Origin of the sequence: uncultured Amnibacterium sp. (assembly GCF_964250715.1) — a bacterium.
GTDB lineage: Bacteria > Actinomycetota > Actinomycetes > Actinomycetales > Microbacteriaceae > Amnibacterium.
Window position 1 is genome coordinate 1 of record NZ_CAXUGX010000002.1, and the last position, 115,343, is coordinate 115,343.

At 70.3% G+C, this 115,343-nt stretch carries 103 protein-coding genes (1 of these 103 running past the window's edge); 61 read left to right on the forward strand and 42 right to left on the reverse strand.

Going from position 1 to position 115,343, the window contains the following annotated elements; all coding sequences use genetic code 11:
* Nucleotides 1-557: nucleoside hydrolase (locus ACFE7H_RS02895; protein WP_375399707.1), on the reverse strand; the 557-nt coding region annotated here is incomplete at its 3' end.
* 186 nt (nucleotides 558-743) lie between these two features.
* Here ACFE7H_RS02895 and ACFE7H_RS02900 point away from each other — a divergent pair.
* From ACFE7H_RS02900 to ACFE7H_RS02930, 7 genes are all read left to right on the forward strand, one after another.
* The gene (locus ACFE7H_RS02900; protein ID WP_375399708.1) at nucleotides 744-2,039 is read left to right on the forward strand and encodes a thymidine phosphorylase; all 1,296 of its coding nucleotides are present in this window, start codon (nucleotides 744-746) and stop codon (nucleotides 2,037-2,039) included.
* Between the two features lie 158 nt (nucleotides 2,040-2,197).
* Entirely contained in the window at nucleotides 2,198-3,307 is a 1,110-nt protein-coding gene (locus ACFE7H_RS02905) for an adenosine deaminase (protein ID WP_375399709.1), read from the forward strand.
* Nucleotides 3,308-3,314: 7 nt separating this feature from the next.
* Nucleotides 3,315-3,593 carry a PTS sugar transporter subunit IIB gene (locus ACFE7H_RS02910; protein WP_375399710.1) on the forward strand — a complete coding sequence of 93 codons (279 nt, stop codon included), beginning with the start codon at nucleotides 3,315-3,317 and terminating at the stop codon, nucleotides 3,591-3,593.
* Between the two features lie 135 nt (nucleotides 3,594-3,728).
* Entirely contained in the window at nucleotides 3,729-5,072 is a 1,344-nt protein-coding gene (locus ACFE7H_RS02915) for a protein kinase (RefSeq protein ID WP_375399711.1), read from the forward strand.
* 129 nt (nucleotides 5,073-5,201) lie between these two features.
* A complete protein-coding gene (locus ACFE7H_RS02920) occupies nucleotides 5,202-6,671 on the forward strand; it encodes a protein kinase (RefSeq protein WP_375399712.1) in 1,470 nt (489 codons plus the stop codon).
* A 146-nt stretch (nucleotides 6,672-6,817) separates the two neighbouring features.
* Nucleotides 6,818-6,982, forward strand: a complete 165-nt coding sequence (locus ACFE7H_RS02925) for a hypothetical protein (protein ID WP_375399713.1) — start codon at nucleotides 6,818-6,820, stop codon at nucleotides 6,980-6,982.
* Nucleotides 6,983-7,016: 34 nt separating this feature from the next.
* Nucleotides 7,017-7,670, forward strand: coding sequence for a uracil-DNA glycosylase (locus ACFE7H_RS02930; RefSeq protein WP_375399714.1), 654 nt, complete (start codon nucleotides 7,017-7,019; stop codon nucleotides 7,668-7,670).
* A gap of 50 nt (nucleotides 7,671-7,720) precedes the next feature.
* On the opposite strand, the gene ACFE7H_RS02935 is transcribed toward ACFE7H_RS02930, so the two are convergent.
* Nucleotides 7,721-9,394: a phospho-sugar mutase gene (locus tag ACFE7H_RS02935; RefSeq protein WP_375399715.1), complete on the reverse strand. Its 1,674-nt coding sequence runs from the start codon at nucleotides 9,392-9,394 to the stop codon at nucleotides 7,721-7,723.
* Nucleotides 9,391-10,218, reverse strand: a complete 828-nt coding sequence (locus ACFE7H_RS02940; protein ID WP_375399716.1) for a purine-nucleoside phosphorylase — start codon at nucleotides 10,216-10,218, stop codon at nucleotides 9,391-9,393. The genes ACFE7H_RS02935 and ACFE7H_RS02940 overlap by 4 nt, the downstream gene beginning before the upstream one ends.
* 88 nt (nucleotides 10,219-10,306) lie before the next feature.
* Here ACFE7H_RS02940 and ACFE7H_RS02945 point away from each other — a divergent pair, with 88 nt between their 5' ends.
* From ACFE7H_RS02945 to ACFE7H_RS02985, 9 genes are all read left to right on the forward strand, one after another.
* Entirely contained in the window at nucleotides 10,307-11,698 is a 1,392-nt protein-coding gene (locus ACFE7H_RS02945; protein WP_375399717.1) for a DUF222 domain-containing protein, read from the forward strand.
* A 164-nt stretch (nucleotides 11,699-11,862) separates the two neighbouring features.
* Complete coding sequence (locus ACFE7H_RS02950; protein ID WP_375399718.1) at nucleotides 11,863-12,129, forward strand: GlsB/YeaQ/YmgE family stress response membrane protein; 267 nt, start codon at nucleotides 11,863-11,865, stop codon at nucleotides 12,127-12,129.
* 105 nt (nucleotides 12,130-12,234) lie between these two features.
* On the forward strand, nucleotides 12,235-12,987 hold the full coding sequence (locus tag ACFE7H_RS02955; RefSeq protein ID WP_375399719.1) for a hypothetical protein: 753 nt from the start codon (nucleotides 12,235-12,237) through the stop codon (nucleotides 12,985-12,987).
* A 48-nt stretch (nucleotides 12,988-13,035) separates the two neighbouring features.
* The gene (locus ACFE7H_RS02960; protein WP_375399720.1) at nucleotides 13,036-13,746 is read left to right on the forward strand and encodes a hypothetical protein; all 711 of its coding nucleotides are present in this window, start codon (nucleotides 13,036-13,038) and stop codon (nucleotides 13,744-13,746) included.
* Nucleotides 13,747-13,815: 69 nt separating this feature from the next.
* Complete coding sequence (locus ACFE7H_RS02965) at nucleotides 13,816-14,673, forward strand: DUF2382 domain-containing protein (protein WP_375399721.1); 858 nt, start codon at nucleotides 13,816-13,818, stop codon at nucleotides 14,671-14,673.
* 128 nt (nucleotides 14,674-14,801) lie between these two features.
* The gene (locus ACFE7H_RS02970) at nucleotides 14,802-15,224 is read left to right on the forward strand and encodes a DUF2382 domain-containing protein (protein ID WP_375399722.1); all 423 of its coding nucleotides are present in this window, start codon (nucleotides 14,802-14,804) and stop codon (nucleotides 15,222-15,224) included.
* Between the two features lie 8 nt (nucleotides 15,225-15,232).
* Nucleotides 15,233-15,730 (forward strand): PRC-barrel domain-containing protein, encoded by a 498-nt coding sequence (locus ACFE7H_RS02975; RefSeq protein ID WP_375399723.1) that lies wholly within the window; start codon nucleotides 15,233-15,235, stop codon nucleotides 15,728-15,730.
* Between the two features lie 10 nt (nucleotides 15,731-15,740).
* On the forward strand, nucleotides 15,741-16,766 hold the full coding sequence (locus ACFE7H_RS02980; RefSeq protein WP_375399724.1) for an AraC family transcriptional regulator: 1,026 nt from the start codon (nucleotides 15,741-15,743) through the stop codon (nucleotides 16,764-16,766).
* 30 nt (nucleotides 16,767-16,796) lie between these two features.
* Complete coding sequence (locus ACFE7H_RS02985) at nucleotides 16,797-18,233, forward strand: NAD(P)H-quinone dehydrogenase (RefSeq protein ID WP_375399725.1); 1,437 nt, start codon at nucleotides 16,797-16,799, stop codon at nucleotides 18,231-18,233.
* A 77-nt stretch (nucleotides 18,234-18,310) separates the two neighbouring features.
* Here ACFE7H_RS02985 and ACFE7H_RS02990 read toward each other — a convergent pair whose 3' ends face one another.
* Genes ACFE7H_RS02990 through ACFE7H_RS03010 form a run of 5 tightly spaced genes read right to left on the reverse strand, consistent with a single transcriptional unit; the run spans nucleotide 18,311 to nucleotide 24,696 of the window.
* Entirely contained in the window at nucleotides 18,311-19,132 is an 822-nt protein-coding gene (locus ACFE7H_RS02990) for an aldo/keto reductase (protein WP_375399726.1), read from the reverse strand.
* Between the two features lie 55 nt (nucleotides 19,133-19,187).
* Complete coding sequence (locus ACFE7H_RS02995; protein WP_375399727.1) at nucleotides 19,188-20,684, reverse strand: APC family permease; 1,497 nt, start codon at nucleotides 20,682-20,684, stop codon at nucleotides 19,188-19,190.
* Between the two features lie 29 nt (nucleotides 20,685-20,713).
* Nucleotides 20,714-21,961, reverse strand: coding sequence for a D-arabinono-1,4-lactone oxidase (locus tag ACFE7H_RS03000; RefSeq protein ID WP_375399728.1), 1,248 nt, complete (start codon nucleotides 21,959-21,961; stop codon nucleotides 20,714-20,716).
* Between the two features lie 21 nt (nucleotides 21,962-21,982).
* Complete coding sequence (locus tag ACFE7H_RS03005) at nucleotides 21,983-22,942, reverse strand: dihydrodipicolinate synthase family protein (protein WP_375399729.1); 960 nt, start codon at nucleotides 22,940-22,942, stop codon at nucleotides 21,983-21,985.
* Nucleotides 22,939-24,696, reverse strand: coding sequence for a dihydroxy-acid dehydratase (locus ACFE7H_RS03010; RefSeq protein ID WP_375399730.1), 1,758 nt, complete (start codon nucleotides 24,694-24,696; stop codon nucleotides 22,939-22,941). Before ACFE7H_RS03010 ends, ACFE7H_RS03005 begins: the two co-directional genes overlap by 4 nt.
* A gap of 142 nt (nucleotides 24,697-24,838) precedes the next feature.
* On the opposite strand from ACFE7H_RS03010, the gene ACFE7H_RS03015 reads away from it, so the two are divergent.
* From ACFE7H_RS03015 to ACFE7H_RS03025, 3 genes are all read left to right on the forward strand, one after another.
* Nucleotides 24,839-26,368: an aldehyde dehydrogenase family protein gene (locus ACFE7H_RS03015; protein ID WP_375399731.1), complete on the forward strand. Its 1,530-nt coding sequence runs from the start codon at nucleotides 24,839-24,841 to the stop codon at nucleotides 26,366-26,368.
* A gap of 77 nt (nucleotides 26,369-26,445) precedes the next feature.
* Nucleotides 26,446-26,790, forward strand: coding sequence for a cupin domain-containing protein (locus ACFE7H_RS03020; protein WP_375399732.1), 345 nt, complete (start codon nucleotides 26,446-26,448; stop codon nucleotides 26,788-26,790).
* A 200-nt stretch (nucleotides 26,791-26,990) separates the two neighbouring features.
* Nucleotides 26,991-27,125, forward strand: coding sequence for a hypothetical protein (locus tag ACFE7H_RS03025; RefSeq protein ID WP_375399733.1), 135 nt, complete (start codon nucleotides 26,991-26,993; stop codon nucleotides 27,123-27,125).
* 6 nt (nucleotides 27,126-27,131) lie between these two features.
* On the opposite strand, the gene ACFE7H_RS03030 is transcribed toward ACFE7H_RS03025, so the two are convergent.
* Nucleotides 27,132-28,124 (reverse strand): amidohydrolase family protein, encoded by a 993-nt coding sequence (locus tag ACFE7H_RS03030; RefSeq protein WP_375399734.1) that lies wholly within the window; start codon nucleotides 28,122-28,124, stop codon nucleotides 27,132-27,134.
* Nucleotides 28,114-29,226: an amidohydrolase family protein gene (locus ACFE7H_RS03035; RefSeq protein WP_375399735.1), complete on the reverse strand. Its 1,113-nt coding sequence runs from the start codon at nucleotides 29,224-29,226 to the stop codon at nucleotides 28,114-28,116. Before ACFE7H_RS03035 ends, ACFE7H_RS03030 begins: the two co-directional genes overlap by 11 nt.
* Before the next feature lie 185 nt (nucleotides 29,227-29,411).
* Here ACFE7H_RS03035 and ACFE7H_RS03040 point away from each other — a divergent pair, with 185 nt between their 5' ends.
* From ACFE7H_RS03040 to ACFE7H_RS03055, 4 genes are all read left to right on the forward strand, one after another.
* On the forward strand, nucleotides 29,412-30,017 hold the full coding sequence (locus tag ACFE7H_RS03040; protein ID WP_375399736.1) for a VOC family protein: 606 nt from the start codon (nucleotides 29,412-29,414) through the stop codon (nucleotides 30,015-30,017).
* A 66-nt stretch (nucleotides 30,018-30,083) separates the two neighbouring features.
* Nucleotides 30,084-31,742, forward strand: coding sequence for a bifunctional 3-(3-hydroxy-phenyl)propionate/3-hydroxycinnamic acid hydroxylase (locus ACFE7H_RS03045; protein ID WP_375399737.1), 1,659 nt, complete (start codon nucleotides 30,084-30,086; stop codon nucleotides 31,740-31,742).
* A 39-nt stretch (nucleotides 31,743-31,781) separates the two neighbouring features.
* The gene (locus ACFE7H_RS03050; RefSeq protein ID WP_375399738.1) at nucleotides 31,782-32,657 is read left to right on the forward strand and encodes a fumarylacetoacetate hydrolase family protein; all 876 of its coding nucleotides are present in this window, start codon (nucleotides 31,782-31,784) and stop codon (nucleotides 32,655-32,657) included.
* Nucleotides 32,654-33,409: a GntR family transcriptional regulator gene (locus ACFE7H_RS03055; protein WP_375399739.1), complete on the forward strand. Its 756-nt coding sequence runs from the start codon at nucleotides 32,654-32,656 to the stop codon at nucleotides 33,407-33,409. The genes ACFE7H_RS03050 and ACFE7H_RS03055 overlap by 4 nt, the downstream gene beginning before the upstream one ends.
* Before the next feature lie 174 nt (nucleotides 33,410-33,583).
* On the opposite strand, the gene ACFE7H_RS03060 is transcribed toward ACFE7H_RS03055, so the two are convergent.
* Entirely contained in the window at nucleotides 33,584-34,417 is an 834-nt protein-coding gene (locus ACFE7H_RS03060; RefSeq protein ID WP_375399740.1) for an IclR family transcriptional regulator, read from the reverse strand.
* Nucleotides 34,418-34,436: 19 nt separating this feature from the next.
* Here ACFE7H_RS03060 and ACFE7H_RS03065 point away from each other — a divergent pair, with 19 nt between their 5' ends.
* From ACFE7H_RS03065 to ACFE7H_RS03075, 3 genes are all read left to right on the forward strand, one after another.
* Nucleotides 34,437-36,035 (forward strand): FAD-dependent monooxygenase, encoded by a 1,599-nt coding sequence (locus ACFE7H_RS03065; protein WP_375399741.1) that lies wholly within the window; start codon nucleotides 34,437-34,439, stop codon nucleotides 36,033-36,035.
* A 95-nt stretch (nucleotides 36,036-36,130) separates the two neighbouring features.
* Nucleotides 36,131-37,258 (forward strand): amidohydrolase family protein, encoded by a 1,128-nt coding sequence (locus ACFE7H_RS03070; protein WP_375399742.1) that lies wholly within the window; start codon nucleotides 36,131-36,133, stop codon nucleotides 37,256-37,258.
* A gap of 95 nt (nucleotides 37,259-37,353) precedes the next feature.
* Entirely contained in the window at nucleotides 37,354-38,205 is an 852-nt protein-coding gene (locus ACFE7H_RS03075) for an alpha/beta hydrolase (RefSeq protein WP_375399743.1), read from the forward strand.
* 88 nt (nucleotides 38,206-38,293) lie between these two features.
* Here ACFE7H_RS03075 and ACFE7H_RS03080 read toward each other — a convergent pair whose 3' ends face one another.
* The 4 genes from ACFE7H_RS03080 to ACFE7H_RS03095 form a co-directional block, all read right to left on the reverse strand.
* The gene (locus ACFE7H_RS03080; protein ID WP_375399744.1) at nucleotides 38,294-39,034 is read right to left on the reverse strand and encodes an amino acid ABC transporter ATP-binding protein; all 741 of its coding nucleotides are present in this window, start codon (nucleotides 39,032-39,034) and stop codon (nucleotides 38,294-38,296) included.
* Entirely contained in the window at nucleotides 39,031-39,903 is an 873-nt protein-coding gene (locus tag ACFE7H_RS03085; RefSeq protein ID WP_375399745.1) for an amino acid ABC transporter permease, read from the reverse strand. Before ACFE7H_RS03085 ends, ACFE7H_RS03080 begins: the two co-directional genes overlap by 4 nt.
* A 49-nt stretch (nucleotides 39,904-39,952) precedes the next feature.
* On the reverse strand, nucleotides 39,953-40,849 hold the full coding sequence (locus tag ACFE7H_RS03090; RefSeq protein WP_375399746.1) for an ABC transporter substrate-binding protein: 897 nt from the start codon (nucleotides 40,847-40,849) through the stop codon (nucleotides 39,953-39,955).
* A 218-nt stretch (nucleotides 40,850-41,067) separates the two neighbouring features.
* A complete protein-coding gene (locus tag ACFE7H_RS03095; RefSeq protein WP_375399747.1) occupies nucleotides 41,068-41,793 on the reverse strand; it encodes a hypothetical protein in 726 nt (241 codons plus the stop codon).
* A gap of 145 nt (nucleotides 41,794-41,938) precedes the next feature.
* Here ACFE7H_RS03095 and ACFE7H_RS03100 point away from each other — a divergent pair, with 145 nt between their 5' ends.
* Nucleotides 41,939-42,391 carry a hypothetical protein gene (locus tag ACFE7H_RS03100; RefSeq protein ID WP_375399748.1) on the forward strand — a complete coding sequence of 151 codons (453 nt, stop codon included), beginning with the start codon at nucleotides 41,939-41,941 and terminating at the stop codon, nucleotides 42,389-42,391.
* A 111-nt stretch (nucleotides 42,392-42,502) separates the two neighbouring features.
* Here the strand turns inward: ACFE7H_RS03100 and ACFE7H_RS03105 are convergent, their stop codons facing one another.
* The 3 genes from ACFE7H_RS03105 to ACFE7H_RS03115 form a co-directional block, all read right to left on the reverse strand.
* Nucleotides 42,503-42,946, reverse strand: a complete 444-nt coding sequence (locus ACFE7H_RS03105; RefSeq protein WP_375399749.1) for a hypothetical protein — start codon at nucleotides 42,944-42,946, stop codon at nucleotides 42,503-42,505.
* A gap of 18 nt (nucleotides 42,947-42,964) precedes the next feature.
* Complete coding sequence (locus ACFE7H_RS03110; protein WP_375399750.1) at nucleotides 42,965-43,534, reverse strand: RNA polymerase sigma factor; 570 nt, start codon at nucleotides 43,532-43,534, stop codon at nucleotides 42,965-42,967.
* Between the two features lie 82 nt (nucleotides 43,535-43,616).
* Nucleotides 43,617-44,048 (reverse strand): hypothetical protein, encoded by a 432-nt coding sequence (locus tag ACFE7H_RS03115; protein ID WP_375399751.1) that lies wholly within the window; start codon nucleotides 44,046-44,048, stop codon nucleotides 43,617-43,619.
* 88 nt (nucleotides 44,049-44,136) lie between these two features.
* On the opposite strand from ACFE7H_RS03115, the gene ACFE7H_RS03120 reads away from it, so the two are divergent.
* Nucleotides 44,137-45,531 carry a DUF222 domain-containing protein gene (locus ACFE7H_RS03120; RefSeq protein ID WP_375399752.1) on the forward strand — a complete coding sequence of 465 codons (1,395 nt, stop codon included), beginning with the start codon at nucleotides 44,137-44,139 and terminating at the stop codon, nucleotides 45,529-45,531.
* 44 nt (nucleotides 45,532-45,575) lie between these two features.
* Here the strand turns inward: ACFE7H_RS03120 and ACFE7H_RS03125 are convergent, their stop codons facing one another.
* Both ACFE7H_RS03125 and ACFE7H_RS03130 read right to left on the reverse strand, forming a co-directional pair.
* Nucleotides 45,576-47,390, reverse strand: coding sequence for an acetyl/propionyl/methylcrotonyl-CoA carboxylase subunit alpha (locus ACFE7H_RS03125; RefSeq protein WP_375399753.1), 1,815 nt, complete (start codon nucleotides 47,388-47,390; stop codon nucleotides 45,576-45,578).
* A gap of 87 nt (nucleotides 47,391-47,477) precedes the next feature.
* Complete coding sequence (locus ACFE7H_RS03130; RefSeq protein ID WP_375399754.1) at nucleotides 47,478-48,155, reverse strand: Maf family protein; 678 nt, start codon at nucleotides 48,153-48,155, stop codon at nucleotides 47,478-47,480.
* Nucleotides 48,156-48,223: 68 nt separating this feature from the next.
* Between ACFE7H_RS03130 and ACFE7H_RS03135 the strand changes: the two genes are divergently transcribed.
* From ACFE7H_RS03135 to ACFE7H_RS03150, 4 genes are all read left to right on the forward strand, one after another.
* Complete coding sequence (locus ACFE7H_RS03135; protein WP_375399755.1) at nucleotides 48,224-49,513, forward strand: class I SAM-dependent RNA methyltransferase; 1,290 nt, start codon at nucleotides 48,224-48,226, stop codon at nucleotides 49,511-49,513.
* 191 nt (nucleotides 49,514-49,704) lie between these two features.
* Nucleotides 49,705-50,397: a response regulator gene (locus ACFE7H_RS03140; RefSeq protein ID WP_375399756.1), complete on the forward strand. Its 693-nt coding sequence runs from the start codon at nucleotides 49,705-49,707 to the stop codon at nucleotides 50,395-50,397.
* Between the two features lie 31 nt (nucleotides 50,398-50,428).
* Nucleotides 50,429-51,661 carry a sensor histidine kinase gene (locus tag ACFE7H_RS03145; protein ID WP_375399757.1) on the forward strand — a complete coding sequence of 411 codons (1,233 nt, stop codon included), beginning with the start codon at nucleotides 50,429-50,431 and terminating at the stop codon, nucleotides 51,659-51,661.
* An 80-nt stretch (nucleotides 51,662-51,741) separates the two neighbouring features.
* A complete protein-coding gene (locus tag ACFE7H_RS03150) occupies nucleotides 51,742-52,761 on the forward strand; it encodes a hypothetical protein (protein WP_375399758.1) in 1,020 nt (339 codons plus the stop codon).
* 291 nt (nucleotides 52,762-53,052) lie between these two features.
* Here ACFE7H_RS03150 and ACFE7H_RS03155 read toward each other — a convergent pair whose 3' ends face one another.
* Together ACFE7H_RS03155 and ACFE7H_RS03160 are read right to left on the reverse strand one after the other, a co-directional pair.
* Complete coding sequence (locus ACFE7H_RS03155; protein WP_375399759.1) at nucleotides 53,053-53,265, reverse strand: acyl-CoA carboxylase subunit epsilon; 213 nt, start codon at nucleotides 53,263-53,265, stop codon at nucleotides 53,053-53,055.
* Entirely contained in the window at nucleotides 53,262-54,866 is a 1,605-nt protein-coding gene (locus tag ACFE7H_RS03160) for an acyl-CoA carboxylase subunit beta (RefSeq protein ID WP_375399760.1), read from the reverse strand. Before ACFE7H_RS03160 ends, ACFE7H_RS03155 begins: the two co-directional genes overlap by 4 nt.
* Nucleotides 54,867-54,969: 103 nt before the next feature.
* Between ACFE7H_RS03160 and ACFE7H_RS03165 the strand changes: the two genes are divergently transcribed.
* Together ACFE7H_RS03165 and ACFE7H_RS03170 are read left to right on the forward strand one after the other, a co-directional pair.
* Complete coding sequence (locus ACFE7H_RS03165; protein WP_375399761.1) at nucleotides 54,970-55,764, forward strand: biotin--[acetyl-CoA-carboxylase] ligase; 795 nt, start codon at nucleotides 54,970-54,972, stop codon at nucleotides 55,762-55,764.
* A 249-nt stretch (nucleotides 55,765-56,013) separates the two neighbouring features.
* Nucleotides 56,014-56,487: a PH domain-containing protein gene (locus ACFE7H_RS03170; RefSeq protein WP_375399762.1), complete on the forward strand. Its 474-nt coding sequence runs from the start codon at nucleotides 56,014-56,016 to the stop codon at nucleotides 56,485-56,487.
* 58 nt (nucleotides 56,488-56,545) lie between these two features.
* Here the strand turns inward: ACFE7H_RS03170 and ACFE7H_RS03175 are convergent, their stop codons facing one another.
* Nucleotides 56,546-57,049: a GtrA family protein gene (locus ACFE7H_RS03175; RefSeq protein WP_375399763.1), complete on the reverse strand. Its 504-nt coding sequence runs from the start codon at nucleotides 57,047-57,049 to the stop codon at nucleotides 56,546-56,548.
* A 101-nt stretch (nucleotides 57,050-57,150) separates the two neighbouring features.
* On the opposite strand from ACFE7H_RS03175, the gene ACFE7H_RS03180 reads away from it, so the two are divergent.
* From ACFE7H_RS03180 to ACFE7H_RS03195, 4 genes are all read left to right on the forward strand, one after another.
* Nucleotides 57,151-58,281 (forward strand): 5-(carboxyamino)imidazole ribonucleotide synthase, encoded by a 1,131-nt coding sequence (locus ACFE7H_RS03180; protein ID WP_375399937.1) that lies wholly within the window; start codon nucleotides 57,151-57,153, stop codon nucleotides 58,279-58,281.
* Nucleotides 58,282-58,436: 155 nt separating this feature from the next.
* Nucleotides 58,437-58,907, forward strand: a complete 471-nt coding sequence (gene purE / locus ACFE7H_RS03185) for a 5-(carboxyamino)imidazole ribonucleotide mutase (protein ID WP_375399938.1) — start codon at nucleotides 58,437-58,439, stop codon at nucleotides 58,905-58,907.
* Between the two features lie 26 nt (nucleotides 58,908-58,933).
* Entirely contained in the window at nucleotides 58,934-60,316 is a 1,383-nt protein-coding gene (locus ACFE7H_RS03190) for an LCP family protein (protein WP_375399764.1), read from the forward strand.
* Between the two features lie 178 nt (nucleotides 60,317-60,494).
* Nucleotides 60,495-61,637: a hypothetical protein gene (locus tag ACFE7H_RS03195; RefSeq protein ID WP_375399765.1), complete on the forward strand. Its 1,143-nt coding sequence runs from the start codon at nucleotides 60,495-60,497 to the stop codon at nucleotides 61,635-61,637.
* 21 nt (nucleotides 61,638-61,658) lie between these two features.
* Here ACFE7H_RS03195 and ACFE7H_RS03200 read toward each other — a convergent pair whose 3' ends face one another.
* Entirely contained in the window at nucleotides 61,659-63,758 is a 2,100-nt protein-coding gene (locus ACFE7H_RS03200; RefSeq protein ID WP_375399766.1) for a DUF6541 family protein, read from the reverse strand.
* Nucleotides 63,759-63,875: 117 nt separating this feature from the next.
* Here ACFE7H_RS03200 and ACFE7H_RS03205 point away from each other — a divergent pair, with 117 nt between their 5' ends.
* The 7 genes from ACFE7H_RS03205 (at nucleotide 63,876) to ACFE7H_RS03235 (ending at nucleotide 73,497) form a co-directional block, all read left to right on the forward strand.
* Nucleotides 63,876-64,448, forward strand: coding sequence for a hypothetical protein (locus ACFE7H_RS03205; RefSeq protein ID WP_375399767.1), 573 nt, complete (start codon nucleotides 63,876-63,878; stop codon nucleotides 64,446-64,448).
* Nucleotides 64,445-66,433 carry an LGFP repeat-containing protein gene (locus ACFE7H_RS03210; protein WP_375399768.1) on the forward strand — a complete coding sequence of 663 codons (1,989 nt, stop codon included), beginning with the start codon at nucleotides 64,445-64,447 and terminating at the stop codon, nucleotides 66,431-66,433. The genes ACFE7H_RS03205 and ACFE7H_RS03210 overlap by 4 nt, the downstream gene beginning before the upstream one ends.
* 161 nt (nucleotides 66,434-66,594) lie before the next feature.
* A complete protein-coding gene (locus ACFE7H_RS03215) occupies nucleotides 66,595-67,593 on the forward strand; it encodes a glycosyltransferase family 2 protein (RefSeq protein ID WP_375399769.1) in 999 nt (332 codons plus the stop codon).
* A gap of 11 nt (nucleotides 67,594-67,604) precedes the next feature.
* Entirely contained in the window at nucleotides 67,605-68,447 is an 843-nt protein-coding gene (locus ACFE7H_RS03220; protein ID WP_375399770.1) for a glycosyltransferase, read from the forward strand.
* 217 nt (nucleotides 68,448-68,664) lie between these two features.
* Complete coding sequence (gene glf / locus ACFE7H_RS03225) at nucleotides 68,665-69,825, forward strand: UDP-galactopyranose mutase (RefSeq protein WP_375399771.1); 1,161 nt, start codon at nucleotides 68,665-68,667, stop codon at nucleotides 69,823-69,825.
* A gap of 52 nt (nucleotides 69,826-69,877) precedes the next feature.
* On the forward strand, nucleotides 69,878-71,734 hold the full coding sequence (locus ACFE7H_RS03230; protein WP_375399772.1) for a CDP-glycerol glycerophosphotransferase family protein: 1,857 nt from the start codon (nucleotides 69,878-69,880) through the stop codon (nucleotides 71,732-71,734).
* Nucleotides 71,731-73,497 carry a hypothetical protein gene (locus ACFE7H_RS03235; RefSeq protein WP_375399773.1) on the forward strand — a complete coding sequence of 589 codons (1,767 nt, stop codon included), beginning with the start codon at nucleotides 71,731-71,733 and terminating at the stop codon, nucleotides 73,495-73,497. The genes ACFE7H_RS03230 and ACFE7H_RS03235 overlap by 4 nt, the downstream gene beginning before the upstream one ends.
* Nucleotides 73,498-73,584: 87 nt before the next feature.
* On the opposite strand, the gene ACFE7H_RS03240 is transcribed toward ACFE7H_RS03235, so the two are convergent.
* Nucleotides 73,585-74,979 (reverse strand): SDR family NAD(P)-dependent oxidoreductase, encoded by a 1,395-nt coding sequence (locus ACFE7H_RS03240; RefSeq protein ID WP_375399774.1) that lies wholly within the window; start codon nucleotides 74,977-74,979, stop codon nucleotides 73,585-73,587.
* An 82-nt stretch (nucleotides 74,980-75,061) separates the two neighbouring features.
* On the opposite strand from ACFE7H_RS03240, the gene ACFE7H_RS03245 reads away from it, so the two are divergent.
* Together ACFE7H_RS03245 and ACFE7H_RS03250 are read left to right on the forward strand one after the other, a co-directional pair.
* Nucleotides 75,062-77,200: a glycosyltransferase family 2 protein gene (locus ACFE7H_RS03245; protein ID WP_375399775.1), complete on the forward strand. Its 2,139-nt coding sequence runs from the start codon at nucleotides 75,062-75,064 to the stop codon at nucleotides 77,198-77,200.
* Nucleotides 77,201-77,388: 188 nt separating this feature from the next.
* The gene (locus ACFE7H_RS03250; protein WP_375399776.1) at nucleotides 77,389-79,380 is read left to right on the forward strand and encodes a hypothetical protein; all 1,992 of its coding nucleotides are present in this window, start codon (nucleotides 77,389-77,391) and stop codon (nucleotides 79,378-79,380) included.
* Nucleotides 79,381-79,401: 21 nt separating this feature from the next.
* Here ACFE7H_RS03250 and ACFE7H_RS03255 read toward each other — a convergent pair whose 3' ends face one another.
* Together ACFE7H_RS03255 and ACFE7H_RS03260 are read right to left on the reverse strand one after the other, a co-directional pair.
* Nucleotides 79,402-79,824: a type II toxin-antitoxin system death-on-curing family toxin gene (locus tag ACFE7H_RS03255; RefSeq protein ID WP_375399777.1), complete on the reverse strand. Its 423-nt coding sequence runs from the start codon at nucleotides 79,822-79,824 to the stop codon at nucleotides 79,402-79,404.
* A 150-nt stretch (nucleotides 79,825-79,974) separates the two neighbouring features.
* Nucleotides 79,975-80,175 carry a hypothetical protein gene (locus ACFE7H_RS03260; protein ID WP_375399778.1) on the reverse strand — a complete coding sequence of 67 codons (201 nt, stop codon included), beginning with the start codon at nucleotides 80,173-80,175 and terminating at the stop codon, nucleotides 79,975-79,977.
* Between the two features lie 248 nt (nucleotides 80,176-80,423).
* Here ACFE7H_RS03260 and ACFE7H_RS03265 point away from each other — a divergent pair, with 248 nt between their 5' ends.
* Together ACFE7H_RS03265 and ACFE7H_RS03270 are read left to right on the forward strand one after the other, a co-directional pair.
* The gene (locus ACFE7H_RS03265) at nucleotides 80,424-82,544 is read left to right on the forward strand and encodes an alkaline phosphatase family protein (RefSeq protein ID WP_375399779.1); all 2,121 of its coding nucleotides are present in this window, start codon (nucleotides 80,424-80,426) and stop codon (nucleotides 82,542-82,544) included.
* Complete coding sequence (locus ACFE7H_RS03270; protein WP_375399780.1) at nucleotides 82,541-83,185, forward strand: hypothetical protein; 645 nt, start codon at nucleotides 82,541-82,543, stop codon at nucleotides 83,183-83,185. Before ACFE7H_RS03265 ends, ACFE7H_RS03270 begins: the two co-directional genes overlap by 4 nt.
* Before the next feature lie 28 nt (nucleotides 83,186-83,213).
* Here ACFE7H_RS03270 and ACFE7H_RS03275 read toward each other — a convergent pair whose 3' ends face one another.
* Nucleotides 83,214-83,990, reverse strand: coding sequence for a polyprenol monophosphomannose synthase (locus tag ACFE7H_RS03275; RefSeq protein ID WP_375399781.1), 777 nt, complete (start codon nucleotides 83,988-83,990; stop codon nucleotides 83,214-83,216).
* Nucleotides 83,991-84,146: 156 nt separating this feature from the next.
* Entirely contained in the window at nucleotides 84,147-85,766 is a 1,620-nt protein-coding gene (locus tag ACFE7H_RS03280) for a hypothetical protein (RefSeq protein WP_375399782.1), read from the reverse strand.
* A gap of 238 nt (nucleotides 85,767-86,004) precedes the next feature.
* On the opposite strand from ACFE7H_RS03280, the gene ACFE7H_RS03285 reads away from it, so the two are divergent.
* From ACFE7H_RS03285 to ACFE7H_RS03310, 6 genes are read left to right on the forward strand one after another with little or no spacing between them, the layout of a single operon-like run.
* Complete coding sequence (locus ACFE7H_RS03285) at nucleotides 86,005-87,120, forward strand: FAD-dependent oxidoreductase (protein ID WP_375399783.1); 1,116 nt, start codon at nucleotides 86,005-86,007, stop codon at nucleotides 87,118-87,120.
* Nucleotides 87,107-88,102, forward strand: a complete 996-nt coding sequence (locus ACFE7H_RS03290; protein ID WP_375399784.1) for a glycosyltransferase — start codon at nucleotides 87,107-87,109, stop codon at nucleotides 88,100-88,102. The genes ACFE7H_RS03285 and ACFE7H_RS03290 overlap by 14 nt, the downstream gene beginning before the upstream one ends.
* Nucleotides 88,095-88,925 carry a glycosyltransferase family 2 protein gene (locus ACFE7H_RS03295; protein ID WP_375399785.1) on the forward strand — a complete coding sequence of 277 codons (831 nt, stop codon included), beginning with the start codon at nucleotides 88,095-88,097 and terminating at the stop codon, nucleotides 88,923-88,925. Before ACFE7H_RS03290 ends, ACFE7H_RS03295 begins: the two co-directional genes overlap by 8 nt.
* Entirely contained in the window at nucleotides 88,922-89,704 is a 783-nt protein-coding gene (locus ACFE7H_RS03300; RefSeq protein WP_375399786.1) for a hypothetical protein, read from the forward strand. Before ACFE7H_RS03295 ends, ACFE7H_RS03300 begins: the two co-directional genes overlap by 4 nt.
* A complete protein-coding gene (locus ACFE7H_RS03305; protein ID WP_375399787.1) occupies nucleotides 89,701-90,519 on the forward strand; it encodes a sugar phosphate isomerase/epimerase family protein in 819 nt (272 codons plus the stop codon). The genes ACFE7H_RS03300 and ACFE7H_RS03305 overlap by 4 nt, the downstream gene beginning before the upstream one ends.
* A gap of 50 nt (nucleotides 90,520-90,569) precedes the next feature.
* Nucleotides 90,570-92,900: a hypothetical protein gene (locus tag ACFE7H_RS03310; RefSeq protein WP_375399788.1), complete on the forward strand. Its 2,331-nt coding sequence runs from the start codon at nucleotides 90,570-90,572 to the stop codon at nucleotides 92,898-92,900.
* 27 nt (nucleotides 92,901-92,927) lie between these two features.
* Here the strand turns inward: ACFE7H_RS03310 and ACFE7H_RS03315 are convergent, their stop codons facing one another.
* The 8 genes from ACFE7H_RS03315 to rfbA all read right to left on the reverse strand — a co-directional run bounded on the left by ACFE7H_RS03315 (nucleotide 92,928) and on the right by rfbA (nucleotide 101,261).
* Nucleotides 92,928-93,362, reverse strand: coding sequence for a GtrA family protein (locus ACFE7H_RS03315; RefSeq protein WP_375399789.1), 435 nt, complete (start codon nucleotides 93,360-93,362; stop codon nucleotides 92,928-92,930).
* Nucleotides 93,359-94,975 (reverse strand): ArnT family glycosyltransferase, encoded by a 1,617-nt coding sequence (locus ACFE7H_RS03320; RefSeq protein ID WP_375399790.1) that lies wholly within the window; start codon nucleotides 94,973-94,975, stop codon nucleotides 93,359-93,361. Before ACFE7H_RS03320 ends, ACFE7H_RS03315 begins: the two co-directional genes overlap by 4 nt.
* Nucleotides 94,972-96,117 carry an acyltransferase family protein gene (locus ACFE7H_RS03325; RefSeq protein ID WP_375399791.1) on the reverse strand — a complete coding sequence of 382 codons (1,146 nt, stop codon included), beginning with the start codon at nucleotides 96,115-96,117 and terminating at the stop codon, nucleotides 94,972-94,974. Before ACFE7H_RS03325 ends, ACFE7H_RS03320 begins: the two co-directional genes overlap by 4 nt.
* A gap of 191 nt (nucleotides 96,118-96,308) precedes the next feature.
* Nucleotides 96,309-97,724: a sugar nucleotide-binding protein gene (locus ACFE7H_RS03330; protein WP_375399792.1), complete on the reverse strand. Its 1,416-nt coding sequence runs from the start codon at nucleotides 97,722-97,724 to the stop codon at nucleotides 96,309-96,311.
* A gap of 74 nt (nucleotides 97,725-97,798) precedes the next feature.
* Nucleotides 97,799-98,638, reverse strand: a complete 840-nt coding sequence (locus ACFE7H_RS03335; protein WP_375399793.1) for a polyprenol monophosphomannose synthase — start codon at nucleotides 98,636-98,638, stop codon at nucleotides 97,799-97,801.
* Nucleotides 98,638-99,195, reverse strand: coding sequence for a GtrA family protein (locus ACFE7H_RS03340; protein ID WP_375399794.1), 558 nt, complete (start codon nucleotides 99,193-99,195; stop codon nucleotides 98,638-98,640). Before ACFE7H_RS03340 ends, ACFE7H_RS03335 begins: the two co-directional genes overlap by 1 nt.
* 198 nt (nucleotides 99,196-99,393) lie before the next feature.
* Entirely contained in the window at nucleotides 99,394-100,389 is a 996-nt protein-coding gene (gene rfbB, locus ACFE7H_RS03345) for a dTDP-glucose 4,6-dehydratase (protein WP_375399795.1), read from the reverse strand.
* On the reverse strand, nucleotides 100,386-101,261 hold the full coding sequence (rfbA, locus tag ACFE7H_RS03350; protein ID WP_375399796.1) for a glucose-1-phosphate thymidylyltransferase RfbA: 876 nt from the start codon (nucleotides 101,259-101,261) through the stop codon (nucleotides 100,386-100,388). Before rfbA ends, rfbB begins: the two co-directional genes overlap by 4 nt.
* 128 nt (nucleotides 101,262-101,389) lie before the next feature.
* On the opposite strand from rfbA, the gene ACFE7H_RS03355 reads away from it, so the two are divergent.
* On the forward strand, nucleotides 101,390-103,093 hold the full coding sequence (locus tag ACFE7H_RS03355; protein WP_375399797.1) for a hypothetical protein: 1,704 nt from the start codon (nucleotides 101,390-101,392) through the stop codon (nucleotides 103,091-103,093).
* Between the two features lie 30 nt (nucleotides 103,094-103,123).
* Here ACFE7H_RS03355 and ACFE7H_RS03360 read toward each other — a convergent pair whose 3' ends face one another.
* Nucleotides 103,124-104,431: a hypothetical protein gene (locus ACFE7H_RS03360; protein ID WP_375399798.1), complete on the reverse strand. Its 1,308-nt coding sequence runs from the start codon at nucleotides 104,429-104,431 to the stop codon at nucleotides 103,124-103,126.
* Between the two features lie 69 nt (nucleotides 104,432-104,500).
* Between ACFE7H_RS03360 and ACFE7H_RS03365 the strand changes: the two genes are divergently transcribed.
* From ACFE7H_RS03365 to ACFE7H_RS03380, 4 genes are all read left to right on the forward strand, one after another.
* Nucleotides 104,501-105,043: a VanZ family protein gene (locus tag ACFE7H_RS03365; RefSeq protein ID WP_375399799.1), complete on the forward strand. Its 543-nt coding sequence runs from the start codon at nucleotides 104,501-104,503 to the stop codon at nucleotides 105,041-105,043.
* 23 nt (nucleotides 105,044-105,066) lie between these two features.
* A complete protein-coding gene (locus tag ACFE7H_RS03370) occupies nucleotides 105,067-106,614 on the forward strand; it encodes a sugar transferase (RefSeq protein WP_375399800.1) in 1,548 nt (515 codons plus the stop codon).
* Between the two features lie 68 nt (nucleotides 106,615-106,682).
* A complete protein-coding gene (locus tag ACFE7H_RS03375; protein WP_375399801.1) occupies nucleotides 106,683-108,722 on the forward strand; it encodes a hypothetical protein in 2,040 nt (679 codons plus the stop codon).
* 143 nt (nucleotides 108,723-108,865) lie between these two features.
* On the forward strand, nucleotides 108,866-110,332 hold the full coding sequence (locus ACFE7H_RS03380) for an O-antigen ligase family protein (protein ID WP_375399802.1): 1,467 nt from the start codon (nucleotides 108,866-108,868) through the stop codon (nucleotides 110,330-110,332).
* Here the strand turns inward: ACFE7H_RS03380 and ACFE7H_RS03385 are convergent.
* Genes ACFE7H_RS03385 through ACFE7H_RS03400 form a run of 4 tightly spaced genes read right to left on the reverse strand, consistent with a single transcriptional unit; the run spans nucleotide 110,308 to nucleotide 114,730 of the window.
* Nucleotides 110,308-111,558, reverse strand: a complete 1,251-nt coding sequence (locus tag ACFE7H_RS03385; protein ID WP_375399803.1) for a glycosyltransferase — start codon at nucleotides 111,556-111,558, stop codon at nucleotides 110,308-110,310. The two genes, ACFE7H_RS03380 and ACFE7H_RS03385, sit on opposite strands and share 25 nt — an antisense overlap.
* Complete coding sequence (locus ACFE7H_RS03390; protein ID WP_375399804.1) at nucleotides 111,551-112,219, reverse strand: acyltransferase; 669 nt, start codon at nucleotides 112,217-112,219, stop codon at nucleotides 111,551-111,553. The genes ACFE7H_RS03385 and ACFE7H_RS03390 overlap by 8 nt, the downstream gene beginning before the upstream one ends.
* Nucleotides 112,220-112,221: 2 nt before the next feature.
* On the reverse strand, nucleotides 112,222-113,430 hold the full coding sequence (locus ACFE7H_RS03395; protein ID WP_375399805.1) for a hypothetical protein: 1,209 nt from the start codon (nucleotides 113,428-113,430) through the stop codon (nucleotides 112,222-112,224).
* Nucleotides 113,423-114,730: a lipopolysaccharide biosynthesis protein gene (locus ACFE7H_RS03400; protein ID WP_375399806.1), complete on the reverse strand. Its 1,308-nt coding sequence runs from the start codon at nucleotides 114,728-114,730 to the stop codon at nucleotides 113,423-113,425. Before ACFE7H_RS03400 ends, ACFE7H_RS03395 begins: the two co-directional genes overlap by 8 nt.
* A 331-nt stretch (nucleotides 114,731-115,061) precedes the next feature.
* Between ACFE7H_RS03400 and ACFE7H_RS03405 the strand changes: the two genes are divergently transcribed.
* Nucleotides 115,062-115,343 carry the beginning of a DUF4012 domain-containing protein gene (locus tag ACFE7H_RS03405; RefSeq protein WP_375399807.1) on the forward strand. It continues 1,518 nt past the right edge of the window, so the window shows 282 of its 1,800 coding nt (coding positions 1-282); the start codon lies at nucleotides 115,062-115,064; the stop codon falls past the right edge of the window.

Below are 115,343 nucleotides of genomic sequence, written 5' to 3' on the forward strand. Positions count from 1 at the left end.
GTGAGCGGCCACGACTCGTTGAAGACGATGTGCGCCGCCTCCGGGTCGATCATGATGTTGAACTCGGAGGTCGCGCTCCAGTTGCCGCCCCCGAACCCGCCGCCCATCAGCACGACCTCCTTCACGAGCGCGGCGATCCGCGGCTCCTGGCGCACGGCCAGGGCGATGTTGGTCAGGGCCGCCGTCGGCACGAGGGTGATGGTTCGCGGCGGCGCGGCGAGCACCGTGTCGATGATCAGGTCGACGGCGTGGCGGGGGTCGAGCTCGAAGGTCGCCTCAGGCAGGTGCGGCCCGTCGAGCCCGCTCTCGCCGTGGATCGAGTCGGCCGTCTCAGCCGTCCGGACGAGCGGCCGGTGCGCTCCGCGCGCGAACGGCACCCCCGTGATGCCGGCGACGGCCGCGACGGCGAGCGCGTTGCGCGTCGTCTTCTCGACGGTCTGGTTGCCGAAGACGGTCGTCACTGCGACGAGCTCGACGCGGGGATCGCCATGCGCGAGCAGAAGGGCGAGGGCGTCGTCGTGTCCCGGGTCGCAGTCGAGGATGATGCGGGTGGCCACCGTGTGAGGCTAGGTGGAGGGATGCGCCCGGCGCTCGGCGGCCGGCGTCGTACTCGTCGGCAGCCCTCCTCGTGCGCGAAGTATTCAGGCCATATCGAGATCCCTGCCCGATTCCGGCCCGATTCCGCCTTCGTTTCTCGAGAACGCCTGAATTCCTCGGCGTGCGCCGTCGATAGCGTTGCCCGGGTGACCGAACCCTTCGACGCCGTCGACCTGATCGTGCGCAAGCGGGACGGCGGCGCACTGGAGACCGACCAGATCGCCTGGCTCGTCGACGCCTTCACCCGGGGCGCCGTGGCCGACGAGCAGATGAGCGCCTGGGCGATGGCGGTGCTGCTGCGCGGGATGGACCGCCGCGAGATCCGCGACCTGACCCTGGCGATGATCGACAGCGGCGAGCGGATGTCGTTCGCAGGCCTCGGCCGGCCGACCGTCGACAAGCACTCCACGGGCGGCGTCGGCGACAAGATCACGCTGCCGCTCGCTCCGCTGGTCGCTTCGTTCGGCGTCGCGGTGCCGCAGCTGTCGGGCCGGGGCCTCGGCCACACCGGCGGCACGCTCGACAAGCTGGAGGCGATTCCCGGCTGGCGGGCCGACCTGACGCCCGACGCGATGCGGGACCAGCTGCGCGAGATCGGCGCGGTGATCTGCGCTGCCGGCGCCGGGCTGGCGCCCGCCGACAAGCGGCTCTACGCGTTGCGGGACATCACAGGCACGGTCGAATCGATCCCGCTCATCGCTTCCAGCATCATGTCCAAGAAGATCGCGGAGGGTACCGGCGCCCTGCTGCTGGACGTCAAGTTCGGCTCCGGAGCGTTCATGCAGCGTTTCGAACAGGCGGAGGAGCTGGCCCGCACCATGGTCGACCTGGGCACCGACGCCGGCGTCATGACGGTCGCCCTGCTCACCGGCATGTCGGTACCGCTCGGGCTGGCGGTCGGCAACGCCGTGGAGGTGACGGAGAGTGTCGAGGTGCTGGCCGGCGGCGGCCCCTCCGACGTCGTCGAGCTGACCGTCGCGATCGCCCGGGAGATGCTCGCCCTGGCCGGGCTGCCGGACGCCGATCCTGAGGCGGCGCTGGCCGACGGCCGTGCGATGGATACCTGGCGGCGCATGATCGCCGCGCAGGGCGGGGACCCGGACGCGCCCCTGCCGGCGCCGGCCGAGACCGAGGTCGTGCGGGCGGCGGCCGATGGCGTGCTGGTGGGCGTAGAGGCGAAGGCCGTCGGAGTCGCGTCATGGCGACTCGGCGCCGGGCGCGCGCGGCAGGGGGAGCCGGTGCAGGCCGCGGCCGGCATCCTGCTGCATGCCAAGCCGGGCGACACGGTGCGGGCCGGGCAGGTGCTCGCGACGCTGCAGACCGACGAGGCCGCTCGTATCCCTCGCGCCCTCGCGGCACTGCAGGGCGCGCACCGGATGGCACCGCCAGGCACGGCCTACACGCCGGAACCGCTCATCGCGGCCCGCATCCCCGCCGTCTGACGCCGCCATTCCGGGTAGCCCGACAGCAGGACCAGGTCCCGATCGCAGGCTGCTGGTCGACCAGGAACCTGTTGTCGGGACCCTGTCCTGCTGTTGTGCTCCGAGGTCGAAGAGGTTGAGGCGGGTGAGGGAGGGGGTGCGGGCGGTAGCCTCGCTGCATGGCCGGGGCGTGGATGCTGTGGGGGGACCTGGATGCCGCGAGCCTGCCCAAGGTGTCGCTGCACGATCACCTGGACGGCGCGCTGCGGCCGCGGACGATCGTCGAGCTGGCCGCCGAATCCGGCTTCCCGCTGCCCGCGACGGGTGAGAGCGCGCTGGCCGACTGGTTCCACGAGAGCGCCGACTCCGGGTCCCTGGTCGACTACCTGGCGACCTTCGCCGTCACGCTCGGCGTCATGCAGACCGCCCCGCAGCTGGAGCGCGTCGCCCGCGAGTACGTGGAGGATCTGGTCGCCGACGGCGTGGTGTACGGCGAGGTTCGATGGGCGCCCGAGCAGCACGGCGGCGCGGGCCTGACTCCCGAGCAGGCCGTGGAGGCGGTGCAGGCCGGCCTGGAGCAGGGTATGGCGGCCGCCGCCGCGACCGGACACGCGATCCGCGTCGGCCAACTCGTGTCCGCGATGCGGCACCAGCACGGCGGACTGGCCGCCGCCGAGCTCGCCGTCGCCCACCGCGACCGAGGCGTGGTCGGCTTTGACATCGCCGGCCCGGAGGCGGGCTTCCCGCCCTCCCAGCACCGCGTCGCGTTCGACTATCTGGCCGAACAGGCCATGCCGGTGACCGTGCACGCCGGCGAGGCCGACGGGCTCGCGTCCATCCGCAGCGCGCTGCTCGACGGCCGCGCTCTGCGGCTGGGGCACGGCGTCCGCATCGCGGAGGACCTGGACGTGCAGCGCGAGGACGCCGAGGGCAGCACGGTCACGATCGGCCCGCTTGCCCGCTGGGTGCGCGACCGGCGCATCGCGCTGGAACTCAGTCCGCAGTCCAACCTGCAGACCGGAGCGATCGCCGAGTGGGGTAGCGCGCTGGCCGACCACCCCTTCGACCTGCTGTACCAGCTCGGCTTCCACGTCACCGTCAACACCGACAACCGGCTGATGAGCGACACGTCGCTGTCCAAGGAACTCACCCTGCTGGCGGACGAGTTCGAGTACGACCTGGACGACCTGCTCACCTTCCAGCTGAACGCCGCGGAGGCGGCGTTCCTGCCGTTGGAGGAGCGCGAGGAGCTGCGCGACCGGCTCACCCGCGCCTACGACGGCCTCTGACACCGACGTGGTCGTCAACATCGTGGCGCTGTGCGGAGCCGGAGTCGGCACCAGCGAGGTGCTGCGCGTCACCGCTCGGCGGGCGCTCGACCGGCTGGGCATCGAGGCCGACCTGCACGCGACGGACGTCGCCCATGTCGCCACCGACGCCGCCGACGCCCAGGTGATCCTGGTCACCCCGGAGCACGCGGACGCCGCCGGCGGCACCTATGCCGAGGTGATCGTCGTGACCAACATCCTGGACATCGACGAGCTGACCGAGAAGCTGGGCGCAGCCCTGCAGTAGTGCCGCCCTGCTTATTGGCTTCGGCGGCTTCGCCGCAACCCCGTGCGGCGGGTGCCCGCCGTGGGCCATCATGCTGCGTGGAGCGCACCCACCCTGCTCCCGTGCCGATCTCCCGTGCCGAGCAGAAGGAGCGCCGTGGCCGACGACGACTCCGAACCACTCGGCGAGCAGGGCCGGTACCGGCTGGGCGAGCCGCTGGGCCGCGGCGGCACGTCCACGGTGTACCGCGCCCGCGACCTGGTGCTGGACCGCGACGTCGCCATCAAGGTCTTCTCGGCCCGCGCCTCCTCTCCGGACGACGTGCGCGCTCAGGAGGCGGAGGCCCGGCTGCTCGCGTCGTTCGCCCACCACAACCTGGTCACCCTGCTCGACGCCGGCGTCGACACCGGCGAGGGCGGCGACCAGCAGGTCTATCTGGTGATGGAGCTCGTGGAGGGGCAGGATCTGCGCACCCGCCTGCGCCACGGCAGGCTGCCGCTGGCCGACGTGGCCCACCTCGGCTTCGACCTGGCCACCGCGCTCGAGTACGTGCACGACCGCGGGGTCACCCACCGCGACATGAAGCCCTCGAACGTGCTGCTCGTCGACCACGGCGCCGACCAACGGCCGCGCGTGAAGCTGGCCGACTTCGGCGTCGCGACCTTCGAGGGCCGCGGCGACGACGACGGCGAGTTCGTCACCGGCACGGCCGCGTACCTCAGCCCCGAGCAGGTGGACGGCGAGGATGCGCAGCCCGCCTCCGACGTCTACTCCCTGGGCCTCGTCCTGATCGAGGCGCTCACCGGCGTGCCCGCGTATCCCGGCGCGGTGGTGGAGTCGGCGTTCGCGCGCCTGGAGCACGATCCCGATCTGCCCGACGGCCTGCCGCTGCAGTGGCGGGCGATCCTGACCGGCATGACCGCGCGCGACATGGCCGCCCGGCCGACCGCGGGCGAGGCGGCGCTCGCGTTCCGGCAGATCATCGTCGAGGACAAGGGGCGGGGCGGGGACGACGACGCCCGCGATGTCGCGGCACGCCAGCACAATCTGATCGGCGCAGCACCCGATGAGGTGTTCGACCGGATCGCCTCGCTGGGGGTGCGCATGCTGGGCCTGACCACCTGTGTGATCTCGGTGGTCGAGGACGATCGCATCCGCTTCCAGCGTCACGACGAGGGCGAGGGCGCCCGGGTGGGCGAGTTGTCGGCGGGGGATCACGTCGCCGGTCTGCACACCCGGCCCGTGTTCGTGGGCGACCTGGCCGTCGGCACGGCGTCGTCGGTCGATCCCGTGCTGGCTGCGGATGCGGTGCGCTGCGCGGCCGTCGCTCCGCTGATCACCGAGCAGGGCTACACGGTCGGCGCGGTCTGCGTCGCGGGCCCCGAGCCGCGTCGGTTCACCGACGACGACCGGCTGACCGTGCTCGATCTGGCCGGCATGGTCGTGCACGAGATGGAGATCCGGCTGGCTGTGCGCCGGATCGCCTTCCCCATCCCCTGAGCACTCGGTGTGCGCTGAGCAGTGGCGTTCGGACTGCGGGACCGCCCCAATAGACTCCGGTCCTGTGACCTCCGGCCGTGCCAGTGCACTTCCACGAGCGGCCGGCCCCAGGTGGGCGGGCGAGCTGGGATGAGCGAGCAGGCTGGGATGAGCGAGCATGGTGCGGTGAGCGACCAGGCCGACCAGACGGCCGGGTTTCCCGTGCGCCGGTCCGGCAGTGCGCCGGGGTTCGCCGATCGCCAGGCCGCTCAGGCGGGCGGATTCCCCGACCGGTACATCCGGGGCGACGTGCTCGGCCACGGTACCGACTCCGTCGTCTACCAGGCGAGGGATCGACTGCTCGGGCGCGACGTGGCGCTGAAGGTGTTCCGCATCGCCGCCGACGACCCGGACGCGCTCACGGCGCAGCAGGACGAGGCCCGGCTGCTGGCGTCCCTCGCGCATCACGGCCTCGTGACCCTGCTGGACGCGGGCGTCGACCTGGACGACGACGGGCTGCCGCATCTGCACCTGGTCACCGACCTGGTGCAGGGCAGCACGCTGCGCGATCGCATCCGGGCGACGCCGCTGACGGAGCGTCAGGTCGCCTACCTGGGCTTCGATCTGTCGGAGGCGCTTGAGTACGTGCACGCGCACGGCGTGACGCACAGCGACGTCACGCCGACGAACGTGCTCGTGCTGGCGCAGGGCGGGTCGGACGACCGCCTGCGCGCGCGTCTGACCGACTTCGGCGTCGCCCAGCTGGTCGGCCGGGTGCGCACCGCGGTCAGCTCCACCGGCGGGGGCGCCTATCGCAGCCCCGAGCAGATCCGCGGGCAGCCGATCGGCCCGCCGAGCGACGTCTACTCCCTGGGTCTCGTGCTGCTGGAGGCACTCACCGGCCAACGGGTGTTCACGGGCGGCGACGACCGTCGTCCCTTCTCCGGTCCCGCGATCCCGGAGTCGACCGGTCCGGCGCTGCGGCAGGCGCTGCTGCGCATGACGGCGGAGGACCCGGGCGGTCGACCCACCTCGCGCGAACTCGTGCCGCTCTTCCAGGCGCTCGTCGTCGACGACCACGGTCGGCACCGGGGCCGTCCGCGCCGGGACGAGTCACAGTCGGGCGACGAGCAGGCTCGGCTCGCCGCCCTGCATCGCTACGACCTGCTGGATACGCCACCGGAGGGCGCGTTCGACCGCATCACGAGTCTGGCGGCGCGGGTGCTCGGCACGGCGATCTCGACCGTCAGCATCGTGGACCGGGAGCGCATCTGGTTCAAGTCCCATCACGGCATCGACGGCAACCAGGTCGCTCGCGAGCCCGGGCTGTGCGCGGCCGTGGTGGCGACCGGCGAGACGATCGTCGTCCCCGATGCCCTCGCCCACCCCGATGCGGCGCGGAACGGTCTGATCGCCGGTGACACCGCGCTGCGGTCGTACGCGGGTGTGCCGCTGATCAGCGCCGACGGTCACGTCCTCGGCGCGCTCAGCGTCGCCGACTACACGCCCCGGCAGTTCACGGAGGAGCAGCTCGGCATCCTCGCCGACCTCGGTGCCATGGTCACCCACGAGATGGAGATGCGGCTCGCCACTCGCCGCGCCGTGCTGCGGCACGACTGAGTGCTGGGCGCTGCCGTCCTTCGTTCTTTCTTCGGTCTGCCGTCCTCCGTTACTCATCTGGTCTGCCGGCGGAACCACCCGTGGTTTCCACCCGTGGTTCCGCCCGCGCACGGAGAGTTGTCAGGCGGACGGAGGGACCCTTGTGCATGGATCCGCAGGCGCGCGTGCTCGACTGCCCGCTCTGCGGGACCCCGATCCTGCTGCTGCGGGACGACGCGATCGCCGACTGCCCCATGTGCAGTGCCGTTGGCGTTCCGCTGCCGGGCGTGCTCGACCCGGTCACACCGATCTCGGTCGGCCGCCGGCACTGACGACCGCCGCCGGGCCAGGAACGAAGGCGGAGCGATGACGGGATCGCCGGGGTCGCTGCAGCGCTTCCACCGGCTGCTTGACGCGATCGAAACCCCGGCGGATGCGGAGTTCCTGTACGACCGGACGACGCCGGCCGGTGCGCTTCGCGCCGCGAACCTGGACCGCTACCTCGCCCTGATGCAGGCGGATCCGCCGCCGGCGATCCTGGTGGCCGAGGCACCCGGATATCGCGGCGCGACCGTCACCGGGGTGCCGTTCATGAGCGCGCGCGAGCTGACCGCCCGGCCCGGGCTGATCACGGGGGAGGCGCAGGGTGACGGGTTCGCCGCGCCGGCGGACCCGGCGGCCGGCTGGGAGCTGTCCGCCTCGATCGTCTGGAAGGCCCTGGCGTCCTGGTCCCGGCCGGCGCCGATGGCCTGGCCGGTCTACCCGAACCATCCGTTCCGTGCGGGCGACCGGGCCACGAACAGGGCCCCGCGCCCGGCGGAGGTGCGAGCCGGCGCCCCGATCGTCCTGGAGCTGATTCAGGCGCTGGGCATCCGGACCGTCTTGGCGGTCGGCCGCAAGGCGCAGGGCGCGCTCGCCGGTGCGGGCCTCGACTCGGTCGCGATCCGCCATCCCGCCCAGGGCGGAGCAGCGATCTTCACCCGCCAGTTGGCGGAGCAGCGCACCCTCCTCCGCCGCTGATCCCGCCCGCCCGCGCGTCCCGCGGTCGAACGTCGCGGAGCGGGCTGCCGCTAGCCGGCCAGCAGGCGGCGGACGTCGGCGGCAAGGGTCCGGAGGCGGGCTGCGGCGCCGACGTGGGGGTCGGGGTCGCCGCGGATGACCAGGTCGAGGTAGGCCTTGACCTTCGGCTCGGTGCCGCTCGGGCGGATCACGACCCGCGCCTCCTGTTCCAGGTGCAGCCGCAGGCCGTCGGTGGGCGGCAGCGGTCCTCCGGCAGCGAGGTCGTCGATGCCGAGCACCGCGAGGCCGCCCAGGCGGGTGGGCGGAGTCGCGCGCAGCGCCGCCATCGTGCGTTCGATCGCGGCGGGGTCCAGGGCGCGGATCGACACCTGGTCGGAGGCGAAGTGGCCGATCGCCGCGTCGATCTCGAGCAATCGGTCGGTCAGGGTGCGGCCACGAGCGCGCAGCGCGATCGCTTCGGCGAGCACGGCGACCGCGGCCGAGAGGCCGTCCTTGTCCCGGATGCTCCCCGGGTTCACGAGGTAGCCGAGGGCCTCCTCGAAGCCGAAGACCAGACCCGGGACGCGCGAGATCCACTTGAATCCCGTCAGGGTCTCGGCCGAGGGCAGGGCGAAGTGCTCAGCGATGGCCGCCAGTCCCGGCGTCGAGACGACGGAGGTCGCCAGCACGCCGGCTGCGCCGCCGGCGGATGCAGCGCGCGACGCCGTGGACCAGGCCAGCAGCAGGCCCACCTCGTTGCCGGTCAGCCGCCGCCAGCCGGCCTGCTCCGGTACCGCGACCGCCAGCCGATCGGCGTCCGGGTCGTTGGCGATCAGCAGGTCGGCGTCCACCTCGGCCGCCCGGGCGAGCGCCAGGTCCAGCGCGCCCGGCTCCTCGGGATTGGGGAACGCGACGGTCGGGAAGTCGGGATCCGGCTGCGCCTGCTGCGGCACGATCTCGGGAGTCGGCAGACCGGCGGTGGCCGCGACGGCGAGCATCGTCGCCAGGCCCACGCCGTGCATCGGCGTGTACACCCAGCGCAGCGGAGGGGCGGCCGGGTCGTCTCCGGTGCCACTGTCGGAGGGTGCGGCGCCCGCTGCTCGGGCGACGCCCGCGGCCGCGGCGATGTACCGCTCGACCAGATCCCCTCCGGCGACGGTCACCTGGTCCGAGCGGGGCGGCAGCACGCCACCGGCGACGACCTGATCGATCGCGGCGAGCACCTGCTCGTCCGCCGGCGGTACCAGTTGCGAGCCTTCATCCGGCCCGCCGAGGTACAGCTTGTAGCCGTTGTCCGCCGCCGGATTGTGCGAAGCGGTGATCATCACCCCCGCATCGACGCCCAGATCGCGCACGGCGAACGCGAGCACGGGCGTCGGCATCGCGCGCGGGAGCAGGGTGACCGCGATTCCGGCCGCCGCGAGCACCTGCGCCGCGTCCCGGGCGAAGATCGCGGAGTTGTGCCGCGCGTCGTAGCCGACCACCGCGGTCGGAGCGTCGGTGCGGCCGAGCAGGAACCGGGCGAGGCCGGCCGAGGTTTGGGCGACCACCACCCGGTTCATCCGGTTCGGTCCGGCGCCGAGTGCGCCGCGCAGGCCGGCCGTGCCGAATCGCAGCCGGGCGCCGAACCGGTCCGCGAGGCCCGCGTCGTCGCCGAGGTCGAGCAGATGCTGCACCTCCGCCCGGGTCGCCTCGTCCGGATCGATCGCCGCCCAGGCTCGGGCCGCCTCGGCGGCGGACGTCACGCGGTGACCGCGCGCACGATGCCGGCGAGCAGCGCCGCGAGGCGCGGCTCCGCCTCGCGCCCGGCGGCCAGCACCTCCGCGTGGCTGAGCGGGCTCTGCTGGATGCCGGCGGCCAGGTTGGTGATCAGTGACAGCCCGAGCACCTGCATGCCCGCCTCCCGCGCGGCGATGGCCTCGAGCGCGGTGGACATGCCGACGATGTCGCCGCCGAGGCGCTCCGCCATACGCACCTCCGCGGGGGTCTCGTAGTGCGGGCCGCGGAACTGCGTGTAGACGCCCTCGTCCAGCGTCGGATCGACCGTGCGGGCGATGGTGCGCAGGCGAGCGGAGTAGAGGTCGGTCAGGTCGACGAAGGTCGCGCCCTCCAGCGGCGACGCGGCCGTCAAGTTGATGTGGTCGCTGATCAGCACCGGCTGCCCGGGCGTCCAGCTGCGCCGGATGCCGCCGGCGCCGTTCGTCAGCACCATGACCCGTGCGCCGACCGCCGCGGCGGTGCGCACGCTGTGCACGACTCGGCGGACGCCGAGGTTCTCGTAGAAGTGGGTGCGCGCGCCGATGACCAGGGCGTGGGAGCCGGATTCGAGCGCGATCGAGGTCAGCTCGCCGCTGTGGCCGGGCACGCCCGACGCCCGGAAGCCCGGGACATCCGCGGCCGGCACCCGCGCGACGATCTCGCCGAGGGCGTCCGTGGCTCGACCCCATCCGCTGCCGAGGGTGAGCGCGATGTCGTGCGTCTGAACGCCGCTCCGCTCCCGCAGCACCGCCGCGGCGGCCGCCGCCACCGCGCGAGGATCGGTGGCCGGGTCGTCCAGGTCCGGGGTCATCCTGCAAGCCTATGGACGATGCCGATGTGGTTTCGCTTGGGAACGTGTGTTCTATACTTATCTGCTCCTTTGTGGTATAGTATCGAACGTGCAAGAACGGCCTGGGGCGGATGACTCGTCCGACGACGGATCGGGCGACTCCGCTTCGGCGCTGCCGGATTTCGCTAGTTTGGATGCGCGTGAGGCGTTGTTCACGTCGGCGTTGGAGCAGGCGGATCGGGTGGTGAACACCGCGGAGGCGATGCGGCTGCAGGTGATGCTGGCCGGGTTCGACGCCATGCTCATCGAGGAGCAAGCCGAGACCGGGCGGGCCTTGCGGCCGGATGATGCCGCCGTGCGGGCGTTCTGCCTGCACCAGGCCAACGTGCTGCGCGTCTCCCGGCAGACGGTCGAGCGGCGCATCGATGACGGTCGGACCGCGCGGGAGAAGCTCCCCACCACGTGGGCGGTGTTCCTCGAAGGACTCGCCTCCGAAGAAGCCGTGCGGGCCGCGGCCCGCCAGACCATCGGACTGAAGGCGGGAGCGCTCACCGAGTTCGATGCCAAGGCCGCGGACCTCGTCCAGACCGTCAAGGCGGCGGTGGTCGAGAAGCGTCTCGGGCTACTCCGTGACCGACTCGACCCCAACGGGGCGATCGAACGCCACGAACGGGCAGCGACCCGCCGGTGGGTCAGCGCCAGACTCGACAGTGACGGGATGGCGGTCCTTGAAGTGCACTCCACCGCGATTGACATCGCCGCCATGTACGACGGGATCCGACAAGCCGCCATCGACCTGCACGGGCGGGACGGGGAACACCGCACCCTCGGCCAATTGATGGCCGACGTGGCTACCGATGTGGTCCTGCACGGCCTGGCAGTCCCCGCAGCCGAGATGGACGACCCCGCCTACCCGATGGAACGCATCGGATCGTTGAGAGCACCGCACCGGAAGGCAGTGCAGGCCACCGTCCTGGTCGTAGTCCCCGCCGACACGGCGACGGGTGCCCGGAATGCACCCGCAGAGCTCGCCGGGATGGGCGCGATCGACGCGGAGACCGCCAGACAGGTCATCGGACACACCAAGACCTGGACCCGCGTTGCTGTCGACCCCATCGACGACAGCATCTTGGGTATCGATTCGCACGACCGGTACATCCCGGCGGGGTTGAAGAAACTCCTCCACCTCCGCACACCGTCCTGCGTGGGCGATGACTGCGGACTCCCCGCCCACCGGGCGGACATAGACCACATCACCCGGGTCGAACACGACGGACGGACCCGGCACGACAACCTGCAAGTCCTCTGCCGCAAGAGTCACCAGATGAAGGACGAGGGCTACTTCGACGTCCAGACCCTCCCCGACGGGACCATCCACTGGCACGACAAATGGGGCGGCAACCGGATCACCCGACCAGCCCTCACCGTGAGAACACCATCACCGGTGGAACTTTTCGACGACCCACCCTTCTCCCGAGAACGCCGACAAGCGGTCGGCTAGACCGTTCGCGCAAACTCAGGAGACGGTCAGCTTCTGTGAGGTGATCTCCCGGGTGAAACCGACCTGATAGGTAACGCCGAAAACGGCATCGGGGCGATGTGCGCTGCGCGGCGTCCTGCTATCTGGACAGACGTTCGGGGCATCTGAACAGAAAGGGATCATCCATGAGCTTCATCGGTTTCATCCTGCTCGGGCTCATCGCCGGCGCGATCGCCAAACTGATCATCCCAGGCAGGCAGGGCGGCGGCTGGCTCTCCACCCTGATCCTCGGCGTGATCGGTGCGCTGCTCGGTGGCTGGCTGGGCGGCCTGATCTTCCACGTGGACTACGCCGGCTTCTTCTCGCTGCAGAGCTGGATCATCGCGATCGTCGGGTCGATCATCGTGATCTTGATCTGGCAGGCGATCACCCGCCGCCGCACCGCGGCGTAACACCGCTCCGACAACTCGACCGAGCGGCTTGCGGGCCGCCGAACGACTTCGCGCCCGGATCAAGCGGGCCGCACCGAGACCATCTGAACCGTTCAAGGAGCCCTCATGCCTGCATTTCTGACCACCGGACTCGCGATCGTCATCGCGTTCGTCCCCAAGCTGCTGCTGGCCCTCGTGATCTTGATCGTCGGGCTCATCGTCGCCCGAGTCATCTCGCGGGCCCTCGCGAAGCTGCTGGAGCGCGTCGGGTTCGACCGGCTGGTGGAGCGCGGCGGCATCGCCAAGGCACTCGCCGGGTCGAAGCTCGACCCCAGCGACATCATCGCGAAGATCCTCTACTACGGCCTGGTGCTGTTCGTGCTGCAGTTCGCGTTCGGAGTCTTCGGACCCAACCCGATCAGCACCCTCCTCGGCACGATCATCGCCTTCCTGCCCAAGGTGATCGTGGCGATCATCATCGTGATCATCGCCGCGGCCATCGCGACCGCCGCCAAGACGCTGATCCAGGGCACGCTCGGCGGGCTCTCCTACGGCAAGGTGCTGGCCAACGCCGCCAGCATCTTCATCATCTTCCTGGGCGTCATCGCGGCGCTGAATCAAGTCGACATCGCCGTGACGGTCACCACGCCGATCCTGATCGCGATTCTCGCGACCGTCGGCGGCGTCATCGTCGTCGGGGCCGGCGGTGGACTGATCAAGCCGATGCAGCAGCGGTGGGAGACCTACCTCTCCCGGGCCGAGGCTGAGGCACCCAGGGCGAAGTCGGCGGCGCAGAGCGCGCCGTCGATCGCCGAGCAGGCCGCCGAAGCCAAGAACCGGGCGCAGAGCGCTGCCGGCTCGTCTCCCTCGCAGAACTGACTCGGCGTCGCACGTACTCGCGAGACATCGACCGGAATGGAGGAGAGCATGACCGATCCAGATGCATCCCGAAGTGACGGCTCGTCCCGAGACGATGCCGCCCGCGCCGTTACGCCGGACCGGACCGCCGAAGTCGCACCGAGTACCACTCCCACCGCGACAGGCGCCGGCCGGACCGCGGCGGCTCCGCAGTACGGCGAGCGGACGGATCGCACTGCCACGCTGCAGCGGGAGAAGGCGGAATTCGGCGGAATGCGGTTCTTCCTCGCCTTCTTCGGCTGGCTGACCGCCACCGGTGCCGTCGTGCTGATGAGCGCGATCGTGGCGGGAATCCTCGCCGCCCTCGGTGTGCCGAATTCTGCGTCGAAGACCGCCGGCAACACCGCTGCGGTACAGACCGCCGGCGTGCTGGGGTTCGTGGTGCTCGCTGTCCTGCTGTTCGTCGGCTACTACATCGGCGGCTACGTCGCCGGTCGAATGGCCCGGTTCAGCGGACTGAAGCAGGGCCTGGCCGTCTGGCTGTGGGCCGTCATCATCGCCGTCCTGGTCGCCGCCGCCGGCGCCGTCGCCAGCACCAGCGTCGGCGCGTTCAGCCAGCTGAACACCGCCGGACTGCCGATCAGCGGCTCCCTCGCAACGAGCGCCGGGATCATCGCCCTCGTCGTCGCCATCGTCTTCAGCCTGGTGGGCGCACTGCTCGGCGGCCTCGGCGGGATGCGCTTCCACCGCAAGGTCGACCGGTTCGCCGGCAACGCCTGACCGTCCCGCCCACCAGACGCCGCACGCCTCCATCCCTGTCCATCCATCCCAACCAGTAAGGAACGAACCATGACGATCGACAGCTCCAGCATCAACGACCTCGCCAAGGCCAAGGTCATCGACTCCGCCGGCGACAAGGTCGGCACCGTCGGCCAGGTCTACGTCGACGAGAACGACGGCCACCCCCTGTTCGCCACCGTGCACACCGGACTGTTCGGCACTTCGGAGTCGTTCGTCCCGCTCGACAACGGCACCTTCGACGGGGAGACCCTGCACGTCGGCTACACCAAGGCGATCATCAAGGACGCCCCGAACATCGCGGACGACGGCGCGCTCGACGACGCCGAGCAGGACCGCATCTTCGACTACTACAACGGTGCGTCCACCTCGGGCTCCGCGTCGGACGCCACCTTCAGCGGATCGACCGAGACCACGACCGCCGACACCTCGACGTCGGGCTACACGACCAGCGGCAGCACCGACACCACCGGGCGCGTCGACAGCAGCGACACCGGCTACGACACCTCCGGCCCCACCACGGACGACGCGGTGACCCGCTCCGAGGAGCGCCTGAACGTGGGCGTGCAGAACGTGCAGACCGGGCGTGCCCGCCTGCGCAAGCACATCGTCACCGAGCAGCAGACGGTCACCGTGCCGGTCAGCCACGACGAGGTGCACCTTGAGCGCGAGCCGATCACCGACGCGAACGCCGGCGCCGCCTACGACGGTCCCGCCATCAGCGAGGAGGAGCACGAGGTCGTCCTGACCGAGGAGCGCCCCGTCGTTGCGAAGGAGACCGTCCCCGTGGAGCGCGTGCGCCTCGAGAAGGAGACCGTCACCGAGAACCAGCAGGTGACCGACGAGGTCCGCAAGGAGCAGATCGACTTCGACGGCGCCGACAGCGCCGACGGTACGCCGAAGCACTGAGTTGATCGTCCGGCCGCCGCTCGGCGGTCGGAGTCGTGGGCAGTCCGGCCGGCCGAACAGGTCGGCCGGACTCCCGACCCTGCGCACCACCCGTCAGCCGCATTTCTGACGGCATCGGAGGAATCACCATGACCGACGACACGGCCGCACAGGACGACGCGATCGTGATGGTCCGCGCGGAGGAACGCCTCCGGACCCACACTCGGCGGGTGCCGGCGCGGATCGCGCGGCTGGAGAAGTACATCGTGACCGAGCAGCGCACGATCACCGTCGACGTCCGCCACGAGGAGGTCCGCCTGGTCTACGACGACCTCCGTGGGGATCAGATTCGCGGGGGTCGGCAGATTCAGAGCGACACGGACGAGATGGGCGGTGCGACCCGCCCGCTGCCGGAGTTCGTGCTGTCGGAGGAGCAGATCCAGGTGCGCACCGTGACGGTTCCGGTGGAACGGGTGCGCCTCGTGATCGACACCGTCACCGAGCAGCGCGAGGTCGCCGACACCGTCCGCTCGGAACGGATCGTCGCCGAGCAGACGACGCTCGCGGACTGAGCCGCACGATGATCACCAACGCCGATGCCGATGCCCTGGTCGGGGTGCAGGTGATCGATCGGAACGGCGACCGCCTGGGCACCGTCGCCCAGGTCTACCTCTCCGAGGACGGTGCGCAGCCGCTGTTCGTCACGGTGCATGCCGGCCGCGACGGTGCCCAGGAATCGTTCGTGCCACTGCAGTCGGCCGACCTGCGCGATGGCACATTGCAGGTCGGCTACGACCGGGACACGATCGCCGCCGCGCCGGAGCTCGACGCTGATGGCTCGATGACGGACGACGAGCAGGGCACGATCTTCGACTACTACGACGGCAGCGCCGGTGGCGAACCCTCCGGGACGGACGGTACGCCGGCCGGCCTCGCCGACACTCCGGAGGAACGGACCGTGGTGGTTCCGGAAGCGGGGTCGGACCAGCAGCCCGACAGCCGCGTGGAGACCAAGACCGAGGGTGACGACGCGGATCAGCTCGGCGGTGAGTCGCCGGTCGGTAGGGACGACTCCTAGGGTTCAGGGGATGGTCGACAGCCTGCTCCGCCTGCGCTACTCCGCGTCCGACCCGGTCGCGGCCACAGCGGCGACCCGTGCGGTCTTCGGCTCGGCCGAGGTGACCTGCGGCGCGGGTGAGTTGTCCTGGGAGCAGGTCTCGCTCGTCGACGACGCGATGACCGTGACGACGATCCGCTCGGCGGGCGGCCGGGTGCGGGTGCGCATCCGGGAAGCGGCCGAACTGCTCGTCGTCCTGGTGCGCGGCGGCAGTGCTCGCCTGCGCTACGACGAGTACACCGCCGTGCTCCAGCCGGACGAACTCGGCCTGGTGCCCATCGGTGTCACCGCGGAGTTGCAGTGGGACGGGGTGGAGCTGGACGTGTTCTCGATCACGCCCGCGCCGCTGGCCCGGCTGCTCGGTGTTCCCCGCGCCGCCGTCCACCTGCACGCGCCGCGCATCGAGCCCCGCTCGCCGGCGCTCGCCGACTACTTCCGGCGGGTCGCCGACCTGCTGGTCAGCGGCGTGTTCGCCACGCCGGAGGTCTATGCCATGGACCTCACCAGAACGCACACGATCGACATGCTCACCTCGATCATCGTCGAGGCGTTCGAGTTGACCAACGCCTCCGAGGACCCCGTGGACCGCGACCTGGTCGTGACCCGTCGGGCGGTCGCCGAGATGCGCGCGCACCTGGCGGAGCCGATCGCTATCCCCGATATCGCGCAGGCGGCCGGCGTCTCGCTGCGCGGGCTGCAGACCATCTTCGAACGCGAACTGGGCGTCTCGCCGATGCTGCACCTGCGGCAGCTGCGCATGGAGGCCGCCCGCTCGGCGCTGATGGCGGAGGCGGAGCACGGCACCACGGTCGCCGAGATCGCCCGCCGCTTCGGCTACTCCAACAGCGGGCGCTTCTCCACCCACTACCGCAACGAGTTCGGGGAATCGCCCGCCGCCACGCTGCAGCACATCCGCAGCGGCCGGCTGGATCCCTCCATCGGCGGCGAGACGGCGGACGGAGCGGCCGCAGAGTCCGAAGTGGTGCAGCCGCAGTAGCAGCGCCATCCGTCAGGGAGAATCGACTGCGTGGCATATGAGTTCGAGCGCAAGCAGCGCATCGCGGTGCTGGGCGGTGGCCCCGGCGGGTACGAGGCGGCGCTCGCCGGCGCGCAGCTGGGGGCCGAGGTCACGGTCGTGGAGCGGGTCGGGGTCGGCGGCTCCGCGGTCATCACCGACGTGGTTCCCTCCAAGACGCTGATCGCCACCGCGGAGGCGGCGGGCGCGATCGCCAGCGCCGGCGAACTGGGTGTGCAGTTCTCGCTGAAGAACAGCGCGGGGCGGCAGGCGCGCCCGGACGTGGCGGTCAACCTGCAGGCCGTCAACCAGCGCCTGCGCGCCCTGGCCCGGCAGCAGTCCGAGGACATGAAGGCGAACCTGCTGCGGGTCGGGGTCCGCGTCCTTACCGGCGACGGGCGGCTCGACGGCGAGAACCGCGTCGTCGTCTCCGCGGGTCACGGCGCCCGCAAGCACGACTTCGACGAGATCGAGGCGGACACCATCGTCGTCGCGGTCGGCGCCAGCCCCCGCCGGCTGCCCACCGCCCAGCCCGACGGCGAGCGCATCCTCACCTGGACCCAGCTCTATGAGCTGGACGATGTGCCGGAGCACATCATCGTGGTCGGCTCCGGCGTGACCGGCGCGGAGTTCGCCTCCGCCTACTCGCAGCTGGGCAGCCAGGTGACGCTCGTCTCCAGTCGCGAGCAGGTGCTGCCCGGCGAGGACGCCGACGCCGCCGCCCTGCTCGAGACCGTCTTCATCCGCGGCGGCATGCAGGTGCTGTCCAAGAGCCGCGCGATGAAGGTGGAGCGCGACGGCGACGAGGTGGTCGTCACGTTGGGCGACGGTGCGCAGGTGCGCGGCAGCCACTGCCTGATGGCGGTCGGCTCGGTGCCGAACACGGTCGGCATCGGGCTGGCGGAGGCGGGCGTGCAGCTGAGCGAATCCGGGCACATCCGCGTGAACCGCGTCGCCCGCACCTCCGTCCCCTCCATCTATGCGGCGGGGGACTGCACCACGTTCCTGCCGCTGGCGTCGGTGGCCTCGATGCAGGGACGCACGGCCGTCTTCCACGCGATGGGCGACGCGGTGACGCCCACGGAGCTGCGCAACGTCACCTCGAACATCTTCACCCAGCCGGAGATCGCGACGGTCGGCTGGTCGCAGAAGCAGATCGAGGACGGCATCGCGCAGGGCGAGATCTACAAGCTGCCCATCGCCTCCAACCCGCGCGCGAAGATGCAGGGCCTGAAAGAGGGCTTCGTCAAGCTGTTCGCCCGCACCGGCTCCGGCACGGTGATCGGCGGCGTCATCGTCGCTCCCCGCGCCAGCGAGCTGATCCTGCCGATCGCGCTGGCGGTCGAACACCGCCTGACCGTCGACCAGCTGGCGCGGGCCTTCAGCGTCTACCCCTCGCTCTCCGGCGCCATCACCGACGCCGCGCGAGCGATGCACATCGTCAACTGACCTCGGCGGCCGCCCCGCGCCGCACCCTCAGGACGCCTCGCGATCGGCGCCGCGGCAGGGTGCGGGGACGGGGTCGCTCAGAGTCCGCCGGCGTCGAGCCCGTCCAGCGCCTGCATGTCCTCGGCCGAGAGTTCGAAGTCCACGGCCGCGTTCTCGACGATGCGGGCAGGGGTCGTCGATTTGGGCAGCGGCAGCACGTCGCGCTGCAGCAGGTAGCGGATGCTCACCTGCGCCACCGACTTTCCGTATCGGTCGGCGATCTGCGCGATCTCGCGGTTGTCGAGCAGGCCGCCGGTGGCGAGCGGGGAGTATCCCTCCACGAGGATGGCGTGTTCGGCGCAGAAGGCGGTCGTCTCGTCCTGGGTGTTGCCGATGAACCAGCGGATCTGATTCGCGTGCGGCACGACCTCGGTGGCGGCGAGCAGCGACTCCAGGTCGTCGACCGAGAAGTTGCTGACGCCGATGGAGCGCGACTCCCCGCTGCTGTACAGCTCCTCGAAGACCTTCCAGACCTCGATGTTCCCGTCGCGGTGGTCGGAGCCCCGGTCGCTCCACGGCCACGGCGCGTGGATCAGGTACAGGTCGACCGGTCCGAGGTCGAGCGCAGCGGATGAGCGCTGGAACGCGTCGCGGGCGCCGTCGGCGGTCTTCACCTCGGCCGGGCACTTGGTGGTGATGAACAGCTCGTCGCGAGCGACACCGCTGTCGCGAACGGCACGGCCGACGCTCGCCTCGTTCCCGTAGGCGCGGGCGGTGTCGATGTGCCGGTACCCCGCGTCGAGCGCTGCGCGCACGGAGTCGTAGGTCTCCGGCCCGTCGGGGACCTGCCAGGTGCCGAACCCGATCTTCGGGATCCGCACCTCGTTCGCCAGTGTGAACGTGTCGGTGAGCGCTGCCATTGGTGTTCCTTTCACCTGGTCGAAGGTCGAAGCCCGGGCCGAACCCTCGCGGCACTCACTGTTCGCCGATACTCGCGTAGACGGCTGGCCGGCTGCGCCGGTAGCGCATCGCGAGGAAGAAGCCTCCGAACGCGACGACAGCGAGCACGATGTCCGCGCCGATCGCGGCGCCGTCGCTGCCGACCAGCACCTTGAGGTTCAGCGCGGTCAGCACGAACAGGACCAGCAAGGAGATGAAGGCGAGCGAGGGTGCCACTACGGACGACCACACGCCGGGTCTCAGGTCCCTGTGCCGTCGGTAGAACATCACGACACCGAGGCTCGTGGCGATGAGGAGCGGCAGCAGGAAGAAGATCCCCGACCCCGACAGCGCTGCATAGGACGCGACGCCGTCGAGCCGGAAGACGAAGATCAAGGCCAGGACGACCAGGCAGGCGCCGTTGACCGCGAGCACGGCGACCCACGGCGACTCGAGACGCCGGTGCACGAGCGCCAGCTTCGGCGAGAGCACACGGTCGCGTCCGAGCGCGTACAGGTACCGGGACGCGGCCCCCTGAATCGAGTTGATGGCGGCGAGCTGACTCGTGACCAGGATCAGGGCCGTGAGCTTCAGGAAGAAGCCGCCCAGGTAGCCGTCCACGCTGCTGAAGAACGACCCGACCGGATCGGTGAGTGCCGCGTTGACCACCTTGGTCGGTCCCTGCGTGATGATGTACGCCCAGACCCCGAGTGCATAGAAGACGGCCATGAAGGCGATGGAGATGTACGTTGCCCGCCCCACCGCCTTCTCCGGGTTCTTCGTCTCGCTGCGGAAACAGGCGGCCGTCTCGATCCCGATCATGCACAACATCGCGAAGAGCACTCCGACCCCGGGGTTGCCGCTGAGGAACGCCGTCGGTGTGAACGACTCGGTTGAGTACCCCCCCGGACCGCCCTTCGCGAAGACGACTGCTTCCCAGAGCGCGACGACCACCACCTCGACACAGACGAGCGTCCCCAGCACCTTGATCGACAGATCCACGCGCAGCAGCCCGAGGATCGTGACGATCGCGACGAAGACCACGGCCCAGATCTGCCAGGAGAACACTTCACCGCCCGTCAGACGCTTCATGAGGTCGACCATGATCAGCCCCATGTAGGGGAACGACCCGGCTTCGAGCAGGATGTACGCCGCCGTCGCCACGAACGCGCCGGCAAGACCGGGTGCTCGGCCGATACCCGCGACGATGAAGCGGTAGAACGCTCCGGGGTTCCGGATGTAGCGACTCATCGCCACGAACCCGACGCTGAACACGAGCAGGATCAGGCCTGCGATCAGGAAGGCGATCGGCGCCCCGACGCCGCTGCCGAACCCGACGGACAGCTGCGCGAAGCCGGCCATGGTCGCGATCGGGGCGTTGAAGGCCACCACGATCAGGACGAGTGCGGGGACGCCGAGGCGGCGCGGCAAGTCGGCCGGCGCCACCGGGATGTTGACGGTCGCGGGGCCGCTCAGCCCCGCTGCTCTCGACTCGGCCGATGGGCTGGTTTTGGCAGGCGTTTCGTTCGACATTGAAGTACTCCGGTCTCGGTGCGGGTGGGCTAGGCGAACAGGGGGCGGAGGTAGTCGTTCAGGAAGATGCCGTCCGGGTCCAGTTCGCGGCGGATCTCCTTGAACCGCTCGTACTTGGGGAACTGGTCCGTCAGGCGCTGCACCGATGTGTAGTGCAACTTGCCCCAGTGGGGCCGCCCCTCGTAGGCGGTGAAGAGCTCGTCGAACCGCTCGAAGAAGCCGGCCGGCTGGTTGCCCGGCTCGTTGGTCACGGAGATGACGACGGAGGGACGACCGTAGTTCTGGGACAGGAACACGTCGTCGGCGGCGACGAAGCGCAGTTCGATCGGCATGTTCGCCGTCGGGAACTCGGCCAGCATCACCTCGCGCGCCTTCGCATAACACTCCAGCCCACGCTCGACGGGCAGCATGTACTCCATCTCGTAGAACAGCGGCTCCCAGACATCCGGGTAGACGAGGTAGCTGCGGTCCCGCCGCAGGACCTTGCCGTACTCCGCGATCGGTCCGGCATCCACCTCGATGTCGCCCGGCTCGTACAGCTTGATGAAGCAGAGGTCGGACGCGTCGGCGGAGTTCTCGGGCACGATGTCGAAGTTGACCGCGGTCTGGTGCGTCGGGAACCAGAGGAGCGAGAAGTTGCGGTGCCGCTGCGCCAGCGGGAGGCTGTGCGGAAAGACGGCGTCGAACGGCGCGTAGCCGATCCACTCGTTGAGCTCGTACGCGGGCGACAGCGCCAGTTCGATCTCGGTCATCACGCCGAGCATGCCCAATGACACGCGCGCGGCCGCGAGGTAGTCGGGCGTCGTGTCGTCGATCGTGATCACGTCACCCCGGCCGGTGACGATCCGGGCCCGGCTGAGCGCGGAGGAGATGCTCTTCAGACTGAGGCCCGTGCCGTGCGTGCCCGTGCCGATCGCCCCGGCGATTGCTTGACGGTCGATCTCGCCCTGGTTGGTGAGCGACAGTCCGCCGGCCCACAGATCCTCCCCCAGCTCGCGGATCTTGGTACCGGCGTGCACGACGGCCCGGTTGGCTTCGCGGTCGGTGGAGATCACGCCGCGCATCCCGTCGAGGGAGATCAGCACGTCGGACCGGTGCAATGGGCTGCTGGAATGTCCGGTGCCGACGACACGAACGGTCTGCGAGGCCTGCTTGGCCAGATTCACGACCTCGACCACTTCGGCTTCGCTCGCCGGAGTGACGTACTGCGTCTCGAACGCCTCGTTGTTCAGCCAGTTGCTCCACGGCGTCAACCGCGGCATCGTCAGGTTGCTCATGTCGTGTCCTCTGTCTCGGCGCTATCGGCTGGTTGCTGCGGATGACTGTGCGTGCGGAACTGCGAAACGGTCGGGAAGGCCCTGTTCGGACAACGCGGCACGCACGTGCTCGAAGTGCCGGTCGAACAGCTCGATCTCGGCGGGATCGGGCATCAGGTACGGGGACCTGACGGCTCCGGCGTCGATCCCGATTCGCCGGCACCCGACCTTGCAGAACGACATGTAGTTCGAGCTCTCCTCGACGAAGCGAAGGAACGGCCGAAGTGCGCCCCAGATCGGTAGCAGCTCCTGGCTGGACGCTCCAGCGAAGCTGCGCTCGACGAGGTGGGCGATCGGGCCCGGGATGAAGCTGGTGACACCGAACACGCACCCGGTCACGCCGGCCAGCAGGCCCTCCAGCAGCATGGTGTCCGACCCCAGATAGACCTCGAGGCCGTGCTCGGGGCGGGCGGCGAGCAGGTCGTTCAAGAACATGGAGTCGCCCGCACTGTCCTTGACGGCACCCACCGTGGGCAGGGTCGAGAGCTGCATCAGCTGCTCCAGGTCGAGCAGGCCGGCCGGGGGGGTGTTGTAGATCATGACCGGGAGGGTCGTGCTCGCCGTGACCTGGCCGTAGTAGTCGTACCGTTCGCGCCAGTTGATGGCTTCGCCGAACGGCGAGATCACGAGCAGGGCGTCGGCGCCGGCCTGCTGCGCGCGGCGGCTCAGCCACACGGCGTCGCGCGTCGCCAGAGCACCGGTCTGCACGACCACGGTCAGCCGGCCATCGGCGAGTGCGACCACGTGCTCGGCGAGTTCGGCGCGCTCGGCCAGCGAGAGCGACCCGAATTCGCCGGTGCCTCCACCGATCACCAGACCCTTGGCTCCGGCGTCGACCTGATAGTCGATCAACCGGCCGAGCGCGGCGACGTCGATCTCGTCGTCGGCGAGCGGAGTGACGAGCGCGGTCATCAGCCCGCGGGGCCAGGCGAACCCGCTCACAGCGCACTCACCCGTGCCGGCTCGGGCACGTCGCTCGGAACGACCAGGAAGTCGAAATCGCACCCCGTGTTCGCCTGCATCACATGCTCCGCGTAGAGGCGTGCGTAGCCGCGGGCGGGTGTGCTCGGTCCCGGTCGGTCGTCCGCCACGCGACGTCTCGCGGCGAGTTCCTCGTCTGAGACCTGCACGTCGACGCGGCGGGCCGCCACGTCGAGCACGATCACGTCGCCCGACCGGATGAGTCCGAGTGGGCCGCCGACGCTCGACTCCGGGGACACCTGCACGATCGCCGTGCCCTTCACGGTGCCGCCGAGTCGCGAGTCGGTGATGCGGACCATGTCCGAGACGCCGGCAAGCAGCAGCTTCTGCGGAACGGGGATCCGTCCGGACTCGGGCATGCCTGCTCCCCGCGGCCCCTCCCCGCGCAGCACGATGATGTCGTCGGGACGGATGTCGAAGTCCGGGTCGTACAGTCGGGCGTCCAGATCGGCCCGCCCGTCGAACACGACCGCCCGACCGCGGTGCGACAACAGCTCCGGCGAAGCGACACCGGTTCGGATGATCGCTCCGTCCGGCGCGATGTTGCCGAACAGCACCGCGATGCCGCGCGGTTCGGCGACGGGGTCGCGGAGCGAATGCACGACCCGCGGGTCGTCGGTGTGGGCGTGCGCGATCTCGTCGCCGAGCGTGCGTCCGGTCACGGTGGCTGCGTCCAGATGCAGCAGCGGGGACATCGCGTTCAGCAGCGCCGGCACGCCTCCCGCCTCGAAGAAGTCGGTCATGTAGAAGTCGCCGGCGGGGCGCAGGTTCAGGAGCACCGGCGTCTCGGCGGAGAGCTCGTCGAACCTGGACAGCGGCAGGTCGACGCCGAGCCGGCCCGCGATCGCGAGCAGGTGCATGACAGCGGCGCTGGACCCGTCGACGGCCGCGAGGAGGCGGATCGCGTTGTCGAACGCGTCTGCGGTCATGATGTCGGCCGGCCGTCGATCGTCGGCCACCAACTGCATGATGTACTCCCCGACATCGCGGGACATCGCCAACCGGCGCGAGTCCACCGCCGGAATGGCGGCGCTGCCGGCCGGCGCCATTCCCAGCGCCTCGGCCAGGGCCGTCATCGTCGCCGCCGTCCCCATGGTGCTGCAGTGGCCGGGACTGCGCTCCAGCGAGTCCTCCAGCGAGGTGATGTCATGCTCATCGAGTTCCCCGCGGCGCTGGGCGTCGAGGGCTCGGTGGAAGTCGGTGCCGGATCCCACGGGCCGCCCGCGCCAGAACCCGCTCAGGGACGGTCCGCCGGGCAGCACGATCGCGGGCAGGTCGATCGATGCCGCCGCCATCAGCATGGCCGGGACCGTCTCGTCGCAGGCGCCCAGGAACACGATGCCGTCCATGGAGTAAATGCTCGCGGTCTGTTCGATCTCCATCGCGAGCAGGTTGCGATGCATGAACGACGCGCCCATCGGCCGGGTGTTGTCGGCCCCCATCGTCATCGTGTTGAACACGCGGGGCAGGCCGCCTGATTGCAGGATCGACTCCTTGACCGCTCCGACCATGTTGTCGAAGTGCAGGTGGCACCGGGTGAAGTCGCTCGTGTTGTTGCAGATGCCGATGATCGGCTTGGCGTAGTCCTTGGCACGCAGCCCCTGGACCTTCAGCGACGACCGGTTCAGGAACCCGTCGACGCCGGTCGCCTCGGTCCAGTCCTGGCTGCGGCGCCGAGGTTGTCCAGAAGGCCCGGTGAGGGTGTGATCCGGCATCGAACTCCCATCGTTCGCAGCGATCCTCCGACTAATTCTTTCGCTGCAGCGTACTCGGCAGTCCCGGTCGGCAGCGGACGCGGCCCTCATTCCGGTGACGGAGGCCACGCTAAGGTGAGTTCACACATCTTTGAGGAGCCCCATGAGCACCACCTCGGAAGTCGTCACCGCACCGTCCGTCATCCAGGCGGCCAGGGAGCAGTTGCAGCAGCTGCACATCGGACACGTGATCGATGGCAAGCCGGAGCGTTCGACCGCTGCGGCCACGCTGGACGTGGTCGACCCGTCGACGGGCGAGGTGCTCGTTCAGCTGCCCGCGGGATCCGCCCAGGATGTGGACCGGGCGGTGTCGGCGGCACAGCGTGCCTTTCCCGCGTGGAGCGCACTCACGCTCGGTGCTCGGGCGAAGGTGCTCGCCGACGTCGCGGCGATCGTCGACGACCACTTGGACGAACTCGTGGCACTGGAGTCGTTGAACACGGGCAAGCCCCTGCTCGTGTCACGGGACGAGATCCCGCTCGTCGCCGAAGTGTTCCGCTTCATGGGTGGCGCAGCGCGGGCGCTGCAGGCCCCCGCGACGGGCGAGTACACCGCCGGACACGTCTCGATGATCCGTCGCGAACCGCTCGGTGTCGTCGGCGCCGTGACGCCGTGGAACTACCCCCTGCTGACCGCGTCATGGAAGATCGCCGCCGCCCTGGCGATGGGCAACACGATGGTGCTGAAGCCGTCGGAGCTGACGCCCCTGACCACGCTCAGGTTCATGGAACTGGTGTCGGATGTGCTCCCTGCCGGGGTGCTGAACGTCGTGCTCGGCACCGGAGAGGTGGTCGGCAGCGCGCTCTCCAAGCACCCGGACATCGCGGCCGTCTCCCTCACGGGCAGCATCGCGAGCGGGCAGTACGTCGTTCGGGATTCGATCGACACCCTGAAGGTCACGCATCTGGAACTGGGTGGCAAGGCGCCGGTGGTGGTATTCCCGGATGCCGACGTCGACAAGCTCGCGGTGACGCTGCGAGCGGCCGGGTACTGGAACTCGGGCCAGGAGTGCGGCGCTGCGACGAGGGTGCTCTGTCACTCGTCGATCAAGGACCAGCTGGTGGCCAAGCTGGCGACGCAGGCCACCTCCCTGCGAGTCGGCGTCCCGACCGATGGGGACGAGATCGAGTTGGGCCCGCTCATCAGCCGTAGTCAACTCGACCGTGTCGCGGGGATGGTCGATCGCGCCCGCAGCGCCGGCGCGACGATCGCCGTGGGCGGCACGGCGCCCGACTCCGACGGATTCTTCTACGAGCCGACGGTGATCACGGACATCCCGGCCGGCAGCGAGATCACGCGCGACGAGGTGTTCGGTCCGGTCGTGACCGTCGAGACCTTCGACACCGAGTTCGAGGCGATCGGCTCCTCGAACGCCACGACCTACGGCCTGGCCGCATCGGTCTGGACGCAGGACGTCGGTCGGGCGCTCCGCGTGTCCAGTGCGCTCAACTTCGGGACGGTCTGGGTGAACTCCCACCTTGTGCTGGCGACCGAGATGCCGTGGGGCGGCTTCGGCAAGTCCGGGAGCGGCCGCGAGCTCTCCACCTTCGGACTCGAGGACTTCTCGCGGACCAAGCACGTCATGATCTCCACCGGCGCAGAGCTGTCCGGCACGGGGCTGTCCGGCAAGTAACAGGTCTGTCCGGCGAGCAGCAGTCGCCCAGGCGACAGTGCGACCCGACTCCGTACCGATCAACGAAAGGGAAGCCGATGAGCCAGCCGAGTTCCATCCCGCACTTCAACGCGAACACCGTCGAGGGGACTCCGGTGCCGCAGTACGGAGGCACCGAGGCGGTGCTCTACACGTCGCAGGACGGCAAGCGCCTCGCCGGCAGCTTCCGTGAATCGGGGACCCACACGATGGTGATGCCCTTCGACGAGTTCGTCTATCTGATCGGGGGTTCCGTCACCTTGACCGTTGCCGGTGAGGAGCCCCTGGTGCTGTCCGCCGGCGACTGCGCCTACCTCACGGCGGGGCAGGAAGTGACCTGGGAGATGTCGGACGACTTCCACGATGTCACCGTGCTGATCTCGGACACGAAGATCGAGTACTAGCCGCCCGGGCCGTATCGGAGCACCATCAGGTCACGCTCCGACCCGGCCAAGCGTGGCGAGGCGAGGGAGTGCGCACTTCAGCGGCGCGCGTCGACAACCGGCGCGCCCGGCAGTGCGAGCAGCACCCGGTCGCGGTGAGCAGGGTCGTCTGGGCCGCTATCGCCTGCGCGAGCAGCATCCGGTCGAAGGGACCGAGACGCGTGAGCGACGCCCACCCGATGAGGCCTTCCGCAGCGTCCGTCCACGAACTCGTGCTCGCGACCCTCGACCACGGGATTCCCGACATGCTCGATCCCAGCGACCGTGAGCACGTCACGCTCATCCCCGCGTACTGAGTGGGGTCAGTGGGCGAGTGCGGCGAGGCGGGGTAGCAGGGTCACGGCGTTACGCCAGCCGATGTGCTCGCGGTCCGCGTCCGTGAGCAGGTCCGTGGATCCGATGGCCGCCGCCATCGCCTCGATGATCGGGATGGGCGTGAACGGCCAGTCGCTCCCGTACAGCAGTCGGTCCTTGGACGCCAGCTGCAGCAGCGCAGGGAGTTGCCGGGGTACGGGCATGCCTGCGACGTCGTAGTAGAGCGCGCCGAGTTCGGCGATCACGTCCACGTCCCCGAGGTCCATCTGCGCCGGGGCGAGTGTGGCGACGCGATCGGCGAGCACGGCGAGGGCGCCTCCGCCGTGCGGGACGAGTACCCGTACCCGGGGCGAGCGACGCAGCGTGCCGGCGAGGACCAGGTCGATGACCGCCCGGGTGGTCTCCAGCGGGAACTCGAGAATCGGTCTCGGCCGGCCGAAGGACACCGATCCGTGGTTCGGCGGCGAGGTCGGATGCAGGAACAGCAGCGCCGAGCGTGCCTCCAGCGCCTCGAACACCGGTCGCATCGCGTCGTCGCCCGGATAAAGACCGCGCGCGTTCGTCTCGATCGCCACCCCGTCCAGGTGCAGTACGTCGAGTGCGTACTCCAATTCCGCCACGGCGCCGTCGACGTCCGGCAGCGGCAGCGTCGCCAGCATCGCGAACCGGTCGGGTTGCTCCGTGACCAGGGCGGCACCGAATTCGTTGATGCGGCGGGCAAGCCGTCGGGCCGCCGCATCGTCGCCGAAGTGCACGCCGGGGGAGGAGAGGGAGAGCACGGCGAAGCGGATGCCGGTTCGGTCCATCATCGACAGCGCGTCCTGGACGTTCCAGCCGGGCGCGGCGGACATGCCGTCCGGTCCGGCCTCGCCCGTTTCGGTCAGCGCCCGCTGGTAGAAGTCCGGCAGCAGGTGCGCGTGGAAGTCAATCCGCTCCCACGTGCGAACATCGTTGCTGGATGGGGCTTGCTCAGCGGCCATCGCCGACCCGCTTCCCTGCGATCCACACCTGCCGGACCTGGCGGGCGGCGGACACGTTCTTCGTCGGATCCGCGTCGACCACCACCAGGTCGGCGCGCAGGCCGGGCCGGATCGCGCCACGATCGACCAGGCCGAAGATGGCGGCGGGGACGTCGGTGGCTGCCCCGAGCGCCTCGACCGGGGTCAGCCCCGCGTCGACCAGCAGGTCCAGCTCGTCATGCAGCGAGGTGCCGTGCGCGACCGCGTTGATCGAGTCCGGCCCCGCGTTCGCATCGGTGCCCGCGCCGATCGTCGCTCCCGCCGCGTGCAGCGATTCGACCGAGGACCGGGCGTGGTCGTAGCTGACCGCGCCGGGGCGGGCGCGCGCGACGTTCTCGGCGACGCCGCGCATCATGATCAGGGTCGGGACCACGCGGATGCCGGCCGCCGCGATGCGGTCCGCGAGCGCGGGATCGATGGGCCGGTCGATCGGCACGTGGGTGAGCACGTCGACCCCGCCGTCGACCGCCGTCGTCACCGCCGTGAGCGACGTCGCGTGCGCGACCGAGAGCAGGCCGTGGTCGCGCGCGGCCTGGGCGACGGCCCGGACGGTGCCGGTGTCGAGCGCCGCGAACGGCGGGATCCGCGGATCCTCGACGATGATCTTGATGTGGTCGGCGCCCTCGGCGATCCGGTCGGCGACGAAGCGCTCGGCATCCTCCGGCCCGGTCACGGCCGACGACGGCGCATAGCCCATGTGCGTCGTCGGGAAGGCACCGGACGCGGACGCCGGAGCGAGCGAGCTGCGCACCTGCGGCAGCCCGGGCAGCGCGCGCAGGCCGTCGAGCACGGCGGTGTCGGGCGCACCCATGTCGAGCACGGTGGTGATGCCGGCCGCGACCATCGCGTCGAGCTGCTCCCGGCGGTCCACGTGGGCGTGCGCATCGATGAGCCCGGGCAGCAGGATCGCGGAGCCGCCGTCGAACGCCGTGGACCCGGGGGCTGCGCGCTCGGTGATCACGCCGTCGACGATGTGCACCTCGGAGGGTGCGCCGACAGTCGTGCCATCGAACACCCGAACGTTCCGGATCGTGGCGGTGCCGATCGGTAACGGGTCGGGCATGGCTCTTCCTCCTTCACCCGGCTCTTTTCGAATCCGGTTGCTGCTCGGTCGCGGCCCTGTACCCTCGGCTCCCGCGACGCGTCTGCAACCGTAGACGACGCCGTTGCACTCGTGGACAGTTCCGTGCAGACTGTCCACAGTTTCCAGGCCGCCGATCAGCGGCACTCCAACGGAGGAGAAGGTTCATGCCGAGTGGTCGTCGTCCCCGCCCCGTGGTCCGACCGGTGTTCCACCACACGACGCTGGCCACGCTGAAGCTCGACGAGATGGTCGACTTCTACGAGAAGGTCGCCGGTCTGGAGCCGGTGTACTACTCACCGGGCGGGGCCTGGCTGACCAACGACGCAGCCAACCACCGCATCGCACTGCTCGCGCTGCCCGGGTTGAAGGCCCCCGAGGACAAGGGCCACACCGCGGGGCTGCATCACACCGCGTTCGAGTACGCGAGCTTCGACCAGTGGCTGGACAACTACATCCGTCTGCGCGACGAGGGCATCGTGCCGTTCCTCAACCTGGACCACGGCATGACGATGTCGATGTACTACCAGGACCCCGAGGGCAACGGCGTCGAGATCCAGGTCGATGGTTTCGGCGACTGGGCGGCCGGCAAGGAGTGGATGTGGGCGTCGCAGGAGTTCGGTGACAACCCCATCGGCGTGCATTTCGATCCCGACCGCATCGTGGAGGCCCGCGCGAGCGGCCTGACGTTCCAGGAGATCCATCGCCGGGCCCGGGACGCCGAGTACGAGCCCGCGGTGAAGCCCGATGTGTTCCTGCCGGAGCTCTGGTAGGCCGGTGCCCTGACAGGGGAGCCCGCTCCGACTCGCTCGCGTACCTCGACGGAGGAAGGATCCCGGATGCCCGATGCTGTGACTGACGATGCCGAGACGGACGACGCGGCCGACCTCGACCACACTCCCGCCGGCACCACGGTGGACGTGGTCGTGATCGGGATGGGGCCGGTGGGCAAGATGGCCGCGCTGCTGCTTGCGCGCGCCGGGCACTCGGTGCTCGTGACCGAGCGCAAGGAGCGCGGGTACCCGCTGCCGCGGGCGGTCGCCCACGACGCCGAGATCGCGCGCATCCTGCAGACCGCCGGGCTGCCGGTCGACGCGATGCCCGACGCGGTGGAGCCCTACGACGACCTGTACGTCTGGGTGAACGGCGACGACCAGGTGCTGCACGAGGTCGACTGGACCGGCACCGATCCGTCGGGGTGGAACAACACCTACTTCTACAACCAGCCGGCGCTGGAGGCGCACCTGGACGAGCAGGTGCACGCACAGCCGACGGTGCGGATCGAGCGCGGTGTGTCCGCCCGGGTCGCAGACCAGGACGACGACGGAGTGAACGTGGTCATCCGCGTCGACGCGACCGGGGCGGAGCGCACCGAGCGGGCCCGGTTCGTGCTCGCGGCCGACGGCGCGGGCAGCCCGGTGAGGACGAGCCTCGGCATCGACTGGAACGACCTCGGCTACTTCTTCGACTGGCTGGTCGTCGACGTCCTTCCCGGTGAAGGAATGCAGGTGACCCACCTCGCCAAGCAGGTCGCGGACCCGGCCAGGCCGACAACGGTCGTGCCCGCAGGTCCCGGCCGCCGTCGCTGGGAGTTCATGCGGCTGCCCGGCGAGAGCACGGAGGAACTGACCGAGCCCGCGCGCATCTGGCAGCTGCTGCAGCCGTTCGGCGTGCGGCCCGACAACGCCTCGATCGAGCGCGGCGTCGTCTACACCTTCAACTCCGGCTGGGCCGGGCAGTGGCGGCAGGGTCGCGTCTTCCTGCTCGGCGACGCCGCCCACCAGATGCCACCGTTCGCGGGACAGGGCCTGGCGGCGGGCTTTCGGGACTGCCTGAACCTGGCGTGGAAGCTCGACCTGGTCCTGCGCGGCGAAGCGGCGCCCGCACTGCTCGACACGTACACGACCGAGCGGACCATGCACGTGTCCGACTTCATCCAGTTCTCCATGTCACTCGGCCGCATCATCTGCATCCTCGATCCCGACGAGGCGCGCGCCCGGGACGAGGCGATGCTGGCCGATCGGGCAAGTGGTCGCACCCCCGAGCCGCCGCCCGCTCCCCGGCTCGGGCCCGGCCTGCACAGCGGAGACACGGGGGGCTACCTGTCGTGGCAGGGTCGCGTGACCGCGCCGGGGCACGCCGAGATCGCCCGGTTCGACGACGTCTTCGGCGCCGGGGCGCTCGTACTCGACGACGCCGCGCTCGCGGCGGAACTCGGCTCGGCTGCCCGCGACCTCGAGGCGCTCGGCATTCGGATCGTCGCCTTCGGGGGACAGGCCGATGGCGGGGTCGCCCGGTTCGACGACGTCGCCGGCAGCTACGCCGAGTGGTTCGCGACGCTCGGCGCGCACGCCGCCCTCATCCGGCCCGACTTCGCCGTCTTCGGCACCGCGTCCGACGCCGAGAGCGTCGCCCGGCTCGTCGCCGACTTCGTGACGGGCGTCCGGAAGACTGTTCCTGCGGACGAGGAAGCTGCCCTCGTGGCAGCACGGCCCTGACCGTCGCCCACAGACAGTTCGAACAATCGAAGGAGCAGCATGCGCATCGCCAACCTGCAGGGTCGCGCGACCCTGGTCAGCGGATCGACCGGCCTCGACGTCGAAGGGGCGAGCGACGGCCGGTTCAGCGCCGATCCGGCAGCCCTGTGGAGCGACTGGGCCGGATTTGTGGCGTGGGCGAGCACGGTCGACGTGGCGGGCCACGCCGACGCGCGGCCATTCGAGGAGAGTGATCTGCTCGCTCCGGTGCCGAACCCGTCGCAGGTGTTCGGGATCGGCCTGAACTACGCCGACCACGCCGCCGAGTCGAGCATGGAGGTGCCGGAGAACCCCCTGGTGTTCACGAAGTTCCCGTCGAGCCTCGCCGGCTCCGACGTGACGGTACGGCTGACCGGCGACCGGGTGGACTGGGAGGCGGAGCTGGTGGTCGTGATCGGCCGCGGCGGCCGGGACATCCCGGTCGACGAGGCGTGGGACAGCGTGGCCGGGTTCACGGTCGGTCAGGACATCAGCGACCGGACGGTGCAGAGCCAGGGCAAGCCGCCCCAGTTCAGTCTGGGCAAGTCGTTCCAGAACTACGCGCCCACCGGGCCGGCGGTGGTGACGATCGACGAGCTCCGCTCCGCCGGCCACGACCCTGAGGCGCTCCGCGTCCGCTGCGAGATCGTCGACGAGCAGGGCGGCGAGCCGCGCACCCTGCAGGACGGGACGACCGCGGACCTGATCTTCCCGGTCGTGCAGCTGGTCGCCCGGCTGTCGGCGATCGTCGAGTTGCGGCCCGGCGACCTGATCTTCACGGGCACCCCGGCCGGGGTCGGGCTCGGCCGCACACCGCAGGTTTTCCTGAAGCCCGGCCAGCGGCTCACGACCGAGATCGAGGGGCTCGGCATCATCCGCCAGACCTTCGTCGCATGACGGTGCAGCCCCTGGGCGAGGCCTGGGAGCCGGAGCGCACCGAGGACAGCATGCAGTTCGTCTACGGCACGCTGCGCGACCGGATCCTCGACGGCGACCTGGAGCCGGGGGCTGTGCTGTCGCAGGTGCGGCTGGCCAAGCAGTTCGGGATCAGCCGCACACCGCTCCGCGAGGCGCTCCGCCGTCTCGTCGCGGAGCATCTGGTCACCGGCGACTTCAACCGCCGGATGCGGGTGTCCGAACTGAACCTGGACGACCTCGACCAGATCTATGCCATGCGCATCGCATTGGAGCCGGTCGGCGTCGCCGCGACCCTGCCGCTGGCCGACCCCGCCCGGCGCGCGGCGCTCGCGGGCAGCGTCGACCGGATGGGAGAGGCGATCGCCTCGCTCGACCTGGAGTTGTTCCGCCGCGAGCATCGGGTGTTCCACCTGGGGCTGACCGTGGGCGGAGGCGCTCGCCTGCACGGACTGCTCGGCGACCTCTGGGACCACTCGGAGCGGTACCGGCTCGCCTACCTGCAACACGACTACGCCGAGCGGGACAGCGCCTCCGCCGAGCGCCTTCGCACCTCCCAGGCGGAGCACCGCGCCATCCTGGCCGCCGCCCTGGCCGGCGACGCGGACGCCTGCTCCGAGGCGCTGGTGGCTCACCTGCAACGCACGGTCGACGTGGTGTTCCGGGAGTCGATGCGCGTCCCGCGCCCCCGCGTAGCGACCTACGCCGTCGCGGCCCGCTCCGGACTGAGCTGACCCGCCCTGACCCGCCGCGCCCCGCCGCGCCCCACCCTCCGCCCCGCCCGCCCCCGCCCCACCCAGCACTTCAGCAGGACAGGGTCCCGACAGCAGGTCGGTGGTCGACCCACAACCTGCTGTCGGGACCTGGTCCTGCTGTTGTGCTCCAGTGAGGTGTGAGGAGGGTGGGCGCTAGCGGTCGAGGCGCAGGCCCGACCGGTCGGTGGTCGCGGCGAGGCGCGAGATCGCCCGGGCGACGGTGACCACGGCGGGACGCATCGCCGTGGGATCGAACGACCCGGCGGCGGCGACGACCGAGATGGCCGCGATCGCGGACCGGCCGGAGTCGAAGATCGGCGCGGCCACCGACGATGCCGCCTCGGGCACCGTCCGTGCGTTCGTCGCGGAGCCCTCCTGCCGCACCTGGGCCAGCCGCCTGCGCAGGTCGGTCGTGGACACGATCTCGTGCTCGGGCTCGAGGGTCAGCCGTTGCGCGAGCACCGACTCCTGCAGCTGCGCATCGGCGTGAGCGAGCAGGACCAGTCCGACCCCGGTCGAATGCAGGGGCACGCGCTCGCCGACGCGGTACAGCACACGGGCCGCACGGTGGGCGGAGAGCCGCTCGATGATCATCGCCTCGGCACCGGTCCGCACCGCGAGCAGGACATGCTCGCCCGTCGCGCGGTGCAGATCCTCCATGAAGGGCAGCGCGAGCGCACGCAGGCCGTGACCGCGGGGAGCGAGCGAGGCCACTTCCAGCAGGGTGAGCCCGATCGCGTACCGGCCCTGCTCGTCCCGTTCCAGCGCACCGGTGGCGACGAGCTGCCGAGCGAGCCGCAGGGTGGTGCTGAGCGGCGTCCCGGTGCGCACGCTCAGTTCGCTGAGCGTCATGGGTTCGCCGTCGAAGCAGCGCAGCAGCCGGAATGCGCGGTACAGCACCGGCTCGGCCGCGGCGGGGCTGCTGCCGCGCGATCCGGCGTCTCCTTCGAGGAGCGGCTCGATCCCCGACTCCACGTGGGTTTCCATCCCTATACTCTGCCGCTGAGTGGCAGTCGTGCCCACTCCGGGGGCCGAGGGGCCGACGATCGAAGTCTCTGCGTTCGATGTCGAAGGGGGACCTGTGGTCCAGGTACCGGTGCTGATCGCCGGCGGCGGTCCGGCCGGCCTCGCGGCGGCGACCGAGCTGGCGTTCCACGGCGTCCCGAGCATGATCGTGGAGCCCCGCGCGACCGTCGCCAACGACCGTCCCCGAGCGAAGACCACGAATGTGCGCACCATGGAGCACTTCCGTCGCTGGGGGATCGCCGATCGGATCCGCGCCGCGGCGGCGCTGTCGCCGGCCTGGTCCGACCGGGTGGTGTTCTGCACCACCATCGACGGCGACGTCGTCACCTGGTTCTCCGACGTCTTCGGGCTGGGCGCGCAGACCCTCGAGGTGTCTCCGGAACTCGGCCAGCAGATCCCACAGCCCGCCGTCGAGCAGGTCATGCGGGACCACTTGGCGGAGTCGCCGCTCGTGACCATCCGGTACGGCAGCAGGATCACCGCGGTCGCCGAAACCGAGGACGGGGTGACCGCCACCGTCACCGCCGACGACGGCACGGTGTCCCTGCTCGACGCCGAGTACCTGCTCGGCTGCGACGGCGCCGCGGGTGCGGTTCGCAAGTCGATCGGCGTGCGGTACCTCGGCGGCTCCGATCCCCGGCCGAACTTCAACGTGCTGTTCCGCACCGACGAACTCGACCCGCCGATGGGCAACGCGGTGCACTACTGGATCGTCGGCGGTGACTCGCCGTGCGTCGTCGGACGGCTCGACCTGCACGGCCTCTGGTGGCTGATCGCGCCGGGGGTGGAGGAGTCCGACGGCCGGCAGCGCATTCCGCAGATGCTCGCCGACCTGGTCGGCCATCCGATCGCCCACGAGGTCGTCTCGACGGACAGCTGGACCGCCCGGATGCTGGTCGCCGAGCGCTTTCAGACCTCGCGCGTGTTCCTCGTCGGCGAGAGCGCGCACCTGAACCCGCCCTGGGGCGGGCACGGGTTCAACACCTCGGTCGGAGACGCGGTGAACATCGGCTGGAAACTCGCCGCGGTGCTGCGCGGCTGGGCGACGCCCGACCTGCTCGACAGCTACGAGACCGAGCGCCGGCCGATCGCCGAGCAGACCATCGCGATCGCGAGGGAGAACATGCGCTCGCTGCCCTTGGACTTCGCCGGCACGGCCGATCGCTCCCGACTGGCGGCCGCGATCCAGCAGACCAAGGATTCCGAGTTCCACAGCCTGGGACTCGTGCTCGGCTACAGCTACTCCGCCTTCGCCGACCACGATCCGGTGCACTACACCCCGACGACGGACCCGGGAGCGCGGCTGCCGCACGCCCGGTATCGTGACGGGCGGTCGCTGTTCGATGCCCTGGGGGCGCAGTTCACCCTGCTCGCACCGGACGGCGCGGACGTCGAACCGCTCCGCCGCCAGGCGGCGGTGCTCGGGATCCCGCTGACGGTGATCGCACCTCCCGAGGACTACCCGTGGGCGGGGGAGGCGCTGCTCGTCCGGCCCGACCAGCACATCGCATTGCGCGGTGCGTCCGTGGCCGACATCGATCTGCGAGACGCCCTGCCGGTGGGCGCCCGGCAGCGTTGACTCCGGCACCATTTGATTTCGGCACCATTGACTTCGGCAACACTGGATTCGGCTGCACTGGCGCACCGACCAACGACAGCTCGGAAGGAACGGGTATGACGACGACGTCATCATCATCGATCACCAATGTGCGCGTGTTCGACGGCGCCGGGTTCACCGCTCCGACGTCCGTGCAGATCCAGGGGGAGTCGATCGCCTCGGTCGGCGGGGCGCCGACCGGCACGGTGATCGACGGGCAGGGCGGAGCGCTGCTACCGGGCCTGATCGACGCGCACGTGCACGTCGACGACGCCGCGGCCCTGGAATCGGCGCTCGCGAGCGGGGTCACCACCGTCCTCGACATGGCCAACCAGCACCTGGACGTCACGCGATCGCTGCAGCAGCGCACAGACCTGCCGCGCCTGCTCGGCGCGGGCGTGCCCGCAAGCGCAGCGAAAGGCGCCCACACCCGCAGGATGGGGTTCCCCGCGGACAGCGTCGTCACCAGTGCCGCCGACGCGGCCCGCTTCGTCGCCGCCCGCGTGCGCGATGGATCGGACTACATCAAGATCATCATCGAAGACCCGCGGATGCCCGGCACCGCCTCCCTGCCCCTGGAGACGATCCGGGCTCTGGTCGTGGCGGCTCACGGCGCCGGCCTCACCACGATCGCGCACGCCGTCACCTCGACGGCGTTCGGTCTTGCGGCCGACGCCGGGGTGGATGTCGTCACCCACCTGCCCGTCGATCGCGGTCTGAATCCCGATGTGGCTGCCGCGCTGTCCGGCCGGGGGGCGGCCGTCGTCCCCACGCTGACGATGCTGCAGGGCACGGTGACGACCATCAATGCGCAACGGATGTTCCGCCTGCTGCGACGGCTGCACATCGCGCCGCCCGTCGACTACTCCAATGCCAAGGCGAGCCTCGCGACGGCGCATGCGGCGGGACTGACGATCGTCGCCGGTACCGACGCCAACACCGAAGCGGGAGCGCCCTGGCATCCGGAACACGGGTCGTCGCTGCACGACGAACTGGAGTTGCTCGTCGATGCCGGGCTCACCCCGATCGAGGCCATCACCGCGGCGACCGCCACGGCGGCACGGGTGTTCGGACTGACCGATCGCGGTGTGATCGAGGCCGGACGGCGAGCCGATCTGCTGCTCGTGCAGGGCGACCCGTCGACCGACATCCGCGCCACCCGTGCCATCTCCGGCGTCTGGCTCGGCGGACGGCACGTCGCGTAACCGTCGCAGCACCGCCGCGCCACCAACCACCGCCGCCGACCACCCACATCCGTCACGTCGTCACTCACCACCACATCACTCGAAGGAGAGCACCCATGGTCAACCCGATCTCACTGTCCACCCCGCTCGGCACCGTGACCGGCATCGAGGAGCGCGGCGACGCCGGCTCACCCCTGCTCGTCTGCATCCCCGGCGGCAGCTACAACTCGCACTACTTCGACGTGAAGGGGCACTCCCTGCTCGCCGCAGCCCACGACGAGGGATTCTCCGTCGTCGCCCTCGACCGTCCCGGCTATCAGGGCAGCGACCCGCTGCAGGGCGACGTCACCTTCGCCAAGAACGCGGAGGTGCTCGACGCCGCGGTCGCCGAACTGTGGAAGCAGTACGCGGACACCGCCCCCGGCGTCGTGCTCATCGGGCACTCGATGGGGGGAGCGATCGCCATCCACATGGGCGCTCAGCCCCACTCGTGGCCCCTGCTCGGTATCTCGGCCACCTCCATCCACACCGATGCGCCGGAGCAGGTGACGCAGGCGTGGAACTCGATCCCCGCCGACGCGACGATCCCGTTCTCCAAGGAGCAGCGGATCCAGTTCATGTACGGCCCGCAGGACACCTACGACGCCTCGGTCGTCGACGACGCGGAGGTCTCGACCGACCTGATCCCGGTCGCCGAGCTGCTGGAGGTCGTCGGACGCTGGACCACCGACTTCTCGGGGCTCGCCTCCGCGGTGACGGTGCCCGTGCACTACGCGCTCGCCGAGCACGAGCAGCTCTGGATCTCCACCGACGAGGGAGTGAAGCAGTTCGCGGAGGCGTTCACCGCGTCCCCGTCGGTGAACCCCGAGCGGGTGATCGGATCGGGTCACAACCTGGACCACCACCACGACTCCGCCGCGTTCCACGCCCGGCAGCTGGCCTTCGCCCGCACCGTCAGCGCCGCCTGACCGCCCGGGCTCCGCGCGGCTCGCCCGATCTCGCGCGGTAGGCGCACTCACCGCGTGGAGCCCGGGCTACCGCGCGTCGCTCCGGCCCTCAGTGCTGCTGGAGTCGGGAGAGGAACTGCCTGGTCTCGGCGTGCCGAGGTGCGTCCAGCACCTCGGCGGGGGTGCCCTGCTCCAGGATGCGGCCCTGCTGCAGGAACACGATCCGGTCGGCCACGTGGCGAGCGAACTGCATCTCGTGGGTCGTCATCAGGATGGTGGAGCCCGCGGTCTTCAACTCCGTGACCAGGTCGAGCACCTCGCCGACCAGCTGCGGGTCGAGCGCGCTCGTGATCTCGTCCAGCAGCAGCAGTTCGGGGTCGCTGACGATCGCCCGCACGATCGCGACCCGCTGCTGCTGGCCGCCGGAGAGCCGGTCGGGGTACTCCTTCAGCTTGTCGCCGAGTCCGATGCGCTGCAGCCAGTGCTCGGCGGTCGCCTCCGCCTCCGCCCGCGGCACCTTGTGCACCGCCCGGCTGGCCAGCGTCACGTTGTCGAGCACCGTCCGATGCGGGAACAGGTTGAACTGCTGGAACACGACGCCGATGCGCGCGCGGGTGGCGTCCACGTCGGCGCGCGGATCGCTCACGTCGTCGCCCGCCAGCAGGATGCGGCCGTCGTCGATGCGCTCCAGCAGGTTGACGGTCTTCAACAGGGTGGACTTGCCGCTGCCGCTGGCGCCGATCACCGCGACGACCTCGTGCCGGCTGACGGACAGGTCCACCCGGTCGAGCACCGTCGTGGTACCGAAGCGCTTGACCACGCCCTGCAGTTGCAGCACCGGTGCGGTCACACGGTGCCGCCGATCTGCTCGCGACGCTGCGCCCGCGCGGTCAGCCAGTCCGTCAGCCGGATGAACGGCAGGCTCAACAGCACGAACAGCAGACCGGCGACCACGTAGGGCGTGAAGTTGTAGGTGCTGGCGACGGTGATCTGGGCTGAGCGCACCGCATCGACCGCGCCGAGCACCGAGATCAGGCCAACGTCCTTCTGCATCGAGATGAAGTCGTTCATCAGCGCAGGGGTCACCTTGCGGACCGCCTGGGGCAGCACGACCAGTCGGATCGTCTGCGCGTGGCTGAGGCCGAGCGACCGGGCGGCGAGCCGCTGCGACGGGTGAACAGCTTCCATGCCGGCGCGCAGCACCTCCGCCACGTAGGCGGAGTAGGTGAGGATCAGCGCGAGCGTGCCCCACACCTCCGCAGGCAGCGCCGGGAACAGGCTGAGCGCGGGGATGCCGAAGCCGACGAGGTAGAGCACGATCAGCAACGGCAGGCCGCGGAACAGGTCGGTGTAGCCGGTCGCGAGCAGCCGGAGCGGCGCGAAGACCGGGCTGCGCAGCGTGCGAGCGATCGCGAGCAGGGCGGCGAAGATCGCGACCCCGATGGCGGCGAAGAACAGCACGCGCACGTTCAACCACAGGCCGACGAGCACGGTCGGCAGCGCCGCGATCGCCGACTTCGGGTCGAAGAACGCCGTCTGCACGACCGACCAGCCGTGCGTGTTGACGACGGTGACCCAGACGATCGCGGCGACGACGATCGTGCTGACCGCCGCGATCAGCGTGCTGCGGGTGGACCGCGCCCTGCGGTACGCCTGCCGCTCGCACTCGATCTCGCTGGGCCGCCAGTCGACGGACTGCGACGCGACGGGAGCGGTCATCCGATCGGCAGGGCCCTCGTGCGCAGCGCCCCGGTGAGCCTGGCCCGGATCACTTGAAGACCGGGGCGTCGACGGCGGTGGAGAGCCACTGCTTGGTGATCGCCGCCAGCGTGCCGTCCTTCGCGATGGCGTCGACGGCGGCGCTGACCGGCTTCGTGAGTGGGGAGCCCTTCTGCAGCACGAACGCGAACTTGTCGCCGCCGGCGCTGCCCGCGAACTGGCCGGAGACCACGCCGTTCTTCAACTCCGACTGCGCCAGGTAGAAGGCCGTCGGCAGGTCGAGCGCGAGCGCCTGCACCTGCCCGCTCTTCAGGGCCAGTACGGCGTCGTCGTTGGAATTGAAGACCTTGGGCTGCACGCCGACCTGGCTGTTCACGACGCTGTAGCTCGTCGAGCCGGCGGCCACTCCGATCGTGATCTTCTTCAGCGCGGCGAGCGTGGTGGCCGACGCGGCGGGCGAGCCCTTGGTGGTGACGATCGCCTGGTCGGTCGTGTAGTACGGCGAGGAGAAGTCGACTGCCTTCTTGCGCTGCGGGGTGACGCTGAACTGCTGCAGGTTGACGTCGAAGGTCTTCGGGCCCGGAGCGATCGCACTGTCGAAGGTGGTGCGCGTCCACACCACGTCGGCGGCGGCGTAGCCGAGCTGCTTCGCGACCGCGTAGGCCACCGCGGCCTCGAAGCCCTTGCCCGACTGCGGCTTGTCGTCCTGCACCCACGGCGAGTAGGCGGGCTGCCCGGTCGCCACCGTGAACTTGCCCGGCGTGACCGTCTGCAGGGCGGCGGCCGAGCTGGGGGCGGCGGACACGGCGGCGGTGCTGGTGCTGGTGCCGGGCGAGCCCGCGGCGGTGCCGCACCCGGTCAGGGCGACGACTGCGGCGGCCGCGACCGCTGCGATGGCGAACCTGCGGCGTACTCGGATGCGGAGCGAGTGGGTGCGGAGCGGCACGACGGGACCATTCTCGAAGAGTGCGGACAGCGGCGGGCTGCGATGACCCGCTGCGGGCGAGAACTCGCCCGATCTGCCCCCGGCGGAGGCGTCGGTCAGCGTAAAGCACCGCCCGGAGACCGGCGGGCGTGGCGTCATACGCGCGTCATACTGCGGCCGAGCCGGCTACGGACGGGCCGCGGCTCCTGAGCCGCCTGAGCCTCCTGCGCCGGCCGGAGTCAGGGCAGGCTGAGGACCGCTCCCGCACCCAGCAGCGGAGCGAGCCGATCGGCGGTGTCCGCGCTCCAGCGCGCGTAGCTGGCGACCGAGAAGTCGGGCCCGATCCATTCCTCCGCCTCGATCGGCGGCAGCAGGCGCAGCTGGGTGATCTGCTCGGAGTCGCTGAGGGTCTCGTCGGCGATCCGGGCCAGGTCGACGACCGCCCTGCCGGCCGGGCCGCCCCAGACGCTGGGCATCCGCTCTGCGGCGTCATCCCACGGCAGGGACAGGACGAGCAGGGCCACGTCCGGGCCGGCCTCCTGCAGGATCGCCTCCCGCAGCTGCGCCAGATAGTCCTTCCACACCGGCTCCGGCACCTCGATCAACGAGTGGTTGTAGGCGCCGACGATGACGACGGCGTGGTACTTGCCGAGTCCCTGCGTCCGGATCGCCGTGATCGGGTCCGGATCCTGCCAGGAGTCGTCGACCAGCAGGTCCAGGGCGACGGCGTGACCCATGCGCTCGGCGAGGCGGTCGGCTATCCCGCCGCCGAGACCCAGATCGTGCAGGTGCACGCCCCAGCCGGCGGCCGGTCCGCTGCCGAACAGCAGCAGCTTCACCTCCGGAGCCGCGCCGCGCCGGTGCAGGGTGGTGGCGTCGTCGACGGGATGGGTCAGCGGGCCCACCGTCCGGGCCGCTTGACGCCCGCCGAGCAATCGGAGCAGTAGACCGCGTTCCCGTGCCATGACCGCCGTCCTGCGAGTCCTGCCGCGCCCCGTCGCGGTCTGTGGCTGAACGGTAGCGAACGGCGATTCCGGCGACCAGGAGTGACGCCTGTGATCGAGGTGAGAGGTTCCGGGGAGTGTCGGCGGGCGTCGGTAGCCTTCGGCGATGTCCTGCGTCCACTTCACTTCCGATGCCCAGCGCCGAGTGTGGGCTGCCACTCCGCTCGGGTTGTCGAACGAAGACGCGGCGCTGCTGCACTCCTCCCCGCCGGTGACCGAGAGCAAGCTGCGGCGCCTGCGGCTGCTCGCCGAGTCGCCCGAACCGGGCATCCGGCAGTCGGTCGCCAGCAACCCGCACACGCCTGCCGACCTGGTGCGCGCACTGGCCCAGGATCCCGATGCGACCGTGCGCGCCGCCGTCGCTCGCGCCGAAACGACGCCACCCGAGGTGCTGCAGGTGCTCGCCGCGGACCCGGACGTGCAGGTGCGGTGCTGGGCCGCCGTGAACCGTACGACGACCGCCGCGGTCATCGGCGTGCTGGCGGACGATCCGGCGGCCGAGGTGCGGTCACTCGCCCGCTGGCGACGGAGCGTCGAAGCCCAGCCGGCGACGGTCTGATCGCGCTCGCCGATCGTTCGTTTCGGGATCAGACGTCGGCGGCAGCGTCATGCAGCCGGTGGACCCATCCTGACCGACGCGCAGCCTGCGAGCACCGGGTCGGTCATCCGGTCAGCCGGTCGCCATGATGCTGTCGCCTGAGACGGTCTGCAGGCGCTGCTGGCAGGCGGTGATGGCTCGTCCGGCGGCGGGCTCAGCCTGCTCGCTCACCAGCGTCCGCAGCACCCGCGTCGTCGCGGGGTCGAGCCCGCTGCCGGCGAGGATCGAGGCGGCAGCTTTCGAGTCGAGGATCGCCGTGTTCCAGCCTGCATCCCTGATGCACTGGGCGAGCGGCGCGGCGTACTGCGCTTTCACCAGGCCGTCCAGGTGCAGCAAGCTGGGCGGAGCGACGGCGGTGGCCACTCCGGCCCCACCCGCGCCGAGCGCTGCGACCAGCGCAAGGCCGATCCCGACGCGATGCAGCAGACGCCTGCCGGCGATGCGGGAGTCGACGCGTCGGGTGATCCGGGCGATCCCCTGTTCGAGTTCGGCGGCGGTGGGCGGGCTGACGTGCATGGTGATGTCCTCGATGTTCTATCTGCTGGTGGCGCGTGCGGCGGTGAGTCGGGCGCGGATCCGCTGCATGCGTTTGCGCGCGGTAGCCGGGGCGACTCGGAGCGTGGTTGCGGCGTCGCGGTAGGGGCGTCCCTCGACGAGACAGAGGCGAACCAGTTCTCGGTCGAGGGGGCTGAGCCGCGCGATCTCATCCCCGACGAAGCGCAGCTCGTCCGAGGCAGCGTCATCAGCGACGGAGGCCGACTGATCGACGGCCGACAGCGGCTCGACGCGGCTGCGGCGAAGACGACGGTTGGAGTTGAAGGTCGTGTAGCGGCAGACCGTCAGCAGCCAGGGGAGCAGGCTCGCATCCGATTCCCTCGATCCCGATGTCGCCGTCTCGACGGTACGGCGCTGGCGCCAGAGCTGCAGGAAGACCTCCTGGACCTGGTCCTCCGTCTGCTCGCGCGAGTCGGTGAGCGCCCACGCGTATCGGAATACGGCGGGGGAGTGGCGCCGCATCAGCTCGGCGAACGCCGACCTGTCATGGCGACGAAGCCGCTCGAGCAACTCGGCGTCACGTTCGCCCTGCAATGGGTCCGGATTCATGGCACCTCCAAGAACAAGGTGTCAAGACGAGCCGAGTTGTGACCGATTCGCCGCTGGGCGCTCGCAGACGTCGCGGCCGGCGCTATGCGGCCGTTCTCGCCTGGGCACGAAGGAGGCGTCGGGCGCGAACCAGCGCGCGGACACCGCTCACGACGAGCACGACGAACGCGGGGACGCCGATGACCAGCGCGATCTTGACCGTGATCCCGAGCGCGGCGGGGACGGCCTGATCCGCGTCGGCGAGATCGAACGCCCGGCCCCAGGCGACACCCGCGACGACGATCGCGGCGATCCAGAGCAGGAAGGACGTCGCGGTCGTGACGAGCAGGCCCCATCGACGGCTGACTCGGGCTTGGTCGATTTCGATCACCAGGATCGACGTGATGACGGCGGCGACGCCGAGCACTGCGACGGGCGGCACGAGCGCGACACCGAGCACGATCAGCACCCAGCCGCCGACCAGGCCGTAGACGATCAGCGCCTTGACGCTGCGGCGGGACAACGCGCTGCTCATCCGCACACGGTAGCGATCGTCGTTGTGCTGGTGAGCCGCCTCGACCCCTGCGCAGTCCGTGTCAGACCCTTCTGATTAGATCGTAGCTATGTTCGACGGTGTGCTCCGGGAGCGGGCGCGCGGTGAGGTGGCCGGTCTTCCGGGTGCCGACATCGCGTGGTCGGTCGGTGAGCTGTTCGCGATCGAACTCGAACATCCCGCGGATCGGGCGTTGCGGGAGTTGGATGAGGCGCAGCTGGCCTTCCAGCGGGTTGAGGCTGCTCGTGTCGTCGCGTTGTTGAACGCGTGGGATGCGGGGATGGCCGATCTCGCGGAGCGGTATGGGGCGGATGCGCGGGATCGGGATGGATTGCCGGCGCGGGCGGTGATGAAGCAGGTGGGGATGATCCTGCGCATCCCCGAGTCGACGACCGCTCACCTGCTGGATACGGCGATGGTGTTGCGGGACTCGTTCCCGATCACGTGGAAGGCGTTCACCTCTGGGCGTACCACCTGGCGGGCGGTGGACATTCTCGTCAAGCAGTCCATCGGTCTGGACGAGGACGCTTTGGCCGACTTCGATCGGCTCGCCGCGGACATGGTCGTGACGGGGACGCCGGGCCGGCTGGCGGATCGGCTCCGTCGGGCGCGGGAGCGCCTGCAGCCGGGTACGGCGGTGGCGCGGGCTGCGGTGACGGAGGCGAATCGGCGGGTGGAGTTCGATCCACTGCCCGATGGGGAGGCGGCACTGACGATCCGTGGTCCGGCGGTAGAACTGGTGGCGATCAATGACGCCCTCACCCGGGCGGCGGTCGCCGTCCGCGGGCGCGACGGAGAGAAACGCGGGATCGGGGCGTTGCGGTTCGACATCGCCCTGGATCTGCTGCTGGGCGGGATCGCGCACGCGGCGCACCCCGACTGCAGTGCCATCGCAGGACGGGTGCCGCAGCGGACCGCAGTGGTCCCGACGGTCGCGATGACGATCCCCGCACTGGCGTGGCTGGGTCACACGAGCGAGCAGGCGATCCTCGCCGGGTACGGACCCATCGACATCGAGACCGCCCGCCGACTCTGCGCGGACGCTCCCTCACTGCTGCGGGTCCTCACCGATCCGGTCACCGGGGTGCGGGTGACGATGGATCAGACGGTGTATACGCCACCACCGGACCTGAAACGGTGGCTGCGGATCCGGGATGAGCAGTGCGCGGGCCTCGGCTGTCGACGACCCGCCCACCTCTGCGATATCGACCATGTGACCGAGTGGCATGCGGGCGGCACGACTGACGCGGGCAACCTCGTGCACCTGTGCCGACGATGTCACCTGCTGAAGTCCACCGGGATGTGGACCCAACGGCTCGATCCGGGCGGGACCGTCACCTGGACGTCACCCTGGGGACGCAGCTACACCGGCGACCCGCCCGAACGATCCGATCCGGCACCACCCGAGTTCCTCCCCGAGCACGGCGACAGCGCCGACGACAGCGCTGACGACTGCCCCTTCTGACCGAACGGCCGTGCACGACGAGATGATGTCGGGCGCGAGTGATGTCAGGCGACGGGGGCGAGCGCTGCGGCCTGGTCCAGGATCTGCAGCAGCACCGTGCCCGCCGACACCGTGGTGCCGGGGCGTGCCACGACCGCGCCGATGACGCCGTCGCGGTGCGCCGTCAACGGCTGCTCCATCTTCATCGCCTCCAGCACTGCGACCAGGTCACCCGTCACCACCCGCTGGCCGGGCTCCACCAGCACCTTGATCACGGTCGCCTGCATCGGGGCCGTGACAGCGGTTCCCATCGCCGCGGAGACGACACCGCCGCCGCGACGGCGCCTCGGCGCGGGTGGCGGGGCGATCTCGCCGGAAGACGCCGCGAGCTCCGCCGGCAGCGCCACCTCCAGTCGCTTGCCGTTGACCTCCACCGTGACCAGGTGCCGATCCTGCTGCGCCGGCGACGCGTCCTGGTTGACCAGCGAACCGGTCCACGGCTCGATCTCGTTCACGAACTCCGTCTCGATCCACCGCGTGTGCACGGCGAAGACGCCGTCCTCGGCGGTGAACGCCGGATCGTTCACCACGGCGCGATGGAACGGCAGCACCGTCGGCAGCCCGGTCACCTCGAACTCGGCCAGGGCACGCCGAGCGCGGGCCAGCGCGTCGGCCCGGTCGGCACCCGACACGATCAGTTTGGCCAGCAGCGAGTCGAACGCGCCCGAGACCACGTCGCCCGTGGTGACGCCCGAGTCGAGCCGCACCCCTGGACCACCCGGTACGCGGTACGACCGCACGGGGCCGGGGGCCGGCAGGAAGCCCCGGCCCGGGTCCTCGCCATTGATCCGGAACTCGATCGAATGGCCGCGGGCAACCGGGTCGACCGGATCGATGCGCGCACCCTCGGCGATGCGGAACTGCTCCCGCACCAGATCCATGCCCGTCACCTGCTCCGACACGGGATGCTCCACCTGCAGCCGGGTGTTCACCTCGAGGAACGACACCGTCCCGTCGCGGCCGACCAGGAACTCGCAGGTGCCGGCGCCCACATAGCCGACAGCACGCAGGATCGCCTTGGAGGCCCGCACCAGCTCGGCGTTCTGCGCGTCGCTCAGGAACGGGGCGGGCGCCTCCTCCACCAGCTTCTGGTGACGGCGCTGCAGCGAGCAGTCCCGCGTGGACACCACCACCACGGTGCCGTGCTCGTCGGCCAGGCACTGCGTCTCCACATGCCGCGGGCGATCCAGGTACTTCTCCACGAAGCACTCGCCGCGGCCGAACGCGGCCACCGCCTCGCGCGTCGCGGACTCGAACAGGTCCGGGATCTCTTCGCGGGTGTGCGCGACCTTCAGGCCGCGGCCGCCGCCGCCGAACGCCGCCTTGATCGCGACAGGCAGCCCCACCTCGTCGGCGAAGGCCAGCACCTCGGCGGCGTCGGCGACCGGATTGAGCGTGCCCGGCGCGAGCGGCGCTCCCACCGACTCCGCCACGTGCCGGGCAGTGACCTTGTCGCCGAGGCGCTCGATCGCATCCGGACTCGGCCCGATCCAGATCAGGCCGGCGTCCTGCACCGCCTGGGCGAAGTCGGCGCGCTCCGCCAGGAAGCCGTAGCCCGGATGCACCGCGTCGGCACCTGCGCGCTTGGCGATGGACAGCAGCTTGTCGATCACCAGGTAGGTGTCGGCGCTGGTCGTCCCGTTCAGGGCGTAGGACTCGTCCGCCAGGCGACTGTGCCGAGCATCGCGATCCTGGTCGGCATAGACCGCGACCGAGGCGATACCGGCGTCCCGCGCTGCCCGGATGATCCGCACCGCGATCTCGCCCCGGTTCGCGATCAGGACTTTCGTGATCCGGCGCTCGGCGGGCGGGGTCGGCATGGGGCACAAGCTTATGGGCGGCCCCGCCCCCGACGTTGGCAGAGCCGTCTAGACCTGAGGCAGATCTGCAGTGACATGTCCACAACCTCAGCCGATCGCGTCGTGCGGCCGGCGGGGGGACCAGAGATCGGTCCACTCGACCCCGCAGGCGCGGACCAGCCGGCGCAGGGTGGGCAGCGACAGGCCCACGACCGTGGAGGGGTCGCCCTCGATGCGCTCGATGAACGGGCCGCCCAGGCTGTCGATGGTGAACGCACCCGCCACCGCGAGCGGCTCGCCGGTGGCGACGTACGCGTCGATCTCCGCATCCGTCAGGTCGGCTGCGAACTGCACGCTCGCGCTGGTCACCTTCCCTCGACCCGAATCCAAACGAGCGCCAGTACCGGCGCCCTCGCGCAGATCGATCAGCCAGTGGCCGGAGTAGAGCACGCCGGTGCGGCCCCGCTGTCGGATCCACCGCTCCCGCGCCACCGCCGCGGTCCCCGGCTTGCCGTACACGGCGCCGTCCAACTCGAACGCGGAGTCGCCGCCCAGCAGCAGGGCGTCCTCGCTCGCCGCCGGGCGACGGCCGGAGACCGCCTCCGCCTTGGCCCGAGCGAGCAGCAGCACCATTTCCGCAGCCGTCAACGGTCGACCCCGAACCCGCTCGGCCTGCGCCACGGTCGCGGGCTCGTCCACCGCCGACGGCACCACCTCGGGCTCGACCCCCGCCGCCCGCAGCAGCGCCAGCCTCGCTGGAGAGGTGGAGGCGAGGATCAGCCGCACCCTCCGACCCTAGATGCGCCCGGTTCACCGGACGCGGGCAGGGACTCCGGCCGTGCGATGGTGGGGCGGTGGCAGCGGCGGCGGTGGACGGGTCGGCGATGCGCGAGCCGGCGGCGGGGCGCGGCGAGCTGCTCGGCCGCGAGCTGGAGCTGACCGTCGATCGCGTCGCCCACGGCGGCGTGTTCGTCGCCCACCACGAGGGGCGGGTCGTGTTCGTGCCGGACACCCTGCCGGGGGAGCGCATCCTGGCCAGGATCACGGAGGACCTGCACGCCGGCTATCTGCGCGCGGACACGCTGGCCGTGCTGGAATCGTCGCCCGATCGGCAGGAGCACGTGTGGGTGGCCGCCGCGCTCGACCGGCCGCCGGCGGAGCGCGCCGGCGGTGCCGAGTTCGGGCACATCGCGCCCGCGGCGCAACGCGCGCTGAAGCGTCAGGTGCTGATCGACGCGCTCACCCGCACCGGCCGGCTCGCCCCGGCCGAGGTCGACGCGCTGGCGATCGATGTCCGGCCCGTGCCGGGGGAGCCGGACGGCACCCGCTCCCGCACCCGCCTGAAGCTGCACGTGGACGAGCAGGGCCGCGTCGGCCCGTACGCCGCACGCTCGCGCCACGTGGTGCCGGTCGACGATCTGCCCCTGGCGACGATCGGACTGGAGCGGGCGGCGCTCGCCGCCGGCCGACTGCCCGGAGTCCGCAGCCTGGATGTCGTCGCACCGTCGACGGGCGCCGCGTTCGTGGTCGCGCATCCGGGCGGCGGCGGGCCGGCGACGATCACCGAGCACGTCGATGAGCGCGGGCACGAGTTCCGCCTGGAGCCGACCGGGTTCTGGCAGGTGCACCCCTCGGCGCCGGCCGTCCTCACCGCGGCGGTGCAGCAGGCGCTCTCGAGCGGACCACTCGACCCCTCGGCCGCGAACCTCGACCTGTACGGCGGCGTCGGGCTGCTCGCGGCGGCCGTCGCAGGCCTGGCCGGGCCGTCCCTGACCATCACGACGGTCGAGGGGGACCGCCGGGCGAGCGAGCACGCCGGTCAGAACCTGGCGCGCTATCCGGCTGCGCATGCCCGCGCCGACCGCGTGGAGTCCTTTCTTCGGCACGAGCAGGTGCGGCCGGATTCGGCGCACCGGAGCGCCGTGGTGCTGGATCCGCCGCGATCCGGCGCCGGCACCGAGGTCGTCGACGCGATCGCGCGCCGCGGCCCGGACCGGATCGTGTACGTCGCCTGCGATCCCGTCGCACTGGCCCGCGACGCGGCGCGCTTCGCCCGGTACGGCTACCGCATCGGTACCCTGGCGGCCTTCGACCTGTTCCCGAACACGCACCACATCGAGGCCGTCGCCACGCTGCACCGCTGAGCGGAACAGCACTGAGGCGGCATCGGAGCGGCACTGGCGCGGCATCGTGAACAGGCCGGTCGTCCCGCGAAGTGGGGGACGAAAACGGCCCGGCGCGGTCGACTCATCAGTCCGTTCTGTCCCCCTCCGCGGGTACGATCGGACTCGCTGTCCCGCCGCAACACGCTCGCGGGGATTGAGGAGCACCGATCATGTCCACGACCACCTGGCCGGTCGAGACCGACCTCGTGCGAGTCGCCGTCGTCGACGACCACGAGTCGGTCCGCCTCGGCCTGCGGGCCGCCTGCCAGGTGGCCGGGTACGAGGTCGTCGAAGAGGCTGCGACGGTGCCCGACCTGGTGCGACTGCTCGAAGGACGCGAGTGCGACGTCGTCGTGCTCGACCTCTCCCTTGGCGACGGCTCCACGATCACCCAGAACGTCAAGGACATCCAGGCGACCGGAGCCGGAGTGCTGATCCACTCCATCGCCGACCGCGCCGCGGGTGTGCGGGAGGCGCTCGCCGCGGGTGCGGCCGGCGTGATCCCCAAATCCGCCGCCACCTCTGCGGTCATGGCCGCCATCTACACCGTCGCCCGCGGCGAGGTGCTGAACAATCTGGAGTGGGCCAGCGCCATCGACGCCGACACCGACTTCGCCCGCGCGCAGCTCGGCCGGCGGGAGCGGGATGTGCTGAACCTGTACGCCTCGGGCCTGCCGCTGCGCATGGTCGCCGATCAGCTGGGAATCGCCGCCTCGACCGCGCGCGAGTACCTCGACCGCATCCGCGTCAAGTACGTCGAGGTCGGCCGTCCGGCACCCACCAAGGTCGACCTGCTCCGGCGGGCTGTCGAGGACGGCATCCTGCCGAACCTGGATCCCGACGCGCTCGACGATGAGAGCTGACACCGCAGTCGATTCCGGTTCCCTCCGACGCGTGCGCGGCACCGACGGTTCCCGTATCGGAGGGCTGCGCGTCGAGCGGTCGCTCGCCGTCGCGATGAGCGTCTTCGGCGTGATCTTCGCGCTGCAGAGCGTGCCCCAGCTGGTGGTGCAGTGGAGCGCATTCCAGAACCCGCTCGGTCTGGCGCTCGTCGTCTTCGTCTACGGGTCGGTGGCGCTGGCCAACCTCGCCGCACTGCTCGATCAGTGGACCCGCACCTTCTTCCTCGGCGCGGCCCTCGCCTACCTCGTCGCACTGCTGATGTGGCCGCTGGCGGTGCGCGATCCGCTGCCCGGCTCCGACTCCGCGTGGATCTTCGTGCTGCAGGCCCTGGCGGTCGGCTTCCTCATCGCCGCGCGTCCGGACTGGATGACGCCGGCGATCTACTCGGTCGTCACCGCCAGCCTTGTCGGCTACCTGCGCCTGATGCCCGACGGTGGCGGAGCGACCGTGACGCGGGCGGTGTTCGACGGCGCGTACGCCTTCTGCCTCGACATGGGACTGCTGATCCTGCTGTTCTCCATCCGGCAGGCAGCCCACGGCGTGGACCTCGCGCAGGACAACGCCCTGCAGCGCTATGCGGCGGCACAGACGGATCAGGCCACCGAGACCGAGCGCGTGCAGATCGACGCCCTCGTGCACGACCGCGTGCTGACCACCTTTCTGAGCGCCGCCGGCGCCGAGGGTGCGGCGAGCAAAGCCCTCGCCGCGAACATGGCGATGACCGCGATCGAGCAGCTGTCCACCGCGAAGGACGATGTGGCTGCGGCGCGCAATGCGGTCCGGCTGGACGAGCTCTTCGCCCGCATCAACGCCGAGACTGCCGCCATCCACGGCCTGTTCAGCATGCGAGCGGTCGGCAACGCCGACACCCCGGTGTCCGGGCCGGTCGCCGAAGCAGTCGTCGCCGCGACCGTGCAGGCGATGGTGAACAGCGCGAAGCACGCCGGCGACGCCTCCGTGCAGCGGTTCGTCCGCATCGCCGTCGGCAAGGACGGCTCCGTCCACGCGCTCATCGCCGACCGCGGGCCCGGGTTCGACCCGTCCGCGGTGTCGAGCGAACGCCTTGGGCTGCGCGTCTCGATCGTGGAGCGGATGCACGCGATCGGCGGCAGCGTGACCGTGCAGTCGTCGGACGGCCGCGGCACCCGCATCACCCTGTCCTGGCCGGGCACGGGGCGCGGCCCCGCGGTCGCCGCCCCGCAGCGCGAGTCGGTGGACGCCTGATGGGCGCGTCGCCTGATGAGTACGTCCCCTGATGGGCGCGTCGCCCGATGGGCACGTCGCTCGATGAGCAGAGTCGCCCGATGATCACGGTCCCTCGACCGATCCTCGTCGCGGTCCTGATCGGGTTCTCGGCCTACAACCTGGTCCTCGGGGCGTTCACCGTGCCGGGCAACCCTCACCCGGATCGCGTGATCGTCGCGCTTGCGATGTTCGCGGCCATCACCGTCGTGTCGGTCGCTGTGGGGTATTCAGGTGCGCAGCCGCTGTGGGTCGCGGCGCTCACCGTCGGCGTCTCGGTCGCCATCGTCCTGCTGGTCTCGAGCACGCTCGATCCGCGCGCCGACCTGGGATTGCGCACCTGGTACGTCGGCGCGATCGGCGCCCTGATGACGGTCTCGGCGGTCCGCCGCCATACGACGCTCGCGGGGTTCGGCATCGCCCTCCTGATCGCTCACACCGTCCTCTGGGCCGGCCCCGCCGCGGTGCTCCGGTTCGGTGTGCTCGGCGATGTGATCTGGGTCGTGGCCGCCTACGTCTTCTCCTACACGTTGGCGAGGGCCAACAACGACGTGCTGCAGTTCGCGCGTGCGGAACGGGAGGCGGTGGAGTGGCAGGCCGCGCAGGACGCGCACCACTTCGAGCGGCAGGTGCGCCTGACGCAGACCAGCAGGCTGGCGTTGCCCATGCTGCAGCGCATCGCGGAGTCGGGTGGCGAATTGACCGACGACGAGCGGCTGGAGTGCCGCGTGCTGGAGCAGTCCATCCGCGACGAGATCCGCGGCCGTCGGCTGCTGAACGACGCGGTGCGACGCGAGGTCGTCACGGCGCGGCGCCGGGGCGCGTTCGTGCAGGTGCTCGACGACGGCGGTGTCGACGACATCGACCCGAAGGCTCTCGACCCGGTGCTGAACCGGGTCGCCGAAGCGCTCGCCAGCGTGCAGGCGGAGCGGTGGATCATCCGTACCGCGCCCAAGTCCTCCGCGCGCGCGGTCACGGTCGTCGGCCTCAGCAGCGGGCAGAGCACCGCGAGTGCGCTCGGCCTGGACGACGACGAAGAGAACGTGGACCTCTGGCTGGAACTGGACCGCCCCACCGCCTGAGGCCCGCAGCGCGTGTGCGGCGTTCGGTCAGGAGATCGGGGAGTGGGGCCGGCCTCCCCAGACCGACCCGCACACACCCCCGGGCTGGTGGGTCACCCGAAGACCCTCGCCAACCCGCCCCCGGATATGCAGCCACGTCCCCACGTGAACTGCGTCCGGACGCGACGTGCAGTGCATCGATCGCGCGATTTCATTCTGCGCGAAGCGGAGGCGAGCCGCAGTAGGTCGAAGAGCGGACAATCGGGGTACGTTTCGGGGTACATTTTGCCCGATCCAAGGGGTCGTCCCCCGTCAGGTAGTCAGATCGGTCCAGTTGCCGTCGCGGGGGCGCGGATCGCGAAGCACATCGGTGCGGCGATTCCAGGTCGGCGGGCGGGGCGCAGGCGACATGCGCCGGTTCGATGCGGCACGCTCGAGCGCGAGTGTGGCGAACACGGCGGCGACCGCCGCCAACTCGTCGTCGGTCGGCGACCCGCCGAACACCTGCGGCAGGTCGGCGGTCACAGCGGGATGTTCCCGTGCTTCTTGGGCGGCAGGCTGGAGCGCTTGGAGCGCAGTGCACGCAGCGCCTTGATCACCGTGGTTCGGGTGGCGGCCGGCTCGATGACACCGTCCAGCTCGCCACGCTCGGCGGCCAGGAAGGGGCTTGCGACGTTGTAGGTGTACTCGTTCGCGAGCCGAGTGCGCACCGCGTCCACGTCTTCGCCGGCCGCTTCCGCCCGCCGGATCTCGCCGCGGTACAGGATGCCGACCGCGCCCTGGCCGCCCATCACGGCGATCTCCGCGGTGGGCCACGCGTAGTTCAGGTCGGCGCCCAACTGCTTGGAGCCCATCACGATGTACGCGCCGCCGTACGCCTTGCGGGTGATCACGGTGACGAGCGGCACGGTCGCCTCGGCGTAGGCGTACAGCAGCTTGGCGCCACGGCGGATCACGCCTGTCCACTCCTGATCCGTGCCCGGCAGGTAGCCCGGCACGTCGACCAGGGTGAGGATCGGGATCGAGAACGCGTCGCAGAAGCGCACGAACCGCGCCGCCTTCTCACCCGCGTCGATGTTCAGCGTGCCGGCCATCGCGTTCGGCTGGTTCGCGACGATGCCGACCGTGCGGCCCTCGACCCGACCGAAGCCGACCACGATGTTCGGCGAGTACAGCGGCTGGGTCTCCAGGAACTGGCCGTCGTCCACGAGCGTCTCGATCAGGGCGTGCACGTCGTAGGGCTGGTTGGCGCTGTCCGGGATCAGGGTGTTCAGGGTGCGGTCGGCGTCGGTCGTCTCGAGCGGAGCGGTGGAGGCGTAGACCGGCGGGTCCGCCAGGTTGTTGTCGGGCAGGTACGACAGCAGCGTGCGCGCGTAGTCGAGCGCGTCGTCCTCGTCGCTGGCCAGATAGTGCGCGACGCCGCTGCGGGTGTTGTGGGTCAGCGCGCCGCCCAGCTCCTCCATCCCCACGTCCTCGCCGGTGACGGTCTTGATCACGTCGGGTCCGGTGACGAACATCTGGCTGGTCTTGTCGACCATGATCACGAAGTCGGTCAGGGCGGGGGAGTAGACCGCGCCGCCGGCGGCGGGGCCCATGACGATGGAGATCTGGGGGATCACGCCGGAGGCGGCGGTGTTGCGGCGGAAGATCTCGCCGTACTTGCCGAGCGCGACCACGCCCTCCTGGATGCGCGCGCCGCCGGAGTCGAGGATGCCGATGATCGGCACGCCCGTCTTCAGGGCGTGGTCCATCACCTTCAGGATCTTCTCGCCGGCCACCTCGCCCAGGGAGCCGCCGAAGATCGTGAAGTCCTGGGCGTAGACCGCCACCTGGCGCTGGTGGATGGTGCCGAGGCCGGTGACCACCGCGTCGCCGTACGGACGGGTGCGCTCCATGCCGAACGCGTGCGTGCGGTGGCGGACGAATTCGTCCAGCTCTACGAAGGTGCCGTGGTCGAGCAGCTGCTCGATACGTTCGCGGGCGGTCTTCTTGCCCTTGGCGTGCTGCTTCTCGATGGCGGCTTCGCCGCTGGCGGTCACCGCCTCGTGATAGCGCTCGCGCAGGTCGATGATCCTGCCGGCCGTCGTCGTGAGCGGATCGCCCGCGGCCTCGCCGATGTCGGTCACGGTCGCCGAGCCTAGCGGCCGGGCCGAAGCGGACCTCCGGTGGGGCGGGCGCGGCCGTGTCTCCCTCCGGCCGGAGAACGCGGGGCGCTCGTACACTCGCGTCGTGGACCTGCCCCGCACCGCCGCGGTCGCGACACGGGTGCGCTGGCTGGACCACGCCGACTCGACGAACTCGGTGCTGGCCGCGCTCGCGTCGGGCACGCAGCCGTGGCCGCACGGCTCGGTCGTGGTGACGGACGACCAGACCGCCGGCCGCGGTCGCCTGGGGCGGGTGTGGACGGCGCCGCCCGGCGGCTCGCTGGCGATCTCCGTGCTGCTTCGGCCCGACTTCCCCCGGGCGGCCTGGGGGTGGCTGCCGCTGCTGACCGGCGTCGCGATGGCCGACTCGGTGCGGGCGGCCGGCGTCGATGCCGTCGTCAAATGGCCGAACGACGTGCTGGTCGGTGAGCGCAAGGTGTGCGGTGTGCTGGCCGAGGCGCTGCCGGACGGCTCGGGCGCGGTGATCGGCGCCGGGCTGAACCACGCGCTGACGGCGCAGCAGTTGCCGGTGCCGACCGCGACCTCGCTGGCCGTGCTGGGCGTGGCCGCCGACGTGGACGAGCTTGTGGCGGGCTTCGTCGGCACCCTGCTGGCACTGGTGGACGACCTGCAGGCCTTCAGCGGCGACGCGCAGGCGAGCGGCGCGCGGGCGAGCGTCGTCGCACACTGCGGCACGCTCGGCCGCCGGGTGCGAGTCGGCCTGCCGGACGGCCGGGTCATCGTCGGGACCGCTGTCGGCTTGGAGCCGGACGGCCGCCTGATCATCGCCCGCGACGGTGCAGGACCCGAGGATGCGCCCCGCGATGCGAAACCCCTGTCGGTCTCCGCCGGCGACGTGGAGCACCTGCGGTATGAATAGGGCCTGCGGTATGCAGACGGTGCGGCGAGTGGGGGCACGCGGATGATCGGGGCACCTCAGCATCCACCGACAGATCGGCGCTCCCGAGCGGTGCAGCGCTCGCCGACGCAGGGTTCGTCGACAGAACGGTCATCGACAGAGCGCTCATCCACGCAGCGCTCATCCACAGAGCGCTCACGGACGGACGACCGCCCGCGCACCGAGCAGCTGCCCTCCGCGCCAGCGCGGGACGCCACCGAGCAGGTGCTGGTGCGACTGCGTCGCTCCGGCCGCCGGCTGGTGTGGCCGTCGCTGCTGTTCATCGCGATCTGCGGTGCGACCGGCTACTTCTGGCAACGCCTGCCGGCACCGTGGATGAACACGGCGCTGCCGATCGTCGCGGCAGCGCTGGTCGTGCTGCTCTGCTTCATGCCGCTGATCACCTGGGCGAACCGGGTGACGCTCATCACCACGCGGCGGCTGATCGTCAAGCAGGGCTTCGTGGTGCGCCAGCGCACCGAGTTCGTGCTCGGCCACGGTGCCCAGGTGACGGTGCGGCGCAACGCCCTGCAGCTCCTCGCGGGTGGCGGCGACGTGATCGTGCACGCGGGCGCCGCCGGGACGATGATCCTGCGCGACGTACCTCGCCCCAAACTGGTGCGCCGCGCCGTCTCGGACCTGATCGGCTCCGCGGTCGGCACCGCCTCGATGCGGCCGACGACGCGTCGCCCCTTCGTCAACTGACGCGACGCGCTGCCGCGACGGTGCCACCGAGTCGCGCGGTACCTGTGGCCTCGCGCTGCTACTCCGGTAGCGCCGCCGTGCCCGGAGCGACCTGGCCGGGCGCGGGCCGGGCGATCCGGTTTCGGCGGCTGGGCGCGTACACCCAGTGGCGGTAGAGCGCGAAGCGCAGGATCGAGCCGAGCAGCAGGCCGACGACGTTCGAGGAGAGGTTGTCGGCCAGCGTGCTCGTGTAGCCCAGCAGGTAGTGCGACACCCACAGGCAGCCGACCGCCACGACCAGGCCCAGCAGGCTGACCGCCAGGAACTCCAGCGCCTCCGCGCCGCTGCGGGTGCTGCGATGCGGGCCGAAGGTCCAGTAGCGGTTGCCCAGCCAGTTCGCCGCGATCGCCGCCAGGGTGGAGATGACCTTCGCGATCAGCGGCCCCTCGTGCAGCCGCTCCGGCGCCAGCACCGTCACCCGCAGCGTCGTGAACAGCGTGACGTCCACCACGAAGCCGACCCCGCCGACCAGTGCGAACTTCACCAGCTGCCGCACGAGTGCGGAGGAGGTGACGGTGCGCATACGCTCTCTTCGTCGCTGCAGGCCGGCTCGACTGGACCGGCGATGGCCCTGACTGCCGGGCACTTGCGGCAGTGTACGTGCGGGCTCGGAGGGTGGAGGCGCTGCACATGCGGGTCGGAGTGATCGGCGGCGGCCAGCTCGCTCGCATGCTGGTACCGGCGGCCATCGAACTGGGCGTCGAGATCGAGGTGCTCGGCGAGGCCCCGGGAGCCGCGGCGGCGATCGCCGTCACGAGCATCGGCGCCGCGGATGACGCGCAGGCCGTGCTGGCGTTCGCCCGCGACAAGGATGTCGTCACCTTCGATCACGAGCATGTGCCGCAGGCGGCGCTGCAGCAGCTCGTCGCGTCGGGTGTCGCGGTGCGCCCCGGCCCGCAGGCGCTCGCGGTCGCGCAGGACAAGCTGCTGCTGCGCGAGCGGATGGCGGCGCTGCGCCTGCCGCAGCCGGTCTGGGCGCGCGTCGACTCGGCCGACGACCTGACAGCCTTCATCGCCGCGGTCGGCGGTCGCGCCGTGGTGAAGACGCCGCGGGGCGGCTACGACGGCCACGGTGTGCGGGTCGTCACAGCGGCCGCGGACGTCGCCGACTGGCTGGGCGCCGCTCCGCTGCTCGCCGAGGAGCTCGTGCCGTTCCGCCGCGAGCTGGCCCAGCAGGTCGCCCGCCGCCCGTCCGGCGGGACGGCCCTGAACCCGCTGGTCGAGACGGTGCAGCGCGACGGGGTGTGCGCGGAGGTGATCGCGCCGGCACCCCGATCGGCGGGCCGGGTAGCCGATGCCGCCGCCGATATCGCCGTCACGATCGCCGCGGCGCTCGAGGTCACCGGGATGCTGGCGGTCGAGCTGTTCGAGACCGACGACGAGCGGCTGCTGATCAACGAGCTGGCTATGCGGCCCCACAACTCCGGCCACTGGAGCATGGACGGCGCCGTCACCGGCCAGTTCGAGCAGCACCTGCGGGCCGTGCTCGACCTGCCGCTCGGCTCCACAGCCCCCCGCGACGACTGGAGCGTCATGGTCAACCTGCTGGGCGGCCCCGCCGACGGCGACCTGGACGCCCGGGTCCCGGGCATGCTGGCCCAGCATCCGACGGTCAAGCTGCACCGATACGGCAAGCAGCCGCGCCCCGGGCGCAAGATCGGGCACGTGACCGCGAGTGCGACGGAGCTGGACGAGGCCGTGTTCCAGGCGCGCGCGGCGGCCGCGTTCTTCTCGGATCCGCCCGTACAGTCGTGAGCGTGGCAGGCGCACACGAGGCGGAGGGCACCTCGCCCCCCGGTGCAGCGAGCGCCGCCCCGACTGCCGACGCCTCGGGCGCCGACGCCTCGCCCGACGGGACGGCGTCGCTCGATGCAGCGCCGGCTGAGACAGCGCCGCTCGTCGGCGTCGTCATGGGCAGCGACTCCGACTGGACGGTGATGAAGGCCGCGGCCTCGATGCTGCGCCAGTTCGGCACGCCCTTCGAGGCCCGGGTCGTCTCCGCTCACCGCACCCCGCGGGCGATGCTCGACTACGCCGCCCATGCGGAGGGGCGCGGCCTGCGGGTGATCATCGCGGGCGCGGGCGGCGCCGCGCACCTGCCCGGCATGCTCGCCGCCGCCACGACCCTGCCCGTGATCGGCGTGCCCGTGCCGCTCGCGCGGCTGGACGGCCTGGACTCGCTGCTCTCCATCGTGCAGATGCCCACCGGGGTGCCGGTGGCGACCGTGTCGATCGGGGGCGCGGCGAACGCCGCCCTGCTGGCCCTGCGCATCCTCGGTATCGCCGACCCGGACCTGACCGCCGCGCTGGCCGAGTACGCCGCGGACCTGGAGCGCCAGGTGGCGGCGAAGGACGCGGCCCTCGCCGCAGAACAGGGCTGAGCAGCCGTGGCAGGGCCGAGGAGACCGTGACCGCCATCGCCGCGGGCGGCGCCCGTGCAGCGCGCCCCGCCGGTGCCGACCTCCGCCGCCCCGACCTGCGCGACGCGGCATTCATGACCCATCGGGCATGGTGGCTGGTCGGCCTGCACCTGCTCGTGCCGGGCGGCGCCCAGGTGGTCGCGGGCAGCCGGCGCTTGGGCCGGTTCGCGCTGGCGGTGTGGCTGCTGCTGTGGCTCGCCGCCGCAGTCGCCGTCGTGCTCTGGTTCGTGCTGCCCGGCCTGCTGCTGACCCTGCCGACCACCGGCCCGGGACTCACCGTGCTGCAGGTGCTGCTCGCGGCCTGGGCGATCTTCTGGCTGGTGCTGACGCTCGACACGCTTCGGCTGGCCCGCGTGGTGCGCCTGCGGCCGGCGGCCCGCCCGGCGGTCACCGTGGTGCTGGCCCTCGCGCTGGTGATCGGCAGCGGCGGCACCGCCTGGGGCGCCTACCTGGCGGGCGTCGCCCGCGGCACGATCGGGCACGTGTTCGGCGGCACCCGCTACGCGCTGCCGGCCGGCGGACGCTACAACGTGCTGCTGCTCGGCGGCGACGCCGGTGCGGGGCGCCTGGGCCTGCGACCCGACAGCATCTCGGTCGTCAGCGTCGACGCGATCACCGGCGCCACCACGATGATCGGCCTGCCGCGCGACCTGGACGAGATCCCCTTCGCCAAGGGCTCCCCGATGCGCACCCTCTACCCGCAGGGCTACGGCACCGACAACCACTGCGACGTGGACGTCTGCATGCTCAATTCCATCTACACCGAGGCGGAGCTGTACAAGCGGTCGCTGTATCCGCACGCCGCCGCGGCGCATTCCTCACCCGGCATCGAGGCGACCCGGGAGGCGGTGGAGGGGGCGCTCGGCATCCACATCCAGTACTACCTGCTGGTCGACATGGGCGCGATGGAGCACCTGATCGACGCCCTCGGCGGCGTCACGGTGCACGTGCGGCAGCGCCTGCCGATTGGCGGCGGCGTGACGGCGAACGGCACCCTCACCGGCGTGCATGCCTGGATCGAGAAGGGCACGCACCACCTGAACGGCAACCGGGCGCTCTGGTACGCACGCAGCCGGCACTCCACCAGCGACTACGACCGCATGCGCCGCCAGCGTGAGCTGGAGACCGCCCTGCTGAAACAGGCCAGTCCGGCCACGGTGCTGCTCAAGTTCGAGGCGATCACGAAGGCCGGCTCCGCGGCGGTCAAGACGGACATCCCTCAGGGTCTGCTGGGGGAGTTCACCGGCCTGGCGGTCAAGGCGCGGTCGGCGAAGATCCACACGCTGGAACTGACGCCGCCCACCGTGCCGCACCCGTCCCACCCGGACTACGCCGCAATCCACCGCCTGGTGAAGACCGCCCTGCGCTGACTGCGGCACTGATTGCAGCACTGAGTCCGGGCTCCGCAGCAGCCGAGGAATTCGGGTGATCCCGAGGATTGCGGCTGCTTCCGCGGCGTGTCGCGCCTGCAGACCTCGACATCACCTGAATTCCTCGGCGCGGCGGCGCCGCCGAAGCGGCCCGTCGGCGACGGACTACGCTGCACCCGTGCTTCCCGAGGTCCTGTGGCGCCCCCGCGCCCGGGCGTTCGACGCCGACCGCCGCACCCGCACCGACGTGCTGTTCGTCGCCCTGTTCGCCGTACTCATCACCGTGCACGCGACCGTGTTCTTCGCGACGCTGGTCATCGCCCCCGTGACCGCGGAGGAGCAGCAGAGCCTGACCCTGCTGCACCTTCCCGTCGAGGTGGCCCGCGCCCTGACCCTGCCGTTCACGGCGCTGCTGCTCGTGTCGCTGTACGTGCTCGGGGCCCGCATCGCCGGCCGCTGGGCCGGGATGGCGGCGGTGTTCGCGGTCCTGGCGCTGAACCTGCGGGCCGACCAGCCGCTCACGGTCATCTACGGCCCGTCGGTCGCGACCGGTGGCTGGATCGCCGCCGCGCTGCTGGCCGCGGCGCTGGTGCTCGTGCCGCGGCACCGGGCGGCCGCCGCCGCGGTGCTCGGCGCCGCCACACTCGCCGACGGCCTGATCGTGCTGGCGCTGCCCGCCTTCCTGATCGCCCTCGCACTCTTTCCGGCCCCCCGGGGCCTAGCCCGGCGTGCCCGGCTGACCGACATCGCGACGACCACCGGCGTCTTCCTCGTCCCGGCAGTGCTCGGGCAGCTGCTGTGGCTGGTCGACCTGGGACCCGCCGGCTACGCGGACCGGGCGCAACTGCTGCTGGCCGAATTCACTCCGCATCCGCTCGTGGGCTGGCTGCAGCAGCAGGCGATCACCTTCTCCGCGTGGCACCTGCCGCTGGCGGTCACCGTCGGCCTCGTCGTCTTCCTGTTCCTGGCCGCCGGCACCGGGGTGGTGCGCTACTTCGCCGTGCCGCGTCCGGAGGAGCACGGGGCGCCCCTGACGGTGATCGCTCGCCGACTGCCCGTGGAGCTCTGGGCGGCCGGCCTGACGCTCCTGCTCTTCTCGATCTGGTGGGCGTTCTCCGGCGACCTGGCCGTCGTCGGACCGAACCTGCCGGTGCTGGTCGCGGTGGTCCCGCTGATCACCGCCCTGGCCTACCGCGGCGCCAAATGGCTGCTGACCGTGAACCGGTTCTGGGCCTTCGCGGCCGTCGTCTACCTGATCGGCCTGGTGGGCGCCCGCAGCGTGCAGGCGGTGCTGACCCTGGTGCAGGCCTTCCAGCGCTGACGCGCGGCCCGGATGCTCCGCTCAGGTGCCCGGCGGCCAGCAGGCCGTGAGGCGGTAGAGGGCGGAGGAGCCGACCGAGGCGACCTTCAGCACGCCCTTGCCCTTGACGGCTTTGTCGATGCCCTTGAACGCCTTCGCCTCCTTCGATCCGCCGTACAGCTTCTGCTTGTCGGAGACCACCCAGTGCAGGTCGAGCTTGCGGACGGCCGTGCACACCTTCGGGTTGGTCTTGTAGGCGTTCAGGTGTTTGGCGATGGTCGCGCGCGACTTGCCCCAGTAGCCGCCGAGGTGGGGGAACAGGGTCTGCCTGCCGCCGAGCGCCCAGGCCAGCGCAGAGCCGTTCCACGGGTCGTCGATGATCACCTGGCCGGCCGGCACGTAGCGGCCGACCGACTGCAGCAGCGCGGTCTGGTCGGCGTCGATCAGCAGGTCGTTCTTGTCGCTGGTCGGCAGCGAGAAGACCTGGCCGATGGCCGCCCGCATGTCGCCCATCGGCCCGCCGGCCCACGCGCTGACCGCCACGAGCACGGTCAGGGCGGCACCGACCGCGATCAGGGTTCGTCTGCCGGGCTCGATGCGGCGCAGGCGGGGCCGGCGCACCACCTGCGTCAGCTCGCCGGCGCCGGCGACCACCGCCCACGCGGCCACTGGGACGCCGAGGGTGGGTAGCAGCGCCACGATGCGGAACTTGTCCTTGTCCCACAGTCCGGTCAGCACCTTCGCCAGGTCGCTGTCGCTGCCCGCCGCGCTCGCATACAGCACGACGACGATCAGGTACGCGACCGCAGGCCAGCGCAGGCCCGGGCGCAGCAGCAGGGCGACGAGGCCGAGCAGCACGACGACGGCGAGTAGCAGCGGGATCGGCAGCGGTTCGAGCGATGGAGAGACGAGCGAGGTGGAGAGCAGGCCCTGCAGCAGCGCCTGCCACAGCGGCTCGCGGGCTCGGGCCGGCCCGCCGTTCAGATGATCCGCCACCGGCCGGTTCGCCACGTCGTAGTAGTGGTAGACGAACACGGTGGCAGCCGCTGCGAGCAGCAGCACTCCCACCACGACGGCGAGCACCGTGATCCGTGCTCGCCGCCGCCCCCGTGAGCCTGACGCCGCGGTCGCCCGCACCCGACCGCTGAACCAGGCGACCGTCAGGGGCAGCGCGAGCACCAGCAGCCCCACGATGGAGCGCGGATGCGCGAATCCAGCAGCCACCCCCCAGGCGGCGAGCAGCACCAGGATGCGGAAGCGGGGCGCGGGTCCGTCCGGCCGCCACGGCGCACTGCTGGCCCAGGGCAGCGCGAGCGCGGTGAGGGCCAGGCCCACGGGCAGGGTCGTGTAGGCGAGCCCGTTCGGATAGAGCGTCCCGAAGTCGAGCAGCAGGTACGGGAAGGCGGTGAAGCCGGAGGCGAGCAGCGCCGCCGCTGCCGCGACCGCCGTGCGGTGCGATGCCGTTCCGCCGCGCAGCCCGACCCGGCCGAACAGCGTGGCCGCCAGGAACGCGCAGCCGAGCGACCAGACCGGCCCGGCCGTCGCGATCCACGCGGCGTTCGTCGCGACCGTCACCGGCACACCGGCCGCCAGCGCGGTCGCGGCGACCAGGTCGTGCCAGACCGCCGGGTAGAACGAGAACGTCTTCGTCGGGTGCACCAGCGTGTACAGCTGCAGCGACGAGCCGTTGCCGTCCTGCAGGATCGATTGGGCCGCGTTCAGGTGGAACACCGCGTCGTAGGTCTGGCTGATGCGCTCCGGATGGGGGACGGCCCCGAACGCGAGCACGCCGATGGCGACGCTGGACACCAGCGCGGCGGCGACGACCGGCAGCACGGCCGCCGCCCGCCAGGTGTCTGCGGGGGGCAGGTCGCGCTCGCGCTTCCCGCCGAGCAGTCGCCGCAGGGCGAGCACCAGCACGGCGGCGAGCGCGCCGACCGTGATCGGCGACCACCAGCCGAACCGCACGTGGACGAGGGCGAACAGCACCCCGGACACGCCGAGCACGGCGTAGCCGAGGGGGCCGGCGAGGGCGAGTGCGGTCAGGCCGCGAAGGCGCAGGGCGACGGCGACCGCGAGGCCGGGCAGCAGCACGAGTGCGGCTGCGACGCCGATCGCTCCGGCAGCCGCGATCCAGCTCATGACGGCCTCACCGTACACGCGCCCCACCGCTCGGCCCCCGCTCTGGGGGACGTGGCGAACCCGGACACACCGGGGGCGGGGCCGGCCGCCTCGTGGGTCCCACCTACCATCTCGGAGGTGGGGGAACACGTGTGGACATCGCTTCGCCGTCCCGTCGCTGTGGCACTGCTCGGGGGAGCGCTGCTGGCGACGGTGGCCGGATGCTCGATCGGGTCGGCGCCGCAGCCGACTCCGGCGCCGACCGGGACGACCGTCGTCGACCCGACGACACCGTCGGACGCGCCGAGCGCGGCGCCGTCCGTATCCGCATCGGCGAGCAGCGCCGTGCCCTCGGATGCGGCGACTCCGGTGTCGAGTGCCTCCTCGACTCCGATCGCGAAGCCGGTTCGTGCCGTGCAGCCGTTCATCACGAGCGCGGACTGGGACGCCGCAGCCGCGACGCTGCAGGTCGGCGCCGTGGTGCCGGGCGTGGTCGAGCAGGGCGGCACCTGTACCGTCACCGCGACGAGCGGCGGCGTGAGCCGCACCGTGACCGCGCAGGCGAGCGCCACCGCCCAGGCGACGGGGTGCGAGCCGCTGCGCATCCCGGGTTCGCAGCTGAGTGCCGGGCGCTGGAAGGTCGTGGTCGTTTACGCCTCCGCGCGGTCGGGCGGTACGTCCGCTCCCCGCACGGTCACGGTCACGCTGTGAGCCGCGGTCGTGCACCGCGGCGGAATCGAGCACTGCGTCGCGGTCGCCTGCTGCTCGCTCTGGTCGCCGTCCTCGCCGTGGTAGCGGGGGCCTTCACCGCGCCGACGGCGGCGCAGGCCGACGACGTCGGTGCGATCGCGCAGCGTTTCGACGCGGGCGACATCATCAGCGACGAGGTGATGTTCAACCCCACCACGATGACCGCGGCGCAGATCCAGACGTTCCTGAACGCGATGGCGCCGAACTGCCGCGCCGGCGCCACGTGCCTGAAGTCGTACCAGCAGACGACCACCACCCGTGCTGCGGACCCGATGTGCGCGCAGTACACCGGCGCCGCGAACGAGTCCGCGGCGACGATCATCGCGAGGGTCGGCCTGGCGTGCGGCGTGAATCCGCAGTCGCTGATCGTGACCCTGCAGAAGGAGCAGGGACTGGTCACGAACGCCGCGCCGACCGCCGGGCAGTACCGCATCGCGACCGGCTACGGCTGCCCGGACACCGCGGCCTGCGACAGCACCTACTACGGCTTCTTCAACCAGGTCTACATGGCGGCGTGGGCGTTCAAGCGGTACACCTCGCCGCCCGGGACCAGCGCGTTCTTCAGCTGGTATCCGGTCGGCCGGCCGAGCCACGTGCAGTACAGCCCGAGCGCCTCCTGCGGCTCGAAGGACATCATCATCAAGAACAAGGCGACCGCGAGCCTGTACTACTACACGCCCTACACGCCGAACGCGGGCGCGCTGGCGGCCGGCTTCGGCACCGCACCCTGCGGGGCGTACGGCAACCGCAACTTCTTCCTCTATTTCACCGAGTGGTTCGGCTCCACCCACTATGTGGCGACCGGCGCGATCGGCGACCTCGTGCACGGGCTCAGCGCCGCCGCGCAGAAGGCACTCGGCAGCCCGACCGCCAACCAGGTGGCCGTTGCGGCCGCCGGTGGCGGTCTGTCGCAGACCTTCGTGGGCGGCACCGTCTACTCCTCCGCGGCCGGCACACGACTCGTGACCGGCGCGGTACTGGCCGAGTACCGGCAGCGCGGCGGCCCGGGCGGGGCGCTCGGCTGGCCGGCCGGCGGAGTGGCGACCAGCAAGAGCCACGGCGGCGGCACCGTGCAGGCGTTCCAGTCCGGCAAGGTGTTCTCCTCGAAGGCGGGCGTCTTCTCGGTCACCGGTACGGTCCGCACCAGGTACCACGCCGCCGGCTATCAGGGCGGCGCCCTGGGCTGGCCCACGTCCGACGCCGTGGCGGTCGCGGCGAACGGCGGCGGGGTGACCCAGACGTTCCAGAGCGGCCGCGTGCTGCAGCCCACCGGCGGGGCCGCGCGGCTGGTCACCGGTGTCTTCCTGACCCAGTACCTCGGCCGGAACGGGCCGCTGGGGTCGCTCGGCTGGCCCACGTCGGACGCGACCGCGGTCGGTGCGCACGGCGGCGGCTCCACGCAGGCCTTCCAGGGCGGCGGGCTGTACCGGTCCAAGGCGGGCCAGTTCGCGGTCGTCGGAGCGATCGGCGCCGAGTACGCCCTGCACGGCGGGGTGGCGGGCGGCCTCGGCTGGCCCCTCGGCTCGGCCCGCAGCTCGACCGCGCACGGCGGCGGCTCCGCGCAGCGGTTCGACGGCGGCACCATCTACTGGTCGAGCACCGGCGGCGCGCACCTGGTCAGCGGCGCGGTGCTGACGGAGTACCTGCGGCGCGGCGGACCGGCCGGCCCGCTCAGCTGGCCGACCGCGCGCGGGGTGCACATCGCCGGGCACGGCGGATCGGCCCAGACCTTCCGATCCGGGCAGATCTTCAAGAGCAGTCACGGCACGTTCGCGGTGCGTGGAGCGATCCTGACCGCCTTCCTCGCCGCCGGCGGCCCCGCGGGCCGGCTGGGCTGGCCGACCGGCAGCGCGCACGTCGTGAAGGGAGTCACCGTGCAGGTGTTCAGCCACGGTTCGATCCGCTGGACCGCCGCCCACGGCGCGACGCTGACGACCGCGCGATGAGCGCGCCGCCCGCACCCGTACCGCCCGTGCCCGCACCGGCCACCCGGGGTGGCCCGACAGTGCCGATGCCGGCCACCCGGGGTGGCCCGGAGGCGCCTCGGTATGCTGACGCGGATTTCGCGGTCCCCGAACCTGCCGCGAGCGGATGCGGAGGGCTCACCGTGGCGAGCACCGGCGTGGCGAGCCCCGGTGTGGAGAACGCCGGCGCCGTCTCCGTCTCCGTCATCGCCGTGGTGGTCGCCTACAACCGCCGCGACCTGATGCTGGAGGCGCTCGCCGCGCTGAAGGCGCAGACCGCCTCGCTGACCGCGGTGGTGCTGGTCGACAACCACTCCGACGACGACTCCGCCGACGCCGCCACGCAGTTCTGGCCCGAGATCGACGTGGTGCGCCTGCCGCGCAACACCGGCGGCGCCGGCGGCTTCGCCAGTGGGCTCGCGGTCGCCCTGCTGCGGTACGAGCCGGACTGGATCTGGCTGATGGACGATGACACCGTGCCGCAGCCGACCGCGCTGGAGCGCCTGCTGGCGGCCGCCGACCGCCCCGGCGTCGTGCTCGCCGGCAGCCGCGTGGTGTGGACCGACGGCGCCGACCATCCCATGAACACGCCGCGCACCAAGCCGTTCGCCCGCCGCAGCGAGCTGCACGCCGCCTCGCAGGGGGGCGTGACCGCCGTGCGCTCCTCCTCGTTCGTCTCGATGCTCGTCGCTGCCGACCGGGTGCGCGAGGCCGGCCTGCCCATCGCCGACTACTTCATCTGGAACGACGACTTCGAGTTCTCCACCCGGATGCTGCGCGGCGGCCGCGGGCTCTACGTGCCGAGCAGTGTCGTGGTGCACAAGACCCGCGCACGCGTCAGCACCGACGCCGACCCGGGCGCCCGCTTCTACTACGAGGTGCGCAACAAGGTGTGGCTGATGATGTTCAGCCACGGCCTGAATCCCCTGGAGAAGGTCGTCTACCTCGCCTCCACCGTGCTGCGCTGGGCGCGGACGGTGCGCAAGTCCAAGAACCGCCGCTTCCTGCTGGTACAGCTGCGCCGCGGACTGATCGCAGGCATGGGGGCGCGCCCCAGGCGGAACGCCGACGTGCTCGCGGGGCTCGGCGTCGTGAGCGACGAGGTGGTGCAGGTGGAGGCGCTCCGCCGCAGGAGCGCCTGAGCGCGCCGCACATGCCCTCCCCGTTCTCGCTGCTGCTGCCGGTCTGGGCCGGCGACGACGCCGACCAGTTGGCGCGCAGCTTCGCCTCCGCGGTGACGGAGCAGGTGCTGCGGCCGGACCAGGTCGTGGTGGTGCGCGACGGGCCGGTGGGGGAGGGCTTGCAGGCGGTGCTGGACGCGCTGCCCACCGCCTCGCCCGTGCCCGTGCTGGTGGTGGCCCTGCCGCAGAACGTCGGGCTCGCCCGCGCCCTGACCGCGGGCCTTGCGGCCTGCACCCACGACATCGTCGCCCGGCAGGACGCCGACGACGTGGCGGTGCCGGAGCGGTTCGCCGCGCAGATCCCCGCCGTCGACGCGGGCCTGGACCTGCTCGGCAGCGGCCTGTCGGAGTTCGTCGACGACGAGGACGTACTCGTGGGCCGCCGCGTGCCTCCGCTGACCGAGGAGGCGATCCGGGCGTACGCGCCGTTCCACAGCCCCTTCAACCATCCGACGATCGTCTTCCGGCGTCGCGCCGTGCAGGCCGCGGGTGGCTATCAGGACGTCGGCACCATGGAGGACTACTGGCTGTTCGTGCGGATGCTGCAGGCCGGCGCCCGGGTGGGCAACCTGGCCGAGCCGCTCGTCAAATATCGCATCGGGGCGGGCGCCTACCGTCGTCGCGGCGGCCTGAAGCTGCTGCGCACCGAGCTGCGCCTGCAGGCGCTGATGCACGGCGCGGGCTTCACCTCCGGCAGCCAGTACCTGCGCAACGTCGCCGTGCGGGGCACCTACCGCCTGCTGCCCGAGGCGGTGCGCCGAGTGTCGTACCGCAGCCTGATCCAGCGGGGCTTCCGCCGCGGCCGCACGAGCTGATCCGCCCCGGGCGGCGTGCGCCGGAAGAGGTGCTTGCCCGCGGAACTAGCATGAGCGTCACGACCTGCCGACCGCGCGCTCGTGCGGCGGCGCTGCCCGCGCGACTCAGCGCGGCCCCCACATCCCTTTCCATCATCCCTTTCCGTCCCTCCCTCCCATCCCTTTCCATTCCTCCCTCCCTCCCTCCCATCCATCCCTTCCCCGCCGGAGCGTGCCCGTGACCGACCTGCTGGTAGTGGGATCCGGATTCTTCGGACTCACCGTCGCCGAGCGCATGGCGGAGCAGCACGGACTGCAGGTGACGGTCATCGACCGGCGCCATCACCTGGGCGGCAACGCGTACAGCGAACTCGACCCCGACACTGGCATCGAGGTGCACCGCTACGGCGCCCACCTGTTCCACACCTCCAACGAGCGGGTCTGGGCCTACGTCAACCGCTTCTCCACCTTCACCCGCTATGTGCACCGGGTGTACGCGAACCACCGCGGCGAGGTCTTTCCGCTGCCGATCAACCTCGGCACGATCAACCAGTTCTTCCGCGCCGCGCACTCGCCGGACGCCGCCCGCGCCCTGGTGGCCGCGCAGTCCGCGGAGCTCGGCGACGTGCCGCCGCGCAATCTGGAGGAGAAGGCGATCTCGCTGATCGGCCGCCCGCTCTACGAGGCCTTCGTGCGCGATTACACCGCCAAGCAGTGGCAGACCGACCCCACCCTGCTGCCCGCGGACGTGATCAGCCGGCTGCCGGTGCGCTACTCCTACGACAACCGGTACTTCAACGACACCTACGAGGGCCTGCCGACCGACGGCTACACCGCCCTGCTGACGCGCCTGGCCGAGCATCCCCGCATCCGGCTGCAGCTCGACACCGACTTCTTCGATCCAGGGCCCTTCTCGCGCGAGGCGACCGTCGGCGCCGTCCCGGTGGTCTACACCGGCCCGGTGGACCGCTACTTCGGCTCGAGGCTGGGTGACCTGTCGTGGCGCACGCTGGACTTCACTCGCGAGGTGCTGCCGGTGGGCGATTTCCAGGGCACCCCGGTGATGAACTACGTCGACGCCGACGTGCCGTTCACCCGCATCCACGAGTTCAAGCACTTCCATCCGGAGCGGCCGTCGCCGAAGGACGCCACGGTGATCATGCGGGAGTACTCCCGGTTCGCCGAGACGGGCGACGAGCCGTACTACCCGGTCAACCGGCCGGCGGACCGGGAACGGCTGCTCGGCTACCGCGAGCTGGCGCGCGACGAGCCGGACGTGCACTTCGGCGGCCGGCTCGGCACGTACCAGTACCTGGACATGCATATGGCGATCGCCTCCGCCCTCACCCTGGTCGACAGCGCCCTCGCGCCGGCGCTGCGACCCGCCCTCGCGCCGTGAGCCCGCTGCCCGGATCCGTCCGGCGGAGGGGGCGGCTGCGGCTGGTGCCGCGGTGAGCGGACTGCGGGTGCGCGCGGTCGCCGCGCCTGCGCGCGTGAGGGCGGCGGCACCCGCGGGGCGCTCCCCGCGGCTGGCCCCGATCGGCTTCGGCCGGGGCCAGAGCGACATCGCCGACCTGGCGCTGGTCGGGGTCGCGGTGGCCGGCGCGATCCTGGCGCTGCTCACCGGCGTGTGGATCGTCGCGGTCCTGCTCGCGCTGCCCAGCCTGACCGCCGACGTGGTGCGCGGTGAGCGGCCCGCCAACCTGCGCCGGCTGGCCCGCCGGGTGCTGCTCGACCGGCCCGCCCGCTCCCTGGTGCGCGCCGGCGCCGTGATCGTCGCGGTCGCCGGCACCGTGGACCGGCTCTCCCGCCTGGATCTGGTCGCGGTCTTCACGGCGCTGATCACCGTGCACCTGTGCCTGACGGTCTACGCCGCGCTCGCCGCCCGCCGCATCGGTCGTGAGTCGACCGTGATCACCTGGCGCAACCTGCCGGTCGACCTGCACGAGACGACGGCGACGGAGGGGCCGCAGCCGCTGCCCGACGCGGTGCTGGCCGTGCTGCCGCTCGACGGCGTGCGGCTGCTCGCCGCGGCCGAGTGCGTGCTGTTCGCGGGGGTCGTCGTCACCGCGTCGCGCGTGCCGATCGTGCCGCTGGCGCTCGCCGTCATCACCTTCGCCACGGCCGTGCTGGTGGTGGCGCTCGGCTGGCGGGCCTGGGGCAGCAGCACCGTGCCGCTGCGCGACTCCGACACCCAGGCGGTCGAGGCCGTCGGCGCCCTGCAGCCCGAGGTCGTCTTCTACTTCTCGTCCCCCGCCTCCGGCACCTACGCGCTCGCGGTGTGGGCGGACGTGATCAACGCGATGCGCCGGCCGGTGCTCGTCGTGGTGCGCGAGCGCGGCCACCTCTCCGGCCTCGACGCCATCACCGCGCCGCTCGTGGTCGTGCCGACCGTCGCCGCGATGGAGCGGGTGGTGCCCCCGTCCGTCCGGGTCGTGCTCTATCCCACGAACGTCGTGCGCAACAACGAGATGGTGCGCATCCCGGGTCCGCTGCACTGCTTCATCGGCCACGGCGACAGCGACAAGGTAGGTAGCTTCAGCCCGCTGAACCGCATGTACGACGAGATCTGGGTCGCCGGCGAGGCGGCCATCGACCGCTACCGCGCCGTCGACGAGGGTATCGACCTGACCGCGCTGCGGGCCGTGGGCCGGCCGCAGCTGGCGGAGATCCAGCGGGCGGATCCCACGCAGCAGCATCGCGGGCGGCTGACGGTGCTCTACGCGCCGACCTGGGAGGGCTTCTTCGACGAGGCGGACTACTCCTCGGTCGCCGCGATGGGGGAGCGGATCGTGGAGGGCGCCCTGGCGGCCGGCGCCCGGGTGCTCTTCAAACCCCATCCGCTGACCGGGCACCGCCTGCCCGAGGCCGCGCGGGCGCGCACCGCGATCGAGGCCCGCATCATCCGCGCCGGTGGCGGCTCCACGCTGGTGCCGAACACCCCGAACGCCCTCTACGCGGCCTTCAACGAGGCGGACGTGCTGATCACCGACATCTCCAGCGTCATCACCGACTTCCTCGCATCGCGCAAGCCGTACATCGTCACCAATCGACGGGACCTGCCGGCCGACCAGTTCACGACCGCGTTCCCCTCCGCCGGCGCCGCGGTGCTGCTCGGCTCGCGCCTCACCGAACTGCCCGACGCGCTCGCGGACGCCCAGGGTCCGGACGTGCGCCGCGAGCCGCGGAGCCTGCTCGCCACGCGGTTGCTCGGCGATGCGGCGGATCCGTTGCAGGCGTTTCTGACGGAGGTCGATGCGTTCGTCGAGCGGTCCAAGGCGCGCGCCGCCGTCCGGAGCGGCCCGTGAACCGCACCGCCCGCGTGCTCGTCACCGCGGGGCTCGGGCTCGCGTACCTCGGCCTGCTGCTCGGCGCCATCAGCCCGGTGCCGATCGGCGTGGTGCTGCTGACCGCCGTGCTCGTCGCCGCCGAGGTGGTACTCACCCGCTTCGCCCCGGAGCTGTTGCCGGCCCTGTTCGCCGACCAGCTGAACGCCCGCTTCCGCCTGCTGTCCGTCGACCTGCTGGTAGGGGTCTTCGCGGCGCGCACGCACCTGCCCGCCCTGCTCGTGGCGCTCGCCGTCACCGCCCTCGTGCTGCTGCACCTGACACGGGATGCGGACGGCATCTTCACCCGGCGCATCGAGTGGCGCCGGGCCGGCGGCCCGGTCAGCTGGCGCAACCTGCACGTGCCCGGGTTGCCGATGCCCCGGACAGCCAGGCCACAGCCCGAGCTGAGCGTGGCGCTCGCGGTGCTGACCCTGGTGCTGCCGCTCGGGCTGGCGTTCGGTGAGTGGCTGCACGATCGGGCCGTCCCGGTCGTCGCAGCGTTGACGGTGATCGCCGCGTGCATCGTCCTGCTGCTGGTCCGCGGCAGTGTGCTTGCCTGGACCAGCCGGCGCAGCCGCGACGCCGTGCGGGCCGCCCTCCGCGCCGCGATCGACGACGCCGCACCGCAGGTGGTACTGCACTTCAGCGGCCGCCGCGGCACCGCCGGTCAGGCCGCCGACTGGGCGCCGACCCTGCGCTGGCTGACGCAGCGCTGCCTGATCGTCACCCGCGAGTCCACGCACCTGGATGCGCTGGCCGCCACCGGACTGCCGGTCGTGTTCGCGCCGCTCAGCACCGACGTGGAGCTGTTCATGGTGCGCTCCGTGCAACTCGCGCTGTATCCGAGCGACGTCACGAACATCAACAACCACCTGCTGCGCGTCCCCGGCATCTACGACGTGCTGATCGGGCACGGCGACAGCGACGAGGCCGAGAACTCCAGCCCGATCGCGCGCATGTACGACGAGATCTGGGTGGCGGGACCGCTCGGCAGGGCGCGGTACGCGACGCCGCTGACCGGGGTGCGCGACAGCCGGGTGCGCGAGATCGGGCCGCTGCCGTTCGTGGCCCGGGAGGCGTCGCCCCAGCCGGACGTCGCCGACGCCGGCGCTTGGCGTCGTCGCACCGTGGTCTACGCCCCGGCCTGGGAGAGCGTGCTGACGACCACGAACCTGTCGTCGCTCCGCACCGTGTCCCGGCGGATCGTCTCGGCGCTGCTGAAGATGCCCGACGTGCAGGTGGTGCTGGCGCCGGCGCCGGCGACCGGCTCGCGGCTGCCCGAATACGCCCGTGAGCTGGAGAGCCTGACGGAGCGCATCCGCGAGGCCGGCGCGCCGCACCTCGTCGCCTCGCCCCACGACTCCCCGTCGGCGCTGGCGCACGCCGACCTCGTGATCACCGACGTGTCGCCGGTGGTGGCCGACGCGGTGGAACTCGACCGCCCGTACGCCGTGCCCGCACGCCCCTTCTGGACGCCCGCGCAGATGCTGCAGGCCTACCCCTCCCTGCGCGGCGGCACGGTGCTCGAGACCGAGCGCGGCGCGGACCTGCGCCGGCAGCTGACGGTCGCCCTCGCCGCCGACACGATGGCGGAGGAGCGCGCCGTCCTCCGCCGGGAGCTGATGGGCCCGTACGACCCGCTGCAGTTCCAGGCCCGCTTCCAGGCGGCCGTCGACGACGCGCTCGCCGCGCAGGCCGCCCGCCGCACCTTCCTGCGCCCCGCCGCCGCCCCCGTCGCCTGACTCAAGAATTCAGGACGATTCGCAAACTGAAGGCGGAAGCGGGCCGGATCCGGCTCCGAACCTCGATTCGTCCTGAATTCCTCGGGGTCAGGAGCGGCGACGCACGTCCACGATCTGGCCGGTGACCGGCGAGATCAGTGTGTCGATGGAGGCCATCGCCACCGCGTCGGCCGACAGCAGCGAACCCTCCGGCTCCTCGCCGAACGCCTTGGTGCGCATGCCGGTCTTGGTGCGTTCCGGATTGATGCAGTTGACGCGCACGCCCACTTCGGCCCACTCCTCGCTGAGCGACTGCGTCAGGTTGACCGTGGCCGCCTTGGTGGCGGAGTACATGCCGTAGTTCGCGCGGCCCCGGGTGTAGGAGCTGGAGGTGAAGTACAGCAGCTGGCCGTTCGTCTCCTTGAGGAACGGCAGCGACTCCTGGGCGATGATCACGGGCCCCAGCAGGTTGATCTTGATGGTGCGCTTGACCGCGTCGGGGCTGAAGGTCTCCAGGCCCCCGATGTCGAGCACGCCCGCGGAGTTCACGACGTAGTCGATGCGGCCGCTCGCCTGGTGCGCCTGCTGCAGGGCCGCGACCACGTGTTTGCGCTTCTGGATGTGCGTGCCCGTGCCGCTGCGGGAGTAGGAGAAGACGGTGGCACCGAACCGCTCGGCCGCGGCGCAGATGCCCGCCCCGATGCCCTCGCTGCCGCCGAACACGACGATCGTCTTGTCGGCCAGCGCCTTCTCGCGGGCGGCCGTGCTGAGCCCCTCCGGATCCGCCGACTTCAGCTGGAACAGCTTGTCGGCGATGAACACGTCGATCGCCTCGGTGATCTTCATGTTCTCGTCGGAGCCCGCGATCACCGCCACGGCCACGTCGGGGGTGTACTTCAGCACAACCGTGCAGTCGTCGGTGGCGACGAAGTTGCGATCCTTGCCGGCGCGCTCGTAGGCGCGGGTGATCGTCGATTTCAGGAACGCCTGCGGCGTCTGGCCGCGGCGCAGCAGCGCGCGCGGCGGCACGTCGACCAGCACGTTCGTCTCGGTGTTGATCTGGATGATCGTGTCGGCGGAGGGGATCGCCGTGTCCACCGCGCCGTAGTGGTCGAGCGCGTCGACGCAGTCCTGCAGGATGCGGTCGTCGACGAAGGGCCGCACGGCGTCGTGGAAGAGCACCTTGCACTCCGTGTCGCCCAACTGGTCGAGCGCCAGCCGCGTGGTGTCGTTGCGCGTCTCCCCGCCCGCGAAGACGCCCGTCAGCTTCGGATAGCGGCCCGTCTCGATCAGATCGGTGACCGCGGAGATGTGATTCGGCTCCATCATCACGATGATGCGGTCGATCGCCGGGCAGGCGTCGATCGCGGCGATGGTGTGCTCGATGATCGGCTTGCCGGCGATGCGGGCCAGTTGCTTCGGCATGCCGAGCCCGGCGCGCACGCCGACGCCGCCCGCGAGCACCACCGCCACCGTCTCCAGGGTCTGCCGCGTCGAAGCCATCGGATTCGAGTGTATCCAGCACCCGGGCGCGAACCCGGTGCGAGGCGGCCCGGCGCGGCACGCCGGTACGGCGGCGCGCGACATGCCGATGCGGCGGGGCGACGCCCTCGGCCGCTACCCTGACTCGCGGTTCGCGGCCCGCCGGCGGGATGCGGCCGCCGAGGAGAGCCGCGTGATCGACGAGACGCCGAGGATCAGCGTCATCATCGCCGCGTACGCGCCGGGCGACGGCATCGACCGCGTCATCGCCTCCCTGGACGCGCAGACCCTGCCGCAGCACCAGTTCGAGACGATCGTCGTCGACGACGGATCGCCCGACGACACCTTCGCGCGCCTGCAGGCGTTCGCGTCGTCGCGCCCCAACATGCGCGTCCACCGCATCGAGAACTCCGGCTGGCCGAGCCGCCCCCGCAACGTGGCGACCGACCTGGCGCGCGGCGAGTGGGTGATGTTCATGGATCACGACGACTCGCTCTATCCCGACGCATTGCGCCGGGCGGCGGAGTATGCGGCCGAGACCGACGCCGACCTGCTGAGCCCCAAGGAGTCGAAGACGACGGATGTCTGGTGGGGCATGTCCAGCCTGGAGCAGGGCAACCTGCCCGACGTGCATGCCGCGGGCGGCATTCATCGACTGTCCCCAATGGTGCCGCACAAGCTCTATCGCCGGGCCTTCCTCGCCGAGCACGGCATCCGGTTCCCCGAGGGGCGGCGGATGCTGTGGGAGGACATCTACGTCAACGTCGAGGCCTACGCCCGCGCGCAGCGCGTCGCCGTGCTGGCGGACACGCCGTTCTACCTGTGGCACTCCAGCCCGACCAACAACTCGAAGAGCTACGGCCCGACGACGGCGGAGTACTGGGACCGGCTGGACGACCTGCTGGCCTTCATCGACGCGACGCTGAGCGGTCCGGAGCTCGCCGAGCCGCGCCGCGCGACCCTGCTGCAGCAGTACCGCGATCGGGTGCTCAGCCGGTTCAGCGGCATCCTGCCCACCGCGACGCCGGACGAGACCGCGCTGGCGCTCGTCCGCGTCCGCCGCATCCAGGACCGGTACTACCCGCCTGAGTGGGATCCGCTGCTGCGGCCCGCGGAGTTGGCCCGCGCGCTGCTGCTGCGCGGCGAGCAGGTGCCGCTGCTGACGCAGCTGCAGGTCGCGGACAAAGAGGTCAAGAACCGTGCCCGCGCCACAGCGATCGGCTGGTCGGAGGGGCGGCTGCACCTCGACGTCGAGGCGCGCTGGCTGGACCAGCAGGACGCGCCGGTGCGGTTCCTGCGGCGGGGCGGACGGATATTGCGCGATCTGCCGGAGGCGGTGCTGGCGGCGCTGCCGCCGGAGGCGGTCGACGTGACCGACTCGCTCGACTCCTTCGTGCTGCAGCTCGCGGTCCGCTCCCGCACCGAGCGCGTCACCTGGCAGCTCGCCACCGCACCGACGGCGAGGTTCGAGGCGTTGGACGACGACGCCGTGACCGTCGTCGGGACGACCCACGCGGTGCTCGACCCCGCTACCGCGGCCGCGGGGCGTCCCCTGGACGCGCCCATCTGGGACTTCTACGCCGCGAGCCGCTGGGTCGGCCTGTCCCGGGGCAGCGGCGTGCGGTCGCGCCAGCCCGCCCGGGCGGCACTGCTGCACGGCCGGCCGATGGTCGCCTACGCCAACGTGACCGGCAACCTGAGCCTCGACACCGAGCAGCGCCTGCGCAACATCGTGAAGGACGGCCGCCCCGACCTCGCCGGGGTCACCGGCGACGCGACCGGCTTCCGCCTGCCGCTGCCCGGGGTGCACGTGCACGGGCCGGGGGAGACCCCGGTGGAGCTGGTGCTGACGTCGACCCACGCGGAGCAGCCCGGACCGCTCGCCGCACCCGTCGCGACCCTGACCGGCCGGATCACGGCCGGTGCTGATGGCGATGCCGGTACCGATGCCACTGCGGTTGCTGATAGCGACGCCGGACAGGCGGCGTGGCTGGAGGCGGGCGGTGCGGTGCGCTCGGGCACCTACCGGGTGTGGGCGCGGGTGGCGTCGGGTGTGCCGCTGATCGCCCCGTTCGTGCTGCACGTCGCACATCACGGCGGGCCCCTCGGCCTGTCGGCGCGCGCGCTGCCGGTCCGCATCGAGACCGCGGCCGAGCGCCGGGCGAAGCGCGCCGTCGCCCTCCGGGCACGCGCCCGCGGCGTCGCCCGGCGCGTGCGCGACCGCCTCGTCCCGCGCCGCTGAGCCGGCTCCGTGCGGAGCGGGCACGGTTCTGAGTCGGCACAGTCCCTCCGTCGGCTGACGCGAACGAGCGCACCGCCGCCTCCGGCCTCGGGCGCATCCCCATGCCCGTGTTTGACTGACTGCGGCGCGTGCGGGGGCGTGGCGACCGGCTGAACCCGCCGCCCCGGCGCCGAACGGAGGTGAGCGCGGTGAGCAGAGTCCAAGCGCGCTGGCGACCCGGTTGGGTGCGCGACGCCGCGGCGATCGCGGCGATCGGTGCCGTGATCGTCGGTGCGGGCCTCGTTCCGGCGCTCACCGCCAGTGCCGGGACGACGGCGCCGATCGAGGGAGTCGTGCACGCCGACGGGCGCGAGGTCGCCGGTATCCGGGTCGGGTTCTGGAGCGCGAACGCCGGTGTGCTCGCCACCACTCGCACCTCGACGACCGGCCGGTTCCAACTGCCGCTGCCGTCCACCACGGACGGGTACCTGTTCGCGGGCACGGATCCGGACTCGCCCACCACCGTCACCACGGTCGGCGCTCAGGCGTACGTCCGCGGCCTGCTCGGAGCGACCGAGACGCGCCCGTACGCATCGCCGCTCTATCAGGGTTACACCGCCGCGACGCCGGCGCACCTGCTGGGCGGCGCCGCGATCGACCTGAAGATCCAACGGGCCGGCCGGATCATCGGCACCGATGCGGCCCCGCGGGCGGCATCGGCGCGGCCGCTGGCGGTGTACCGGCTCGACGGCTCGCTCGTGCAGCGCCTCGGCGTCGACTCGCGCGATCGGTTCGCCTCCGAGCCCCTCGCCCCCGGCCGCTATACGGTCGTCGCCGATCGGCCCTCCCCGGATGTGCCCGGCCGCGTGCAGGTGACGATCCGGTCCGGTCGGACCGTCACCGCGGCGCTGCCCGCGCCGGCCCCGGGAGCGACGCTCGGCGGTCAGCTCACCTCCTCCGGCGCCCCGATCGACACGCCGGTGCCGGTGCTGCTGGTCCGCGCGGGCGTGCTCGTCGACCGGACGACGTCCGACTCCACCGGCGGCTACTCGTTCGCAGGTCTGGACTCCGGCGTGTACGAGGTCGACTTCGGGCGGTATCAGCTGCCGCCCCCCAGCCGATCGTCGTCCACCGCCTCGGTCGCACCGACCGCGGTACCGACGCAGCAGACCCCGTCGCCGATCACGTCGGATTCGTCACCGACGCCGACGCCCACGCCGACCTCGCCGACGTCGGCGCCGGCCGACTCCGCGCCCACCGACGTCTCGCAGACCTCCGACGACTATCGGCCGGCCGTCGCGACGGCCACGGTGACCGCTGCGCGGTCCGACGTGCACCTGGATCAGGATCTGGTCGCCGCCGGGACGGTCACGGGAGCCGTGGCGGGCGTCGCGGGCGCGGCGACCGTGATCGCCGAGGACTCGGTCACCCACGCGCTGCTGCGGGTGGGCATGAGCAATCCGTCGACCGGCCGGTTCCAGCTCGGCGGCCTGCCGAACGGCAGCCAGGTCGATGTCTACGCGGTCGACGACCCGGCCGACCCCGCCACGGCGCGCTACGGCACGACGACCGTCACCGCCGAGGCTTCGGCCGAACCAGCCGTGACCGAGTCCGCGACGGCCGAGTCCGCCGAGCCCGCCGCCGAAGCGGGCACGATCACCCTCGACACACCCACGTTGACCGTGTCCGGCACCGTGAACGACACCACCGCCGGCACCGTCGCCTCCGGGCCGGACAATCCCGGCGTCCGCACGGCGAGCATCGGCACGACGGGCGCTTACACGCTGCAGGGGCTGGTGCCGGGGCTCTACCCGTTGATCGTGCGGGATCGCACGCATCTGCCGTCGTCACCGGTGACGGTGGACGTGCGGCAGTCCGGCGTGCAGAACCTGTCGCACGGGGTCGCTCCGGCGACGCTGAAGGCCTGGTTCATCTCGGGCGGTGCCGGAGTCGTCGAGGTCAGCGGCCAAGCCGTCACCCCCGCCGGGGACGTCGCGCGGATCGGGCCGCGGACCGATAAGGGCCACGTGACGGTCACCGGCCTCGCACCCGGCACCTACACGTTCGACCGACCGTCGTTCCTCGGCCTGGTCCTCGCCCACGACGGACCGTGGTGGTTCGGAGCGCCGGTCGGCTCCTTCACGCTGCGAGCCGGCACCACGACGTACATCGGGCCGGTCCAGCTGCACGCCCACCAGTGAGCGGGGCGGCGGAGGCGCGACTCAGCTCTTCGGGCCGAGCCGCAGGTGCAGGCGGTGCGCCAGTTCGTTGGTGGCCAGGTAGCCCTGCTGCACCTCGCGAAGCAGGGAGAAGATCTCGTTGTCGCTGAAGTGCACCGCGGCGTCGTTCAGTTCCAGGAACACGTTCGTGGCCAGCCAGGAAAGGCGCTTGTTGCCGTCGAACAGCGCGTTGTTGCGGGCGAGCGATTCCATCAGGGCCGCCGCCTTCATGGCCAGCGGCGTGTAGATGTCCTGCCCGCGGTAGCGCAGCGCGGGCCGTTCCACGGCCGAGATCAGCAGGCCCAGATCGCGCACCGCCTCGCGCAGCGGCGACTCGCTGAACATCTCGACGATCTGCACGACGTCGTCGATGCTCAGATACTCGGTCTGCTGGGCGGATCGCGAGGACAGCGATTCCGTGGACATCTCACGCCTGTCGGGTCTGGGCTCGTCGGATCTGGGCTCGTGCTCGACGGCTCGGGCGCCCGATGGAGCCACACTCTACGGCGCGACCGGATTTCGGAGCCGAATCAGGCCTCGGCGAGCCGAGGCGGTGCTGATTCGAGCTGTCCCGATTCAGGCGTCGGCGAGCCTGGTCATCAGCGCGGCGTAGCGGCGCAGCAGCGCCGTGGTCGACGCGGCGACGAACTCCTCGTGGTTCTGCTTGGGCGCCGCGATCTCGATCGCGGTCGCCGCTGCGCTGTTCTTCGAGGTGCGGAAGGACTTCGCGAGCCGGGCCAGGGTCTCGTCCTCGTCGGCGGTCAGCCGCAGGGTCATCGCCATAACCCTCAAGTTAGACCTGAGGGTGAGGGCGGTCCCGGAGGCGCGCGGCCGTGTCGTGGGGGACCGGATCTGCGGGAACCGCCGGGCATGACTCCGCCGTTCGGCGTCCGTTCACCCGCGGTTCACCGGATCGGTGATCCCGCACCGGTCGAGCCCGTTAGAACCGGGGTGTGCAGATTCCCCGTCTCTCTCGCCGTCTCTCTCCCCTTCGTTCTTCCCGCTCCATCCGTCGGCGAGTGCGTGTGATCGTCACCGCCGTCGCCGCGACCGGACTCATCGGTGCCTCCGTCCTCGGTGTCGGCGCCATCGGTGCATCCGCGTCCACGGCGGCCGCGGTCCCCGCCCACAAGGGCGTTTCGATCTCGAGCACCGGCCTGAAGGCCGGTCAGATCAAGCACGTGTGGCTGATCATCCTGGAGAACAAGTCGTATGACGCGACCTTCACCGGGCTCAACCAGAACAGCTACCTGTGGAAGACCCTGCCGAAGCAGGGGGTGCTGCTGAAGAACTACTACGGCACCGGCCACTCCAGCCAGGACAACTACCTGTCGATGGTCTCGGGGCAGGCGCCGGAGGAGGACACGCAGGCGGACTGCAGCGTGAAGAACTTCGACTTCGGCAGCAACAAGACGATCGTCAAGAGCGGCAAGAACAAGGGCCAGGTCGCCTCGCTGGCCAACGCCGCGCAGCCGAGCGGAGCGAACGCGCCGAATGGTGCCAACGGCTGCACATACCCCTCGGATGCGCCCACCCTGTTCAACCAGTTGGACGCGGCGCACAAGACCTGGAAGGGCTACGCGCAGGATCTGGGCAACCAGCCCGGACGTGAGGACGCCGTCTGCGGCGGCCCCGGCACCTCGGCCAACGATCCGACCATCAATCCGACTGTGATGAGCGCGACCAGTGCGAGCCCGCTGCCGCCGGGGGTCACGAGCTTCACCGGCGCCCAGGCGAACGACCAGTACGTGGCGAAGCACTTTCCGTTCCCGTGGTTCCACAGCCTGACCGGCACGAGGACCACCTCCGGCATCCTGAAGCCCCCGCTGACGAAGCCGGTGGGCGGCGGCTCGGACTGCGACGAGAACCACATCGCGAACCTCGACAACGCCTCCGGCGGCCTGTTCCACGACCTGCAGAAGAAGTCGACGACTCCCGCGTTCAGCTGGATCACGCCGAACAACTGCAGCGACGCCCACGATGCCATCTGCAAGGGGAACAACCTCTCCGGCGCGTTCACCGCCAAGGGTGCCCCGATCTACCAGAAGCCCTACCCGAACCCGGCGGCGACCACGCCGAAGAACCAGACCGGCGGGCTGTACGCATCCGACCTGTTCCTGCAGTACTACGTGCCGATGATCGAGCGGTCGGCGGCGTTCAAGGACGGCGGCCTGATCGACATCACCTTCGACGAGGCCAACCCGCCCTTCACCTACACCGGCAACAGCTTCAACAACGCGAACGACTACGGCCCGACGCGCAAGGACAAGCCGGGCGCCAAGGCGGGGATCAAGGCCGATGCGGCCGGTGAGAACATCCACGGGCGCAACGTGCACTCCGAGCCCACCGGCGTGAACTCGACCCTCGGCACGGATTCGAAGGGCAACCAGCTGTACCCGGGCCCCGGCAACAACTCGTTCATCGACCGGCCCGCCGCCTGCACGACGACGACGCCCACACCCGTCCCCGCCGGCTGCGTACCGAACATCGTGCGCGGCGGATCGGGGACCACGCCCGGTGCGCGCACGGACACGGTGAAGGGCGCGCCCGGCTCGGCGTTCATCGCCGACGACGCGATCAACTCGCTCGACACCGGACGCCAGGTGACCGACACGAAGGACGCCACCGGTCCCGGTGGGACCAGCCCGATCCCGGCGGACACGTTCGTCGGCACGGTCAGCAACACCGGCCCGCTGTTCCCGACGACGAGCACCGGCACGGTGGTGAAGGGATCGTTCCAGCTGGTGAACCAGGCCGGCGACCCGGTGCAGCCGAGCGGCGCGGTCACCGGGCTGACGCTGAGCGCCGAGGGCCCCCTCGGTCACCTGGCTCCCGGGCAGACGCCGGACCCGCTGTTCGACGCGAAGGATCCGACACCCGGCGGCGGCGACACCGGCAGCGTGCTGATCAGCCCGCTGATCAAGCCCGGCACCTCGACCACGCGGTTCTACGACCACTACAGCTGGCTGCGGACGATGGAGGACATCTTCCAGGTCAGCACGGGTCACGACCACACGAAGCTGCCCGCGGGCACCGTTTCGGGCGGCCTGGACAAGAAGGGCCACATCGGCTTCGCCGCGACATCCGGACTCGCGCCCTTCGGCCCGGACGTCTTCAACAACGCCAAGAAGAAGAAGCATTCGTGAGCGGGTCGAGCGGCGCCGGGTCCAGCACCCGGCGCCGCTTCGGCGTCGTCGCGGCGGGCGGACTGCTGACCGCTGGCCTCGTGAGCGCCGTCCTGCTGAGCGGCTGCACGGCCGCGCCGGCCGTGCAGCCGCAGACTGCCCGCACGCCGGCCGCGTCGAGCACTCCTGATCCTGATGCGTACGGGGCGCTGCCGAGCTTTCTGCCGGCCGATACCGGTCAGCCGAACAGCCTGCTCGTCGCGGACATCCGCCACCCGGCGGTGACCTCCGAGGGCGACGACGTCGAGGTGCACCTCGCCTCCGGCTCGGTGCGGATGACCGTGGTCGGCCCCGAGGTGCCGGGCGAGGGTCTGCCCGTGCAGCCCGAAGACACCACCTGCACGTGGACCGTGACGATGAGCCACGCCACGGCTCCGGTGCGCATCCGCGTCGCGGACTTCAACACGCTCGACCACCTGGGCACGATCTACCCGGTCGCCGCGGTGCCGAGTCAGCCGGCGATCCCGGCCATCCTGCAGCCGGGCCGGTCGGTGTCGTTCGAGCTGCGCACCGCGATGCCCACCGGCGAGGGCGTCATGCGATGGTCGGGCGGCACGAAGAACGTGCTGTCGAGCTGGGACTTCGTGGTCGAGAACGACTGACCCGCATCGGCCGGTCGTCACCCAGGCGTCAGCCGGTGGGAGCGGGGCGGCGGGCGACCCGGTGGACCAGGTGACGCAGCCGGCGCTGGATGCCCCAGACCGTGACGCGCCACAGCGCCTCGGTGACGATGCCGCCGCTCATCTTGCTGATGCCGAACTCGCGCTCCACGAACACGATCGGTACCTCCACGATCGACAGCCCGTGGTCGTGTGCGCGTCGGACCAAGTCGACCTGAAAGCAGTAGCCGTGGCTGGCGACGTCGCGCAGGTCCAGCTCGGTCAGCGCAGCGGCCCGGAAGGCGCGGAACCCACCGGTCGCATCCGTCACCGGCACCCGCAGCATCAGGCGGGCATAGATGTTGCCGCCCCGCGAGAGCCACCGGCGGTGCCTGGACCAGTTCTCGACGCGGCCGCCCCGCATCCACCGGGAGCCGAGGGCCAGATCCGCGCCGCCGGCGACCGCGTCCAGCAGGGGCTCCAAGTCCTGCGCCCGATGCGAGCCGTCGGCGTCCATCTCCACGATCACGTCGTAGCCGTGCTGCAGCCCCCATGCGAAGGCCGCCAGGTAGGCGACCCCCAGGCCCGCCTTCTCGGTGCGGTGCAGCACCAGCACCTGGGCGTCGGCGGCGGCGAGCCCATCCGCGATCGCGCCCGTGCCGTCCGGGCTGTCGTCATCGACGACCAGCACATCGACCTCGGGCCGGGCGCTGCGCACGCGGGAGACGACCGTGCGCACGCTCTCGGCCTCGTTGTAGGTGGGGATGCAGACGAGGGTGCGCGGGGCGCCGTCATCGGTGCCGGACATCGCTCGCTCTCCTCGCCGACCCCGTCAGCCCGCGGTCGGCGACGAGTGTCCCATGCGCGCGGACCCACCCCGCTCGAACGGCGATCCGGCACGCGGTCCTCTTCGGGGCACATCGGTGAGGCAGACTGCCCTTCGGGCAGGGCCGGCAGGATCCGCTCACCGTGACACCCCTGCAGGCGGCACGCCGTGCAGGAAGTACTGGTCGACGCGGGCCAGCACGGGTCCGCGCACGAGCTGCGCATGGGTGGCGTCACTGATGCCGGTCGCACCCCGCACCAGGATGAAGGCGTCCCCGCTGGTCAGGTACGCGGCCAGGTCGCGCTGCCAGCGCTCGTTCGTCTGCCGGACGGGCGGGCCGGGTACCGCGTCGGCGTCGTAGGTGTACCCGGTCACGTCCGGCCGGAACGTGCAGCCGAGCGCCAGGTCGCGCGAGACCACGTTCATCTCGATCAGCATCGACGGGTCGTCGCTCAGGACGCAGCCGGGCACCTGCGCGGCGGCGGCGCGGAGTCGCGCGACCGGTATCGCGCGGCTGGAGCCGACCGCATAGGTCGGCTGGTGCAGCACGAGCAGGGCGCCGAGCGCGAGCGCGACCGCGATGGCGCCGCGGACTCCCTGCCAGCCCACTGCACGCCAGCGCCTCCCTGGCCCGCGGGTTAGTGGCCAGCGCCGCCCCTGCCGACGCAGTGGCGCGACGACGCGGTGCACCCCCGCCCCGACCACGAGCGCGAGCGGCGGGCTGGTGAGCGCGGAGTAGTGCAGGTAGAAGGTGGGCGTCACCAGTACGACGACCGCGATCGCCACGCCGAGCAGCACCACCCACACGCGCGCGCCACGGACGGTCAGCGCCAGGGCCGCGAGCGCCAGTGCAACGAGCCCGAACACCAGGATCTGCGTGTCGATCGTCCAGAACGCGGCCTGCGGCGGAATCGTCCCCGGCAGGGTGTGCACGCCCAGCAGGCCGGTCAGGCGCTTCTGCACCGTATCGGTCGGAATGCGTGGCCGGCCCAGCTGGTCGATCACCACCTGCCGCACCATCGCCCCGCCGCCGGCGACCAGGAACGGCCCGAACAGGGCGATCCCGCCCAGCAGCATGCCGGCGAGGATCGGCAGCGCCCGCCGCAGCTGGAACAGCACGATGATCGCCGCCGGCAGCAGGTACCAGCCCTTCGCACCGATCGCCCCGGCCAGCGCGAGCCCGGCGAGTACCGGCCAAGCGGTCCGCAGCCGCCCGACTGCCCGCGTCGCGAGCCCGTCCTGCGCCAGGATCAGCAGCGCCAGCAGCACGCCGAGCGTGCCGAGCGGCTCCAGCAGCGTGCTGCGCTCGGCGTACGCGGCCGGCGCGAACACGGCGTAGAACATGCCTCCGGTCAGCGCGGCGGGCAGCCCGAGCCGCTTCAGGATCAGCACGATCAGCGCCGCGTTCACGCCGCCGAGCCCGACGAACGCGTGCCGCGCCACCGTGAACGCCTGCCCGTCCCCGATGTGCTCGGCGAGGGCCGCGAACGGCGCGAGCACGATAAGAATGCCGGGCGGCTGCAGGAACAGAAAGTCGCGGTACGGCAGCCGCCCGTGCACGAGCGACTGGGCGGCGCTGAAGTAGACACCGTCGTCGTACCCGCCGATCGCGCTGAACCCGCCGCTCAGCAGCACCTGCTGCCGGCGCACCCACACCGCGGTCACGCCGACGACCAGGACGACCAGCACCACCCCGCCCAGGCGTAGGAGGCGAGCCCGCTGCTCGGCCCGGCCGCTGCCCTCGGATCGGTCGGTCACCGCTGTCGCGCTCACCGCTGAACGCCGGCCGCGTTGCGGATGTTCGACTCGTCGTGCTTCCTGGTCCGTTGCCATTGCCGATCAGTCTGGAGCCGCGACGAGCGTGCGGCTCTTCCCGCGCGTGTCGGCCGTCTGTGGACGGAGAGCCGACTTATCGTGTCCCCCGAACCGGTGACAAGACTGCCCATCTGCCCAAGTCCGCTGCCCACTCGGCCTCGATTGTCCAGGGGGTGCAAGCGTGACCGATGCCGCTGACGCCGTCGTCATCGGCGGGGGGTTCTACGGCTTGCGCATCGCGCTGTTCCTGCGGGAGCGCCTGGGGTTCGCCCAGGTCACGGTCCTCGAGTCGTCCCCCGACTTCATGAATCGTGCTTCGTACGTCAATCAGGCGAGGGTGCACAACGGATACCACTATCCGCGGAGCATTCTCACCGCCTATCGGTCGCAGGTCAACTTCCCGAGCTTCGCGAGCGAATACCGTGATGCGATCGTCGAGGACTTCACTCATTACTACGGGATCGCCCGGACACTGAGCAAGACCAACGCGCGGCAATTCGAACTCTTCTGCCGGCGCATCGGGTCGTACATCGCCGACGCGCCCGCGAGTATGACCAGACTGTTCGACGAGCGGCGCATCGAGAAGCTGTTCCTGGTCAAGGAGCCGTCGTTCGACTCGCGCATCCTGCGGCAGATGCTGCTCGACCGTATCGCCGCGAAGGGCGGAATCGAGCTGCGGACGCAGTCGAAGGTCGATCGGATCGTCGCGGTCGACGATGGTCTCGAGGTCGGTTCAGGCGACTACGCCGTCCGCGCACCACGGGTCATCAGCGCGGTGTATTCGGGGCTGAACGCACTGCACGAGGCGGCGGGGCTGCCGTTGGTCGACCTGCAGCACGAGCTCACCGAACTCGTCCTGGTCTCGATGCCGCCCGAGCTGGAGCATGCAGCGGTCACGGTGATGGACGGTCCCTTCTTCTCGATCATGCCGTTCCCGTCCCGCAAGCTGCATTCGCTCTCGCATGTGCGGTATACGCCGCACCACCGGTGGCGAGAAGGTGCCGGCGCGACATCGCGGAATCCCTACGCCGCGATGAACCAGGTCAGCCGAGAGACGAATTTCGCCCCGATCTACGCCGACGTCATGCGATACATGCCGGGTGCCTCGGCGATCTCGTATCGGGATTCGCTCTTCGAAGCGAAGACCGTTCTTGCGCGGTCGGCGCAGGACGACAGTCGCCCGATCCTCTTCCGCCCCGATCATGGGCTGCATGGGTACACCTGCATCATGGGCGGCAAGCTGGACAACATCTATGACGTGTTGAACGAGTTGGAGCAGTTGTATGGAGCTCGCTGAACTGTCCGAGCCGAGAGCCGACGTCTTCGTGTCGGTCGTGGTGATCATCGACGACGACATCCCGCTGGCGGCCGAGCGGATCCGCTCCCTCGGTTCGGCGGTCGCGGGTCGATATCGCAATTACGAGATCGTGATCATCGACAACCAGTTGTCGCCCGACACGCTGATCCAGCTGCGGCAACTGCTCCCCACGGAGCCCTGCCTTCGTATTCTGCGACTGTCGCGACGGTCGGCCGTCGACACCGCGGTGTTCGCGGGGCTCGATGCGGCGATCGGCGACTACATCGTCGTGACCTCGATGGCCTACGACTCGGACGAAGCGGTCCTCGGCGTCGTGGAGAAGCTGCGCTCGGGAAGCGACGTGGTCGAGGGATTGAGCGACAGCCCCCTCGGAGGAGGTCCTCTCACCCAGCTCGGGCGCGGCGCGTTCTACTGGTACAACCGGCGGTTCCTCGACGTCGACATCCCGGCACGGTCGACCTACCTGACCGGCCTGACCCGCGCGGCGGCCAACTCGCTCGGCGCAGCGGGGCGCACGCACCGATACCTGCATCACCTGATCCGCTACATCGGCTTCCGGGTGGACACCTACGAGTACTCGCTGCTCGACCTGAAGGCACGGCGCGTGTCCAGCCGGCCCAAGGGCCTGGACGCGATCGAGATGGTGAGCAGCTACTCGACGCATCCGCTGCGGGTCGTCACCGTGATCGGCCTCGTCGCCGCGCTGTTCAACCTGCTGTACGCGGTCTACGTGATCATCGTCACGTTCGTCGTAGCCCATGTCGCGGAGGGCTGGCCGACGACCTCGCTGCAACTCTCGGTGATGTTCTTCATCATCGGCCTGATCCTCGCCGTGCAGGCCGAGTACGTCGGCAGGATCCTGAGCGAGAGCCGCCGCGAGGCCGGCTACTTCATCACCGAGGAACTCGAGAGCGACACCGTCATCGCCGAGACCGAGCGCAGGAACGTCGCCCGTGCCTGAGACCGGCGCCGGCACCGGCACCGGCACCGGCACCGGCACAGCCCGAGCGGTGCCGCAGTTCGATGCCGTGGAGCTCCGGCCCAAGGGCTCCAAGTACTGCGTCGTCGTCTTCGTGATCAACGAGGGCGAGAAGATCCGTGCCCAGCTGGCGACGATGGCCGAGCTCGCCGAGACGTTCGACGTGGTCATCGCCGACGGCGGCAGCACCGACGGCTCTCTGGATCTGGACTCGCTGCGCGGCTGGAACGTGCGCGCGCTGCTGACCAAGCGCGGGCCGGGCAAGCTGAGCGCGCAGATGCGGATGGCGTTCTCCTATGCGCTCGACCAGGGCTACGACGGCGTGATCACGATCGACGGGAACGGCAAGGACGATCCCGCGCCGATCCCGGAGTTCGCCCGCCTGCTCGACTCCGGTGTCGACCACGTGCAGGGCTCCCGCTTCATCCCCGGCGGCCGGGCCGTGAACACGCCGCTCTCCCGCTGGCTGGCGGTCCGCCTGCTGCACGCGCCGCTGATCAGCCTGGCGGCCCGGGAGCGGCACACCGACACCACCAACGGGTTCCGGGCGTACAGCGCCCGCCTGCTCGGCGACGAGACGATCGCGCCGTTCCGGGACGTCTTCATGACCTACGAGTTGCACTACCACCTCGCCATCGAGAGCTCGCGCGACCCGCGCTTCCGCACCGCCGAGACGCCCGTCACGCGCTCGTACCCGGCGAAGGGCAAGACGCCCACCAAGATCAGCCCGGTCCGGGGCAACGCGCACGTGCTCCAGCTGCTCTTCCGGGCGGTCCGGCGCACCTATCGCAGGCCGACGGCATGACGGAGCGCAACCTGCAGGACGTCCTGGTCGGCTACTCCGGATTCGTCGGCGGCAATCTGGCGCAGCAGCGCCATTTCAACCTGCTCGTGAACTCCAAGAACACCGACGATCTTGCGGGCGGCACCTTCGGCGACGTCGTGTTCTCTGCGGCGAAGGCCGAGAAGTGGCGCGCGAACCAGGATCCCGCGGCCGACTCCGCGCACGTCGCCGAACTGGAGCGGCTGCTCGGCACGTTCTCGTGCGACCGGCTGATCCTCATGTCGACCGTCGACGTGTACGGCGTGCCGATCGGCGTCGACGAGAGCACTCCGATCGACACGGACGGACTGCACGCGTACGGATTGCATCGCTACCGGCTGGAGCAGACCGCTCGCGAGCTGCACGACGTCGTACTCGTGCTGCGCCTGCCGGGCCTGTTCGGCCACGGCCTGAAGAAGAACGTCGTGTTCGATCTGCTGCATGACAACCAGGTCGATCGCATCCAGCCGGCCAGCACGCTGCAGTACTACAACCTGGCGAACCTTCGGGCCGACATCGAGCGCGCGGAGTCGCTGCGGCTCGACCTGCTCAACCTCGCCGCCGAGCCGGTGTCGAGCGCGGACATCGTCCGCGAGGTGTTCGGCCGCGAGCCGCTGCCCGAGCAGCCGGCGCTGCCGATCGTGCACTACAACATGCGCACCCGGCACGGCGAAGCAGGCGGCAACGGGTACCTCTACGGCCGCGACTCCGTGCTCGCGCAACTGCGCCAGTTCGTCTCGACCATGCGGGCCGTCGCGTGAGGCTCGCCGTCTCCAACATCGCCTGGCACCCCGCCGAGGACGAAGCGGTGTTCGACGTGCTGCGCGAGCAGGGCGTCGACGCGATCGAGATCGCGCCAACCCGCAGCTTTCCCGATCCCCTTCTCGTGACTCGCGACGACGCGCATCGGGCAGCGGCGGCGTTCGCCGATGAAGGACTCGAAGTCGTGGCCTTCCAGTCGATGCTGTTCGGCCGCGGCGACCTGACGATCTTCGATTCGAGCGATCTGCGCGGTCGAACCCGTCAGCACCTCGAGCGATTCATCGACCTTGCGGGATGGATGGGCGCCGGCCGGCTGGTCTTCGGTTCACCCCGGAATCGTCGCGTTCCCGACTCCATGCAGTCCGCGGAGGCATTCGACATCGCGACGGACTTCTTCCGCGCACTCGGCCACCGGGCGAGCGCGGCCGGCACCGTCTTCTGCATCGAGCCGAACCCGGAAAGCTACGACTGCAACTTCGTGACCACCGCCGAGCAGGGCGCACAGCTCGTTCATGCGGTGGATGCGCCCGGCTTCGGGTTGCACCTGGACGCCGCGGGCATGACGCTCAGCGGGGACGACCCGGCGGTGAGCATCGAGTCGTTCGGGGGAGTGCTGCGCCACTTCCATGCCAGCGCACCGCAGCTCGGCGACCTGGAGGACACCCTGGTCGACCACGCCGCCGCCGCCGCCGGACTCCGTTCGGTCGGCTACGACGGCGTCGTTTCGATCGAGATGCGGTCGCGGGATGAGGGCCTGAACGCGGATCGGGTCCGAGCGGCGATCCGGCTGGCACGAGAGCGGTACGCGGCGTGACCGCTCCTGCACCGGTGACCGCTCCTGAACGAGCGACTGCTGCTGCACCCGTGACTGCTCCGGCGAGTACGCGGCGACAGGTCGTTGCCCGGATCGTGCGACGTCGAGCGCTGCTGATCGTGCTCCTCGTGCTGAACCTCGCCATCACCACGATCTACTCGCTGCAGACGGCGGTGGTCCTGCCGACCTACCACCTGGACGGCGCGTTCCAGACGGCGAGCGGTCTGATCCGTCTGAGCCACGGCAATCTGCCGGGGCGGGACTTCTTCCCGTATCTCGGCATCGGGCCGGTGTTCCTGCTCTTCCCGCTGTTCTGGATCATGGGCGGCACGTTGGGGGCCTCGGCGTTCTCCGCCCACTTCGTGACCGTCGCGGTGCTCGAGCTGGTCGCCGGCCTCGTCTTCGTGCTGATCCTGCGCCGGCGTTCGTTCACCGCCCTGCTCGGCGTCGGCTCCGTCGTGCTGCTGCTGATCGTGTTCAGCGCAACGCCGCCGCTGTGGTTGCCGAACCAGGTCCAGACGGTGCTGACCGCGCTGTACTCGTCTGCGATTCCGGGGAACAGTCTTCGTCCTGTCCGCGCATCCTCGCCGATGGTGCTGACGGGAACCGCGTTGCTCGCCCTGCGGTACCTGCCGCGGTACCGGGCCATCGCGGTCGTCGGCGTGGTCGCGGGCATCGTGCTGGCACTGTGGTCGAACGACTTCGCACTCGCCCCGGTGGCCATCTTTTTGGCTTTCATGGCGTACTACGGTCTGCGGTTGCGTCGCTGGCGGCTGCGCGAGTTCGGCGTGCTGGCGCTGGCGCTCGGCGTCGCGTATGTGGTCTCGGGACTGATCGCGACCGGCGGCTTCTTCGCCGCGCAACTGACCTACAACTTCCGTGACGTGCTCGGTGATCAGAACTGGTACTTCGGCGGATGGCAGGCCGCCGACCGGGTCTATTCGCTGCACGACCTGCTCTTCACGTTCAGGACGTACAAGGTCATCCCGTTCCTGCCGGCACTGCCGGTCGCGACGTTCTTCGCCCTCTTCCGTCGGCCCGGCCTGACGTCGATCCTGGCCGCCTATCTCGGCTGGGCGGCCATGCTCGGCGGCCTGACGGCGTTGATCGGCGGGCATCTGGACGACTACTTCCTGCCGTACCGCCTCTGGGCCTCCGTGGCGACGATCGCGTACATCGTCGTGTTCGTGCGCTGGGTGATCGCGAAGCTGTCCGCGTCCGATCGGCGACGACCTGGTCGTACCGGCACGCCACGGCGACCGCCGAGGTCGCTCGTGTGGGTGTTCGCGGTCGTTCCGGTCGTCGCCCTGGTGGTGCAGATCGGTTCCTATGCCGGCTATCGCCAGGGCGTCGTGGCCGATACCTCGGACTACGGCTACAACCCCATTTTGGGCGGGTACCTGAATCGCGTGTTCGACGACCACGTCGCCGCCTTGCCTACGAAAGGCACCAGTTTCATCGAGGAGTACGCCGGGCTCTGGACCGCGGAGAGCGGGCCGAACGAACACGTGAAGGTCGACTCCGTCATCCATGCACTCGGTGCGGAACGGGACAACTTCGCGGCGTACATGGGGACGAACCCCGACGAGGTCGTCACGACTGCGAAGGAGCTCAGCTACGGCTGGGTGTCCTGGAACATCAGCGCGAACTGGTGGTTCTACCGCGACCTGTTCCGCAACTACGCACCGCAGGCCGACTCGCCGTACACCGTCGTCTGGAAGCACGTCGGGCCCTCGCCGGTCGCGCCGACGGCAGGTACCTGCACCGTTGCGAGTGACGGGCAGTCGGTTCGGGTCGCCCCGGGGATCACCGGTCTCGGCGAGTTGACCGTCGAGTACGCCGGGCCGGGTCGGGGCTCGCGCGGGTTCTCCATGATCCAGAACGACATCAACTCTGCAGTCGATGCCGATGGATTCGTCGCTCTGGACCCCGGCGCTCATGCGCAGCGCGTCCCCGTGTACTCCCGGAATCTGGTGCCGAGGAAGCTGGTCGTGCGTGACGTCCCCGCCGGGAAGCACACCACGATCACGGGATGCACGATCACCTCTGTACCGGTACCCGCCGCGAGCCGGGCCCTGTCGCTCTATCGGGATTTCTGGACCATCTCGACGAGGCCGCTCGCCGTGACCGACGCATCGTGGCTGAACGGACTCTTCCGGGGCGACGCCGCCGGTTTCCAGGTGAAGAACACCGGGCCGAACGCGATCGCGTTCGCTCCCGGCAAGACGGTGACCCTTGCCGACGGCGAGCACCGCACGGTGACCAGCGCCGTCTCCGCCGACAAGCTGTTCGTCTATCTCACCGGCCCGGCGTTGCCGCAGAGCCTGCTCAGCAGCACGAATGCGTTCAACGCCGGCGACTCGATCGCTGAGCCCGGGTGAAGCCCGGCAGACCGCCTCGCGCTGGGGTCACCCGGCTTTCGGCCGTCCGCGCTTGAAGAGGAACCGGCTGAACGCGTAGTTCAACGAGAACGAGAACGGCACGGACGCGAGTTTGCAGACGATCGGCGGGAGCCCGGTCGTCACGACCGCCCATTCGATGATGGTCGAGAAGACGATGATCGCCAGCGAATACCAGGCGACGAAGATCACGTAGGTCGACGGCTTTGTGCCGACGCCGAACGAGTATCGCGTGACCAGCAGATAGACCACCGTGATCGATGCGAACGAGCTGCAGAGGTTCGCGATCCCGGGAGCGACGCCCAGCGCGACGAGTACGCCGAACCCGCCTAGATCGATGAGCAGACCGGCGCCGGAGCCGAGGGCGAAGCCTACAAAGCGGCGGCTCGGTCGAAGGCTTCGCAGGCGGCGGCCCACCGGACGGCGTTCGGCGAACTCGTTCACGTCGTCCCCTTCCTCACGCATCGGTACAGCTGGGTGTCCGCCAGCGCGGCGAACTGCGTGCAGGTCAGGTGCGCGTCGGCGAGCGGCGTGAGTACCAGCCCCACCTCGTCCGGTCGAGTGCCGATCATCACGCACGTGGACGGATGCCGCTTCACGTACCGCACCATCGCGGTCTGGTACGCGGCCGGGTGATCGATCACGCGGTAGGCCCACGCGTCCTGCCCCTTGCCGGAGGCGGTCGAGACCAGTCCGTGCAGGTGCGACGAGATGCCGAGTTGCTCCGCATAGAGCGTTGCGGCGGGCTGCGCCCACCAGTCGATCCAGAACGCGGGACAGCTCGACGAGTACTGGGCGAGTGCGGTCCCGACCTGCTGGCGTTGAATCACGGCGTTCGGCTTGATCGTCCAGATCATGCCGGCCGTCACCACGATCGCCAGCCCGCCGATGACGAGTCGACGACCCTGTTGCGGGGTCGGTATGGCGGTGCTGAGCACACTCCAAATTGCTCGCACGGCGGCGCCGGTCGCGATGCCGATCAGCGGCACGAGGAACAGGATCTGCCGCTCGGCGGAGAACGGTGCGGCACCGAGCGCGAGCGCCGCGGCACCGCCGAGGATCGCCACCGCCGCGAATGCGAACGCCGGCAGCAGACGCCGGCGCCAGAACGCGGCGACCACGAGGCCGACCGCCGCGAACGTCGTGATCTGCACGAAGTAGGCGACGGTCGGCTGCGTCACGTTCTGCACGATCCCGGCATATCCCTGCAGGCCGTTGATCTGCGAGTACGTGGGATAGGCGAGCTGGAAGGACGATGCCGGCCGAGCCACCAGCAGATACCATGCCGCGAAGATCACCAGGTAGACGACGGCCGCGATGCCGAAGGCCGCGATGCGGAGCCGCGAGGGTCGTTCCGGCTGCAGGATCGACGCGGCGATCACGGTGACCGCCACCGCGACGGTGACGAGCACGATGGTGTTGCTGAACAGCAGCAGCACGATCGCGACGGCGAACAGCGTGACGGTGGAGCGGATCCGGACGCCGCTCTTCAGGGCGCCTGCCCCGAAGTAGGCGACGACCGCAGCGCTCGTGTATTCGAAGACGTACTGCTTGAAGTCGCCGGCCTCCTGCACGACGAAGACGCTGCCGATCGCCACGAGGGCCGCGACGAACGCGGCCGTTCCGCCATAGAGCAGCCGACCGGTTCGCCAGGTCGCGAAGCCGCCGATCGCGGCCACGATCAGACTCGGAATGCGAAGCACGTTCGTGCTGAACCCGACGACGTTCAGCATCAGCTTCTGGATCACGTAGACGCCGTACGGCGTGGACTGCTCGAAGATCGCCATCGGCTGCCACGGCGGCAGCCAGCCCTCGTGCCGGATGGCGAGCACCAGCATCGCCTCGTCATACCAGAAATCGCGATTGGTCTTCAGCGTGTAATACGCGGCGACCGCGAACGTGAGGGCGAGCAGTGCGCCCTGCCAGACGGCGGAGATCCTGTCCGGCCTGACTCGGCGCAGCACTGCAAACGCGGGTGCACGACGATTGGGGCGCGACACCGCGGCGGTCGACGCTCTCCCGGTGGCGGACATCACCTCCGGTGTCATGTCACTCATGCGCTCGGCACGGCCTGCTGCACGAACACCCACGACAGCACGACGACCGGGATGCTGAAGTAGGCGACGAGGAACGCTCGACTCGTGAGCTTCGCTCGCAGGCTCAGACCGGGCGGCTGGGGTTCGTGGTGGATGAGCGAGTGTCGGAACCTCGTGGCCGCGGTCTCGACCGTGTAATGCACGAGCAGGGCGACCGCGATCAGGATCAGGCCGAGGAACGACCCGAACACCGCCGGTGTCAGAAGCCACGACTTCGCCGGGAGGTAGGCGTGCAGTGCGTCGATGACCGGGAAGTGCAGGATGTAGACCGGATACGAGAGTTCCCCGATCGTCCGGTCGATCTTGTTCGACTTCGTGAGTGCGAAGAGCGCCGGCACTGCGATGGCGAGTATGAACGGGAACCAGAACGACATCGTCGTCTGGGTGAACGCGGCCCCGACCAGGAGCAGTGCGGCCGGCAGATACCGGAACTTCGCGAGTCCGCTCGACAGCTGATACGCCATCGCGCCGACCCCGAAGAACAGGAACGACGCGGGGTAGAAGTAGTAGTTGAAGTCGAACGCCGTCTTCACCCCGAGTCGCGGGATCGGCCCCGTCGGGATCTGGATGAAGTTCGTCGCGATCAGGTACGCGATTCCGGCGGCGATGAAGAAGTAGGTGCGCCTCGGGCTCTTCACGATGAACGGCGCGACCGCGTAGAAGCCGAGCTCAACGCTGAGCGACCAGGCGGGCGGGTTGATGGTCATCGAGACGGGGTACGCACACGCGTCGTGCGATGCCGGTACGCACAGCAGGTAGGACAGATCCTGCCCGACGAGCCCCAGGTTCGTCACGATGAAGAAGACCGGGCCCCACCGACTGAGCGTGCCGAAGAAGGTGGCGACCGCGCCGAAGGTGACGATCAGCCCGAAGATCGTGCCGATCAGGTACACGGGCAGCAGCCGTACGACGCGGTTCTTGTAGAACGTGCCGATACCGACGTCTCGGTATTTGTTGTTCAACACCATCGACATGTAGAAGCCCGAGACGATGAAGAAGACGTTGACCGAGAAGAACGCTGGAGCGGCCGGGATCCCGAAGATCGGCGACGCTGCGTGCGCCGTCACGACGGACAGTGCGAGGAAGAGCCGCAGGAGTCCCACTCGCGTCCTTCCGAAGGTGCGGGCGCGCGCCTGCCGCGTACGGGCCGACGGGCAGCTGTCGGCTCGGATCGTCCTGGGGTGACGATGGGCCGAAGCCCGCTCGACGAACGTATGCGGCGAAGGCGGTGTCTACTTTCCGACACGCAGTGCGCAGGCGAACGCGCGATCGGGCGACGACGTCCGCCTGCGAATCACGACGAGTCGCCTGCCGAAGATGTGCCCGCTACGTACGTGCGAAGGGCGGTGTCGGCGTCTCGCGGTGCGAAGCCGGTTGATACCAGCTTCGCCAGGTCGAGCGTCGAGTTGGGCGGGCGCGGGGAGACCTGCTTGCCCGCGAAGTAGTCCGCGGTGGAGATGCCGGTCACCCGGTCCGGATCGTTGCCGGTGAGCTCGTAGACACGCTTCGCGATATCCGCCCAGCTCTGCGGCTCGCCCGAGTTCGAGAGGTTGTAGGTACCGAACGGCGCTTGGACGCCGAGCAGGTGTGCGATTCCCGCTGCGATGTCGGTTGCGAACGAGAGCCGACCGATCTGGTCGTCGACCACGGAGGGGTTCACGCCGCGCTCGGCGAGCGAGGCCATGGTGCGCACGAAGTTGGTGCCGTCGCCGATCACCCAGCTGGTGCGCACGATGTAGTGGCGGGGCACCGTGGCAATGATGGCGTCGCCGGCGGCCTTGGTCTGGCCGTAGACGCCGAGCGGTGTGAAGGGCTCGTCTTCGGTGTGGATCTCGAGCGTGCCGTCGAAGACGTAGTCGCTGGAGACGTGCACGACCGTCAGCCCGTTCGCAGTGGCGACTCTGGCCAGATCCGCGACCGCGGTGACGTTGATCGCCCAGGCAGCCGCTCGGCCCTCCGGAGTCTCGGCTGCGTCGACCGCGGTAGAGGCGGCGGCATTAATCACGGTGCCGTAGTCGCGCCAGCGGCGGCTGGTCCAGGCCGCCGGGTCGGTGAGGTCGAACTCGGTGCGGCCCAGGAACTCGGCCTGTGGCAGTGCATCACGCAGCGCGCGGCCCAACTGACCGTTCGCGCCGAGCACCAGGGTCTTCGGCGGCGCCATCGGCGTGACGTCGCCAAGCCGCGGATGGGCGAGATCCTTCGCCGAGATCTCGACCGTATCGAGGGGGATCGGCCAGGCGATCGCCGCGGTCTCGTCCGCAAGGTTCAGGAACGTGTACGAGGCGCCGGCGGACCAGTGGTCGTTGACCAGGTACGTGTAGGCGGTGTCCGATTCGAGCGTCTGGTAGGAGTTGCCCACGCCGCGCGGCACGAAGATCGCCCGAGACGGGTCGATCTCGGCGGTGAAGACGGCACCGAAGGTGGGGCCTTCACGCAGGTCGACCCACGCGCCGAAGATCCGCCCGGTCGCGACCGACACCCACTTGTCCCACGGCTCAGCGTGGATGCCACGGGTTGTCCCGACGGCGTCGTTGAAGGAGACGTTGTTCTGTACCGGCCCGAAGTCGGGCAGGCCGAGCGCAAGCATCTTCTCGCGCTGCCAATTCTCCTTGAACCACCCGCGGTTATCGCCCGGTACCGGCAATTCGAAGACGATAAGACCGGGAATTGATGTCTCTAGGGCCTGAAGGCGCTTTCCATGAGGGACCATCGGCCACCGATCCTATGGGGAAGTCGGCGTCGACATCGAAGACCTGGGCGTTGAACGACTTCGGCGAGCACTCATCAGGAGAAGTCCGGTGAGGTTCGCGGGGCGACGTCGACTTGCGACTGCAGTGAGGCGACGGGCCTGCTGACCCGGCCGGCGAGCGCACGACCAGGGGCTCCGAGCGCCCGCGCAACGCCCCATATCGTCACCATCCACATCGCCTCGAGCACGATCGACCGGCTCATCTTCGAGACACCGAGGACACGTTCCTGGAAGGAGATCGGTACTTCCTCCACCCGGCCACCCGCGGCGAGGGTGCGTACCGTGAGATCGACCTGAAAGCAGTAGCCCTTGGAGGCGACCGAGTCCATATCGATTCGGCCCAGTAGCGCTCCGCGATACAGACGGAACCCGGCCGTCACATCGTGGACGCCGAGCCCGAGCATGAGTCGGGCGTAGGCATTTCCGCCGCGACTCAGTGCTTCCCGTGACTTCGGCCAGTTCAATACCCGTCCGCCCCGCACCCATCGAGACCCGATGACCAGGCCGATGTCGTCAGACGCAAGGATTGACCGCTGCATCACGGGAAGGGAGGACGCCGGGTGTGAGCCGTCGGCGTCGAACTCCCCGACGAGCGCGTAATCCCGCTCCAGCGCCCATCTGAATCCTGCGATGTAGGCGCCTCCCAGCCCATCCTTGCTCGCGCGGTGAAGCACCCGGACTCGCTCGTCCTGGTTCGCCAAGCGATCGGCTATCACACCGGTACCGTCCGGACTTGCGTCGTCGACGATCAGCACGTGCGCGTCGGGCAGGTTGCCGAGCACGGCTGCTACGGCGTTCTCGATGTTCTCGACCTCGTCATAGGTCGGGATGATGATGACGGTTGATGCGGGATTGGATCTGGTGGCGTCGTTCATCAGCCGACGACCTCTCCTGTGGCCGGCTCGAGCTGTTCGTCGACCAGACGGGCGACCAGCGTCGGAGCCAGTGACGAGACCGGCTTGCTGCGGTTTCGACTACCACCGTCTCGACCACGTCCCCATACCCAGAAGCGAAGTAATACGAATCGCACGATCGTCCCGAGCCCCAGCCCGATGACGTTCTTCGAGATGTTGTCAGCGAGAAGGGACGTGAATCCGAGTGTGTAGTGCGTGAACGCCAGGGTTGCGAGGGCGATGCCGAGCCCGAGCAGCGCGACGACCGCGTACTCCGCGAACTCCATCACGGCGTCCGTGCGTCTGCTGTCGCGGAAGGCCCAATACCGGCCGCCGAGCCAGTTGAAGACGATTGCCAGTCCGGCACTGATCACGCTTGCAGTAAGGGGTTTCGACGTCAGCGAGAAGCCGGGACCGAGTATCCCCAGTCGCAGCACGTTGAAGACGACGAGGTCGATGACCATACCGGTCAGCCCGACCAGCCCGAACGCTGCAGCCGAGCGGATCACCGACCGCCCACGGCCACGGATCGCGTTCACCCCACGCACCCCAGTGGACGCTGGTTCCCTGCCGCCGCCCACGCTGGGCACGTTAGCCAGAACACGTCGAACCGCCGCGGATGCGATGCCCGCGTGTCTGAGACCGACGAACCGTCCTCATCACCGAGGGCGGTCCGCGCACCGGTCTGGGCGGCTTGATTTCGAGTCCTATTGCCCCTGCGCCTATTGCTCCTGGGCCTATTGCCCCTGGGCCGTGTATCGCGCTTCGGTGGCCGCCTTCTGCGGCCGCCACCAGGCCTCGTTGTTCCGGTACCACTCGATGGTGGCGGCGAGGCCGCCGTCGAAGTCGCTGTAGCGGGGGAGCCAGCCGAGCTCGGTGCGCAGCTTGGTCGAGTCGATCGCGTAGCGAAGGTCGTGGCCGGGCCGGTCGACCACGTGGTCGTAGGCGTCCGAGGGCTGTCCGCACAGCGTGAGGATGCGCTCCACGACGCTCTTGTTGTCCTTTTCGCCGTCGGCGCCGATGAGATAGGTCTCGCCGATGACTCCGCTCTGCAGGATCGTGAGCACGGCCGACGAGTGATCGTCGGCGTGGATCCAGTCCCGCACGTTCAGCCCGGCGCCGTAGAGCTTGGGCCGCTCGCCGGTCAGCACGTTCGTGATCTGGCGCGGGATGAACTTCTCCACGTGCTGGTACGGGCCGTAGTTGTTGGAGCAGTTGGAGATGGTCGCCTGCAATCCGAACGAGCGCACCCAAGCGCGCACGAGCAGATCGCTGCCGGCTTTGGTGGAGGAGTAGGGCGACGACGGGTTGTAGGGGGTGGACTCGGTGAACCGGGCGGGGTCGTCCAGCTCCAGGTCGCCGTAGACCTCGTCGGTGGAGATGTGATGGAAGCGGGTGCCGTGCCGGCGGGCCGCCTCGATCAACGTGTACGTGCCGACGATGTTCGTGTCGAGGAACGGGCGCGGATCGTGCAGGGAGTTGTCGTTGTGCGACTCCGCGGCGTAATGCACGACCGCGTCATGCTCGGCGATCAGGTCGTCCACCAGCGCCGCATCCAAGATGTTCCCGACGACGAGCTCGACGCGATCGGCGGGCAGCCCGGCGAGCGAGGCGCGGTTGCCCGCGTAGGTGAGTGCGTCCAGCACCGTGACGGTGTGGTCGGTGTGCTCGATCACGTGGTGGACGAAGTTGGAGCCGATGAACCCGGCACCGCCGGTGACGAGCAGCCTCATGCGTGCAGTCCTCTCTCCAGCACCTCGAGCAGGTACTGGCCGTAGCCGGACTTCGTCAGCTTCTCGGCACGCTCCCGCAGCTCGTCGTCGGTCAGGAACCCCTGCCGCCAGGCGACCTCCTCGGGCGAGCCGATCTTCAGCCCCTGCCGGCGCTCGATCGTGCGCACGTACTCGCCTGCCTCGTGCAGGGAGTCGTGGGTTCCGGTGTCGAGCCACGCAGTGCCGCGCCGCATCACCTGCACCTGCAGTCGGCCGGCTTGCAGGTATGCCCTGTTCACGTCGGTGATCTCGTACTCCCCGCGGGCGGAGGGCGTGAGGTGTGCCGCGATCTCCTTGACGCCGTTGTCGTAGAAGTAGAGGCCGGGCACCGCGAAGTTGCTCTTCGGCCGCTGCGGCTTCTCCTCGAGCGAGATCGCCCTGCAGTCGTCGTCGAACTCGACCACGCCGTACGCCTGCGGCTCGGCGACCCAGTAGGCGAAGATCGCGCCGCCGTCGACGTCGTTGAAGCGCCGCAGCTGGGAGCCGAGTCCGTCGCCGTAGAAGATGTTGTCGCCCAGCACCAGCGCGACCGGCTCGTCACCGATGAAGTCCGCGCCGATGACGAACGCCTGCGCGAGACCGTTCGGCTCCTGCTGCACGGCGAAGGCGATCGAGATCCCGAACTGGCTGCCGTCACCGAGCAGGCGACGGAACTGGTCCACGTCATGGGGAGTCGTGATAACCAGCACCTCGCGGATGCCCGCCAGCATGAGCGTCGTGAGCGGGTAGTAGATCATCGGCTTGTCGTAAACCGGTACGAGTTGTTTGGAGATACCCATCGTGATGGGGTGCAGCCGGGTGCCGGAGCCGCCGGCGAGGATGATCCCGCGCATGACTCGATCATGCCGGAATCGTGAACGAGGCGGGAGTTCGCGAAGGAGTCGGGACTACCGGGATCGCCTTCGAGGCGGCACGCGATCGATGTCGTACCTCTCGGCGGGTCGCCTCGTATGCTCCGCCCATGACGCCACCCACCATCGAGTCAGAGGTAGAAGGTGGAGCACCAGAAGCGACCGTCGTGACCCCTGCTGCGCGATCGAGCCGGCGCCGGACGGCCATCGCATCGGCGGACGCGATGTGGCACAAGGCCGACTCGTATTTCGACACCACTCGAATCTGGTGGGCCGGATGGATACTGGTATCCATAAGTTTCATATTCGCCACGTGCGGGTACGCAGCACGATTCTCGTTCTCGAGCGATGATGTCGCCCTACAGAACATCCTGCAGGCGATTCAAAGTGGACAGCCGTTCCGACCGTCGACCGGGTCTGCGACGTGGGTGCTGAAGGTACCTGTCTACCTTGTCGTGGGAGCACTCGTCCCGAATGGCACGCTCGCCATCACGATTTGCATATTGCTTCTGAATGTACCGCTGGTCGCCGGTGTCCTCTTCGTCGCGCGCCGACTCGTCCTCGAGTACGCCGGCAACGATCGTCGTGCGATGGTCGGGGCGATGGTGGTGATGTGGTGCTTCTTCGCAGCCAGGCCGGCACAGAACAGCGTCTTGATGGGGACGAACGCGCGGAACGGGGAGATCGGCCTTGCATTGATAATCGGGTATCTGATCATCGGCGCGTTACGACAGCGTTCGACACGCTCTCGCCTTCAATCATCACTGCGACTCGTCGCGTGCACGGCGATGCTGGCGCTCCTAGTCCTCGACGACAACCTCTGGCTCGACGTTCTTGTGCCGACACTGCTCCTCCTCGTCCTGATCACCTGGCTCCGCTCGGGATGCACGGGTCGAGCGGCACTGACGGTTCTCTGCGTGGTCGTCGTCGGTTCAGCGGGCGGCGTCTGCCTGCTTTCGGCGGCTCAGTCGTTCGGACTCATGATTTCTCAGAACTTCAACTCGACACTCATCACTCCCGCGGGCATCATGCCTGGACTTGGTGGAGCATTCGGTGCGATCATCCGTAATTTCAATGGAGACGTCTGGGGCAGACCCGTCAGCGCGGCTCTCCTGCCACCTGCGGCGCAGTTCGTCTGCGCTGTCATCTGCCTGATGCTCGGTCTGCTCGCCGCAAGCAGAATCAGGACGGACAGCAGTGGGTTGCGTACGTTCCTCGTTCTCGGGATCGTCATCGACCTCGCCCTGGATATCGCGACTGGGAACGCAGCCGTCGACGAGAACTTCCGCTACGCGGTGATCGCAGCAGTCTTCCTGCTCCTGCTCGCCGTCATCGGCATCGGCGACTTCCTCGCGAGTGGGCCTCGACTAAGAATAACGCGTCTGGCGGTACTGGTTGGAGTTCTCTGCGCGATACTGCCACTTGTACTGAACATCCGACTGACCACGGATTCGATTGCTGGGAGATTGCCGGACCCGCAGGTGAGGACGCACGAGATAATCAGTATTGCTGAGAAACGTGGTCTTTCCGTCGGCCTCGGTCAGTACTGGGACGCGTCGGTCACCTCATATTTCTCCGGTCGGCGGGTCCGCGTCAGCCCCGTCCTTTGTTCTTCCGGTGGTATCGGGCATTTTCCGTTCCTGGTCAATACCCCGGAGGCATATTTGAGCGCGCCGCGGATGTTCGTGGTGACGAATGCGGCATTCGGATGCTCACCGGATATCGTGCTCAAGGCGTACGGGCGTCCTCTGCAGAAGGTGCAGATGACGAGTTCGAGTGACCAGGTCTGGATCTACGACCGGCCATTGTTTTAGGGATCGTGTCGACTTGGTTCTCTCAGCCGTTCACGTGCGGGAGTTCGTCACCCGGCGCGCTCTCGTGGAGGTCGCGGCCGCTTCGCCGATGATCCAGACCAGGGCCGGTATGAAGATCAGGTACCACAGCACGTAGTTCACGCCGATGGCCGTTGCCGAGTGCGACTTCGCCAGGACGAACCAGCTGAGCGGAGCGGATGCGGTGGCTACGAACACCACCGCGTTCCGCCGCCACCGTGGGTTTCCGCGGATCAGGTCCACCGCGATGATCGCGGCGGCCACGACCACCATCACCCAGAAGCTGCTGCGACCGAGCGCGAACGGCGGGTACGGGGCCGCCCCGATGTCGAAGGCGAAGACGCTCGTCGGCCAGCTCACGAGGTAGGTGGAGAGGACGGCCAACGGGCTGAGCGTCAGGGACCGGACGGTCGAGCCGTCTCCCGGAGCGGCGAGCGACGTGGACCCGTACGTCCGCTTGAGTGCGTCATGCGCGATCGTCTGCAGACCGGCCGCCGCCGATCCGTTTCCGACGACGAAGGCGTGGATCACGAGCACGACGAGGAACCCCGCGACGCAGGACGCGAAGACGATCGCCATCGTCCGGACGAGCTGCCGATCCACACGCCTCCCGTGCACGACGTGCGCCAGCAGCGGTATCGAGGTGGCGAGCAGCGTCGTGCTGGAGAGGAACTCGTAGCCCATCGACGCCTTCAATGCCGTCGTCAGCCCGATGATCACGAACCAGACCACCCGCCATCTGCGGGTTCGGGCGAGGGTCAGGGCACAGGCGGCTGCAGCGGGCAGCAGCCAGCTCCACGGAACCCAGTACAGGTTGTGCGCGGCGGAGACCGTCCACGGGGAGAACAGGCTGGAGAAGAGGACGACGGACGCGAGCGATCGGCTCACTGCGAGCCAGAGCAGCGCCGCGAACAGGACGAGCACGATCGAGAAGCCGGCGGATTCGACCGTGTTCAGGCAGGTCAGGCTGGAGCAGCCCGCGCGGTACAGGCCCTCGAAGAGGAAGCCCTGCACTCCGAGCGAGCTGGGGTACGGCGCATACGAGGTCGCCTTCGGCACGGCACCCGCCCGCAACCCGTCGAACGTGTCGTACGGCGACAGGACTTGCGGCTGGGCGTTCGTCAGACCGAATGGTGTCGAGGATCCCGTCGTCGCGTCCTGCTCGATCTTCGCGAGCACGAGCGCCTGGGACTCGCGGTCCCAATTTGAGAAGAAGTACGCGTCGGCGGGAGCGAGCAGGTTGTCCTGAAAGACCGGAACGAGGGCGAAGCCGAGCAGCAGCAACGACAGCACGGCGATGATTCGACGTCGCCGCTGCATTGCAGGAGTGTCGCAGCGTGTCCGACCCCGCCCGGACCGGACACGCGAGGTCCCCCTACGATGACGCCCATGAGCCGCGCAACGCACGCCGGCGCGTTCCGCGTGCGGTTCGTGTCCATCCTGACCACCGTGTACATCGTCTTCGTACTCGCCGTGACGCTGAACCCGAAGACCGTCGACAACGGCCTCGGCGTCTACATCGACAAGGCGCTGAATCAGTTGCACGTGCACGGCGTCCCGGCGTTCGTGGACTACAACTTCCTCGAGTTCACCTCCAACATCGCCTTCTTCGTGCCGGTTGGCTTCCTGCTGGGCCTGCTCGTCCCGTTCCGCGCGTGGTGGCTGCCGCCGTTCCTCGGCGCTGGATTGTCCGCCGCCGTGGAGACGTGCCAGAAGCTGTTCCTGCCCGGCCGGGTGGCGAGTCTGCAGGACGTTCTGGCCAACACCGCAGGTGCCGTGATCGGCACGATCGTCGCCGTGATCGTGCGCGTCGTCATCCTGCACCGGGACACCCTGGTGATCCGCGATGTGCTCGAAGGTCGGCGTGCCGAGGACGGATTGCCCACCCGGCGCGTGACGCTGGACCCCCGAACAGGTCGTTCCGCCGGATAGGTACGAAGTGGGAGAGTGCTCGCTTGGCTGTAACCACCGACCGCTCCGCACCCCGCCGGACGAGGACCTCCTACCGGTCCACGCCCTTTCGGCGGGCGACCTCCGCGCCGCCGATCGGTACTGCGATCCGGCGCACCAAGCCGACGTGGGAGAAGCCCTACCTGCGGCGGATCGTCGTCACCGACCTGCTGATCATCGCGGTGGCCGTCCTGGGGTCGCAGATCCTGTGGCTCGGCATCGACGGCACGCAGAAGGTGGCGATCGGAGCCGACCGCACCAACCTCGTGCCGTACCTGACCGCATCGGTGCTGCTCTCGGCCCTGTGGCTGGCGGCGTTGAAGGTGTACGGGACGCGAGACCCGCGCGTGGTCGGATCGGGCTTCTCGGAGTACGCCCGCGTAGCGAGCTCCAGTTTCAAGGTCTTCGGCTTCGTCGGCATAGCCGCCCTGCTGCTGCAGCTGAACATCGCTCGCGGCTACGTCATCACCGCGTTCCCCGTCGGCGTCGTCCTGCTCGTGTCGTCGCGATGGGTCTGGCGGCAGTGGCTCCGCTCGCAACGCGGCAAGGGCCGCTACCTGATCCGCGTGCTGCTGGTCGGCTCCAGCGGCTCGATCAACCACGTCTACTCGGAGTTCAAGCGGCGCAAGTACCTGGGGTTCGAGATCGTCGGCGCCTGCCTGCCGGCGCACCTGGACGGGCTCGCCACTCCAGACATCCCGGTCGACTGTCTGGGTGAGTTCTCGGACGTGGCGACGGTCGCCCGGCGCGAACGCGTGCACGCGGTCGCCCTCGCCGGATCCGAGGACCTGCCGCCAGACGACGTACGCCGCATCGGGTGGGATCTGGAGTCCACGGGCGTCGACCTGATGGTCACCCCGACGATCACCGAGGTCGCCGGCACCCGTATCCACACGCGCCCCGTCGGCGGCATGCCGCTGATGTACGTGGAATCGCCGTCCTACGAGGCGGGCGCAAAGGTCGCCAAGAGCATCATCGACTTCGGGGCCGCCTCGATCGCGCTGGTGCTCGCGAGCCCGATCATGCTCGCCGCCGCCATCGCGGTGAAGGCCTCCTCGCCCGGCCCGGTGCTGTTCCGTCAGCAGCGCATCGGGCTGAACGGCAAGGCGTTCAACGTGTACAAGTTCCGCTCCATGCGGCAGGGCGCCGACGCCGAGCTCGCCGAGTTGCTGCAGTCCCAGGGCACGCACCACACGCCGCTGTTCAAGGTGCACAACGACCCCCGCATCACCCGGGTGGGGGAGTTCATCCGCAAGTTCTCGATCGACGAGCTGCCGCAGTTCCTGAACGTGATCCGCGGCGAGATGAGCCTCGTGGGTCCGCGACCGCAGCGGGCCGAGGAAGTGGCGCTGTACGACTCGGCCGCCGGGCGGCGCCTGCTCGTGAAGCCGGGCATCACCGGCCTCTGGCAGGTGAGCGGCCGGTCCGATCTCTCGTGGGAGGACACGGTGCGCCTGGACCTCTACTACGTGGAGAACTGGTCGCTGACCGATGACTTCGTGATCATGCTCTACACGGTCAAGACCGTGCTGCAGTCTAAGGGCGCTCGCTGAGCGGGCGTACCCGCCCTCCCCGAGGCCGCGCGCTCGCACTCCTCGCTATCGGTCTCGTCGCCGGAGTCGTGCTCACCGTCGGCGCCATCACGGTCGAGCGCGTCGCCCGTCATCACGTCGTGGCTGCACCGACCGTGTCGGCCGGACCCCCCGCGGCACCGGTGAAGCCGCTCCCACTCAGCCCCGAGGCGGCCGACTCGGATGCGTTCGACGACTGGAGCAGCGGCGGCTCGGATCCGGCAGCGCGGTTCCTCGCGTCCGACACCGCTCACGACGGAAGCTCCTCGCTGCTGCTGACGCGCCCCGCCACCGACGCCGCGGGCCTGACCGCCTCCCTCGTCCAACCCGTCTCCGTCTCGACCGACGCGCCGATGCACCTGCGGTTCTGGGCCAAGGCGCAGTCGGCGGAGGCCGGTTCCCTGACCGCCCAGATCAGTTCGACGACCACGGTCTCCCTGCCCTTGCCCGCCGGCACGTACGACTGGACGCAGTTCACGCTCGCCTACACCGTGCCGAAGGGCGTCAAGCGGGTGGAGATCCGCTTCGTCTCCGGAGCGCCGACCACATCCACCTGGATCGACGACGCGACCGTGCAGGGGTATGGATCCACCGGCGTGGTGCTGCGCAACCCCGGCTTCGAGCACAGCTCGGCCGATCTCTCGATCACCGATCCGTCGCTCGTCCTCACGACCGGCGACGCCGTCCTGCACCTGCGCAGCCGGCGCAGCCCGTCAGGACGCTTCACCTGGTCGCTCACCTCGATGAGCGGCGCGAAGGCCGCCGAGGGCACAGGCGACATCGAGGACGGTGCCGCGACGGTCCGACTGAAGGCGCCGCAGGGGTACTACACATTCTCGATCACCGCGACGCTCGCCCAGGTCACTGCACAGCGGTCGACGAATCTCGTGATCTTCGACGCCCCGCCGGCCATCGCGCCGGGGGACTCGTTCACGGGTGTCGGCGTGCATCTCGGGGGCGAGAGCGATCAGGTCCTCGCCCAGAAGCTCGCCGACCTCGTGGCGATCGGCGTGCGATACGTGCGCACCGATGCGACCTGGGGGCAGATCGAGGCGGCGCCCGGCGTCTTCACGTTGCCGGTCGACCTCGACCGCGAGGTCGCCGCCATGCAGAAAGTCGGGATCCGGCCGCTGCTCATCCCCGACTACAGCAACCCCCTGTACGACGGCGGGGTGACGCCCAGTTCCCCGGCCGGCATCGCCGCATATGCGCGATTCGCCGCGGCGGTGGCGGCGCACTATCCGCAGGCGGACATCGACGTGTACAACGAGTTCGACTTCCGCTTCAACAAGGGCCGGTGCGGCACCACCCCGCAGTGCTATCTGCAGCTGTTGCGGCCCGCCGCGGCGGCGATTCGGGCAGCGTCCCCGCAGGCCGCGATCGGCGCTCCTTCGACCGCCGGCATCGGGGTGAACGCCGACTGGCTGGACGGCTTCGTGGGGGGCGGCGGGCTCGCGGACCTCTCCGCGATCAGCCTGCATCCCTACGTGCAGCCCGCGGCGCCGGAGTCGCTCGGCGCCGACCTCGCGGCGCTGAACCAGAAGGTGGCGGCGGCGCACGGGGGCGTCCCGATCCCGATCTGGTTCAGCGAGTTCGGCTACTCCACCGTGCCGGGCTGGGTGAACGAGCGCCATCAGGCGGCCTACCTGGTGCGATCGGAGTTGGTCGGGCTCGAGCACGGGATGACCCGGTTCTACTGGTACGACGCCGTGGACGACTCGCCCATCCAGCTCGACCTGGAATCGAACTTCGGCCTGTTCCGCCGGCCGACGTCATTCGCGCCCGCCGCCGCCGTACCGAAGCCCGCGGCCGCCGCGATGGGAATCGCGGCACGGCGACTGACGATGTCCTCACCGCCTGCGGTCACCAAGATCGGCACCGACGGCATCCAGACCGTGCAACTCGGAAAAGGCAGCACCGCGGTGACGGTCGTGTTCTCGACGGGCGCCGCGCATCGCGTCACGATCTCCGGCGGCGGAGCGGTCACCTCGATGACGGGCGAACGGATCGACCTGCGGTCGGACGGCACCGTGCGCGTGGGCGACGATCCGATCTACATCGGCGGCACCCCGCGCATCGTTCTTGCGTAGTGGCCCATCGGCGGAGCGGTACTCCCGACTTGTTCACGGGCGACCGGACCGAGCGTGACACGCCCCGCGCTTGTTCGTGCGGGTTCGCGACTCCGCCGACCCAGGCTTTACTGTGGCCGGACGACACGGCAGGAGTACCCGCTTTGCAGTTGCGCGCCGGGCGCCGTCAGATCAGTGTGCGCGACGCGTTCCTGACCCGGTCCGTTCGGTCACCCGGCTCACTCGGCCGGAGCGACATCCTGGCCGGCGCGGCCTCGGTGCTCTGCTGCCTCGGACTCTTCACGCTGTCCTGGGAGCAGCTCGGCAACATCGGGCTCGGTTCGTACAACGTGAAGCTGCCGGTGGTCCTGTTCACCATCGCCGCGATCGTCGGTGCGCCGCGGTGGTGGGCCAGCCTCCGTCGTATCCGGGCCCTCTCCCGACCTGCGCGCCTCGTCGTCCCGCTCGCTGTGGCGGTGGTCGTGATCCTGGTCGTCCGCTCGCTGACCGCGTCACCGGTGTCGGCCGGTCTTGCACAGGTCGCTGCCGTCCTGACCGGTGCGGTGGCGCCCGCGCTCGCCGTTCTGGCGGTCGTCGCGACCCGAGCCGACGTCGCGTGGGCGCTGCGCTGGATCATCGCCGGAGCAGGCGTCGCGGGAGTCTTCGGGCTCTGGCAGCTCTTCGCCTTCTACGTCGGCCTGCCGCAACTCATCACGTACACCGGCGTCGGTACGAGCGGTGTCGGCGGCCGCATCTCGGCGTTCAGCTACGAGCCCGCCTACTTCGCCTACTTCCTCGTCTTCGCGGGCACGGCGGTGATCGCGCTGGCCGTCCTGGAGCAGCGCCGAGTGCGATGGCTCGCGATCGGCTTCTTCGGCGTGATCCTCACGCTGGTGAACGTGCGTGCCCTGACGTTCGTGCTGCCGGTGGCCGCCGTGCTGCTGCTCGTCTCGTTCCGCCAGAACCGTCGCGTCGTCGCCCGGTCGGCTGCTGCCGCGGCCGTTCTGATCGTCGCAAGCCTCGCTCTGCCGTTCGCCGTCGACTTCGTCGCCAGCCACCTGCCCACTCCCCAGACGACGACCGCCACCGGCCCCGAATCGCCTCGGGCGAAGGAGTCCACGCGAGCCGAGCCGACATCGACCCCGTCGGCGAAGCCGCTGCTGCCGCTACCGGTCGCCCCGCCCACCGAAGTCCTCGACCCCAACGAGCCGTCGTCGAACGAGCCGCGATTGGCGCTCTACCGGGCGGTTCTGCGGGTCGACCAGAATCACATCGCGTTCGGCGTCGGCCCGGGCCAGCTGCGCCGCGCGCTCGCCGAGGTGGGATACGTCGCTCCGAATCAGGGCGAGCAGGTCGTGGCGAACAACATCTGGTTGCAGGCCGCCGCCGACGGGGGAGTGCTGCTGCTCCTCGTCGAGCTGTCGATCGTCGTGATGGTCGCGCTGCTCTGGTGGTCCCTGCGGCGGACAGCCGTGCAGCCGCTGGCCTCGGGCTGGTTGGCCGTCGTGCTGGTCGGCGGCATGTTGACGTCGTACTTCTTCGACCTCAAGGTCTGGGTGTTCCTCGCGCTCATCCTCGCGGTGTCCGCCGAACGGGGTGCGGTGCGTCAGCCGACGAGCGAAGCGGCGTAGACGGAGCGCAGCTCCCGCCGATGGCTGTCCGGTGTCTCGAGCCGGCCGATGCGCTCGCGATAGGACGCAGCCTGCGTCGCCGTCATCGCCGCGAGGAACTGGACCGCTCGATCGACTTCGGTGGGCCGCCGGTGATCGAAGAGCAGCCCGTTGCGCTCGTCCACGAAGTCGGGGATGCCGCCCATGCGGGTCGCGACGACGGGGATCCCGTAGTTCAGGAACTCCATGACGACCTGCGGCGCGTTGTCCTCCCACACCGGCACCATCACGCCGACGTCGGTGTCCGCCATGATCCCGGGCAGGTCGGCCGGGACATACGCGCCCCGCAGTTCGATTCCCGCCTGCTCCGCCAGGCGGCCCCAGCGCGGTTCGTCCACCCGGCCGAAGAAGCGCACGCGGACGCGATCTCGGGGCAGGCGCCCGGCGATCGCCGCCAGCACCTCGGCGCCCTTGTACTTGCTGAGCGTGCCGAGCGCCGTCACGCGCAGCACGTCGCTCCGCGTCGGCGCGGGTCGCTCCACGAGCGCGGAGGCGCTGCCGATGTGCGAGGTCAGGTACTTCGCGTCGGGGTAGACCCGCCGGAAGAGCTCCTCGACGCGACCCGACACCGCCAGCACGCGACTCGCGCGGGCGAAGAAGCCGGCGATCACGTCGTTCCGCCTCGTGACGGACGACGATCGGATCCGGGGAAGCGGCAGAGACAGCTTGCGAGCGCCTCGGCGGAGCAGATCCACCTGGTCCAGCACGCCGATGCAGCGCTCGCACTTGGCGCGTTCCGGGCCGCCGCAGTCCTCGTTCGTGAAGTCCATCATCGTGATGCGCGGGCAGTACAGGTAGTAGTCGTGCAGGCTGATGACGTACGGCACGCCCAGGTCCGAAAAGCGCCGGTAGAACTCCACGCCGAGCCCGATCGTCAGATGGAAGTGCACGATGTCCGGGCGCACGGCTCGCACGACCTGCAGCACGTCGCGGGACTTCGCGGCATCCTCCGGCGACCTCAGGCTGAAGTGGTCGACCCGGGTGGCGTCGTCGCCCCGAACGGCGAACCCCAGGCCGTGCGGGGTCCAGTCGGTCAAGGCGCCGCCGTCCAGCACGAAGACCGATTGCCCGTCGGCGACCTGGCTGGCCGCCAGGGTGCGCACGTAATTGGTGATGCCGCCGGGGAAGTCGATGTCGAACGCGGAGGAGACGTGCAGGATCCGCTGCCCGGCACGCTCGTCAGCCACGACCGGGCGTCTCCTGCCGAGCACGGACCGCGCCCCATGACCCGCTCCCACTGTCGAATCGACGAATGGTCACCGCCGGGCTGCCTACCGCGATCCCGCCGGCGGGGACGTCGCGCGTGACCACGGAGTTCGCCCCGATCACCGCCCCGTCGCCGATGTGCACGCCCTGCAGCACCACCACGTTGTCGCCGAGCCAGCAGCGATGGCCGATGCTCACCGGCCCACGGGAGACGAGGGGACGCAGGCGGGGTGCTCCCTCGGGGGTGGACTGCCGTTCCCCGGAGTAGCTTCCGTGCCCGTGATCGCCGATGTACACGTTCGATCCGAACAGGCAGTCGTCGCCGATCCGGACCGAGTCGATCGTGGAGACGTGCAGGCGCCCGGAGGTGCTGAACCGTTCGCCGATGACGATCTCGGGGTCGAAGCGCTCTCCGCCGTACGCGGTGATCGCCTCCAGCCACACCGGCTGCGCGGCATCGAACCCGTCGCCGACGCGGATGTGCGCGGCGCCGAGCACCGTGCTGCCGAGCGGCAGGCTGGAGCCGGACCAGCCGAGCACGCGCCCGTTCATTCGACGGCCGTACCGACGTACCCCTCGCACCGCCGCCGTACGCAGGCCGTGGGCCCAGCCCTCGTTCGCCAGCAGGTCACGCAGCCCCACGGTCAGCGCCGGATCTTCGCGCCGGCGAGCAGCCGCGCACGAACCCAGTGGAACTGCGTCGGCGCCGCCTTGCGGATCCGGGTGTAGGTGTCGGGGAAGGCGTATTTGAACGCGAGCGAGGAATCCGCCAGCGCGCTGGTCGCCTGCCGCGGCAGGGATCGCAGCCGCCATCGCCGGAACGCGTCGCGGTCCGACTCGAGGAACGGCGACGGGACCGAGCCGGAGCCGCCGGAGAGCAGGTCCTTGCGGAACGTGCGACGGATCCGTTTGGAGAGGTGACGGCCACTCGAATCCCGATCGAACCCGTACTCGGACCGGGTGCCCAGCTCGGCCCGCGTCGCGAGCAGCACCTCGGCGTACTCGTGGCTCAGCAGACTGAGCTGCTCGAAGGCGAGGTCGGTCTCCTTCAGCGAGATCGTCTGTCGCTCGCTGATCGCATCCGGGTCGTGGGGATCGAAACCGCTGAAGTGGAACAGCCGCACGGGTTCCCCGGTCCGTTCCATGACGAGGGAGTCGCCCTCCCGGGTGAACCGTCGCTCCTGCAGGTTCCAATGGCCGATGTTGTAGCCGTAGTGCCGCAGCGACTGCGCGTCGAACATCACGGCCCCGATGTCGGTCCACTTCTGATCGACGAACAGCCCGAGCAGCGGATAGATCAGGCATTCGTGCTTCAGGTGGCTCCACCACCACTCCAGGAACGGGATGCCGTTCCGGCCCACGGCGCAGAACCCGAGATTGTGCACGCCGACCGTGAGCGTATTGATCTCGGAGCGGAAGCTCTCGCCGGGCGGGATCGGCTCCAGGATGTGCGGAGTGAGTACCACCCCGTGCTCGTCGATCAGCTCGGCGAGCTCGTCGAGGGGGCTCACGATCCAGGTGTCCGGGTCGAGATAGACGGCGCGGTCCCACCGGTCCAGCAGCCGCTGCAGGAACAGGGCCTTCACACCGGTGGACAGTTCGACGACGTCGTAGATGCCGGTCAGTTCGTCCACCTCACGCCGGGACAGGCCGAGCACCTCCAGGCCGACGAGCCGGCAGTGCGCTCGCGGAGCGACCGTCTCCGGCCGGCCGTCGACGACGAGGACGACGAACTCGGCTTCGGGGTGATGCCGCGCAACGCTCTGCTGCAGCGCCAGGGCCTGCGGAAGGTAGTTGCGGGCGACGACCGTGCAGAACACGGTGGTGCGGGGGTCTGCTGTGCGTTCAGCCAATGGGCGAACCTCCGGGGAGCGGATTGGGAATCGCCGTGGATTCTGTGTCGACGGCGATCGGCGGTCCCCCGCCGCTGGACTGGGTCCGCACCAACCTCCGCAGGTGGACGATCTGATAGGCGGCGACCAGGACTTCCGAGGCAGCAGCCGCCCATGCCAGCCCCGTCAGTCCGAAGAGTACGGCGCCTGCGACGAGCAGCGGGATGCCGGCGACGGCGCCGAGGACCGTGCTCGCCGCAACCTGACGGACGGCGTGCAGCGCCGTGAGACACGCCAGCCCGATGATCGCCGACGTGCAGATGGCGCCGAGTGCCACGCCGAGTGCCGCCAGCACCGGGAACGGCACCTCGATGCGTCCTCCGGAGAGCAGGCGGACGAGCGCACCGCCGAGCAGGGAGAACGCGAGTGCGGTGAATGCGCCGAACCCGACCGCCAGACGCCCTGACCGGGCGGCGCGGCTTCGCACCACCTCCGGGTCAGGGTGGGCGACCGCACCCTGGGCGACCTGGAACACGGGCGTCACGCCGGTCAGCACGAGCTTCTGCAGCTTGTCGGCGACCGCGTACACCGCGACCTGACCCGGCAGGAACACTCCGGCGAGCACGACGGGCAGGTTCACGTACAGCGCCGCGGTGACCCCGGTCAGCACGCCGGCCGTCTGCCCTGCCAGCCGGGCGACTGCCGCCGCGGGACCGAGGGCGGCCGTCCCCGCATAGCGCCGGATCACGGAGCGCGCGCTGAGGACGACCGCCGTCAGCCCGCCGAGTACCTGGCACGCGGCGAAGCCGAAAAGCGGCGCGTGTGCGAACAGCAGGCCGGCGCCGGCGATCGTGCCGATCGCCCGAGGCACCGTCTCGAGCAGGAAGAGGCGCTTCGGCGAACGCTCGCCCACGAAGAACCACGATGCCCCCAACGCCGGCATCACCATGGCGATGGAGGCCAGCACGTCGGCTGCCTTGTCGCCCGGCGCGGTCAGGACGACGAGTACGCCCATGACGGGCAGCGCCGGCATCGCGAGCCAGGACCGGCTGGCGATCGAGCCGCGGAAGTAGGCACCCCGGTCGGCGGCCCGTGACCGGCCCACCTCCGCCGGGCCGGTCACTCCCCAGCCGAAGGCGACGACGACGCCCACGAACGAGCCGATCGCCTGGGCGACCGCGATGCCGCTCCACAGGGTCGGCCCCGCGATCGCGATCACCACCGGCACGACGGCGATGCTCACCACGCCCATCAGCAGCACCGATCCGCCGAACCCGCCGGCTCGTCGTGCGAGTGCGAGCGCGCGGTCGGTGGGTCTCATGACGAATGCAGGAAGCGGTTCCAGGTAGAAGGACCATCGGATGGGACGGCGGGTGACCGTCGTCCCATCCTCGACCCCCGGCGCGTCGCCCCTCGCCTCGCCGCGCCGCACCGGCGTCAGAGCGTGGGCCGCCCGCCACCCACCCGCGCCTGCCCGCGCCGCGCCTCCCCGCCGCGCGACGACGGCGGCCGTACCATGTCGAGGCTCATCCGCATCTCGCTCGACCTGGGGGATCTACGTGGCCGACAAGAGGCAGCCGTCCGTCGCGTCTCGATCACCGCAGGCCCATCGGCGTCGACGCGTCCGTCGCCGCATCGCCGTGTTGGGATGCGTGGCGCTGGTCCTCGGCATCCTCGCCGTCGTTGCGGGGGGCCTGTGGGTCGGCAACCGCGCGCTGATGGCGAAGGACGCGCTCGAGCAGGCGCAGACCGAGCTCACCACGTTCAAGAGCGCACTCGGCCAACCGAATGCACCGAGCACCGTGCAGCTGTACAAGCAGCTGCACGCCCATACCGCCAAGGCGGCCCTGGAGGTCGACGACCCGGTCTGGTCGTTCGGCGAGGCGGTGCCGTTCGTGGGTCCGAACCTCACGGCGTTCCGGCAGATCGCGCAG

Bases quoted from the DNA above. Each gene is read 5' to 3' on its own strand.
- ACFE7H_RS02905 (WP_375399709.1), top strand. From the start codon at position 2,198: ATGGCCGGGGCGTGGATGCTGTGGGGGGACCTGGATGCCGCGAGCCTG.
- ACFE7H_RS02920 (WP_375399712.1), top strand. From the start codon at position 5,202: ATGAGCGAGCAGGCTGGGATGAGCGAGCATGGTGCGGTGAGCGACCAG.
- ACFE7H_RS02925 (WP_375399713.1), top strand. From the start codon at position 6,818: ATGGATCCGCAGGCGCGCGTGCTCGACTGCCCGCTCTGCGGGACCCCG.
- ACFE7H_RS02930 (WP_375399714.1), top strand. From the start codon at position 7,017: ATGACGGGATCGCCGGGGTCGCTGCAGCGCTTCCACCGGCTGCTTGAC.
- ACFE7H_RS02940 (WP_375399716.1), bottom strand. From the start codon at position 10,218: ATGACCCCGGACCTGGACGACCCGGCCACCGATCCTCGCGCGGTGGCG.
- ACFE7H_RS02950 (WP_375399718.1), top strand. From the start codon at position 11,863: ATGAGCTTCATCGGTTTCATCCTGCTCGGGCTCATCGCCGGCGCGATC.
- ACFE7H_RS02955 (WP_375399719.1), top strand. From the start codon at position 12,235: ATGCCTGCATTTCTGACCACCGGACTCGCGATCGTCATCGCGTTCGTC.
- ACFE7H_RS02960 (WP_375399720.1), top strand. From the start codon at position 13,036: ATGACCGATCCAGATGCATCCCGAAGTGACGGCTCGTCCCGAGACGAT.
- ACFE7H_RS02965 (WP_375399721.1), top strand. From the start codon at position 13,816: ATGACGATCGACAGCTCCAGCATCAACGACCTCGCCAAGGCCAAGGTC.
- ACFE7H_RS02970 (WP_375399722.1), top strand. From the start codon at position 14,802: ATGACCGACGACACGGCCGCACAGGACGACGCGATCGTGATGGTCCGC.
- ACFE7H_RS02975 (WP_375399723.1), top strand. From the start codon at position 15,233: ATGATCACCAACGCCGATGCCGATGCCCTGGTCGGGGTGCAGGTGATC.
- ACFE7H_RS02980 (WP_375399724.1), top strand. From the start codon at position 15,741: ATGGTCGACAGCCTGCTCCGCCTGCGCTACTCCGCGTCCGACCCGGTC.
- ACFE7H_RS02990 (WP_375399726.1), bottom strand. From the start codon at position 19,132: ATGGCAGCGCTCACCGACACGTTCACACTGGCGAACGAGGTGCGGATC.
- ACFE7H_RS02995 (WP_375399727.1), bottom strand. From the start codon at position 20,684: ATGTCGAACGAAACGCCTGCCAAAACCAGCCCATCGGCCGAGTCGAGA.
- ACFE7H_RS03000 (WP_375399728.1), bottom strand. From the start codon at position 21,961: ATGAGCAACCTGACGATGCCGCGGTTGACGCCGTGGAGCAACTGGCTG.
- ACFE7H_RS03010 (WP_375399730.1), bottom strand. From the start codon at position 24,696: ATGCCGGATCACACCCTCACCGGGCCTTCTGGACAACCTCGGCGCCGC.
- ACFE7H_RS03015 (WP_375399731.1), top strand. From the start codon at position 24,839: ATGAGCACCACCTCGGAAGTCGTCACCGCACCGTCCGTCATCCAGGCG.
- ACFE7H_RS03020 (WP_375399732.1), top strand. From the start codon at position 26,446: ATGAGCCAGCCGAGTTCCATCCCGCACTTCAACGCGAACACCGTCGAG.
- ACFE7H_RS03030 (WP_375399734.1), bottom strand. From the start codon at position 28,124: ATGGCCGCTGAGCAAGCCCCATCCAGCAACGATGTTCGCACGTGGGAG.
- ACFE7H_RS03035 (WP_375399735.1), bottom strand. From the start codon at position 29,226: ATGCCCGACCCGTTACCGATCGGCACCGCCACGATCCGGAACGTTCGG.
- ACFE7H_RS03040 (WP_375399736.1), top strand. From the start codon at position 29,412: ATGCCGAGTGGTCGTCGTCCCCGCCCCGTGGTCCGACCGGTGTTCCAC.
- ACFE7H_RS03045 (WP_375399737.1), top strand. From the start codon at position 30,084: ATGCCCGATGCTGTGACTGACGATGCCGAGACGGACGACGCGGCCGAC.
- ACFE7H_RS03050 (WP_375399738.1), top strand. From the start codon at position 31,782: ATGCGCATCGCCAACCTGCAGGGTCGCGCGACCCTGGTCAGCGGATCG.
- ACFE7H_RS03055 (WP_375399739.1), top strand. From the start codon at position 32,654: ATGACGGTGCAGCCCCTGGGCGAGGCCTGGGAGCCGGAGCGCACCGAG.
- ACFE7H_RS03060 (WP_375399740.1), bottom strand. From the start codon at position 34,417: ATGGAAACCCACGTGGAGTCGGGGATCGAGCCGCTCCTCGAAGGAGAC.
- ACFE7H_RS03070 (WP_375399742.1), top strand. From the start codon at position 36,131: ATGACGACGACGTCATCATCATCGATCACCAATGTGCGCGTGTTCGAC.
- ACFE7H_RS03075 (WP_375399743.1), top strand. From the start codon at position 37,354: ATGGTCAACCCGATCTCACTGTCCACCCCGCTCGGCACCGTGACCGGC.
- ACFE7H_RS03085 (WP_375399745.1), bottom strand. From the start codon at position 39,903: ATGACCGCTCCCGTCGCGTCGCAGTCCGTCGACTGGCGGCCCAGCGAG.
- ACFE7H_RS03095 (WP_375399747.1), bottom strand. From the start codon at position 41,793: ATGGCACGGGAACGCGGTCTACTGCTCCGATTGCTCGGCGGGCGTCAA.
- ACFE7H_RS03100 (WP_375399748.1), top strand. From the start codon at position 41,939: ATGTCCTGCGTCCACTTCACTTCCGATGCCCAGCGCCGAGTGTGGGCT.
- ACFE7H_RS03105 (WP_375399749.1), bottom strand. From the start codon at position 42,946: ATGCACGTCAGCCCGCCCACCGCCGCCGAACTCGAACAGGGGATCGCC.
- ACFE7H_RS03110 (WP_375399750.1), bottom strand. From the start codon at position 43,534: ATGAATCCGGACCCATTGCAGGGCGAACGTGACGCCGAGTTGCTCGAG.
- ACFE7H_RS03115 (WP_375399751.1), bottom strand. From the start codon at position 44,048: ATGAGCAGCGCGTTGTCCCGCCGCAGCGTCAAGGCGCTGATCGTCTAC.
- ACFE7H_RS03120 (WP_375399752.1), top strand. From the start codon at position 44,137: ATGTTCGACGGTGTGCTCCGGGAGCGGGCGCGCGGTGAGGTGGCCGGT.
- ACFE7H_RS03125 (WP_375399753.1), bottom strand. From the start codon at position 47,390: ATGCCGACCCCGCCCGCCGAGCGCCGGATCACGAAAGTCCTGATCGCG.
- ACFE7H_RS03140 (WP_375399756.1), top strand. From the start codon at position 49,705: ATGTCCACGACCACCTGGCCGGTCGAGACCGACCTCGTGCGAGTCGCC.
- ACFE7H_RS03150 (WP_375399758.1), top strand. From the start codon at position 51,742: ATGATCACGGTCCCTCGACCGATCCTCGTCGCGGTCCTGATCGGGTTC.
- ACFE7H_RS03175 (WP_375399763.1), bottom strand. From the start codon at position 57,049: ATGCGCACCGTCACCTCCTCCGCACTCGTGCGGCAGCTGGTGAAGTTC.
- purE (WP_375399938.1), top strand. From the start codon at position 58,437: ATGGGCAGCGACTCCGACTGGACGGTGATGAAGGCCGCGGCCTCGATG.
- ACFE7H_RS03200 (WP_375399766.1), bottom strand. From the start codon at position 63,758: ATGAGCTGGATCGCGGCTGCCGGAGCGATCGGCGTCGCAGCCGCACTC.
- ACFE7H_RS03220 (WP_375399770.1), top strand. From the start codon at position 67,605: ATGCCCTCCCCGTTCTCGCTGCTGCTGCCGGTCTGGGCCGGCGACGAC.
- ACFE7H_RS03240 (WP_375399774.1), bottom strand. From the start codon at position 74,979: ATGGCTTCGACGCGGCAGACCCTGGAGACGGTGGCGGTGGTGCTCGCG.
- ACFE7H_RS03245 (WP_375399775.1), top strand. From the start codon at position 75,062: ATGCCGATGCGGCGGGGCGACGCCCTCGGCCGCTACCCTGACTCGCGG.
- ACFE7H_RS03255 (WP_375399777.1), bottom strand. From the start codon at position 79,824: ATGTCCACGGAATCGCTGTCCTCGCGATCCGCCCAGCAGACCGAGTAT.
- ACFE7H_RS03260 (WP_375399778.1), bottom strand. From the start codon at position 80,175: ATGACCCTGCGGCTGACCGCCGACGAGGACGAGACCCTGGCCCGGCTC.
- ACFE7H_RS03275 (WP_375399781.1), bottom strand. From the start codon at position 83,990: ATGTCCGGCACCGATGACGGCGCCCCGCGCACCCTCGTCTGCATCCCC.
- ACFE7H_RS03290 (WP_375399784.1), top strand. From the start codon at position 87,107: ATGGAGCTCGCTGAACTGTCCGAGCCGAGAGCCGACGTCTTCGTGTCG.
- ACFE7H_RS03300 (WP_375399786.1), top strand. From the start codon at position 88,922: ATGACGGAGCGCAACCTGCAGGACGTCCTGGTCGGCTACTCCGGATTC.
- ACFE7H_RS03320 (WP_375399790.1), bottom strand. From the start codon at position 94,975: ATGAGTGACATGACACCGGAGGTGATGTCCGCCACCGGGAGAGCGTCG.
- ACFE7H_RS03330 (WP_375399792.1), bottom strand. From the start codon at position 97,724: ATGGTCCCTCATGGAAAGCGCCTTCAGGCCCTAGAGACATCAATTCCC.
- ACFE7H_RS03335 (WP_375399793.1), bottom strand. From the start codon at position 98,638: ATGAACGACGCCACCAGATCCAATCCCGCATCAACCGTCATCATCATC.
- rfbB (WP_375399795.1), bottom strand. From the start codon at position 100,389: ATGAGGCTGCTCGTCACCGGCGGTGCCGGGTTCATCGGCTCCAACTTC.
- rfbA (WP_375399796.1), bottom strand. From the start codon at position 101,261: ATGCGCGGGATCATCCTCGCCGGCGGCTCCGGCACCCGGCTGCACCCC.
- ACFE7H_RS03355 (WP_375399797.1), top strand. From the start codon at position 101,390: ATGACGCCACCCACCATCGAGTCAGAGGTAGAAGGTGGAGCACCAGAA.
- ACFE7H_RS03360 (WP_375399798.1), bottom strand. From the start codon at position 104,431: ATGCAGCGGCGACGTCGAATCATCGCCGTGCTGTCGTTGCTGCTGCTC.
- ACFE7H_RS03365 (WP_375399799.1), top strand. From the start codon at position 104,501: ATGAGCCGCGCAACGCACGCCGGCGCGTTCCGCGTGCGGTTCGTGTCC.
- ACFE7H_RS03400 (WP_375399806.1), bottom strand. From the start codon at position 114,730: ATGAGACCCACCGACCGCGCGCTCGCACTCGCACGACGAGCCGGCGGG.